At 61.8% G+C, this 82,593-nt stretch carries 72 protein-coding genes and 1 pseudogene; 47 read left to right on the top strand and 26 right to left on the bottom strand.

All coding sequences use genetic code 11. The features are described 5' to 3' along the window. From ABR989_RS14435 to ABR989_RS14400, 8 genes are all read right to left on the bottom strand, one after another. Positions 1-1,400: DUF4062 domain-containing protein (locus ABR989_RS14435; RefSeq protein ID WP_428129879.1), on the bottom strand; the 1,400-nt coding region annotated here is incomplete at its 3' end. 336 nt (positions 1,401-1,736) lie between these two features. Beyond that, positions 1,737-2,243 carry a DUF992 domain-containing protein gene (locus tag ABR989_RS14430; RefSeq protein ID WP_428129877.1) on the bottom strand — a complete coding sequence of 169 codons (507 nt, stop codon included), beginning with the start codon at positions 2,241-2,243 and terminating at the stop codon, positions 1,737-1,739. A gap of 202 nt (positions 2,244-2,445) precedes the next feature. Further along, entirely contained in the window at positions 2,446-3,291 is an 846-nt protein-coding gene (locus tag ABR989_RS14425) for a DNA-methyltransferase (protein ID WP_428129875.1), read from the bottom strand. Between the two features lie 112 nt (positions 3,292-3,403). Further along, entirely contained in the window at positions 3,404-3,952 is a 549-nt protein-coding gene (locus ABR989_RS14420; protein WP_428129872.1) for a hypothetical protein, read from the bottom strand. Continuing rightward, the gene (locus tag ABR989_RS14415) at positions 3,949-4,170 is read right to left on the bottom strand and encodes a helix-turn-helix domain-containing protein (protein WP_428129870.1); all 222 of its coding nucleotides are present in this window, start codon (positions 4,168-4,170) and stop codon (positions 3,949-3,951) included. Before ABR989_RS14415 ends, ABR989_RS14420 begins: the two co-directional genes overlap by 4 nt. A gap of 156 nt (positions 4,171-4,326) precedes the next feature. Then, positions 4,327-5,760 (bottom strand): bifunctional UDP-N-acetylglucosamine diphosphorylase/glucosamine-1-phosphate N-acetyltransferase GlmU, encoded by a 1,434-nt coding sequence (gene glmU, locus ABR989_RS14410; protein WP_428129867.1) that lies wholly within the window; start codon positions 5,758-5,760, stop codon positions 4,327-4,329. 12 nt (positions 5,761-5,772) lie between these two features. After that, positions 5,773-6,201, bottom strand: coding sequence for a hypothetical protein (locus ABR989_RS14405; RefSeq protein ID WP_428129865.1), 429 nt, complete (start codon positions 6,199-6,201; stop codon positions 5,773-5,775). Continuing rightward, entirely contained in the window at positions 6,198-6,494 is a 297-nt protein-coding gene (locus tag ABR989_RS14400; protein WP_428129863.1) for a hypothetical protein, read from the bottom strand. The genes ABR989_RS14405 and ABR989_RS14400 overlap by 4 nt, the downstream gene beginning before the upstream one ends. Positions 6,495-6,648: 154 nt before the next feature. On the opposite strand from ABR989_RS14400, the gene ABR989_RS14395 reads away from it, so the two are divergent. The 14 genes from ABR989_RS14395 to ABR989_RS14330 all read left to right on the top strand — a co-directional run bounded on the left by ABR989_RS14395 (position 6,649) and on the right by ABR989_RS14330 (position 20,175). Next, positions 6,649-7,551 (top strand): tyrosine-type recombinase/integrase, encoded by a 903-nt coding sequence (locus ABR989_RS14395; protein WP_428129862.1) that lies wholly within the window; start codon positions 6,649-6,651, stop codon positions 7,549-7,551. Then, positions 7,532-8,104 (top strand): ATP-dependent protease subunit HslV, encoded by a 573-nt coding sequence (gene hslV / locus ABR989_RS14390; protein ID WP_428129860.1) that lies wholly within the window; start codon positions 7,532-7,534, stop codon positions 8,102-8,104. The genes ABR989_RS14395 and hslV overlap by 20 nt, the downstream gene beginning before the upstream one ends. A 28-nt stretch (positions 8,105-8,132) precedes the next feature. Beyond that, a complete protein-coding gene (hslU, locus tag ABR989_RS14385) occupies positions 8,133-9,503 on the top strand; it encodes an ATP-dependent protease ATPase subunit HslU (RefSeq protein WP_428129857.1) in 1,371 nt (456 codons plus the stop codon). A 106-nt stretch (positions 9,504-9,609) separates the two neighbouring features. Continuing rightward, on the top strand, positions 9,610-10,554 hold the full coding sequence (argB, locus tag ABR989_RS14380) for an acetylglutamate kinase (RefSeq protein WP_428129855.1): 945 nt from the start codon (positions 9,610-9,612) through the stop codon (positions 10,552-10,554). Further along, entirely contained in the window at positions 10,551-11,750 is a 1,200-nt protein-coding gene (locus ABR989_RS14375; protein WP_428129852.1) for an aspartate aminotransferase family protein, read from the top strand. The genes argB and ABR989_RS14375 overlap by 4 nt, the downstream gene beginning before the upstream one ends. A 19-nt stretch (positions 11,751-11,769) precedes the next feature. Next, positions 11,770-12,702: an ornithine carbamoyltransferase gene (gene argF, locus ABR989_RS14370; RefSeq protein ID WP_428129850.1), complete on the top strand. Its 933-nt coding sequence runs from the start codon at positions 11,770-11,772 to the stop codon at positions 12,700-12,702. A 23-nt stretch (positions 12,703-12,725) separates the two neighbouring features. Further along, positions 12,726-13,943, top strand: a complete 1,218-nt coding sequence (locus ABR989_RS14365; protein WP_428129847.1) for an argininosuccinate synthase — start codon at positions 12,726-12,728, stop codon at positions 13,941-13,943. Positions 13,944-13,975: 32 nt separating this feature from the next. Then, positions 13,976-14,152 (top strand): hypothetical protein, encoded by a 177-nt coding sequence (locus tag ABR989_RS14360; protein ID WP_428129845.1) that lies wholly within the window; start codon positions 13,976-13,978, stop codon positions 14,150-14,152. A 41-nt stretch (positions 14,153-14,193) separates the two neighbouring features. After that, on the top strand, positions 14,194-15,615 hold the full coding sequence (gene argH, locus ABR989_RS14355) for an argininosuccinate lyase (RefSeq protein ID WP_428129842.1): 1,422 nt from the start codon (positions 14,194-14,196) through the stop codon (positions 15,613-15,615). Next, positions 15,612-16,118 (top strand): hypothetical protein, encoded by a 507-nt coding sequence (locus ABR989_RS14350; protein WP_428129841.1) that lies wholly within the window; start codon positions 15,612-15,614, stop codon positions 16,116-16,118. Before argH ends, ABR989_RS14350 begins: the two co-directional genes overlap by 4 nt. 123 nt (positions 16,119-16,241) lie before the next feature. Next, on the top strand, positions 16,242-17,501 hold the full coding sequence (lysA, locus tag ABR989_RS14345) for a diaminopimelate decarboxylase (protein WP_428129838.1): 1,260 nt from the start codon (positions 16,242-16,244) through the stop codon (positions 17,499-17,501). A gap of 15 nt (positions 17,502-17,516) precedes the next feature. Further along, on the top strand, positions 17,517-18,407 hold the full coding sequence (dapF, locus tag ABR989_RS14340; protein ID WP_428129836.1) for a diaminopimelate epimerase: 891 nt from the start codon (positions 17,517-17,519) through the stop codon (positions 18,405-18,407). Between the two features lie 22 nt (positions 18,408-18,429). Beyond that, positions 18,430-19,302 (top strand): 4-hydroxy-tetrahydrodipicolinate synthase, encoded by an 873-nt coding sequence (gene dapA / locus ABR989_RS14335; protein WP_428129833.1) that lies wholly within the window; start codon positions 18,430-18,432, stop codon positions 19,300-19,302. 114 nt (positions 19,303-19,416) lie between these two features. Next, the gene (locus ABR989_RS14330) at positions 19,417-20,175 is read left to right on the top strand and encodes a DUF1499 domain-containing protein (RefSeq protein WP_428129832.1); all 759 of its coding nucleotides are present in this window, start codon (positions 19,417-19,419) and stop codon (positions 20,173-20,175) included. 19 nt (positions 20,176-20,194) lie between these two features. Here the strand turns inward: ABR989_RS14330 and ABR989_RS14325 are convergent, their stop codons facing one another. Then, complete coding sequence (locus tag ABR989_RS14325; protein WP_428129830.1) at positions 20,195-21,133, bottom strand: LLM class flavin-dependent oxidoreductase; 939 nt, start codon at positions 21,131-21,133, stop codon at positions 20,195-20,197. A gap of 212 nt (positions 21,134-21,345) precedes the next feature. Between ABR989_RS14325 and ABR989_RS14320 the strand changes: the two genes are divergently transcribed. The 7 genes from ABR989_RS14320 to ABR989_RS14290 all read left to right on the top strand — a co-directional run bounded on the left by ABR989_RS14320 (position 21,346) and on the right by ABR989_RS14290 (position 25,457). Then, positions 21,346-21,762 (top strand): hypothetical protein, encoded by a 417-nt coding sequence (locus ABR989_RS14320; protein WP_428129829.1) that lies wholly within the window; start codon positions 21,346-21,348, stop codon positions 21,760-21,762. Positions 21,763-21,954: 192 nt separating this feature from the next. After that, positions 21,955-22,575 (top strand): imidazole glycerol phosphate synthase subunit HisH, encoded by a 621-nt coding sequence (hisH, locus tag ABR989_RS14315; protein WP_428129827.1) that lies wholly within the window; start codon positions 21,955-21,957, stop codon positions 22,573-22,575. A gap of 2 nt (positions 22,576-22,577) precedes the next feature. Next, positions 22,578-23,378, top strand: a complete 801-nt coding sequence (gene hisF, locus ABR989_RS14310; protein ID WP_428129824.1) for an imidazole glycerol phosphate synthase subunit HisF — start codon at positions 22,578-22,580, stop codon at positions 23,376-23,378. Further along, complete coding sequence (ribH, locus tag ABR989_RS14305; protein WP_428129822.1) at positions 23,375-23,788, top strand: 6,7-dimethyl-8-ribityllumazine synthase; 414 nt, start codon at positions 23,375-23,377, stop codon at positions 23,786-23,788. The genes hisF and ribH overlap by 4 nt, the downstream gene beginning before the upstream one ends. A gap of 93 nt (positions 23,789-23,881) precedes the next feature. Next, positions 23,882-24,703, top strand: a complete 822-nt coding sequence (locus tag ABR989_RS14300; RefSeq protein WP_428129819.1) for a tetratricopeptide repeat protein — start codon at positions 23,882-23,884, stop codon at positions 24,701-24,703. A 68-nt stretch (positions 24,704-24,771) separates the two neighbouring features. Then, complete coding sequence (locus ABR989_RS14295) at positions 24,772-25,110, top strand: hypothetical protein (protein ID WP_428129816.1); 339 nt, start codon at positions 24,772-24,774, stop codon at positions 25,108-25,110. Continuing rightward, positions 25,107-25,457, top strand: coding sequence for a hypothetical protein (locus tag ABR989_RS14290; protein ID WP_428129814.1), 351 nt, complete (start codon positions 25,107-25,109; stop codon positions 25,455-25,457). The genes ABR989_RS14295 and ABR989_RS14290 overlap by 4 nt, the downstream gene beginning before the upstream one ends. An 895-nt stretch (positions 25,458-26,352) precedes the next feature. On the opposite strand, the pseudogene ABR989_RS14285 reads toward ABR989_RS14290, so the two are convergent. Beyond that, positions 26,353-26,643, bottom strand: a pseudogene (locus ABR989_RS14285) (YfhL family 4Fe-4S dicluster ferredoxin); the annotation flags it as partial. Between the two features lie 209 nt (positions 26,644-26,852). On the opposite strand from ABR989_RS14285, the gene ABR989_RS14280 reads away from it, so the two are divergent. Together ABR989_RS14280 and ABR989_RS14275 are read left to right on the top strand one after the other, a co-directional pair. Further along, the gene (locus ABR989_RS14280; protein WP_428129812.1) at positions 26,853-28,040 is read left to right on the top strand and encodes an acyl-CoA dehydrogenase family protein; all 1,188 of its coding nucleotides are present in this window, start codon (positions 26,853-26,855) and stop codon (positions 28,038-28,040) included. A 97-nt stretch (positions 28,041-28,137) separates the two neighbouring features. After that, positions 28,138-29,244: an acyl-CoA dehydrogenase family protein gene (locus ABR989_RS14275; RefSeq protein ID WP_428129809.1), complete on the top strand. Its 1,107-nt coding sequence runs from the start codon at positions 28,138-28,140 to the stop codon at positions 29,242-29,244. A gap of 54 nt (positions 29,245-29,298) precedes the next feature. On the opposite strand, the gene ABR989_RS14270 is transcribed toward ABR989_RS14275, so the two are convergent. Continuing rightward, a complete protein-coding gene (locus ABR989_RS14270; protein ID WP_428129806.1) occupies positions 29,299-30,987 on the bottom strand; it encodes a chloride channel protein in 1,689 nt (562 codons plus the stop codon). Between the two features lie 426 nt (positions 30,988-31,413). Here ABR989_RS14270 and ABR989_RS14265 point away from each other — a divergent pair, with 426 nt between their 5' ends. Then, positions 31,414-31,896, top strand: a complete 483-nt coding sequence (locus ABR989_RS14265) for a response regulator (RefSeq protein WP_428129803.1) — start codon at positions 31,414-31,416, stop codon at positions 31,894-31,896. Positions 31,897-32,060: 164 nt separating this feature from the next. Beyond that, the gene (locus ABR989_RS14260) at positions 32,061-33,302 is read left to right on the top strand and encodes an aspartate aminotransferase family protein (protein ID WP_428129801.1); all 1,242 of its coding nucleotides are present in this window, start codon (positions 32,061-32,063) and stop codon (positions 33,300-33,302) included. Between the two features lie 25 nt (positions 33,303-33,327). On the opposite strand, the gene ABR989_RS14255 is transcribed toward ABR989_RS14260, so the two are convergent. Together ABR989_RS14255 and ABR989_RS14250 are read right to left on the bottom strand one after the other, a co-directional pair. Next, complete coding sequence (locus ABR989_RS14255; RefSeq protein ID WP_428129798.1) at positions 33,328-33,759, bottom strand: nitroreductase family deazaflavin-dependent oxidoreductase; 432 nt, start codon at positions 33,757-33,759, stop codon at positions 33,328-33,330. 57 nt (positions 33,760-33,816) lie between these two features. After that, positions 33,817-35,226, bottom strand: a complete 1,410-nt coding sequence (locus ABR989_RS14250) for an amidase (protein ID WP_428129795.1) — start codon at positions 35,224-35,226, stop codon at positions 33,817-33,819. A 189-nt stretch (positions 35,227-35,415) separates the two neighbouring features. On the opposite strand from ABR989_RS14250, the gene ABR989_RS14245 reads away from it, so the two are divergent. Next, complete coding sequence (locus ABR989_RS14245) at positions 35,416-36,033, top strand: TetR/AcrR family transcriptional regulator (protein WP_428129793.1); 618 nt, start codon at positions 35,416-35,418, stop codon at positions 36,031-36,033. Positions 36,034-36,130: 97 nt separating this feature from the next. Next, positions 36,131-37,324, top strand: a complete 1,194-nt coding sequence (locus ABR989_RS14240) for an LLM class flavin-dependent oxidoreductase (protein ID WP_428129791.1) — start codon at positions 36,131-36,133, stop codon at positions 37,322-37,324. A gap of 14 nt (positions 37,325-37,338) precedes the next feature. Here the strand turns inward: ABR989_RS14240 and ABR989_RS14235 are convergent, their stop codons facing one another. Continuing rightward, entirely contained in the window at positions 37,339-37,758 is a 420-nt protein-coding gene (locus tag ABR989_RS14235) for a hypothetical protein (RefSeq protein WP_428129788.1), read from the bottom strand. 34 nt (positions 37,759-37,792) lie between these two features. On the opposite strand from ABR989_RS14235, the gene ABR989_RS14230 reads away from it, so the two are divergent. From ABR989_RS14230 to ABR989_RS14180, 11 genes are all read left to right on the top strand, one after another. Continuing rightward, positions 37,793-37,966: a hypothetical protein gene (locus ABR989_RS14230; protein ID WP_428129787.1), complete on the top strand. Its 174-nt coding sequence runs from the start codon at positions 37,793-37,795 to the stop codon at positions 37,964-37,966. A gap of 93 nt (positions 37,967-38,059) precedes the next feature. Further along, positions 38,060-39,574 carry a SagB/ThcOx family dehydrogenase gene (locus ABR989_RS14225; RefSeq protein WP_428129785.1) on the top strand — a complete coding sequence of 505 codons (1,515 nt, stop codon included), beginning with the start codon at positions 38,060-38,062 and terminating at the stop codon, positions 39,572-39,574. A 245-nt stretch (positions 39,575-39,819) separates the two neighbouring features. Beyond that, positions 39,820-41,487: an APC family permease gene (locus ABR989_RS14220; protein WP_428129783.1), complete on the top strand. Its 1,668-nt coding sequence runs from the start codon at positions 39,820-39,822 to the stop codon at positions 41,485-41,487. 117 nt (positions 41,488-41,604) lie between these two features. After that, positions 41,605-42,432: a PP2C family protein-serine/threonine phosphatase gene (locus ABR989_RS14215; protein ID WP_428129781.1), complete on the top strand. Its 828-nt coding sequence runs from the start codon at positions 41,605-41,607 to the stop codon at positions 42,430-42,432. A gap of 223 nt (positions 42,433-42,655) precedes the next feature. Further along, complete coding sequence (locus ABR989_RS14210; RefSeq protein ID WP_428129778.1) at positions 42,656-44,200, top strand: APC family permease; 1,545 nt, start codon at positions 42,656-42,658, stop codon at positions 44,198-44,200. A gap of 81 nt (positions 44,201-44,281) precedes the next feature. Beyond that, positions 44,282-44,707, top strand: a complete 426-nt coding sequence (locus ABR989_RS14205; RefSeq protein WP_428129776.1) for a hypothetical protein — start codon at positions 44,282-44,284, stop codon at positions 44,705-44,707. A 771-nt stretch (positions 44,708-45,478) separates the two neighbouring features. Continuing rightward, positions 45,479-46,495: a serine/threonine protein kinase gene (locus ABR989_RS14200; RefSeq protein ID WP_428129773.1), complete on the top strand. Its 1,017-nt coding sequence runs from the start codon at positions 45,479-45,481 to the stop codon at positions 46,493-46,495. Next, positions 46,495-47,925 (top strand): ammonium transporter, encoded by a 1,431-nt coding sequence (locus ABR989_RS14195; protein WP_428129770.1) that lies wholly within the window; start codon positions 46,495-46,497, stop codon positions 47,923-47,925. The genes ABR989_RS14200 and ABR989_RS14195 overlap by 1 nt, the downstream gene beginning before the upstream one ends. A 225-nt stretch (positions 47,926-48,150) precedes the next feature. Beyond that, positions 48,151-48,714 (top strand): Lrp/AsnC family transcriptional regulator, encoded by a 564-nt coding sequence (locus ABR989_RS14190; RefSeq protein ID WP_428129768.1) that lies wholly within the window; start codon positions 48,151-48,153, stop codon positions 48,712-48,714. After that, the gene (gene gltB / locus ABR989_RS14185) at positions 48,711-53,276 is read left to right on the top strand and encodes a glutamate synthase large subunit (protein ID WP_428129766.1); all 4,566 of its coding nucleotides are present in this window, start codon (positions 48,711-48,713) and stop codon (positions 53,274-53,276) included. Before ABR989_RS14190 ends, gltB begins: the two co-directional genes overlap by 4 nt. A gap of 72 nt (positions 53,277-53,348) precedes the next feature. Beyond that, a complete protein-coding gene (locus tag ABR989_RS14180) occupies positions 53,349-54,794 on the top strand; it encodes a glutamate synthase subunit beta (RefSeq protein ID WP_428129764.1) in 1,446 nt (481 codons plus the stop codon). 40 nt (positions 54,795-54,834) lie between these two features. On the opposite strand, the gene ABR989_RS14175 is transcribed toward ABR989_RS14180, so the two are convergent. From ABR989_RS14175 to ABR989_RS14160, 4 genes are read right to left on the bottom strand one after another with little or no spacing between them, the layout of a single operon-like run. Further along, the gene (locus ABR989_RS14175; protein ID WP_428129762.1) at positions 54,835-55,440 is read right to left on the bottom strand and encodes a 2-hydroxychromene-2-carboxylate isomerase; all 606 of its coding nucleotides are present in this window, start codon (positions 55,438-55,440) and stop codon (positions 54,835-54,837) included. Positions 55,441-55,449: 9 nt separating this feature from the next. After that, on the bottom strand, positions 55,450-56,727 hold the full coding sequence (locus tag ABR989_RS14170; protein ID WP_428129759.1) for a (Fe-S)-binding protein: 1,278 nt from the start codon (positions 56,725-56,727) through the stop codon (positions 55,450-55,452). Further along, complete coding sequence (locus tag ABR989_RS14165) at positions 56,727-57,998, bottom strand: FAD-binding oxidoreductase (RefSeq protein ID WP_428129757.1); 1,272 nt, start codon at positions 57,996-57,998, stop codon at positions 56,727-56,729. Before ABR989_RS14165 ends, ABR989_RS14170 begins: the two co-directional genes overlap by 1 nt. Positions 57,999-58,019: 21 nt before the next feature. Further along, complete coding sequence (locus ABR989_RS14160; protein ID WP_428129755.1) at positions 58,020-59,453, bottom strand: FAD-linked oxidase C-terminal domain-containing protein; 1,434 nt, start codon at positions 59,451-59,453, stop codon at positions 58,020-58,022. A gap of 183 nt (positions 59,454-59,636) precedes the next feature. On the opposite strand from ABR989_RS14160, the gene ABR989_RS14155 reads away from it, so the two are divergent. Then, entirely contained in the window at positions 59,637-60,857 is a 1,221-nt protein-coding gene (locus ABR989_RS14155) for a pyridoxal-phosphate-dependent aminotransferase family protein (protein ID WP_428129752.1), read from the top strand. A gap of 76 nt (positions 60,858-60,933) precedes the next feature. Here the strand turns inward: ABR989_RS14155 and gyrA are convergent, their stop codons facing one another. The 4 genes from gyrA to ribB all read right to left on the bottom strand — a co-directional run bounded on the left by gyrA (position 60,934) and on the right by ribB (position 69,308). Then, complete coding sequence (gene gyrA, locus ABR989_RS14150; protein ID WP_428129749.1) at positions 60,934-63,477, bottom strand: DNA gyrase subunit A; 2,544 nt, start codon at positions 63,475-63,477, stop codon at positions 60,934-60,936. Positions 63,478-63,512: 35 nt separating this feature from the next. Beyond that, positions 63,513-65,927 (bottom strand): DNA topoisomerase (ATP-hydrolyzing) subunit B, encoded by a 2,415-nt coding sequence (gene gyrB, locus ABR989_RS14145; RefSeq protein WP_428129746.1) that lies wholly within the window; start codon positions 65,925-65,927, stop codon positions 63,513-63,515. 327 nt (positions 65,928-66,254) lie between these two features. Beyond that, positions 66,255-68,078 (bottom strand): protein-disulfide reductase DsbD family protein, encoded by a 1,824-nt coding sequence (locus ABR989_RS14140; protein ID WP_428129745.1) that lies wholly within the window; start codon positions 68,076-68,078, stop codon positions 66,255-66,257. Positions 68,079-68,135: 57 nt separating this feature from the next. After that, on the bottom strand, positions 68,136-69,308 hold the full coding sequence (ribB, locus tag ABR989_RS14135; protein WP_428129742.1) for a 3,4-dihydroxy-2-butanone-4-phosphate synthase: 1,173 nt from the start codon (positions 69,306-69,308) through the stop codon (positions 68,136-68,138). Between the two features lie 85 nt (positions 69,309-69,393). Between ribB and ABR989_RS14130 the strand changes: the two genes are divergently transcribed. Next, positions 69,394-70,152, top strand: coding sequence for a nucleotidyltransferase family protein (locus ABR989_RS14130; RefSeq protein WP_428129739.1), 759 nt, complete (start codon positions 69,394-69,396; stop codon positions 70,150-70,152). After that, on the top strand, positions 70,149-71,576 hold the full coding sequence (gene galK / locus ABR989_RS14125) for a galactokinase (RefSeq protein ID WP_428129736.1): 1,428 nt from the start codon (positions 70,149-70,151) through the stop codon (positions 71,574-71,576). The genes ABR989_RS14130 and galK overlap by 4 nt, the downstream gene beginning before the upstream one ends. Before the next feature lie 7 nt (positions 71,577-71,583). Here galK and ABR989_RS14120 read toward each other — a convergent pair whose 3' ends face one another. Next, positions 71,584-73,497 (bottom strand): glycoside hydrolase family 36 protein, encoded by a 1,914-nt coding sequence (locus ABR989_RS14120; RefSeq protein WP_428129734.1) that lies wholly within the window; start codon positions 73,495-73,497, stop codon positions 71,584-71,586. 200 nt (positions 73,498-73,697) lie between these two features. Between ABR989_RS14120 and selA the strand changes: the two genes are divergently transcribed. The 5 genes from selA (at position 73,698) to ABR989_RS14095 (ending at position 78,086) form a co-directional block, all read left to right on the top strand. Then, the gene (gene selA / locus ABR989_RS14115) at positions 73,698-75,086 is read left to right on the top strand and encodes an L-seryl-tRNA(Sec) selenium transferase (RefSeq protein WP_428129880.1); all 1,389 of its coding nucleotides are present in this window, start codon (positions 73,698-73,700) and stop codon (positions 75,084-75,086) included. A 161-nt stretch (positions 75,087-75,247) separates the two neighbouring features. Further along, positions 75,248-75,403, top strand: coding sequence for a hypothetical protein (locus tag ABR989_RS14110; RefSeq protein ID WP_428129731.1), 156 nt, complete (start codon positions 75,248-75,250; stop codon positions 75,401-75,403). A 103-nt stretch (positions 75,404-75,506) separates the two neighbouring features. Next, positions 75,507-77,030 carry a TonB family protein gene (locus ABR989_RS14105; protein ID WP_428129728.1) on the top strand — a complete coding sequence of 508 codons (1,524 nt, stop codon included), beginning with the start codon at positions 75,507-75,509 and terminating at the stop codon, positions 77,028-77,030. 135 nt (positions 77,031-77,165) lie between these two features. After that, a complete protein-coding gene (locus ABR989_RS14100) occupies positions 77,166-77,498 on the top strand; it encodes an SCP2 sterol-binding domain-containing protein (RefSeq protein WP_428129725.1) in 333 nt (110 codons plus the stop codon). Positions 77,499-77,798: 300 nt separating this feature from the next. Next, entirely contained in the window at positions 77,799-78,086 is a 288-nt protein-coding gene (locus ABR989_RS14095; protein WP_428129722.1) for a hypothetical protein, read from the top strand. Positions 78,087-78,133: 47 nt separating this feature from the next. On the opposite strand, the gene ABR989_RS14090 is transcribed toward ABR989_RS14095, so the two are convergent. Genes ABR989_RS14090 through ABR989_RS14080 form a run of 3 tightly spaced genes read right to left on the bottom strand, consistent with a single transcriptional unit; the run spans position 78,134 to position 81,897 of the window. After that, on the bottom strand, positions 78,134-79,384 hold the full coding sequence (locus ABR989_RS14090; protein ID WP_428129720.1) for an FtsX-like permease family protein: 1,251 nt from the start codon (positions 79,382-79,384) through the stop codon (positions 78,134-78,136). Between the two features lie 19 nt (positions 79,385-79,403). Beyond that, complete coding sequence (locus ABR989_RS14085; RefSeq protein ID WP_428129717.1) at positions 79,404-80,621, bottom strand: CaiB/BaiF CoA transferase family protein; 1,218 nt, start codon at positions 80,619-80,621, stop codon at positions 79,404-79,406. Positions 80,622-80,637: 16 nt separating this feature from the next. Next, complete coding sequence (locus tag ABR989_RS14080) at positions 80,638-81,897, bottom strand: CaiB/BaiF CoA transferase family protein (protein WP_428129715.1); 1,260 nt, start codon at positions 81,895-81,897, stop codon at positions 80,638-80,640. A gap of 177 nt (positions 81,898-82,074) precedes the next feature. Between ABR989_RS14080 and ABR989_RS14075 the strand changes: the two genes are divergently transcribed. Beyond that, the gene (locus ABR989_RS14075; protein WP_428129713.1) at positions 82,075-82,470 is read left to right on the top strand and encodes a hypothetical protein; all 396 of its coding nucleotides are present in this window, start codon (positions 82,075-82,077) and stop codon (positions 82,468-82,470) included. The last annotated feature ends 123 nt before the right edge of the window (positions 82,471-82,593 follow it).

Here is an 82,593-nt window from a genome sequence, read left to right as displayed (position 1 = left end):
GCAGCAGACCCTCGACCAACGTCGCCGGCTGCACTACTCAACTGCAGCCTCAACCTCAACCCAGATGGGCCAGATCCTCTCTTAAATCGATTGCTGACTTGTCCAAAAGGTTCTGACGACGTACACTTGTTGACCAACGCTTTGGCGATCTGTTCTCGCAGGGATAATTCGGATGCAGCGCCGAAGCGGTCCAGTATGTCATCGTATACCGCGACGGCCTTCTCGCTTCGGCCGAGTTGACCCAGCCTGTAGCCCTTGTTAACCAACGCTTTGGCGATCTGTTCTCGCAGGGATAATTCGGATGCAGCGCCGAAGCGGGCCAGCACGTCGTCGTAAACCGCAAGTTCTTCCTCATATCGGCCTAGTTCGCCGAGCCTGGCCCCCTTGTTGAACAGCGCTCTGGCAGCCTCTTCTCGCACAGGCACCTCGGACGCAAAGCCGAAGCGGGCGACTAGGTCGTCGTAGGCCGCAATTTCTTCCTCGCGTCGGCCGAGTTGACCGAGCGCGACCCCCCTATTAAACAGCGCTCGCGCGGTCCAGCCGTGCCCGTCCGAGTCGGTGGCCGAACCGAAACGTTCGACGATTTCCGCGAAGATGGCGATCGATTCATTTTGATTGTTCAAATAGAACTGGGCCCCGCCCAGCAATTCTTTGGCTCGCGCCCATTCGATGTCGGAGGACGCCATAGCCAAGGCCTTATCTGCGCAGAATAGGGCACCGGAGTAATCTGGAGTCTCAGCCCCCATCAGTCTGTCCGCTTCTGCGATCCAATAATCGAAGCTTGGGCTCACTGGCGTCGCGTCAGTAGGCGCTACGCCAGCCGGCATCGTAGGTGGACCGATTATGAGACTGTCAGAAGAAGGAGCATTTACGGTTCTCTCATGATCTAGAAGCCATTCCGCCAATTGCGCTTCCAGCAGTTCGCTGAAATCGTCCGGCACCGCGTAGGATTTGAACAGGTATTTCTTTCCATTCTCGATCCGCCGCTTGAAAGCGAGGACAGCTTTCAGTTGCTCCCCAGGATCTTTCAACTGCGATTTGGCGACTTCCTTGAAAAACAGGGCTATGTTGCGGATCTTTGTCTGTTCGTAAAGCTGCTCCGCCAGCTCCCATTCTTCTTCCGTCCCGGAAGAATGTCCGCCGCCGGTTGGCGTGCCCCAGCGATTGTGCAGGACGAATACTGCGTAGTCACATTCTTTGAGGTCTTCGTTAATGAGCGCTTGCGGGCGTCCGACGCCGGCGATCGTGTCCTCCCACCCGACGGGATGGAACGTGACCCCCCGACGTTCGGCATGGTGCCTAGTGAATTTTTCGAGCGTTTTGCTGAAGAGCTTTCGTTCCTTGTCGAGCCCTCCGGGCGAGCCGATGAAGACATAGTATTGGGTGAGAGACTTTGGCACGGCTAACACGTCAACTATCTGGAAGAGCGCCCATGGTCAACTGACGAGGAGCGCCCGATCAACATTCTGTCGCCTCCACTAAGCGAGTAGCAGCGAGCCGCACTATACGAACACCGAAGCGGACGGTTGAAGAATACGGACGCAGAATCTTGAATCGCGCGCCAGTTCCCATCTTATTCTTAACGATGGCCACCCGTGCCCACGGGCGCGCTGTATAAGGACCCTCACCTTTATCCTCGCCCTAACAGGGCGAGGATAATAAAGATCCGATCGGGTTACGCAAAGCTCTCCTTACAGGGAGAGCAAATTAACGCGTATTTCCCGCGCCGCCTAAGCTCAGTGGCGCGGAGGCTTGGTTCCTTCGTATTTCAGACTCATGTTTGCGATACCAGCGGCAACGTTCAAGCCATTCTGGCCCTCGACTGACACGGGTTGCAGCGCGATCGATCGATGAAAACCACCGAGCAAGACATTTGCTCCAGCGCCTACTCCCAGCGCCACGCTCGCCTGCACGCCAGCGTAGTCTCCGGCCAGAGCACCGGCGCCCAGCTCAGTCGTTGGAGCCGCAACTGCCCATAGAATCACTGCTGATTGCAGATAACCGATGTCGGCGCCGAACTTGGAAATACTGCCGCTGTAATATTCCGTGCGATGCTTATTCGACGCGTAGGTACAGTGGATTTTGTGCGAGGACCCTATAATAAAGCCCCATCCGGACGCTTCCTGGCAGGTCAAATAACCTGTTTTGACCGTCATCTTCTCCTCGGCATGCGCGGGCACGGCGGCCAAGCCTAACAGCGCCATCACCACTATTGCACTCGCCATCCCAGTCTTGTTTTTCATCGGCTACCTCCTTCGCAATGATGTCCATGGTCACTTCATTTAAGACCCGTTGGCGTCTCCGCCAAACCTCTGCCTGTTTTCAGGAACCGATGGCATCTCATGAATTGTATATCGGAGCATGCCGTCCTGCCAGTGTGCCCGGCGCGCGTTCACCGATTTACACACGGCAACGCGGCGATGTGACCCCGAAGCTTAACCTTTTTCAAAAGAGTGATGTCTGTAACGCGCGCGGAGCCGGTTCTGCCAGCCGATCCGGCAGGCGCGCCAATTCACCCTCGAATCGAAACCTGCTCGCCTCAAGGTAGGGCGAGTGGTTCTCGATAGATATCCATTTGCGGCCTTCGCGTTCACACGCCTCGCCGGTCGTGTTGCTTCCAGCAAAGGGGTCAAGAACCAAATCGCCAGAGTCGGTAAGGAATCGAATGAAGAAAGCCGGCACCTGAACAGGAAATCGAGCCGGATGAGGCTTGATATTGTTCAGCTTGCACAGTTCAAGATACCGTCCGTTGGCGTCATTGTTGCCATGCACCAGAAGATTCGATGGAATGGAACCGCCTCGATCGGTGAATTTCTTGGTGATGATATGTCCGGACGGACGGACCTTCGCTCTGTATCCGCGCTTTACCAGCCGTCGCATGTCCGGGCTGTATTCATTGAGCACGCGCTGATTGTCCGCCTTGGGGTCAGGCGTCTTCGATAACCACCAAAGACAGTTGACTGCGTCTTTCATCCGGATCTTTCGGACTGTTACCCATTCGGCCGGTGAGGGAAGCTTCGCGGGATTATACCAATAGAATTCTTGGGCTAAGTAGAAGCCGACCTCCCGAACCAAAGCAATCAACAAATCGAAATGATACAAGGAGCGGGTCGGCTTACCGGGTGTCCACGCACCGCCGATGTCGATCACAAAACTGCCGTCGTCTCGCAAGAGGCGGTGTACTTCGCGTGCGAACGGTAGAAACCACTCCACATAATCGCGCTGGTTGGCGTTGCCGTATTCCTTCTTGAAGTGAAGTGCATAGGGCGGTGAGGTGAAAGCGAGATTCACGCTCCCAGCCTCAAGCCCGGCCATAAAGGGTAGGGAATTCGCTACGTAGGCACGACCCAGCTTTGTTTCGTAAAGCGGTTTCGTCGGCAACTGCGGGTCGCCGGAGTGCCCGCTACTTAATCGCGTCCTTGAAGGCATTGAACAGATCATAGCTCCAAAAGCCTTCCGGTTGGAGCGGAACCGGCTGCATAATCGTAAGAAATCGTTCTAACGGCTTGGGCCGTCTAGTGAGACGGCGGGTTGCCACAAAAAGGTATTCCCATTTCCCCGTGAAATTAAAGAGACAGGCAGCGAGCACGTCGAATTCCTCCGGCTTGTAGCCGCGTGTAGGCTCGCCTTTCTTGTTGTTGCGGGTCTTCTGGAGTTCGACGCGCGCCGATCCCTGCGGACGTTTGGTTTGGCTAGGCGAACGGACGTTCTTGCACTCGATCTTAATCTCCCGACCTGCATAGGGCACGACGAAATCTGGTTGGCCGTCCTTGTCCTGCCAGATGACGCTTTGGAGAGCACCTTCCCGTTGCATTTGTTCGAGCTTCTGAAAGAGAAACCACTCGGCAAGCTTGCCTTTCACGTCCACCTGCGCACGAAACCCGCGCTCTATGGCGGACAGAATATCCCATGCTGTGGTATTCCATTTCTCTTCGAGCGGATGCTTCTTCATCTCGCACCGCGCTCGGGAAAAAGCTCGCGCACCGTGACGCCAAGGGCTTGCGCGAGGTCACAAATAACGCGGAGAGTGGGATTCCTCTCACCTCGTTCGATACCGCCGACATAGGTCCAGTGTCGGCCGCATCTAACGGCGAGATCTTCCTGGGTCCAACCTCGCTGTTCGCGAAGCTCGCGAACGCGTCGGCCGAATACGATAGAGGGCGATGCCACAATCGCATAAAAGCCGGAATGAAGACGATGTTTCTAGAGACTATGAGTATTGTGAAGTACGCCCCGCCTTGCGCTACTCCACCGTCACCGGCTTCGCCGGATTGCGCGGCTGATCGACGTCGGTGCCAGTCCCCTGCTCAAGCGATGCGTTTAATCTCAATGGTCCTTGGTGCGCTTCAAGCTGCCGTCGGGGCTGTCGCCGTGCTGCCTGCGCCAGGCCGCCATCCATCCCGCCTTTTCGCGTTGCGGATGATGCGACATCACAAGCGAGCCGTCGCGCACCTCGCGAACGATGGTCGTCCCTGACGCGACGTACACGTCGTTGCCGACCTTGACCGGCGCAACCAGTTGCGTGTCGCATCCGACCATGCATCGGTCGCCGATCACCGTCTGATGCTTGTCGTAGCCGTCGTAATTCACCGTGATAACGCCGCATCCGATGTTGGTGTCGGCGCCGATGGTAGCGTCGCCGAGGTAGCTGAGATGGCTGGCCTTGGCGCCGCGTCCGAGGCGGGCCTTTTTGGTCTCGACAAAATTGCCAATCCGGTTGTGCCCGGCGAGTTCGGTGCCGGCGCGCAGGTTGGCGAATGGGCCGATTTCGGAATCTTCGCCGATCACGCAATCTTCGGCGCGCACGCCCAGCTTCAGATGGCATCGCGGGCCGATCGTCACGTTGCTGAGCCATGCGGTGCCGTCTATTCGCACGCCCTCGCCGAGCTTGCACATCCCGATAATCTGGACGTTGGGACCGATTACGCAATCGGGCGCGATTTCGGCCTGCTCAGAAATGTAGGCGGTAGGGGGATCGACGAGGGTCACGCCGGATTGCATCAGCTTTCGGTTAACGGCCGCACGAATTTCCGCTTCCATATTTGCCAGCTCCTCTCGCGAGTTGATTCCGGCGAATTCCGCCGGGTCGGCAGCAACCCACGCTTCGACTTTTTCGCTTTCGCTTTCGTTGCGCGCACGCGCAATCGCAACGATATCGGTCAGGTAATACTCACCCTGCGCGTTGCCGGGTTTCAGTTCCGCCAGCGCCGACCGCAGCAACGCCGCATCGACCAGGTAAAAGCCGGTATTGATTTCCTTGACGGCGCGCTCGGCCGGCGTCGCGTCGCGGAACTCGACGATTTTCTCGACCATCCCGCCGCCGTCGCGAATCACCCGGCCGTACGCGGCGGGATCGTCGAGCATGATACTGATGAACGAGAGCTTTGCGCCGCGCTTTCGATGTGCGTCAAGAAAAGCGCGCAGGGTAGCCGGGGTGATTGCCGGCATGTCGCCGTAAGCGATGAACACGTCGCCGGTGAAGCCGGTTGGAATCCGGCTGAGGCCGCATCGCGCCGCGTCGCCGGTTCCGCGCTGAGGCTCCTGGAGCGCGAATCGCGCTTTGGAGAAGCCTGCTGCGGCTTCGACTTCGCGAGCTTGCCGGCCCACGACGATCACGATTGGCTCGGGCTCGAGCGCGGCGGCGGCGCGAATCGCGCGCGCGATCATCGGTTCTCCGCCAAGCTCGTGCAGGACCTTGGCCCGCTTCGAGCGCATCCTGGTCCCTTTGCCCGCGGCTAGGATGATTGCGGCAACGCTCATGATCGGTCCCGGCTATTGGTAATCATCGAAGTTCGAGACTTTCCACGTATCGGCGGTCTTGCGCGCCGTGATCAGCAAGTTGCGATTGAAGGCGCCGTCGTCGGGCACGTCGATGGTCGCGCGAAACAGGAACTCGACATGGTCGGCGCCGTCGCGCTCGGCGATGAGTTTGTAATGCACGACGGGCTTTTGAGTACTGGCGTCGATTTTCTGGCCGCCGATCATCTGTATCTCGCGATGAAGCTTGTCGAGTGCGAGGCCGATACAGAATGGCTCGGCCGCCTTCAGATCGATCGCTACATAGTATTGGTCCACGAAGCGATCGACGACGCCGCGCGCGCTGTTGGCCGGATGGCATCCGGTGGCAACGATCGAAGCGAACGCCGCGATGAAAAGAAGCCCGGCGCATCGGTCAAGAAGGAGGAATCTGCGGGAGGTCATGATTTTTTCTTGAAGAGAGCCTCCAGCTTGCCTTGCGCACCGGCTTTCGTTTTCGCCGGCGGCTTTGCGGCCGCATCGCCGGGCGCGAAGTATTCGCAGAAATTAAATCGCTCCTTGTCCACCACCCGCTCGGCCATGGTCTCACGGCAACTGTTGTTGTAGGCGGGATCGTAAAAGCCGCAATTGCGGCATGAGTGCATCGCGCGGCCGCATCCGGGACATTCGTCGCGAAAACCGACGCGATCCATCCCGGCGATGACTTCGATTTTGATCGCGCAATGCCAACAGTTCATGGCGAAGCCATGGGTTCTTCGCGCGACATAATGCGCCGCGAGATTTGCATAATTCGAAAGCGTTGGTTCCCTGAGGGACGCGCTGAGAGAGGCATGCTTTTTCGGCTGAATCGCCGCTGATAGCATAGCCGCTCAGGTGGGTGCGCGCGAGACAATGGAGGCGGAGGTAGAGGCTTTTGCGGCGGCGCTGAAGAAGGCGTCGCGTGCGGCGGAAAATACGGTGACGAATTATCGTCGCGATCTGCTCGCGCTGCGAAGTTTTCTGCTGGAGCGAGCGGAGCTGGTCGGCAGACGGGTCGATGAAATCGACGTCACGGGCATCACGGCGGATCATATCCGCAGCTACCTGGCCGAATTGATGAAAACTGCAAAACGCGCCACCGTGCAGCGCAGACTGAGCGCGATCAAGGCGTTTTTCCGCTACCGCGAGACGACGACTGGCGAGCCAAGCCCCGCGCGGTCGATTCGCTCGCCAAAAAACGAAAGACGGCTGCCGTCGATATTGCAGCCGGACGAAGTTCGCCGGCTGATCGAAGCATTTGCAGATGACTCGAAACCCGCGGCGATACGCGATCGCGCGATATTCGAGACGCTGTATTCGTCGGGGCTGCGCGTCGGCGAGCTGGTCGGGCTCAACTGGCGCGATATCGACGAAGAGCTCGGGATGGTCATGGTGCGAGCGGGCAAGGGCAACAAGGATCGGCTGGCGCCGGTGGGCGAGCCGGCGCTGGATGCATTGAGGGCGTGGCGGCGCGCGACGGCGGTTGCGTGGGAGCCCGACAGCGCGGTGATTACAAATCTTCGCGGCGGCAGACTGACCACGCGCAGCGTCGAGATGATCATGCAGCGGCGATTGGCGGCTGCGGGTCTGAGCGCGGGAATCACGCCGCATGGGCTGCGTCACAGTTTCGCAACGCATATGCTTGGCAACGGGGCGGACCTGAGGTCGATACAGGAAATGCTCGGCCATGCGAGCCTGGCGACCACGCAGCGGTATACTCATGTGAGCGTGAATCATTTGAAAGAGGTTTATCGACGTGCCTTTCCACGGGTTTGACAAGGGCCTCGAGCCGGGCGCCGAAATCCGCCACACGACGATTCTGAGCGTGCGCCACGAAGGGCACGTCGTCATCGCGGGTGACGGACAGGTGAGCGTTGGACAAACGATCATGAAGACCAAGGCGAAGAAAGTGCGCCGGCTGCATCAGGATCGCGTGCTGGCGGGATTCGCAGGCTCGACCGCAGACGCGCTTACGCTGTTCGACAAGTTCGAATCGAAGCTGCAGGAATACAACGGCGTGCTTCGCCGCGCCGCAGTCGAGCTGGCCAAGGACTGGCGCACGGATCGAATCCTGCGGCGGCTCGAGGCGATGCTGGTGGTGGCGGACAAAGAGAGCTCGCTGCTTATTTCAGGCGTCGGCGACGTGCTCGAGCCCGACGACGGGATATTGGCGATCGGATCGGGCGGCAACTACGCGCTATCAGCAGCGCGCGCGCTGGTTCGCCACGGCTCGGGGATGACGGCGCGCCAGATCGCGGAAGGCGCGATGAAAATCGCGTCGGAAGTCTGCGTTTACACCAACGACCAATTTGTCTTCGAAGAGTTGTAACCACAATACTCCAGGAAGTTTCCAGCCGATGGCAGTTCCACAAGTGATGACGCCGCGCGAGATCGTCTCGGAGCTCGACCGCTATATCGTCGGGCAGCATGAGGCGAAGCGCGCAGTTGCGATCGCGCTGCGCAACCGGTGGCGGCGGCAGAATGTCGCGCCGGAGTTGCGCGACGAAATTGCGCCCAAGAATATCCTGATGATCGGACCGACCGGCGTCGGCAAGACGGAAATCGCGCGGCGGCTGGCGCGGCTGGCGCAAGCGCCGTTCGTGAAGGTGGAAGCGTCGCGCTACACCGAGGTCGGCTACGTCGGGCGCGACGTCGAGTCGATGATTCGCGACCTGGCGGAAATTGCGGTCAAGATGGCGCGCGACGAAGCGCACGATCGGGTTGCGATCAAGGCGCGCGAGAACGCCGAGGAGCGATTGCTCGATCTGCTGTTCCCGGTGCCCACCAAGGTCCGCCGGCCCGCGGGTATCACGCCCGAGGGGAATATCGAAGCGATCGACAACGACTCGCACAAGGACACGCGCGAGAAATTGCGCAAGCTGCTCAATGGCGGCCATCTGGACGATCGTGAAGTCGAGCTCGAAGTCAGCGCGAACGCCGCGCCGAATATCGAGGTCTTCACGCCGCAAGGGATGGAAGAGATGGGCCTCAACATGAAGGAGCTGATGAATCAGCTCATGCCCAAGAAAACGCGCACGCGCAAAGTGAAGATTCCCGAGGCGCTGGAGTTGCTGACAACGGAGGAAGCGGCGCGGCTGGTGGATATGGAGGCGGTGGCGCACGAGGCGATCAGCCGGGCGGAGCAGTCAGGCATCGTGTTCATCGACGAGATAGACAAGATCGCGGGGCGGGAGACGCATGGGCCCGACGTCTCGCGCGAGGGGGTGCAGCGCGACCTGCTGCCAATCGTCGAAGGATCGACGGTCAACACGAAATACGGAGCGGTCAAGACCGACCACATTTTGTTTGTCGCGTCGGGGGCGTTTCACACGTCGAAACCGTCGGACCTGATTCCCGAGTTCCAGGGGCGCTTTCCGATTCGCGTCGAGCTGAAGGCGCTCACGCGCGAAGATTTCATCCGCATTCTGACCGAGCCCGAGAACGCGCTGACCCGGCAATACGTCGCGCTGATGGAGACCGAGGGCGTGCATATGCGCTTCACCGAGGACGGGGTGGCGGCGCTGGCGGAGATCGCGGCCAAGGTCAACTCGCGCTCGGAAAATATCGGCGCGCGCCGGCTGCATACGGTGCTCGAGCGGCTGTTGGAAGAGTTGTCGTTCAACGCGCCGGAACTGCAGGATCGCGAGCTGACGATCGACGCCGCATACGTTCACGGCCGGCTCGATGAAATCGTCAAGGACGAGGATCTCTCGCGGTATATTCTGTAGCTCCCATTCACCGTTACAATTGCCGTAATAGCCGCTGCCAAGCGATGGATTGCGCGGCGCGCTCAATACTGTTTTGATTTTCTTTTTTGGAGAGGTTCGTTAAGGCGTGAAAGAGGCCGTCCACAATCGAGCCGAAGTGCTCATCGAAGCGCTGCCCTACATTCAGCGCTTTCGCGGCAAAACGTTCGTGATCAAATACGGCGGCCACGCGATGCAGACCGAGGAGTTTCGCGAAAGCTTTGCGCAGGAAGTCGTGCTGCTCGACCTGGTCGGGATCAACCCGATCATCGTGCACGGCGGCGGGCCGCAGATTACGGAACTTATCGGCAAGCTCGGGCTGAAGTCGCGCTTCGTGCGCGGGATGCGCGTCACCGATCCGGCGACGATGGAAGCGGCCGAGATGGTCCTGCAAAGAATCAACAAGGACCTGGTGGCGACGATTTCCCGCCAGGGTGGCCGCGCGGTTGGGCTCTCGGGCAAGGATGGCGACCTGATCAGGTCACGCAAGATGCGGATGGTCGTGACCGATGACAACGGCAAACGCTCGCGGGTCGATATCGGGCTGGTCGGCGAAGTCGATCGGGTGAATCCGGAATTGCTGCGCACGCTCGAAGCCAACAACTTCATTCCGGTGATCGCGCCGACCGGGTTCGGCCGCGACGGCCAGACCTACAACATCAATGCCGACGTCGCGGCGGGCGAGATCGCGGCCGCGCTCAAAGCGGAAAAATTGATCCTGCTGAGCGACGTCGAGGGCGTGAAGGACAAGGACGGCAAATTGCTTCCGACGCTCGATGCCGCGGAAGCCAGGCGACTGATCGCGCGCGGGGTGATTGCGGAAGGGATGATTCCGAAGGTCGAATGTTGCATCGAGGCGCTGAACAAGGGCGTGGCGAAGACCCACATAATCGACGGCCGCGTCAAACACGCGGTGCTGCTGGAAATCTTCACCCGCTCGGGAATCGGCACCGAAGTGGTTCAACGCCGCGCCAAAGTGTCGGCGTTGACCGACACGGCGCGCAACGCAGAGGGCAGCGGCAAGGCGCGATGAACAATGCCGAGATAGTAGAACTCACGCATCGACACATGGTCGATGTTTACGGATGCCTCCCGATCGCGTTCGCACGCGGGCATGGCGCGTATCTGTATGACGCCGACGGCAACCGTTATCTCGATTTTTTCTGCGGGCTGGCGGTCACCAGTCTCGGTCATGGGAATCCCCGCGTCGTGCGCGCTATCAAGGAGCAGGCGGAAAAGCTCACGCACGTTTCCAACGTCTTTCACACCGAACCGACTGCGCGATTGGCCGAGCGGCTGGCGAATCGTTTCGGCGAGGGAAAGGTTTTCCTGGGCAACTCGGGGGCCGAAGCCAACGAGGCCGCGATCAAACTTGCGCGGCGATGGGGCAGCAACGCGGGCGGCGGGCGCTTCGAGATTTTGGCGACGCTCGGATCATTCCACGGACGCACGCTGGCCACGCTGAGCGCGACCGGCCAGGAGCGATACCATCAGGGCTTCCAACCGCTGATGCCCGGCTTCAGACTGGTGCCCTTCGACGATCTCGCGGCGCTCGATCGCGCCCGGCGTGACGAAACCGTCGGCGTGATGATCGAACCGATCCAGGGCGAGGGCGGCGTGGTCGTGCCTCGCGCGGATTACCTGAAGCGAATGCGCGACTGGTGCGATCGCAACAAGATGCTGCTGATTCTGGACGAAGTGCAAACCGGAGTCGGGCGCACCGGGCGATTTTTCGCGTACGAGCACGCCGGCATCAAACCCGACATCGTGACGCTGGCCAAGGCGCTCGGCGGTGGAATTCCGATCGGTGCGATGATTGCGCGGCCCGAGTTCGCATCGAGCTTCACGCCCGGCAGCCACGGCAGCACGTTCGGCGGAAATCCGGTGGCGTGTGCGGCGGCGCTGGCCGTGATCGACGCGCTCGAGCAGGATGGCGTGCTGGACAACGCGTCGAGCGTCGGCGGCTATATTATCGAGCGGCTCGGCAAATTTGCGCGCTCGTGCGATCGAATCGTCGAAGTTCGGGGACTCGGAATGATCATCGGTGTGGTGCTCAAGCAGGACGTGCGTCCTATCGTCGACGAGTGCGTCAAGCAGCGGCTGCTCGTCAACGGCACTGCGGGCAACGTGCTGCGGCTGCTGCCGCCGCTGAACCTCACCCGCGAGGAAGCCGACGCCGGTCTTGCGATTATCGAAAATGCATTCAAGAGCTTGCCAATTCCGAAATGACTCGCGTCGCATACGCCAGATGAAACGCGATTTCCTCGATCTCAGTTCGCTCTCGCCGGCTGAACTCAGCGGACTGCTCGCGCTTGGCGCGCGGCTCAAGGCCGAGCTCAAGATAGGACTCGAGCATCCGCACCTGCGCGGCAAGACACTCGCGATGGTATTTCAGAAGCCGTCGCTGCGGACGCGAATCACGTTCGAGACCGGCATGACGCAGCTTGGCGGGCATGCGATTTATCTCGCACCGAATGATATCGGTATCGGGGAGCGCGAATCGGTCAAGGACGTCGCGCGTAACATTTCGCGGTCCGTGGATTTGATCATGATTCGCACCTTCTCGCACGAGACCGCGGTCGAGCTTGCGCGCGAGGCCACAGTGCCGGTCATCAATGGGCTCACCGATTTGCTTCATCCGTGCCAGTTGCTCGCCGATCTGATGACGTTGCAGGAACACTTCGGGCGCGATCTCAGGAAAGTCCGCGTCGCATTTGTGGGCGATGGATTCAACCTTGCACAGAGCTGGATCGAGGCGGCCTCGATCGCGGGTTTCGAGCTTAGGCTGGCTTGCCCGAAGGGCTACGAGCCCGAGAAGGCGTTCATGAATCGGCTGCGCGGCGAGGAAATCGGCACGCTCACCGACGATCCTGCCGGGGCGGTAAAGGACGCGGACGTCGTTTACACCGATACGTGGACTTCGATGGGCCGTGAGAAAGAAGCCGCGCAGCGCCGGCGCGACTTCAAGGGGTTCCAGGTCAACGACGCGCTGCTGAAGAATGCGCGCAAGGGCGCGATCGTAATGCATTGCCTGCCGGCGCATCGCGGCGAGGAAATCACCGACGCCGTGATCGACGGGCCGCGCTCCGTCGTGCTTGACCAAGCCGAGAATCGGCTGCATGCGCAGAAGGCGGTAATGGTCTGGCTGATACGCCCTGAAATTTTGCAGACTTCGCCGTAGCCAGAGTGACGGCGGGACGAATCATGGCAACCGAGGAAATAAACAAACTGGTGCTCGCCTATTCGGGCGGACTCGACACGTCGGTGATCCTGCGCTGGATCAAGGATCGCTTCGGATGCGAGGTGATCGCATATTGCGCGGACATCGGTCAGGGCGACGAGACCCAGGGCCTGGAAGAGAAGGCGCTCAAGACCGGAGCGAGCAAACTTCGCATCGTCGATCTTCGCGAGGAATTCGCGCGCGACTTCGTGTTCCCGATGATGCGCGCGAATGCCGTGTACGAGGGCTATTATCTGCTGGGTACGTCGATCGCGCGGCCGATGATCGCCAAGAAGCAGGTCGAGATAGCGCGCGAGGAAAGCGCCGACGCTGTCGCCCACGGCGCCACCGGCAAGGGTAACGACCAGGTGCGATTCGAGCTGACGTTTGCGCGACTCGCGCCGGACCTCAAGATCGTCGCGCCGTGGCGCCGTCTCGATTGGCCGTTCAAAGGCCGCGCCGACATGCTTGCATACGCCAACGAAAAGAAGATTCCCGTGCCCGTGACCGCCGAGAAGCCGTACTCGATGGATCGCAACATGGTCCATGTCAGCTACGAGGGCGGTATCCTCGAGGACCCGTGGCGCGAGCCTTACAACGACATGTTCCGAATGACCGTCTCTGCCGAAGACGCGCCGAACAAGCCTGAGTACGTCGAAATCGAATACGCCGGCGGCAATCCGGTCGCAATCAATGGAGAACGGCTCGCGCCCGCGCGGATTATCGAGCGCGCCAACGAAATCGCGGGTCGCCACGGGATCGGCCGCGTCGATTTGGTGGAGAACCGCTACGTCGGAATCAAATCGCGCGGAGTTTATGAGGCTCCCGGGGCGACCATCCTCTTCCATGGGCACCGTGCGGTTGAGCAACTCACGCTCGACCGCGAGGTGATGCATCTGCGCGACTCGCTTATCCCACGCTACGCGGAAATGGTGTATTACGGATATTGGTTTGCGCCCGAGCGTGAGGCGCTGCAGGCGCTGGTGGATGACACGCAGAAAAACGTCAGCGGAGTCGCGCGGCTGAAGCTCTTCAAGGGCGGCGTATGGATCGCCGGCCGCAAATCGCCGAACTCCCTGTATGATCCGAAGATCGCGAGTTTCGAGGAAGCGGGCGGGTTCAATCAGGCCGACGCCGACGGATTCATCAGGCTCGCGGGCGTGAGGCTTAGAGCGCTGGCTCGTGTGGACACGAAGAGCTGATCGTCAAATCGATCATCGGAGGACGCATCGAGTTGGGCAAGGTCATCCAGTTCAAGCCGCCGCGAACACAGCCCAAGCTGGTGCCCCGTCCGCGCACCGGAGATTGCGATCACTGCCATCACAAGATGGACGTCCATATCACCCATCCCGACGGTTCGATGAGTTGTGCGGCGCGCGGATGTGCATGCCAATTGCGGCCCGCCAACTGATGCGGCCTGCTCCGATCGTTTCACAGTGAAAGAGTGAAAGAGTGAAAGTGCGTCGCAGCCGGGAGAAGAACGCCAAAGCTGTGCCGGTCGGCGCCGCGGCGCGCAATCTCATCCGGGGAAGATTTGCGCGCGGCCGCATCCCCGAGGTCGAAGCCTTCACCGCGTCGTTGCCCTTCGACCGGCGGCTTTTTCGGCACGATATTCGCGGGTCGATCGCGCATGCGCGGATGCTCGAGAAGGCCGGACTGCTCAAGGCGAGCGAGTTGCGCGCAATCGTTGGCGGACTCGGGCGTATCGAAAGTGAAATCGCGGATGGACGCTTCAAGTTCGATATCGCCGATGAAGACATCCACCTGGCAGTCGAGCGCCGGCTGATTGCGCTGATTGGCGAGCCCGGCCGCAAGCTGCACACCGGGCGTTCGCGCAACGATCAGGTCGCGCTCGACATGCGGCTCTATCTCCGCGACGAGATTGCCGGGGTGATCGCGCTGGTCGCCGGGCTTCGCGCCGTGCTGATTCGGCTTGCCAGGCGCCACGTCGCCACGATCATGCCCGGCTATACGCATTTGCAACGGGCGCAGCCGGTCACGCTCGCGCATCATTTGCTCGCCTACGTCGAGATGCTTGGCCGGGATCGCGAGCGCTTCGAGCAGTCGGCGGCGCGCACGGCGATCATGCCGCTGGGCGCGGGAGCTTTGGCGGGGACGACGCTGCCGCTGGACCGCCGGATGGTCGCGCGAGCGTTGGGCTTCAGGGCGATCACCGCCAACAGCATGGACGCGGTGTCGGATCGCGACTTCGTGGTGGATTTTCTTTCGGCCGCCGCGCTCACGCAGGTGCATCTGTCTCGGATGAGCGAAGAAATGATTCTCTGGACGAGCACGGAGTTCGGGTTTGCGGCGCTGCCCGATGAATTTTCGACCGGTAGTTCGATGATGCCACAGAAAAAGAATCCTGATCTGCTCGAATTGATCCGCGGCAAGACCGGCCGGGTAATCGGCGATTTGGTCGCTATGCTGACGGTTTTGAAGGGCCTCCCGCTGGCCTATAACTCGGACTTGCAGGAAGACAAGGAACGCGTGTTTGACGCGCTCGACGCGCTCAAGCCGGCGCTCGAACTGCTTGCGAAGTTCTGGCCGAAACTGCGGTTTGATACCAAACGCATGCGAGCGGCAGCGGGAGGATTCGCGCTGGCCACAGATCTCGCGGAATACCTGGTCAGCCGTGGCACTGCGTTTCGCCGGGCGCATGAAATCGTCGGCGCGATAGTCCGCGAGACGGCCGAAGCGGGCCGGACGCTCGAGGACCTGAGCACCGCGGAGTTGAGACGGCATTCCAGCGCGTTTGGCGCCGGCGCAATCGCGATTCTTCGAGCCGAGAACTCGGTCGCCCGGCGTACGATCGAAGGCGGCCCGGCGCCGTCCGCAGTCAAGCGCCGCCTAAAGGAGCTCGGAGGTCGATGAATCGGGAAACCAGCCGTGCGAAGTGGTTGACGTTTGCGCTCATGATGGCTGCGCTTGCAAGCGCGGTGTTGCTCGGATGCGGCGTGAAGTCATCGCCAATACCACCGGAGGCGGCGCGTCCCGAGAAAATCCTCGGCCTTGAGGCCGCCAATGCGAAAGATGGAATTCGGCTGACCTGGCCCCGACCCGAAACCTACGCCAACGGCCAAAAGATGCGCGACCTGGGCGGCTTTACAATCTCGCGCGCCGAAGAGGGCAAGCCTGTCGAGAAGATTGGCGACATCCAGGTGCATGATGAAGGGCGATACCAGGTACAACACACCTTCACGTTCATCGACGGCGCGACCATTTTGCGCAAGACCTATCATTACCAGGTGACTTCCAACACCACCGACGGTTACGTCAGCGAACCGTCGAACGATGTGACGATCATGCGCAAGGCCGCATCGGCTCCGCCGAACCCGGAAAATTTCGTAGTGCCCACGCCAGTGCCGCTTCGATAACACCGGGCGCGAGCGGAGCTACGGCGAGCGTCCGTTTATTCGCCGGGCTGCGCTATGATAAAAACGAAGCCTTGCACCGCCGCCAAGTGAGCGAAGCAGCCGCGTGACCGACGCCACATCGCAATGAACTACTTCGAATACCGCAACGATCAGCTTTATGCCGAGGACGTGCCGATCGCCGATTTGGCGCGGCGAATCAACACGCCTTTTTTCGTATATAGCGCGCGCACGCTCAGGCGGCATTTCCGGGTCTTCGACGAGGCCTTCGCCGGCACCGACCATTTGGTCTGCTACGCGATGAAGGCGCTCTCGAATCTGAGCATCCTGAAATTGTTCGCCTCGATGGGCGCGGGATTCGATATCGTCTCCGTCGGCGAGCTGATGCGATGCCTGCGAATCGGTGCGGACCCCCGCAAGATTGTCTTCTCCGGCGTCGGCAAGACCGACGAGGAGATTGCGGCTGCGCTCGAAGCCGGCATCCTGATGATCAACGTCGAGTCGCGCCCGGAACTGCATCGCGTGGCTGAGGTCGCGGGCCGGATGAAGCATCGCGCACCGGTCAGCCTGCGCGTGAATCCCGATCTCGATCCGGGCACGCATCCGCACATTTCCACCGGCCATCGCGACAGCAAGTTTGGCGTACCGCTCTCGCAGGTGGACGAATACTACGCGGAAGCGAGCGCGCTGGCGCAGCTTGAAATCGTCGGTCTGAGCACGCATATCGGCTCGCAGATAACCGAGATGGCGCCGTTTGCCGAAGCGGGACGGAAGGTTGCCGCGATTGTCGGCCGGCTCCGCAGCGCGGGAATCGCGCTCAAGTATCTGGATCTCGGCGGCGGTCTCGGAATCCCCTATCAGGAGCAGCCGCCGCTGCCCTCGGAATACGCGCGCGCTCTGCTGAAGCCGGTCGCGGGTCTTGGGCTCAAGATAATCACCGAGCCGGGACGTGTTATGGTCGGCAACGCGGGCGTGTTTGTGACGCGAGTCCTCTACAACAAGGAGACCGACGTGAAACGCTTTGTCGTTATCGACGGCGCGATGAACGATTTGATCCGCCCCGTGCTTTACCAGGCATATCACGCAATCGTTCCCGTCGATCGCCGGATGCCCGGCAAGACCGTGACGGCAGACATCGTCGGTCCGGTTTGCGAGAGCGGCGATTTCTTCGCGCGCGAGCGCGAGATGGCTGAGCCCGCGGAGGGTGACTTGCTCGCCGTGATGAGCGCCGGCGCTTATGGCTTCGTCATGTCGTCGAACTACAATAGTCGCCCGCGCGCGCCCGAGGTCATCGTCGACGGCGCCGAAGTGCACGTGATTCGCGAGCGCGAGAGCTTCGAGGACCTGATCCGCGGCGAACATATCGTCAGCCTCAAGCCGGCGTGAGAGCGCACAAACGCGATGGCAACGCTCGAATTCACCAAGATGCACGGATGCGGCAACGACTATATCTACATCGTTGCTTTGCGCGCGCGTCCCGCCGATCCTTCCGCACTTTCAGTTAAGCTTTCCGACCGCCACTTTGGCGTAGGCGGCGACGGTTTGATCATGCTCGCGCCGTCAAGCAACGCCGATATACGAATGGAGATGTACAACGCGGACGGAAGCCGCGGCCGCATGTGCGGCAACGGAATCCGATGCCTTGCGCGGCTCGCCTTTGAGCGCGGCCTTGTGCGCGCGAATCCGATGGTTGTGGAGACCGACGCCGGGCTCAAGACGGTCGAGCTGCGGCTGGAAGCCCGCCGCGTGGTCGGCGCGACGGTCGATATGGGCGAGCCGATTCTCGAAGGCCGCGACATCCCGGTCAATGCCGTCGGCCGAATTATAGACTATCCGCTGGATGTCGCAGGCATGCGCGAGTCGATCACGGCGGTATCGATGGGCAATCCGCATTGCGTCGTGTTCGTTGCCGATGACGGCGTATTCAAGCTGCCGGATCGTGACTTCGCGGAACTGGGCCGCAAGTTCGAGCATCATCCGTTCTTTCCCCGCCGCGTAAATACCGAGTTCGTCAGGGCCGCGTCGCGCCGCAATCTCAGGATGCGCGTGTGGGAGTGCGGCTCGGGCGAGACTTGGGCCTGCGGCACTGGAGCATGCGCGGCACTGGTCGCGGCGGTTCTGACAAATCACTCCGAGCGGACCGCGACGGTAGAGTTGCGCGGCGGCAATCTTGAAATCGAATGGCGCGCCGACGGAGCCGATGCGAATCACGTCTTCATGACCGGCAACGCCGTCGAGGTTTTTCGTGGCGAGGTCGAGCTGGGCGCGGACGAGATGGTCCCGGTGAGTTGAATAAAGCGGGAGGCTTCGAACGATGTTCAATGGCGCGCTGACTGCTCTCGTAACGCCGTTTCGCGATGGCGAGGTGGACGCGCCGGCGTTGCGCGACCTTATCGAATGGCAGATTCAGAGCGGAATCGACGGGCTGGTCCCGTGCGGCTCGACCGGGGAATCCGCCACGCTCACGCACGCCGAGCATAACAACGTAATCAAGCTCACGATCGAGCAGGCGCGAAAGCGCGTCCCGGTAATTGCGGGCACCGGCTCGAACTCGACTGCGGAAGCTATTCGGCTGACCGCGGCTGCGCGCGAAATGGGTGCGGACGGCGCGCTGTTGCTATCGCCCTATTACAACAAGCCCACCCAGGACGGCATCTTCAGGCACTACAAGATGATCGCGGCGAGCGTGGATATCCCGCTGTTCGTGTACAACATTCCCGGTCGCACGGCCTCGAACATCGCGCCCGAGACCTTTGCCCGACTCAGCGAAATCAAGAACATCGTTGGCGTCAAGGAGGCGTCGGGCTCGATGGATCAGTCGTCGGATATCCTCAAGATGTGCGGCGACCGGCTCGCGATCTTTTCCGGCGACGACGGCTTGACGCTGCCGCTGATCGCGCTTGGCGCCAAGGGCGTGATCTCGACGTGCGGCAACGTGGTTCCGCGCGAGATGCGCGATCTTGCGGCAGCCGCGCTCGGGGGTGATTTCGTGAAGGCGCGCGAGATCCATTACCGATTGATCCCGCTGATACGTGCGCTGTTCGTCGAAACGAATCCGATTCCCGTCAAGCAGGCGCTCGCGTTCATGGGCAAGTGCGCCAACGAGTTGCGGATGCCGTTGGTAACGATGACAGCAGGCCCCGCGGAGAAGTTGCGCATCGCGATGAAGGAACTCCGCCTCGTCTGATCGCTCATTGGTCGCGGGAGGTTCGTTTCTGTTCGTATTGCCGCAGTTCGTGGCACGGAGAGTCAGGAACCAGACGCCGGGTGCGAACGCGAATTTCTGGCTGGGGAGAACCCGATGACTTTTGTATGGCTGGCATTTTTTGACGCTTTGTTGGCTATCGCGCTGATCGCGGCAGGAATTGTCGGCGCGCACTTCTACCTGATAGAGCCGGTCGTAGGTTTCGGGCTGTTCGGTCTCGGGGTTTTTCTTAGCGTCCTGGGTTTGCTAGTCGGTCTCCTCGCAATTTTCCTGACGCGGAAGCCTCAACTGGCAGCCGGGCGCAATCGGGCCTTGTTGGCCACAGTGGTATGCGCGCTGATCGCGCTGCCGATGATCGTTACAATCCTACTCAGTCTGAAGTACCCGCCCATCAACGACATCACGACAGATTTCGACAATCCGCCCGAGTTCGTCTTCGCCCAAAGGCTGCAGCATGAAGCGAGGCGCGACATGAAATACGACAAGGCGAAGTACGCGGATAGGCAGCAGGCGGGTTACGGGCCGATCGGTCCGATCAAGGAGCGCCTCGAACCGTCGGCGGAATTCGAGCGCGTAACAGAGGTCGCCCACGCCGCGCCTGCGTGGAAGATTACCTATTCCGATCCGGCCAGGAATACGCTCGAGGTCGTCGCGACTTCGCGGCTGTTCCATTTCCAGGATGATGTCGTGATCCAGATTCGGCCGACTCCCGACGGCGTAAGCCTGATCGAGATGCGCTCGAAATCGCGCGACGGGATCGGCGATTTCGGCGTCAACGCCCGGCGTATCCGGCGTTTCTTTGATCGCGTCGCACTCGCCCGCGGCAAGGTCAACCCTCAAGAGGAACTGCCGTAAGGGCGCGAACGAATCTGCGCTATTGCTTGAGCGCGCGAATCGTCCGCATCACGGCGGCGTTGCGATCTTCATTGACCGGATTCGTGAACACGATCGCAGTGCCGATTCCCTGCGCGCATAGCTCCTGCAGTCGCTCGCGAACGCGCGCTTCCGAGCCGACCAGCAGGGTCGCATCGATCAGTTCGTTGCTGACCGCCTTGACGGCCGCGTCGCCGTCCCGCCCCGCAGCGCGAATAGCTGCGATTTCCCGCTCGAATCCAGAATGCGCCATCATGTTGCCGTAGAACCTGAGCGCGCCGTAGCGTGACAGGAGCTTGCGCGCGGGACGACGCGCGGCTTCGAGATCGTCCGAAATGAACGCGGTGGCGAATAGCGCAGCCTCGATCTGTTTGGGATCGCGGCCGCCGATCCGTGCGCCCTCGGCCAACTCGCCGAGCGCTTCCTTGACCCGCGCCGGCGGAAAGAAGTTGAAAATGACGCCGTCTCCGATTTCGCCGGCCAGCTTCACCATCGGGCGCGATACCCCCGCCAGATAAAGTGGCAGCTTCGCGCTGACGCGCGGCCCGGTCTTGCCCCCGTCGAGCGCGGCGCGAACAGTCTTCACCGTTTCGCGCATCCTGATCAGCGGTATTCCCATTTCGATTCCCAGCGCGGAATTGCTCTCGCGATGGCCCGTGCCGAGACCGAGGATAAATCGTCCGCCGGTGAATTCCTGGACCGCGGCGGCTTCATTGGCGAGCAGATTCGGATGGCGCAGATAGATGTTCGTGATCGCAGTGCCGAGTTTGATTCGCTTGGTGTGAAGTCCGAGCGCGAGCGAGCACGCAATCGAGTCGTTGTTCGCCTCGGTCATGAAGACGCCCGAAAAGCCCGCGTCCTCCGCCGCCCGCGACCATTCGATCAGGCGAGCCGGCGGGCTGTCGGGAAGTATTGTGCAAGCAAGTGCAGTTTTGGCCATGATGAATTTTCCTTGACTTGAAGCGACACTTTCATCAAGCAGCAGTTTCCGTCAAGCCGTGTGCCCGCCGGAACCGGAGCGTTGTGCCGCCGAGCCCAAGAGTTAGTTGCGTTCGCTGGACTTATTGGGCTGCGGCATCGTACAGGTAATGCGGATTGCCAACGATGGGGCCGCTTTTCCCGGGTCACATCTCAACCTGGAGGACGAATGCGATGAAACGAATTGCTGTGGCATTGATCGCGACAAGTATGCTGATGACCGCGGTGAGTGTGGGACTCGCAAAAGATCTTTCTTCGGCCGGGATCGAAGAGGCGTTCATTGATGGGGTCGGGACCTGCGGTCCGTCGAGCAACGTCGCGGGCTCGCTCGGCAAGAGTGACGATGCGCAGGTGAAGATTGCGCTTCGCAACGCGTTGATTACTGAAGCCGCTGACGACGCCGCCGCGGTCGCGGGCTCCAACAAGGCGCACAGCGACTGCATCAGGAAGGAACTCACGTCGCGCGGATTGTCTGACAACGATATGGCCGCGCTGCCCTATTGCGTTAAGCACGACTGGCCGGATCCGTTCACCAGCCTCGGCGTGTGCGTGAAGAGTCACAGCCGCCTCGAGGGCGCGCTGAAGAAGTAGTCGCGCACATACGCTTGCTGAATGACGATTCGAACATCGGCGCGTTCCATCGCGGAGCGCGCCGATGCCGTCTTCCGTTCCTTCCCCGGCTTTCTTTCACCAATTGCTCGAGATGCTGAAACCCCAGCAGCCTGGACCGAGCCTTGGGTGGCGATGCGCCTCCAGCTATGATCGGCTTCTCCGGATGGAGCCATGATCGCAATCGTCGATTACAAAGCCGGCAACCTCACCAGCGTTCAGCGCGCGCTCGAATTCCTCGGCCATCAATCCGAGATAACCGATCGCGCCGAGCGCATCGTCGCCGCCGATCGCGTAATCCTGCCGGGCGTCGGAGCCGCCGGCGCCACGATGGAAAATCTGCGCACGCTCGGACTCGTCGAAGTTCTCCGCAACGGCGTAGCCCGCGCCGGCAAACCATTCCTGGGCATCTGCATCGGCATCCAGGTGCTGCTCGATCGCAGCGAAGAGGACGATGCCGATTGCCTCGGCATTATCGCCGGTCGCGTGGTGCGCTATCCGCGCTCGATTGACGGCCGTACCCTCAAGGTCCCGCAAATCGGATGGAACCGCGTGCGCCAGACGCGGCCTCATCGAGTCTTTGCCGGCGTGCCCGACAACACCCACTTCTATTTCGTCAATTCGTATTATCCGATTCCCGACGACCCCTCGATGGCGATTGCCGCTTCCGACTACGGCATTCCGTTCACCGCGGCCGTCGCGTGCGGCAACGTGCTCGCGACTCAATTCCATCTCGAAAAGAGCGGTGCGGCCGGCCTCAAACTGCTCGACAACTTCTGCCGGCTGAGTTGCTGACGATGCTCGCGAAACGAATCATCCCATGCCTCGATGTCCGTGAAGGGAAGGTCACCAAGGGCGTGCGCTTCCTTAAGAACGTCGATGTGGGCGATCCGGTCGCGATGGCGCGCTACTATTACAATGAGGGCGCCGACGAGATCGTCTTCTACGACATCACCGCATCCAACGAGCGCCGCGGCATCATGCTCGACGTGGTGCGCGCGGTCGCGCGCGAAATTTTCATTCCCTTCAGCGTTGGCGGCGGGCTTCGCACCCTCGAAGACATGCGCGCCGTCCTGCTCGCGGGCGCCGAGAAAGTCTCGATCGACTCCGGCGCGGTTCGCAATCCCGCGCTTATCTCCCAGGGCGCGCGCGCGTTCGGCAGCCAATGCGTAGTGCTCTCGATGCAAGTGAAAAAAACCGGCGCACGTCCTGACGTGCCGACCGGTTACGAAGTCGTGATCGACGGCGGACGTCAGCCCACCGGCCGCGACGCGCTGGCATGGTCGCGCGAGGGCGAGCGGCTTGGCGCCGGTGAGCTGTGCATCAACTCGATCGATCGCGACGGCACCAAGCTCGGTTACGATCTCGAGATCACGCGCCGCATCAGCGAAGCCGTTTCGATCCCCGTGATCGCGTCCGGCGGCGCCGGCGAACCGGCCCATCTGCGCGACGCGTTCACCATCGGCCTCGCCGACGCCGCTATCGTCGCATCCATCGTTCATTATGGAGAGCATCCGATACCCGCGCTGAAGTCATATCTCAAACGCAACGGCGTCGAGATTCGCGACGCCGTCACGGTCGACCTGGCCCCACGATGAAAATCGCGTTCGTAGTTTCGGAGTTCAACTCCGAGGTGACCATGCCGATGGAGGAGCGGGCGCGCCGCCACGCCGAGTCGCTCGGGGTCGAGGTCGCGCGCGTGGTCCGCGTTCCCGGCGTGTACGACATGGGGCCGGTCGTAAAAGCTCTCCTCAAACGCCGAGAAATCGCCGGCGTGGTGATGATCGGCGCGGTGATCAAGGGTGAGACCAATCACGACGAGCTGATCTCGCATGCGATCGCCGACGCCGGCATCCGGCTCTCGATCGAGTTTGACAAGCCGGTCGGTCTCGCCATCACCGGCCCCGGCATGACTGACGATCAGGCCGTCGCGCGAATCGACAACGCCAAAAACGGCGTCGAGGCTGTGGTCCGCGTCGCTCGCGCGCTCAAGGAAATTCGCGGTTAGCTCCCGATCGCTCCACAGGTGTTGAGAAACCGATCCGCTCCTCGTTGAGAGCGTGCCCCCGACTCCCTATACTCTTCGACGTTGGGATTGAAGATGGTAGAGGCGGGCGGCGGGGACAAAACTTTTTCCACGCGCACGGCTGCGAGAATTCTCGCGGTCACTCCCGAGCGTATTCGCTACTGGGTCAAGCACAATCTTGTGCGCCCGCTGAATTCAGGCGGCCGCAAGTATCGTTTCGCGTTCAACGATCTGCTCGAGATGCGCATGGCCAAGGAACTGCTCGGCAGCCGCCAGCATATCGATCCGATCCAGCGATGTATCGAGCGGGTGCGCGCGCTCGTCGATCCGGAGCGCTCAGTCACGTCGCTGAAACTCGTCAATGACGAAGGCCGCATTGTAGTGCGCGACGGTCCCTCGCTGATCGAGGCTGAGACGGGACAGTTGTTGCTCGACTTCGACCGCAGCTATCAGCCCGGCAAGGTCGAGGACGGTTTCGGCCCCGCCCGCGTGCGCGAGCGCTTCGAGGAGGCGCGCCGGGTCGCCGACGAGGATCCGCTCCGCGCGCTCACCATCTACAGCGAGCTCGTCGGCCGCGAGCCCGGCAACTTCGAGGCGCATCTGCGCCTGGCCACGATGCTCGAACGCGAGGGCGACCTCGGCGGCGCGCTCCGCCATCTGCTCGGCGCGGCCGCGATCGTTCCCGCCAGCGCCGACGTCCACCTGAAGCTCGGCCTGCTCTACCGCAAGAAGGACGAGCATCAGAATGCGCTGCGAAGTTTTTTGCGCACGCTGGAATGCGATCCCGCCAACGTCGAGGCCCATCGCAACGCCGCCGAGGTGTACGAAACGATGGGCCGCAAACGCGACTCGCAGCGCCATCTGAGCGCCATCCATCGTTTGATCAAAGGCGACTGATCGCCCCAACCGCCGGCGCTCGCGCCGCGTGTTGAATCAGCGCAACTCGCGGCGATAAGCTCGCTCCTATGCCGCGCGATTCGCTCAAACCGATCGACATCCTGCGCCACGAACTGAAAGCGTTGCGCTTCATTCTCGACAACTATCACTCAGGCAAACTCGGCGCCGGCGGCCTTCCGCCGCGCGAGGATTTCCAATCCGCGCAAGGCCGCATGCTCTACGATTCGATCGTCGAATCTCCCGACCGCCAGGCCGCCGAGCGCGCGATTGCAAAGCTCGAACTCGACGACGTTGACATCGATTCGTTCCTGCACCTGAGCGGCGAGCACTACTACACCTATCCGGCGCTGGTCCGTCAGCGCGCGGCGGCTATTCGCACGGGCAAGCTCACGGTCGAAGGCGCGTGAGTTCTTCGATCCCCAAAGAGCTCCATCTGCTCCTCGATTCTGCGGGCGCGCTGATCGTATTTCAGGAAAAAGGCGCGCCGTGGGCCGGCGTGCTCGCGTTCTCCAGCGAGGATCAAGCTCGCGAATTCTGCCGCATCAGCAATCTCGACGCTGCCGAAGTCGCTGCGATTTCGGCCGGCGATCCCCAGGCCGTCGCCGGTCTGATCACCTCGATCAAGCGGTGCGCCATCCGCAACCTCCTGCTCGATCTCGACTACAAGACCGGCGCCTGCACGCAAATCGACTTCGTGGGCGACTCTTTCGGCGACCCGATTGCCCGCCGACTGACGCCACGAGGCAAGCACTGACTACGCAGCGCAATTTATCTGCGGTCCGCTCACTGAAAAACGGCGCCGCGACGCCGCGCCAATTCACTCCGCCCCTTCATCGCTAAATCTTTCGATGCCACCCACTCGCGATCACGATCGCGCCCGTCGCGACGTCGCGATCGGCGGCGCCCGCGTGATGCTGAATTGGAAGAATTGGAAACCCGCGGCCCCGCGCATATCGACTCGATCCGCGAGCAACTGAAACGCCACGGCTGCGACTTTACGGTCCCCGCGCTCGGCTGAAGAACTACGTGAACATCGCGGCGATGCCTTTCGGCCGCACCGTCTTGCCCGCTGGTTTCATCGAATGCGCCAGCGCCTCGAGCTTCTGCTTGAATTCTTCCATCTCGGCCGCCTGCTTCGCTTCGAACGCCGCCGCGTCGCGCGCCGGCTTGCGCTCGAATGCCTCCCGCTCCGCCCGTCGCCGATTGTAGAAGCCCTCGAAAGTCTCCCTCACCGCCCGGTACATCGCGGTCTTCGGCACAAACGATCCCAGGCATGACGGGCAATGGAACACCACGCCCTGCGCGAACAGCCGATACGGAATCGTCCACGGCTTGTTGCAATCCTTGCAGATGACGGGCACTTCCCACGTGAGCGGATCGAATTCCGCGCGCTGTGCTGAAGTTGCCGCCGCCGCTGCTGGCGTCACCGCAGGTTTCGCAGGCTCCACCACGGGCTTGGGCGCAGCCTCCGTTGGCGCTGGCTTGGGTGCGGACGCCGCTGGCGCGACCGCAGGTTTTCCAGCCTCCTCCGCGGGCTTGGGTGCCGCTGCCGGCGCTGGCGATGGCTTGGGCGCGGCCGCTGCTTCCGCGCCGGTAGTGGCGACCGCCTGTTTGCGAAAACGCGACGGTGCGTCGTCGGGGAACGTCTCGTCGGGATGCAACTGCCTCGCGCGCGCGAGCAGCACGGCTTCGCTCTCCACGTTGGCCGGGTCGGGGATGCAGCAATCTACCGGACACACCGTCGCGCACGCTTCATGGTCGTAAAAGCCGACGCATTCGGTGCACTTCGACGGCACGATGTAATAGATGTCCTGTGCGATCGCGGGACTCGTCGCGCCGTTGAGCTCCCACGGCACTCCGCCCGCGTAAATCGCCGTGTTCGGACACTCCGGCTCGCACGCTCCGCAATTGATGCATTCGTTCGTGATCGTCGTCGCCATCTTGTGAACCCCGGTCTATCGACAAAGCTGGATTGTGATCAACTTCAAAAAACTCTAACAACGCTGATTTGAGCGGGCAATCGGCCTCCAGCCGCGACTGCTGCGTGCGATGCGCGCTTTTCGCGGCGACGTGGTTTTGACTATGCTGAGCGCGCAGCCGGGGTACACCCGGCCCGAAGCGCAATCACGACCGCAGGAGTGTCTTGCACATGGATCTTCAATTCACGTCCGAAGAAGAAGCATTTCGACTAAAGGTCCGCGGCTGGTTCGCCGAGAACATGCCGACCAGCGGACTGTCCGCCGACAGCGAGGGCCGGGACGACAAGACCTGGCTCGCCAGGGCCAAGGTCTGGCAGCGCAGACTGTACGATGCCGGCTACGTCGCGCTCGCATGGCCCAAGGAATACGGCGGCCAGGCGTTGGATCCCGTGCGGCAATCGATCGTCAACGACGAGATGGTCCGGGCCAAGGCGCCGTATCTCGTCGGCGGATTGGGACTAATGATGCTCGGGCCGACGCTTATCTCGTGGGGCAGCGAGGAACAGAAGCAGCGCTACCTGCCGAAAATTCTCACCGCCGAAGAAATCTGGTGCCAGGGTTACTCCGAACCCGGCGCGGGTTCCGACCTCGCTTCGCTGAAGACGCGGGCGGAAATCGTCGGCGATGAGTTCGTCGTGAACGGGCAGAAAGTCTGGACCTCCGGCGCGCAATACGCCGACATGATGTTCTGCCTGGTGCGCACCGACCCCGAAGCGCCCAAGCATCGCGGCATTTCATACATGCTGATCGACATGCATGCGCCGGGAATCACCGTGCGTCCTCTGGTTCAGATGACCGGCGATCGCGGCTTCAATGAAGTGTTCTTCGACAACGTCCACGTGCCGCGCAAAAATCTGGTCGCCAAGCTCAACGAAGGATGGATCGTCGCCAACGCCACGCTCTTTCATGAGCGCAACATGCTCGGCTCCGCCAGCGGCAGCGAGCAGCGCTTCAATCGCCTGCTCGCACTTGCCAAATCGATCAAGCGCGGCGGCCGTCCGCTCACCGAGGACCCCGTCTTCCGCCAACGGCTCGTGGAGCTGGAGATCCGCGTCGAGGCGATGCGCTATCACGCGATCCGCCAACTTACCGATCAGATTCGCGGCAAGAATCCGGGCGTCGAGGCAATGATCAACAAGCTGGTCGGCACCGAGCTGAATCACGACCTCGCTTCCGCCGCGATGGAGGCGATGGGCGACTACTCGATGCTCTCGCGCGACGACGAAGCCGTGCTCGATCACGGCTACTGGCCGTATGAGTGGATGTTCTCGCTCGGGCTGGTGATCGGCGGCGGCACGTCGCACATCCAGAAAAACATCATCGCGGAGCGCGGCCTCAAGATGCCCAAGTCGCGCTGAACCGCGCCCGTTATTCACGGGAGGTGTCACAGACACACGGCCGCGCCACGGGCGCGGGTAAGGGTGCATCGACGCCAAATTTGGAGAGAGGGCAATCATGGATTTCGGACTCAGCGAAGAACAACAGCAGCTCAAGGAAAGCGCGCGCGCGTTTCTCAGCGGCGAATGCCCTACCACGTTCGTGCGCAAAATAATGGCCACCGATGACGGCTATCCGCGCGAACTCTACGCTCAGATTGCGAAGCTCGGATGGAGCGGGCTCGTCGTTCCCGAGAAATTCGGCGGCGCGGGACTCGGGATGCTCGACATGGCGATGATTCTCGAAGAGGGCGGCTACGCTGCGATGCCGGGGCCGTTCCTGTTCTCGTCAGTGCTTGCGGCCAGCGTGCTCAAACTGGGCGGCTCCGAACAGCTCAACTCGAAATGGCTCACCGCGCTCGCCGAGGGCAAAGCAATCGGCACGGTCGCGGTCGTCGAGCGCGCGGGCAGCATCGATCCGGTTGACATCGCGGCGGTCGCGACGAAAGACGGCGCAGGATGGCGTCTCAACGGGACCAAGATGTTCGTGCCGTATGCCAACGTCGCCGACTTTATCGTCGTCGCCGCCAAAAGTGATGCTGGTGAAATTTTTCTGTTCGTCGTCGATGCAAAAGCGCCGGGCGTGACGATTCGTTTACTCAAGAATCTCGATCTGACGCGCCGCGTCTCGAGCGTCGAGCTCAAGGGCGCTCCCGCCGAGCGGCTTGGCGGCGGAACCGATCTTTTCGCGAAATTAATCGACGTTGCCGCTGTTGCCGTCGCTGCCGACTCGCTCGGCGGCACCGAACGCGCGCTCGAGATGGCGGTGGAATACTCCAAAGTCCGCGAGCAGTTCGGCAAACCGATCGGATCGTTCCAGGCGCTCAAGCACGCGGCCGCCGAAATCGTCGCCGACCTGGAACCCGCGCGCGCGATGCTCTGGTACGCCGCCTACGCTCAGGACACCGGCGCCGCAGACGCATCGCGCACGGCTGCGATGGCGAAGGCGCGCCTGTGCGATATCTACAGCCGCGGCACCGACCGCGCCGTTCTGATGCACGGTGGAATCGGTTTCACCTGGGAGCACGATATGCATCTGTGGTTCAAGCGCGCGCGCTTCAACGAGTCGTGCTTCGGCTCTCCCGCGTACCATCGCGAGCGCGTGGCGATTCTCGGTGCGTATTGAGGCAGAGCAGGACGCGCTCGCCCCGATGCGCCTGTTCGCCGACCGCGAACATCTTCACTGTTTCACTGCGCGCAGGATGTCGGTCTTGGTCACGATTCCATTCAGGGCGCCGGCGCCGTCCGTCACCAGCAGCATCTGCGCGCCGCGCTCGCGCACCAACAGCCGCAGTGCCTCGCTGAGATCGCAGTCGTCCGTCACGCGAATCGCGTCGCAGTCCGCGAATTCGCCGACAGTGATTTTGTCCCATTCCTCGGGAGCGACCCGGCTGAGATCGGATACACTAATCGTCCCCACGACCTGGTCGCCGTCGTACACCGGGAAGAACGTGTGCCGATGACGGGCCGCGACGCTCGAGACGAATTCGCGAATCGTTGACCCGGCTTGCGCGGAAATGACGCGATGCTGCATCACGTCCCGCACCGTCATCCCGGATAGGTCCGCGAGTTTGGCGGTTTCGTGAAGATGCTGATCGCCAGAAACCGACGCCTCGCCCGAGATTGCATAGGCGACCGCTGCGCCGATGAGGCTCGGGATGATATAGGAATGGCCGCCGGTGGTTTCCGCGACGAAGACCACGGCGGTGAGTGGAGCTTTGTATCCGGCCGCGATGAACGCCGCCATCCCGACCGCGGCATAGAGATCGTGCGTCGGCGAGTGAACGACCGATTGCGCGTAGGCGTTGCCGATCGCTCCGCCGACCAGCAGCAGCGGCACAAACATCGCGCTGACACCGCCCGAGCCGAGCGAGAAAATCGTCGCGAGCAGCTTCAACGCGGCGAATGCCAGCAGCACTTCGGTCGGAATCGGATGCCTGAGCACGTAGCGGACGGCCTCGTAGTTGGGGCCGATCGGAATGAGCGGGCCGTTGTAAATCGTCACGAACGCGAGGCCGCACAGCGCGGTGCCGAGTCCGCCGATCGTGAGCTTCAGCGTATGCGGTATCCTGCTGGCTATGGAAAACGTACGCACGCGGCGAAACGTGATGTCGAAGACGATTGCGATTAGCCCGATTCCTGCGCCGAGCAGAGCCGACCAGGCAACGTCGATCGCCCGGAAGCTGGTGCTGCCCGCGAAACCGAACAACGGCTCGGCACCGACGATCGACACCAGCGTTGCGTAAGCTACCACTGACGCGATCAGCGACGGCAGCAGCGCTTCGTGCGCGAGATCGTCCTTGTACGGCATCTCGAGCGCGAACACGATGCCGGTAAGGGGAGCGCGGAAGACCGCCGACATGCCCGCCGCTGCGCCGCTGATCAACATGATTCGGCGGTCGCGCGCTTCCAGACCGAAACGGCGCAGCTTGGTCCATAGCCACGATCCGATCGCGCCGCCGCTGTAAATGCCCGGTCCTTCGAGTGCGGCGCTGCCGCCCGAGCCGACGGTGGTCACCGCGGCGAGCAACTTCCACCAGAACGGATGCATGTCGATGTCGCCCTGATGCTCGTGGTAGGAGCGAACGATCTCCTCGGTCGAGTGTTCGTCGGGGTCGGGCGTTCGAAACTGCATTATCAGCCCCGTCACGAAGAAGCCGGCGACGAGTCCGGCCACGATTGCCCAATGATGAGCAAGGTAGTAGGGAAGTAGTGCTGCCCAGATGATCCCGAGAATGAGCACAGCGATTCCGGTGATGATGAGGCCGGTCAAGATGCCGATGATGGGCGCGACGAGAAGCCATTTCTGGATGTCGCGCGAGTACGTTGCCGTCAGGTCTTCATTGACCAGAGCGATGTACTTTCGCAATAGGGGATGCTTAAAGAAACTCGAATCCAGGAAGTTCGCCAAGATTCCCAATGCTGCGATCCTTTCCCTACTTGGAATTGGCTCAGCGAGTCATATTGCAACCTCAATGACTAGCACGATGTATCGGGCGGGCACAGTCACAGTAACAAGTGTCGCAGAATTGCAACAAACAATCTCTTGCGGGAGGTTGACGCATCGACGACTCAGCGGCGGTGTACAGGAAAGGAAGTGATGTTCAACGTCCAAATCGGGGATTTGCGGGTCGTCGATGGTTTCAATAGGCTTCGCAGCATCATACGTCGATTAGGCGTGTCGTTCCTCGTCATGTCATGACTCGAATATAGCGCTGAGGGAAATGGCACGGCAATTGGATGATTAGTTGACGAGAGATTTCACTGCCACGGATTCGTCAGGTGATGGGGGATTATGAGCGACGAAGAGAAGGAAAAAGAACAAGACAAAGGACTGAGTCTGTTGAATCCTGGGGTCAGGATTTTTCTGGTCGAAGACAACCCGGACCACGTTTTTATCGCGCTCACTGTAGTAAGGCAGGTGCTAGGCGACGATATCGAATTGGTGCATGCGTCGAATGCCGATGAAGCGTTGCTCATGATCGCGCAGTTCACGGAGCACGATCGCCCGGATTTGCTTTTGGTGGATTTGCGTTTGCCTGACAACGGCGGCTTCTCCGTGTTGCAGGCGGCGCGGGCGAACGAGGCGCTGACGGCGGTGCCGATGTTCGTTATCACGAGCTCGCTCTACGATCGCGATATTGCGGAGAGCTACCAACTCGGCGCGTCTGCCGTCCTGTGCAAGCCGCTCTCGCGCGCCAAGCTGCGCGACGAGCTGGTGCGCGTGGGCGCACTGCCGCTATCGCAGCGGTCGATCGATCCGGCATATCGCCACTAGTCAAGCTTGATCGCATTCGCACACGGGCTGTGAGTCGCGCAACTCACGGCCCGTTCGATTTTGCAGGCTTGACGCTCGCGCCGGCAAATAGGATTCTCGCTGACGGTCTGCCCGGCAGCAGACGGGACTTGCATAGCGGCGAAAATCATCGCACAGGAGTTGCCGTGAAACCCTACACATTTGAGCATAGTGACGCGCTGATGGAGCGCGCCAAAAGAGTTGTTCCCGGCGGCATCTACGGCCATCAGACGCCGCTGCTGCTTACCAGGGGCGCCTACCCGTCATTTTTCGCGCGCGGGGAGGGTTCCCACGTTTGGGACGTCGATGGCAACGAGTACATCGACTACATATGCTCTTACGGCCCAATCGTGCTCGGCCATCGGCATCCCAAAGTCGAGGAAGCCGCGCGCCGGCAGATGGAACTCGGCAACTGCTTCAACGCACCGGGGCCGGTGTGGGTCGATCTCGCGGAGCACCTTGTCTCGATCACGCCGTTCGCCGACTGGACAGTATTCGCCAAAAACGGGTCCGACGTATGCACCTGGGCGACTGAAGTCGCGCGTCAAGCGACGGGGCGGCCAAAGATCGCGATGTGCTCCGGCGCATACCACGGCACCGATGCATGGTGTACGCCCCTTCCCGGCGGTGTGACGCCGGAAGACCGCGCGAACATGGTTTATTTTCGATTCAACGATCTCGAGAGCCTCCACCACGCGGTCGAGGAAAACAGCGGCAAGATCGCGGGCGTAATCCTGTCGCCGTTCAAGCACGACGCCGGACACGACTCGGAGTTGCCGATCGAAGGATTTCTGTCCGGCGTGCGGAAAATCTGCGACGACAACGGCATGGTCTTCATCCTGGACGACGTTCGCGCCGGGTTCCGCCTGCACATGGGCGGCTCAGGCGAGTTGTTCGGAGTGCGCCCCGACCTCACGACTTACTGCAAGGCGATCGCCAACGGCTATCCGCTCGCCGCATGCCTTGGGCGCGACAGCCTGAAACAGGCAGCGCAGGAAGTGTTCTTTACGGGATCGTACTTCACCAGCGCCGTGCCGATGGCGGCGAGCCTGGCGAATCTCAAGGAGCTGCAGGCGGGTGGCGGAATCGAGAGGATGCGCACGATCGGCGAGAAGCTGCGCACCGGTCTGCTCGCGCAGGCGCGCAGCGCCGGGCTCGAGGTGACGTACTCCGGACCGCCGGCGATGCCGTACATGACGTTCAAGGCCGACGCGGGCCATCACGATCGCGCCAAGGTTTTCTGTGGCGCATGCGCGCGCAGCGGAGTGTACGTAGCGCCGCGTCACAACTGGTTCATCTCGGCTGCGCATACCGAGCGCGACATCGAGCAGACCCTGGATGTCACCGAGCGAGCGTTCGAGGCCGTGCGCAAGCAATTCGGCGCATAGCCCGTCGAGGGAACACCGGTTACGACTATATGCGTTCCAGAACGATGACCGGTATTTGACGGGTGGTGTTCTTCTGGTAGCCGGCAAACGCGGGCATCGCTTTGGCCTGCGCGTTGAACAGCCGCTCGCGCTCGGGGCCAGTGGTAATGACAGCCTTGGCCTGGAAGCGTTCGATCCCCAGCTCTATCGTCGGGGTAGGGTGAGCCTTGAGGTTGTGATACCAGGCGGGATGTTTCGGCGCTCCGGCCTTCGACGCGATTATGACGATTCGATCGCCATCCTTGGTGTACACCAGCGGAGTGGTAAAGGGACGGCCGCTCTTCGCGCCGGTCGTGGTCAGAAGAAGGAGCGGCGCGCCCACGAACGGGCCGCTTAGAACCTTGCCGCCGTTGGCGCGAAACTCTTCGATCAGTTTCTGGTTGAATTCGCGCATTGCTTTCTCGTTGAACTCCGGCATGGCGTGTCTCCTCTCTTTCGCAGTTAAACTTATGCTCGATCGTGACCCAGTCCTAGTTTAAATCTCGGGCCATTTGTCGTTCCACGGCCGGGCCTGTTCGTACGCGTACGACGCCTGCAGGACAAGGTCTTCGCGGTAACGCTCCGCGACTATTTGCAATCCGCAGGGAAGGCCGGAGTCGGTGAGTCCCGCACGCACCGACGCACCGGGATGGCCGCTCATGTTGAACGGATAGGTGAACACGACGGCGTTCAGCGGATCCTTGAGCGGCTGACCGTTGATCTCGGTCGGCATCGGACCCTTTGCGGGAAAGGCCTCGGTTGGAAGCACGGGACACAGCAGCAAGTCGAAGCGCTCGAACACGCGCTGGCACCAATCGTTGAACTCGCGGCGGCGTCGATACGCAGCGCCGTAATGCTTCCACGTGACGCGAGTTGCGCCTTCGGCGCCGGTGGCGAACGCGCGGCCGAAATTTTCGCGATCCCTGTCGAGCCATTCATGCAGCATCGCGTAGCCCTGCGTTGCGCCGACTTGCATCCAGGCGTGGCCGGTATCGGGGACAGGGTCATCGATGGTCGTCACGTCGTGGCCGAGGTTCTTGAACACGGCGGCAGCCTTTTGGATTTCGCGCGCCACGTCGTGCTGCACGAGCTGTCCGAAGTCAGGGTGAAATGCGATGCGAAGTTTGTTGGGCAAGCGCTCGAGGATCGCATGGTAGGAAATTCCCGGATGCGGGACGGAGTCGGGATCGGCCGGGTGATAGCCGACGACCGCGTCCATGAAGAGCGCGGCGTCGCGCACGGTGCGCGTGATCGCGCCATGCACGGAGGTGTCGTTCCATTGTTGCATCCCGAGAGTCGGGTCGTTGGGAATCCTGCCGTATGTCGGTTTCAGCCCGTAGCATCCCGTGTAACAGGCCGGGATTCGCACCGAGCCGCCGCCATCCGAGCCGGTCGAGATCGGCACCACGCCGCCCGCGATGGCAGCTGAAGTGCCGCCCGACGATCCGCCGGGCGTCCGCTCGAGATTCCATGGATTGCGGGTGACGCCGAACAGCAGATTTTTGGTGAAAGCCGTGTAGCCGAACTCGGGCGCGTTGGTCTTGCCGATAACGATCGCGCCGGCAGCTTTCAGCCGCGCGACCTGAATCGAATCGGACTTGGGCATGTTGTCCTTGAACGGTTTCGAGCCGTACGTGGTCCGCAGACCGGCGGCATCCTCGAGGTCCTTGACGCCGAGCGGCAACCCGGCGAGCGCTCCGACTTCCTGGTGTCGCGCGATCTTCTCGTCGAGGGCGCGCGCGTCGGCCATCGCGCCGTCGGCCCGCAGCGCGCAAAATGCGTTGAGCCTGGGGTTGGTCTGTTCGATTCGCTTGATCGTCAGCTCCATCAATTCGCTAGGCTTGATTTCGCGCCTGCGAATCATCGCGGCGAGTTCGTGCGCCGGCTTCCAGTACAGTTCGTTCATGGCGGTTACCTCCAAGGCCAGGGCGCTTGTGTGGCGAAACTTACTACGATGACGCTGGAGTTTCAAAACGAAACCGAATGAAGGCGCTCGGCGGGGGGCGGTTTGACAGCCTAACGGACGTTAGATAGATTTTTTGGCGAGTCAGTGCGAAGCGTTTCGAAAAATTCAGCCGCGCGCGCCAGCGCCAGGGTGATTAACCTGCGACGGCCCATTGACACGCGCGACCGCGCGCTGCAGGTAGCGCGGGAGCTGTTCGCCGAGCGCGGCTATCGCGGCACCAGCCTGCGCGACATCGCCAAGCGAATCGGGGTCAAGGCGCCGTCGCTGTTGCATCATTTTCCGTCCAAGCAGCAGCTCTACCTCGCGGTGCTGGACCAGTTGTTCGAGAGTGTCGAGGATGCGACCAAGGCGATCGTCTGGACACACGATAGCCGGCAGGAGCGGATGCGCCAGGCGGTTGCGGACATGGTCGACTTTATCGCCAGCCACCCCGATTTGGTTCGAATCATGTGGAAAGAGATGGCCGACGAAAGCGGAGTCGGCCGGCAAGTGCTCAAACGGCGCTTGCCGCCGCTTTTTTCCACCGCGGTCAAATTTATTTTCCGCGGCCAACGCGACGGCGAATTCCGCAGCGAAGTCGATCCGCTTCATTTCATGTGGGGCCTCAACGCGATCACGATTGGCTACTTCGCGATCTCGGCGATGATCCAGCGGCTGTGGAGTATCAACCTGCTCGAGCATGCGATGATTGACCGGCGCAAGCGCGAGCTGACCGACATGGTCGAGCGCACGCTTTTCACTTTTTGATCGTCCACCGCAGCCGGCGGTCCATCGACCGGGTAGATTCGCGCGGCGCGCATTGCGAGATTGAATCGACGAAAACCGCAAGGAGAAAATCGCGCTTATGAAGCTGGGAACCTTTTATGAGCATCAGCTGCCGCGTCCATGGAAGGAGGGCTCGGAACTGAAGCTCTTCCAGGATGCGCTGGACCAGGTCGAACTCGCGGACCGGCTCGGCATCGACCATATGTGGGAAGTGGAGCATCACTTCCTCGAGGAGTACGCGCATTCGTCGGCGCCCGAAATTTTCCTGGCCGCGGCGAGTCAGCGCACCAGGCAGATTCGGCTCGGTCACGGAATCGTGTTGCTGCCGCCGGGCTACAACCATCCGGCGCGCGTCGCGGAGCGGATCGCGACCCTCGATTTGGTGAGCGGCGGGCGGGTCGAGTTCGGCACCGGTGAATCGTCGGCGGAGCTGGAACTGGGCGGCTTTTGCATCCCGCGCGCGGACAAGCGCGCGATGTGGCAGGAGTCGCTGGGTGCGATCGCGCGAATGTTTGTCGAGGCTCCGTTTCTTGGCCATGAGGGCAAGTACTTCAAGATGCCGGTGCGTAACGTGGTGCCCAAGCCCGTACAGAAACCGCATCCGCCGCTGTGGGTCGCATGCTCGCGGCGCGAGACGATTCATCTGGCGGCCAAGCTTGGAATCGGCGCGCTGACGTTCGCGTTCGTATCGCCGGAAGAGGCGCGGCAGTGGGTCACCGACTATTACACGACGCTGGAGAATGAGTGCGAGCCGATCGGATATGCGGTCAACGCGAACATCGCGATCGTCACCGGCTTCATGTGCGACAACGACGCCGAGCGGGCGCACAAGATGGGCGACGAGGGGCTGAAGTTTTTTTCGTACGCGCTTGGCCATCATTATGCGTTTGGGCAGCACGAGCCGGGCAAGACGAACATCTGGAACAATTTCAAATCCAGCCCGATGAATTTGCCGGGCATGGACGGGGCGAACTCATGCGTCGGATCGCCCGACCAGATTCGCACGCGGCTTGGCGAATTCGAGGAAGCCGGCGTTGACCAGGTCGTGTTCATCTCGCAGGCGGGCAACAACAAGCACGAGGACATCTGCTCGTCGCTCAGCCTGTTCGCCGAAAAGGTCATGCCCGAGTTCAAGGAACGCGAACAAAAACGCGCCGGGCAGAAGGCCGAACGGATGGCGCCGATCCTGGAGAAGGCGATGAAACGCAAACCCGAGCCGAAAATTCCCAAGAGCGACGGACCCGTCGTGGTGCAAGCCGGGATGCTCGTGTAAGCGCGACGACGCCGTCAATCTTTGACGGGCGCCGTCGGCGCGGGTCCGACGCGAGTGAACTTTACCGGGAATCCGCCGCAGTCATTTGGATTGATGAGTACTTCGCGGAAATTACTCGCGTCACTGACGAGAATTCGCACCTTGACCCATCGCGCCTGCAGGAATCCATGCTCGGCGCATATTTGATCGGCAACCACGATGCCCGGCACGTGATGATCGAGAGTACCGCGCCACACGACATTGCCCGGCGGAATACTTTTGTTGCCGTCAACCAGGGTCGCGACGTAATTGCGGCCGCGCAACATCGGGTCCAGATCGATAACCACTCGAAGCGGGCCGCCCGGATAGGTGGCCGTCCAGTTTCCGTTCAGCAACCTCGCCAGGTTCATCGGCGGCGGGGGCGGTTGCACGGGAGCGGGCGGAGGCGTCGGCATCGATGGCCCCGCAGATTGTTGGAACGACTGCGAGTTGCAGGAGAAGGTCACGCATGCGAGCAGAATCGTCAGCGCTGCAAGGGCAGCGCGGCGCGCGCTGGTCGGCGACGGACTCGCGGTGATCAACGTTCGTGAGCAGTGGCGGTGGGTACTCGGGCGCGGCATAGATTCCTCCAGCGGATGGATGGTCAAGCATGGTCAAGTATAGACTGACCTGCGGCGCAGCACAGCAGAGTCATTTTTTCCGCGGCGCGTCAATATGGGTGCGTTGACGCTGTGAGCCGGCATCAGGAGTGACGAGTTGGCCAACGATTACATCGAAGCGTCGCGCGTCTTTCACGAAATCACCAAGCATTCGTATACCAGCGTACGTTCGTCGCCGCACATTCTGGACTGGGACATCAAGCCGGTCCCCTACAAGATTTATCCGGGAGCCGCGTCCGTCGCTTTGCCGCGCGATCTGAATCTTTCCGCGACGCCCACGCTGTCGGCGCTTTCGTCGTACGTACCGGCGGGATTTTCCGCATCGATCGAAACCGCCGCGCTGACCCGCATCCTGTTCTGTGCCGGCGGCCTGACGCGGCACAAGCGGGTGGGAGCCGACGATTATCATTTCCGCGCCGCGGCGTCGGCGGGCGCGCTATATCCAATCGAGATTTATGTGGCGACGGGAGCCGTGGAGGGTCTCGAGGCGGGCCTTTACCATTTTTCACCCGCTGATTTGCGGATGAGCGGGCTGCGACGTGGCGATTGGCGCAGTTACATGGCAGACGCGGCCGCGAAGGGCAACTCGATTCTGCGCGCGCGTGCAGTGATCGTATTATCGGCTATCTACTGGCGCAGCGAATGGAAATATCGCGCGCGGGCGTATCGCTATTGCTATTGGGACGCGGGAACCATGCTGGCGAATCTGCTTGCAGCCGCGGCGGCCGAGGAAATTTCCGCGGAGGTGATCACCGCATTCGAGGATCCCGCGCTCGAGGCGCTGCTCGGAATCGACGGCGAGCGCGAGGGCATGGTCGCGCTTGTTGCGCTCGGGCGATCGGACCAACCAGCCGCGCCATCGCCTGAAATCGAGCCGTTGGTGCTCGAGTCGATTCCGCTCTCGTCCAGGGAGGTCGCGTACCCTGACCTGGTCAAGATGCATCGCGAATCGCGCCTGGTCACGGCCGATGAGGTCGCAACGGTTGCGGCTGCGAAATTGGACTCGGCGCCAACGTCGTCAAGCACGCGCCAGCTTCGTTTCGAAACAATAGCGTCCGAAGATTCCACGGGACTCGGCGAGACCATCATCCGCCGCGGATCGTCGCGAGCATTCGCCCAGGATGCGATTGGCGCGGAAGAACTCGCGACGATCATGGCCGCCTCAAGCGAGCATCCGCAGGCCGACTTTCCGCCGTTGACCGACACTTATCTAATCGTCAACGCAGCCGACGCAATGGAACCCGGAGCGTACTACTACAACCGGCAAGCGCGCGCGTTCGAGATGCTGAAGGCGGGCAACTTCCGCGGCGAGGCCGGATATCTGTGCCTCGAACAGCAGCTCGGCCTGGATTGTTCCGCACTGGTTGTTTACATGGCAGATCTCGAGCGCACGCTGCACGCGTTGGGAAATCGCGGCTACGGCGACGCGCATCTCGAGGCTGGAATTCTTGGCGGCCGCGCCTACCTTGCGGCATATTCGCTCGGCCGCGGCGCGACGGGACTCACCTTCTACGACGACGACACGACGAAATTTTTCGAGCCGCACGCCGCCGGAAAGAGTCCTTTGCTGATGATTGCGCTCGGAATTCCCCGCTCGCTGATGAAATCATAGTCAGGGCCACGGGCAGGTTGAAAGAGTCGGCGAAAAGGAACCGCGACAAGGTGCTGATGACTGCCTGATAGGCGGATGCCTGTCGTTTGAGCAGGCACATTGCATTTTTCATCAATACTCACTCGATTTTGAAATGGCACTTTTCCTGCTTTGAGCTTCCTTCATGCTCCCGCCCGTAACGGGAGTGACGCGTGCGCATATGGCGGACAACAAACCAATCCGCGATGTGAATCGAAGGAGGCAAGATGGCTGAAGAACAGAAAAAGATGCTGCCGACGCTGGGCTTGACCGGAGTCACGGTCAACGCGATGGCGCTCATCGCCCCGGGAGCCTTCCTGTGGATTACATTCGTGCAGCAGGCGGGTTACGCGTTTCCGTCGGGGATGGCGATGTGGGCCGGTATTTTCGTCGCGCTGCTGCTGGCGTACGCGACCGCAATTTCGTACGCAGAGCTCGCGAAACTTTATCCGGGTGCGGGCAGTTCGTACCTGTTTGCAGAGCAGGCCTTCCTGAGCAAAACCCACGCGTACAGGTTCGCGCGCGTGGCGAAGTTCGTAATCGGATGGTCGTCGCATCTGTATTACTGGATGTATCCCGGCGTCATGGTCGCCACGATGGGCATCATGATCGGGTACATCGTCGGCACGGTCGCGCCGAGTACGATGAACGCGGGAATTCCCGGCCCGGTATTCATGGCGATAGTTGCGATAATTTTCGCTTACGCCGTGGCCTGGATCGCGTTCCAGGGAGTCAACGGTTCCACCTTCGTCAATATCGGGATCAACGGAATCCAGATCGTGGCGCTGCTGTTTTTCTCCGCGCTCGCGATAGCTTACCGCGCCGCGCATCCCGCGGGCTCGGCGGGTCTGGCGCTCGATGCCAATGGCAACACGATCGCTGCGACACTGAGCTACGGCATAGCCGGCGATCACCCGTCGCACGCCAGCGCACTCTCGGTCATCCTGCCGCACCGGTTTGACTGGGTGATGCTGCAGGCGACGGTCGCGATACTGCTGCTGGTCGGCTTCGAGTCGGTGACAGCGCTGGGCGAGGAAGCGAAGAACCCCAAAAAGGACATCCCACGCGGCGTTCTGCTGTCGCTCACGATCCAGGGGTTGTTCTGCTACCTGATCGAATACTTCGCGGCCAACTATTTCCTGAGCAGCGCGTACAGTCTTGCGGAGGCCAAAGGATCGGCGGCGCCACTCGGCGACATGATGGTGATCATCGGCAACGCGTTGCTCGGCGGACACGGCCAGGCGTTCATGCTGATGGAAGCGCTGACGGTTTTTCTGGCGCTGATCGGCACCACGCTGTCGTGCATCAACACCGGCGCGCGCGTGACCTACGCGATGGGGCGTGACGAAGAAGTGCCCGAGCACTTCGGTCTGCTGCATGGCAAGAACCTGACGCCGCATCGCGCGATTTGGGTGCTCGCAACGATATCGGCAATCCTCGGCGCATACGCCGCGCTGTTCTACTTCGCCGGCGGATCGGCGCCTGATGACAAGACGATTGCGACTCTCCCGCACAACCTGTGGTACTCGCTCGGAATGAGCTCCAACGCGTCACTCTCGTCGCTGCCCAACGGGTTGTTGCTGGTCACTCTCACTTCAAACTTCGGAACCTTTCTGCTCTACGGTCTGACGAACATTGTGTGCATCGTCGCCTACTCGGAGCGTGACGAGTTCCATGGACTCAAGCACATGGTGGTGCCGGTGTTCGGCGCGGTCGCGAACTTCGCCTGCCTCGCGTTCTACATCATCGGACCGCTGGAGGGGCTCGGCAGCGTGAAGGAACCACTGATTGCGGTCGCGATCGCGGCGATTTGGGGAATCTACGGCGCGATTTACTTCGTACGTAATTCCAAGAAGCGGGGCAAAGAGACGATCCTCGTAACCAAGCCGGCCTGATCCCAGGCGCTGGTTTGGCGAATAATCCTTGGGGGGCGGGCCGCGAGTGGTCGCGGCCCGCCCCTTGGCCATTCAATCAACTTTACACTTCACCGTTAGCCGGGTAGCTCACTGCAAATGGATTCGTCGCTCTCCGCTTCTCCTTCGGTAGAGCAGGCTTTCGAGTTGGCGCTGTTGTCCGATGTAGGTACGCAGCGCGCCGACAATGAAGACTCGTGCGGGCATTTCATCGAGAGTCCCGACAGCGTGATGTTCGCGATTGCCGACGGCGTCGGCGGCTACGAAGGCGGTGAAATCGCGAGCCGGATGGCGATCGACATAACGCTTGAAGCTTACCGCGAGAGCCCGCCAGCGTGGGGCGCCGCCAAGCGGCTCCATCGCGCGATTACGCGGGCCAACATCGAGATTCACGACAAGGCGCTGACCGTGCCGGAACTGAGCCGGATGGCGACCACGATCACCGCGGTTGCGGTGGAGAAGGGGATGCTGTCGGCGGTGCACGTCGGAGATTGCCGGCTGCATCTGATCCGTCAGAGGCAAATCTCGCAAATCACCAAGGATCACACGATGGTCGCCGACCGGGTCAGGATGGGAGTGATGTCGGTGGCGCGCGCGAAGGATCATCCGGAGCGCGGGATGCTCCTGCGCAGCCTTGGACACGAGTTGATCGTGTCGATCGATCGGATCGCGATGCCGCTGCTGGAGCGCGATCGCCTGATACTGTGCAGCGACGGACTTTACAACGTCCTGGATGACAAGGAACTGGAATCACTGACGCGCGGCGTTGACGCCGAGACGGGATGCCGTAACTTGATCGATACGGCCAATAAGCGCGGTACCGCCGACAATCTGACCTGCGCTGTCTTCAGAATGACGTCGCCGACCGGGCATACGGCGACCACCGGCGGATGGCGCGATCGATTGCGAGGATTATTCGGGCGATGAAGCGTTTGGCGCCGGTAGTGATCTAATAGAATTGGGTTTCAAAACGGAAATTCCGGATAATACTGCAAATTGCAACGAGAGTCTGCGGATTTTGCGAATATCATGGCATCAGCGAATTTGCGCCTAGCAGACATCCTGTTATGATTTGCAAATTCGCAGGCTGCATTTTGCATCATAGCCGCGTGGCGTCGGCATTTCCGGCGGCGCCTCAAGAAGGTTCTACTTGGCCGCCATTATAAAGCCGATAAGGCCAACGGGCTCTAATCAGCCCGAGCCGCAGGCACTGTTCGGAAAACAGACCAAGGCAATCGTCGTCACGACCGGAATGCTCGCCTTCATTTCCTTCTGGCGAGCGTCCGCGATCGTCCTTTGCGACCTTGCTTCGACCGCCTACTACATCGGCGGCATCGTCGAGCAGGCCTGCGGTCGCTCTGCCCCATACTTCATTCTCGCCGTTATGCTGTTCTCGTACGCGGTGCGCGCGGTGTACGTCGAGTCGTGCTCGATGTTCACGCGCGGCGGTGTATATCGCGTCGTCAAAGAAGCGATGGGCTCGACGCTGGCAAAAATCTCGGTGTCGGCCCTGATGTTCGATTACATTCTGACCGGGCCAATCAGCGGCGTCTCGGCTGGCCAATACCTGGTCGGTTTGATCAACGAGCTGCTCAAGCTTGCGCACTCGGGAATTATTCTGCCGGCTGATTTCTCGGCCGCCTTCTTCGCCATTGCCGTGACCGCATATTTCTGGCGTCAGAATATTCTTGGCATCGAAGAATCCAGTGGCAAGGCGATGCGGATCATGCAGGTCACGACCGTGATGGCCGTGATCATGATCGCATGGTGCGGCCTGACGATTTTCATGCGTGGTGCGCATTTGCCGCCCTTCGAATTGAAGTTCACCGACGACTCGCTGGGATGGCTCAAGCACTTTCCCGGCGCGCGTACTATCGGCACGCTTGGAATCCTGATCGCGTTCGGCCATTCGATCCTCGCGATGTCGGGTGAGGAATCTCTGGCACAAATCAATCGCGAGATCGAGGCGCCCAAGCTCAAGAATCTCCTGCGCACCGGCCTGGTCATCTTCATTTACAGCCTGCTGCTGACCTCGTTGGTGTCTTTTTTCGCGGTCATGATCATCCCGGACAGTGTCCGGATGGCCAATTACGGTGGCGATCTGATCGGCGGGCTCGCGATGTTCATGGTCGGCCCGCTGTGGGCGCGGCTCGCGCTGCGCGCATTCGTCGTATTTGTCGGATTCCTGATTCTCGCCGGCGCCGTTAACACCGCGATCGTCGGTTCGACGGGCGTGCTTACTCGCGTCGCGGAAGACGGCGTACTGCTCGATTGGTTCCGCCATCCGCACAAGAAGTACGGCACCAACTATCGCATCGTAAATATGGTCGCGATGCTCCAAATCGCCACCATCGTGCTCTCGCGCGGCGACATGTTCTTGCTCGGCGAGGCCTACGCATTCGGCGTCATCTGGAGCTTCGTCTTCAAAACGCTCTCCGTGCTGATTCTGCGCTACAAGGACCAGTACCATCGCTTGTGGAGGATGCCGCTGAATCTGACCTGGTTCCGCCCCGGTGGTAAGGACTTCCCGCTCGGTCTCACGCTGACGTTTGCGGTTTTGTTAGCGACCGCGGTCATCAACCTGTTTACCAAGCAGGTCGCAACGATCTCAGGCATCAGCTTCACGCTCGCGCTGTTCCTGATTTTCGAGATTTCGGAAAAAGTCAACGGCCAGGCCCAGCACGCCTACGGCTAGGAACCCGAGAAGTTTAATCTGCAACTGGTCGAGGAAGATCAGGTCGATCCGATTCGGCTGGGGCTATCCGCGCCGCACAAAGTGCTGGTTGCGATCCGCGACCCCAACAATCTCGCGCATTTGCATCGCTACTTGTCCGAGCCTGACAACGCGGAACTGATTGCAATGACCGTCCGCACCGAGCGGGGTCTCGCCTCGAGCGAGGGCGCGCAGGTCTTCACCGACCACGAGGAAAAGCTCTTCAGCAAGGTGGTCAAGGTGTGCGAGGACCACGGCCGCGCCGTGACGCCTCTGGTCACGGTCTCCAACGACCAGATTTACGCGATCGCGCGGATGGCCTACCTGTTGCACGTTGATGAAGTCGTTATGGGTGTGTCGGAGCGCTTCCATCCTGACGTGCAGTTGGAGAACTTCGCGATGCATTGGGGATCGCTCGGCGACTCGGACGAGCATCACGTAAAAGTGCGCGTGCTCTCCGATACCCGCGACATCCGGGCGGAAATCTGATTTTAAACCTCGCGCAACAGAAGAAACGCTTGCAAGACCTCATCGAATCGCTGTGAAGTTCCGCCACGCCGCCGCCCTCGCGCTCGTGGGCTGGTATTTGATGCTGCCCCCGCTAACCCCGAACGGGCGATGGATCGATACGACTGCGCCGCTCAGCGCATGGTACAAGGTGAAACCTCCGTATGCGTCAAGGGATGACTGCGAGACCGCGAAAAACGGAATGATTGCACTGCACAGCCCGAATCCTTCAAGTCCCTCGGAGCAACTGAGGCTCAAGAGCGAGGAAGCCGCTCTTTGCGTCCCGTCGAATGATCCCCGTCTCTTCGCATATTAGATCACTGCCTGGGCGCCGGCACTGGTTCAGTTTTGGGGATGAACTATTCAGCCTGACCCCGCCCGATTGGTGTGCTATGCGTACGGTATGGACAACCGTCAGGGTGCCCCATACTCGCTGGCGTCGCCCGAAATCGGGCGACGCCAGCTTCCGGCAGAAATAATTTCTGACGGAACGAAACTAGCCATAGATGGGAGCCCGTCCCAAAACCACTACGGGTGGTATAAATTGCTCTTTTCCGCCCTTTTCGATCACTCAAAATCGCGCCCGTCGCAGTCTGAGCTTCGAGCGAGCGCAACCAGTTGCGCAATGACGGGCACTGGTTGGGTTTGTCTGGCTGGCAAACTGAACCAGTGCGCCGCCGCCATCCCTTCCATTGGCTGCGTGCCGGATGTTAACGTCCGCTGACCGGTTTTTTTCTCAAGACGGTCTGAAAAATGCACGAGGTCGGCGTTGGTGAAAACCTCGATCAGTACAAATTGATCGAGGTGATCGCGCGCAGCGGGATGGCGTCGATCTTCAAAGCTATCGATCAAGTCGACGGCGCGACCGTCGCGATCAAAGTCCCTTACATGCAGTTTGAGAGCGACGTGGTCTTCTACGGACGCTTTCAGCGCGAAGAAGAAGTCGGGCGCCGCCTCAACCATCCCGGCATCATCAAGGTTCTCACACCCACGCGCAAAAGCCGCATGTATATCGCGATGGAGTACGTCGAGGGTTCCTCGCTGCGCGCGATGATGCGCGAACCCGGCGGGCTATCGGTGGAAAAGGCGCTCGACCTCGCACGACAGTTGGCGGAGACGCTTGTGTACATGCACGGTGAAGGCGTGGTGCATCGCGATTTGAAGCCGGAAAACGTTTTGGTGACGGCCGAAGGCCGGACCAGGATCATGGATTTCGGAATCGCACTCGACGAATCCGCGCGGCGGCTGACGTGGTCCGGCCTGTCGTCGACCATCGGCACGCCTGACTACATGGCGCCCGAACAGGTCAGCGGCCGGCGCGGCGACGTTCGCACCGACATCTATTCGCTGGGCGTGATTCTCTACGAGATGCTGACCGGCCACCTGCCGCACTCAGGGCCCAACGTTTACAACGTGATGCGCGCGAAGACCGCGGAAGATCCGCAGCCGCCAACCGCATTCAAGCCCGATCTCGATCCGCATCTGGAGGAGATCATCCTTCACGCGATCGAGCGCTCTCCGCGTGACCGCTATGCGAGCGCGGCCGAGATGCTTGCGGACCTGCGCGATCCGTCGCGCGTCGTTCCCAAGGGCCGCGCGCAGAACCTCCATCCACGCAGCCTCGCGCTGCAGCGCGCCCGTCGTACGGCCGGGTACGTGCTGTTTTTCACGTCGCTCATCGGGATCTTTGTATTTCTGATTTGGCTTGCAAACCGTTACCCGGCGTCGCCGACTCCCGCGCGCCGGTCATATCGAGGGCAGGTGAGATGATGCCGAGACGATCGCAACTCGGATTGGCCGCCGCCGCTTTCGCCGCGCTGACGCTATTTTCGCCGCTGGCGCGCGCGCAGACTGCCGCGTCGTCGCCGCCGCTGGACAATTCTCTGAACCTCGCGTGGCTGCTGGTCGCGGGGTTCCTGGTGATGTTCATGCAGCTCGGATTCGCAATGGTGGAGACGGGGTTCACGCGCTCCAAGAACGCGGTCAATACCATGGCGATGAACCTGATCATCTACCCGATCGGCATCATCGGCTTCTGGCTCACCGGCTACGGTTTCATGATGGGCGGCGTCGCGCACTGGCCCTCACTTGGCATGGCCGCGATCGGCCATCACGAGCTGTCGATCACGATCGGCGCGCATTCGTATGGAATCATCGGGTTCAGCAAGTTCGCGCTGCTCAACGTCGGTCGCGATCCCGCCAGCCTGGGCATGTTTCTATTCTCGCTCGTTTTCATGGACACCGCCGCGACCATTCCGACGGGCGCGATGGCGGAGCGATGGAAGTTCAAAGCGTTCTTCATCTACGGACTGTTCATGTCGATGTTCCTGTATCCGTTGTACGGCAACTGGGTTTGGGGCGGAGGATGGCTCTCGCAGCTCGGCATGAACCTGGGCCTGGGCCACGGCCATCTGGATTTCGCCGGATCGTCGGTCGTGCACATGACGGGCGGAGTGGCCGGCCTCGCCGGCGCTTACATGGTGGGTCCGCGCATCGGAAAGTTCCGCCGCGACGGCGCCATCGGCGCGTTGCCCGGACATAACCTGCCCATGGCCATCAGCGGAACGTTGATTCTCGCGTTCGGATGGTTCGGCTTCAACGCCGGCTCGACGCTAGCCGCATCGGATCCCCGAATCGCGATCATCGCGGTGAACACCATGCTCTCCTCGGCGGCCGGCGCGCTCGCGGCGCTGCTCTATCTATGGCATCGCTACAACAAACCCGACGTTGCGATCGCCTGCAACGGTCTGCTGGGCGGACTCGTCGCAATCACCGCCCCGTGCGCATTCGTAACGCCCGCGGCGGCTGTGCTGATTGGCGTGATCGCGGGCCTGCTGGTCGTGTGGGCGGTGCTTGAACTCGAACTCCGCTTTCGAATCGACGATCCCGTCGGCGCGGTCGCCGTGCACGGCGCGTGCGGAATATGGGGCGCGCTGGCGCTTGGTCTGTTTGCCGACGGCACCTACGGCGACGGATGGAACGGTGTCGCGGGTCCCGTGCGCGGCCTGCTCTACGGCGACGCGGGTCAATTTTTCGCCCAGTTGATCGGTGTCACGGTGAACGTGGTCGTGGTTTTCGGCCTTGCGATCCTGTTCTTCAAGATCGTCGAGCGCACGGTGGGCAACCGCGTGCTGGTGGAAGTGGAATGGTCGGGACTGGATGCGCTTGAGATGGGAAGCGACGCCTATCCACATTCGTAGTTGGTCGGGGGTTCGGCGGATGCGGCGTGTTACCTGAGCGATCGCGCTTGCATCCCAACAATCGCACTATGGGTGAGCGGCAATCGCTCATTTAGACCTATATTTCGTCGGTGCACAGCATACGGACCTGCACAAACTCATGTTTTACTAACTCAAATCCTTATAAACACTTGACAGGCTTTCGCTTTCCACCTATCTTCATCGTCACTCGACGAGGATAACCTTATGAAATTCGACGGAGATTCCCCCGAACTCGATGCCATTGATCTGCAGATTATCGGCCTCCTGCAGGAACACGGCCGCATTCCGCTCGTCAAGCTCGGAGAGCAAGTCGGGCTTTCGGCGCCGTCGGTGAACGAACGCGTCAAAAAACTCGAAGACGGCGGAGTTATCACCGGCTATCACGCTGCCGTCGATGCGACCCGCCTCGGCAAGGACGTCACCGCGTTTATCGGCGTGTCGATTTCTCATCCCAAAACAATCTCGCTGTTCAAGGAATCCGTCGCACTGCTCGACGACGTGCTCGAATGCCATCACGTCACCGGTCAGCACACGCTCCTGCTGAAAATCAAAACCGACAACACTTCGTCGCTCGAGCGGCTGATCAGTGCGATCCGCTCGATCGAGGGAGTGGCGCGGACGGAGACGATGGTGGTGCTGTCGACGCATACCGAGCGCGGCTTGATTTCGGTGCATCCCAACGGCGACTCGCACGAGCCTGCCAACGGCAGGCGCCATCGCCACGGCGCCGCGAAATCTGCGCCCCCGGAACCGAGACGGGTGTCATGATGCACAACTACCGAAGCATTCCGAAGGCGCAGGGCCTCTACGATCCCGCCCATGAGCACGACGCGTGCGGCGTCGGCTTCGTCGTCAACATCAAGGGCGAGCGCTCGCATGACATCGTGGCTAAAGCGCTGCAGGTGCTCGACAACCTGACCCATCGCGGCGCGTGCGGATGCGATCCGCGCACGGGAGACGGCGCTGGAATCCTGCTGCAGATTCCGCACGACTTTTTCTCGAGCGAAGCGGCCCGGCTCGGCTTCGAGCTGCCCGCGCCCGGCGAATACGGCGTGGGCCAGGTTTTCCTGCCGCTCGACACAGTCAAGCGCAAAGACTGCGAGGAGGCGTTCGAGAGAATCGTCAACGAGGAAGGTCAGCGTCTGCTCGGATGGCGCGACGTGCCGGTGGTTGAATCCGCATGCGGCGATATCGCGCGGCGCGGGATGCCCGCAATCCGCCAGGTCTTCATCGCGCGCAGCCCGGACTTGGCCGACGCCGAGGCGCTCGAGCGCAAGCTGTACGTAATTCGCAAGCGCGCCACTTCAGAGGCGGAAAAACTCGGCCTCTTCGATCCGGAACTGTTTTATTTCTGCAGCCTCTCGGCGCTGACCGTCGTTTATAAGGGTCAGCTCATCTCGACGCAAATCCCGCAGTTCTTCCCCGATTTGCTAAATGGCGCCATCAAGACCGCGCTCGCCATGGTCCATCAGCGCTTCTCGACCAACACGTTCCCGAGCTGGGACCGGGCCCATCCCTACCGCTTCATGTCGCACAACGGCGAGATCAACACGCTGCGCGGCAATATCAACTGGATGCACGCGCGCGAGAAGCTTTTCTCTTCACCGCTGTTCGGCGACGACATCAAGAAGCTGTTGCCGATCGTCGAGCCCAACGGCAGCGACTCCGCAACCTTCGACAATTGTCTCGAACTGCTGGTTCGCACCGGACGTTCGCTGCCGCACGCCGTGATGATGATGATTCCGGAAGCGTGGCAGAACGACGCGCAGATGAGCGACGGCAAGCGCGCTTTCTACCGCTTCCATTCATGCATGATGGAACCGTGGGACGGCCCCGCGTCGATCGCGTTCACTGACGGTATCAGAATCGGCGCGGTGCTCGATCGCAACGGCCTTCGTCCATCGCGCTACACGGTGACGAAGGACGGACTGGTCGTGATGGCGTCCGAGACCGGCGTCCTCGACATCGCGCCGGAGAACGTCGCCCTCAAGGGGCGGCTGCAGCCCGGCCGAATGTTTCTCGTCGATACCGCGCTGGGCAGAATCGTGCAGGACGAAGAGATCAAGAATTCGATGGCCGCGCGCCGGCCGTATCGCGCCTGGCTCGACGCCAATCTCGTCGCACTCGAGTCGCTCCCCGAGGCGAACGACAACGACACGCCTCCCGTTGACTTCTTCGAGGACAACGAGCTGCTGAAGCAGCAGCAATCGTTCGGCTATACGATCGAGGATCTTAAAATGATCCTCGCGCCGATGGCTACCAACGGCCAGGAGCCGGTCGGCTCGATGGGCACCGACACTCCGCTCGCCGTCCTGTCGAACAGACCCCAGCCGCTTTACAACTACTTCAAGCAATTGTTCGCGCAGGTGACGAATCCGCCGATCGATCCGATTCGCGAGGAACTGGTGACCTCGACCGAAACGACAATCGGCGCCGAGGACAATCTGTTCGAAGAATCGCCGCTTCATTGCCGCCAGCTTCAACTCAAGCAGCCCATTCTCACCAACCAGGAACTACAAAGGATCAAACGGCTGGCCGTCGAGGGCCTGCGCACCGTCACGCTTCCCACGCTCTACCGCGTTGATGACGGCGAAGACGGGCTTCGCGCCGCGCTCGACGCGCTTTGCCGCGCCGCTTCGGACGCGATCGAATCCGGCTACACGATAATCGTGCTGTCGGATCGTGGCGTAAACGCGGACTACGCCGCCATTCCGGCGCTGCTCGCGACCGGAGCCGTGCATCATCATCTGATTCGCGAAGGGACGCGCACCCGGGTCGGCCTGGTCGTCGAGTCGGGAGAACCGCGCGAGGCGATGCATTTCTGCCTGCTGGTCGGCTACGGCGCGGGCGCCGTTAATCCGTACCTCGCGTACGCGACGATGGCGGGAATGATTCGCAACGGCCAGCTCCGGGACATCGACGAAGACACCGCCGTCCACAACTTCACCAAGGCCGTCTCCAAGAGCATGACGAAGGTCGCGTCCAAGATGGGGATCTCGACGACGCAGAGTTACCGCGGTGCGCAGATCTTCGAGGCGATCGGATTGGCGAAGGACGTGATCGACAAGTACTTCACCTGGACGCCGTCGCGCGTGGCAGGCGTCGGCCTCGGCGCGATCGCGCGCGAGACCGCTGCGCGTCACACCTACGCGTTCAAGGTGGCGGCGAATCTCGACGGCGATCTCGATGTCGGCGGCCAGTACCAGTGGCGCCGCGCCGGCGAGTTCCACATGTACAACCCGAACACGATCGCCAGGCTGCAGCATTCCGTGCGCTCGGGGAATTACCGGCTGTTTAAGGACTACACCAGGGCGGTTGACGAGCAGAGTCGCTCGCTCACCACGCTTCGCTCGCTGTTCAAGTTCAATTCCGATCGGCCGCCCGTGCCGCTCGAGGAAGTCGAGCCGGCCGCCGAGATCGTCAAACGCTTCAAAACCGGCGCGATGTCGTTCGGATCGATCAGCAAAGAGGCGCACGAAACCCTCGCCATCGCCATGAACCGGATAGGCGGCAAGAGCAACACCGGCGAGGGCGGCGAGGACCCGGCGCGCTTCGTGCCCGATGCCAACGGCGATTGGCGCCGCAGCGCGATCAAACAGGTGGCCTCGGGGCGCTTCGGCGTCACCAGTCATTACCTGGTCAACGCCGACGAACTCCAGATCAAGATGGCGCAGGGCGCCAAGCCCGGCGAGGGCGGCCAGCTTCCCGGTCACAAGGTTGACGATTTCATCGCGAAGATTCGCTACTCGACGCCCGGCGTGGGATTGATCTCTCCGCCGCCGCATCACGACATCTATTCGATCGAAGATCTCGCGCAGCTTATCCACGATCTCAAAAATTCCAACAACCGCGCGCGCATCGGTGTCAAACTGGTCGCCGAGGTCGGCGTCGGCACCATCGCCGCCGGAGTCGCGAAGGCCAAGGCCGACGTCGTGCTGATCAGCGGTTACGACGGCGGCACCGGCGCGTCTCCCCTGCAATCGATCAAGCACGCGGGAGTTCCGTGGGAGCTGGGACTCGCCGAGACGCAGCAAACCCTGGTGATGAACGGTCTGCGTGGACGCATTCGCATCGAGACCGACGGCCAGCTCAAGACCGGCCGCGACGTCGCCATCGCCGCTCTCCTCGGCGCCGAGGAATTCGGTTTCGCCAGCGCCGCGCTGGTCGCCTCGGGATGCATCATGATGCGTGTCTGCCATCTCAACACCTGCCCGGTCGGCATCGCTACGCAGGATCCGGTGCTCCGCGCGAAGTTCGCAGGCAAGCCCGAGCACGTCGTGAACTTCATGATGTTCATCGCGGACGAACTGCGCGAATACATGGCGCAGTTGGGCTTCCGCACCGTTGCCGAAATGGTTGGCCACGTCGAATGCCTGGACGCCAACGAAGCGATCGCGCATTGGAAGGCGCGCAACGTCGATCTGGCCAATATTCTTCGCCGTCCCGACGTCGGGCCGGACGAACCGCTGCATTGTGTCGAGCTACAGGATCATGGCCTCGGCGCCGCGCTCGACAACCAGATCATCGAGCTTGCAAAAGACGCGCTCGAGCATCGCAAGCCGGTCGAAATCCACCTTCCCATCCGCAACGTGAACCGCACCGTCGGCACGATGCTGTCGGCGGAAGTGTCGCGGCGCTTCGGCGCTGAAGGACTGCCGCCCTACACGGTTCAGATTCAGCTCAAAGGTTCGGCCGGTCAGAGTTTGGGCGCGTGGCTCGCGCCGGGAATCGCGCTTCATCTCGAGGGCGACGCGAACGACTACTGCGGCAAGGGACTGTCGGGCGGATTTATCTCGGTGCGTCCGCCAAAAGAAGCGACCTTCAAGGCCGAGGACAACATCGTTGTCGGCAACGTCGCGCTCTACGGCGCCACCGGCGGCGAAGCGTTTTTCCGCGGCGTAGCCGGCGAGCGATTCGCGGTGCGTAACAGCGGCGCGCACACGGTCGTCGAGGGAGTCGGCGACCATGGATGCGAGTACATGACGCGCGGCTTGGTCGTGGTTCTAGGCAAGACCGGCCGCAACTTCGCGGCCGGCATGAGCGGCGGCGTGGCGTACGTGCTTGACGAAGACGGCTCGTTCCCGTCGCGCTGCAACACCGGGATGGTCGAGTTGGGTCCGATCGGCAACCCGGACGAACTCAAGCAGTTGCATGCGCTGATCGTGCGGCACTTGCAGTACACGCAGAGCGCGGTCGCGCGGCGAGTCCTCGACAAGTGGGACGACTACGCTACGAAGTTTGTAAAAGTATTGCCGACTGAATATCGCATGGTGCTCGAACGGCAGCATCTCAACATGAATTCCGATCTCGCGCGGCTGGCCGCAGTTTAACCGGCGCTGGCACGAGTGAGTAATCGACTGACTAGTCAGAATTGACCTGACTCAGGGAGATCAACGGCTTCGATGGGCAAGATCACGGGCTTCATGGAGATCAAGCGCGAGACTCCCTCGCGGCGTCCGGTCAGGGAACGCCTGAAGGATTGGCGCGAATTCGATCTCAAGATGCCCGAAGACAAACTGCGCGCGCAGGGCGCCCGCTGCATGGATTGCGGGATTCCCTTCTGCCACAAGGGTTGCCCGCTCGGGAACATCATCCCTGACTGGAACGACCTCATTTACCGGGGCCGATGGCGCGAGGCGATCGACCGGCTGCACGCGACCAACAACTTTCCGGAGTTCACCGGCAGAGTTTGCCCTGCACCCTGCGAAGAAGCCTGCGTGCTCAACATCAACAACGATCCGGTCACGATCAAGCTGATCGAGAAGAACATCATCGACCACGCTTGGGGAGAAAAATGGATCGCGCCGCAGCCGCCCGCGCGCAAGTCGGGAAAGCGCGTTGCGGTGGTGGGCTCGGGACCGTCGGGGCTGGCGTGCGCGCAGCAACTCATGCGCGCGGGACATTCGGTCACGCTCTACGAGCGATCGGATCGCGTGGGCGGATTGCTCACTTACGGCATTCCAGACTTCAAGCTGGAAAAGTGGATCGTCAACCGGCGCGTTGAGCAAATGAAGGCCGAGGGCCTGGAGATTGTCACCAACTGCCGCGTCGGCTTCGACATCCACGCGGACGAGATGCGCTCAAAGTACGACGCAATCGTACTCGCGATGGGCGCGACCAAGCCGCGTGACCTGCCGATCCCGGGACGGGAGCTCAAGGGAATCCATTTTGCCATGGAATTCCTGCCGCAACAGAACAAGCGTAACTTCGGCGACGCGCTCGATCCGGCGGCCGAGATCACTGCAAACGGAAAACGCGTTGTCATTCTCGGCGGCGGCGATACGGGTTCCGATTGCCTGGGCACCTCAAATCGCCAGGGCGCGATCGTCGTGCATCAGTTCGAGCTGCTGCCGATGCCGCCTGAAAAGCGCACCGCCGAAATGCCGTGGCCCGACTGGCCGATGATCATGCGCACCTCGAGCTCGCACGAAGAAGGTGTGCAGCGCGACTGGAGCGTGAACACGAGCAAGTTCTCCGGCGAAAACGGCGTGGTGAAAAAACTCCACGGCGCGCGGCTCAACTGGAAGCAGGACAACGGACGGATGGTGATGGAGCAAATTCCGGGCACCGATTTCGAGATCGAGTGCGACCTCGTGCTGCTCGCGCTCGGATTTCTCGGCCCCGAGCCCGACGGCATAATCTCGGAGCTTGGTGTCAAGCTCGACCCGCGCAGCAACGTGCAGTGCGAGAGTTACATGTCGAGCGTGCCGGGAGTTTTCGCCGCCGGAGACGCACGTCGCGGGCAATCTCTGGTGGTGTGGGCGATATGGGAGGGGCGCGAAGCGGCGCGCGCGGTCGATGCCTACCTGATGGGCGAGACCTTCCTGCCCTCGAGTCCTGACCTCTGATCGCTGCATACCCGTGAGAGGGCGAATGAGGCCGGGAATTTCAGCGGCGAAAACCCATCGCGTCGAGCTTGCGAATCACCCACTCAATTCGGTCCTCGCCCCAGAACGGCTCGCCGTCCACGATGAAGGTCGGCACGCCGAAGACCTTGTCGCGATCGGCCTCGGCGAAGCATGCATCCAGGTCGGCACGCGCACCGGTGTCGGCATAGCGAAGAAATTCGGCGGGATCGAGACCGACCTCGGCAACGACCGCTGAAATCGCATCGCGGCTTTCGACATCGAGTACCTGTTTCCAGAATCGGTCGAACACGCGATTCGAGTATGGCCAGAACTGTCCATTGCTCGCGGCGTAGAGACCGCCATAGAACGCCAGGCGCGCGCTGAAAATCTTTTTCGGCGGGTAGATGACGAGTCCGCGTTCCTTCGCGATTCGGCGCGCGTCGAGATACAGATACCGAACCTTGCGACGGTCGGCGTCCTCGCGATCAAGCGGACCGTAAACCTTTCGGATATTCACCCCGTATGGGATGAAGCGTACGCGCACGCTATGAGACAGCTCGAGGTCGCAGGCGGGCTGCATCGCGAGGTACGAGTACGGACTCGTGTATGCGAAGTAGAGCTTGATTTCGTACAGGCTGCCGTTCATCGGACAGGATCACTGAGACGCCATAGCGAGGAAGTCCGCGAGGTGGACGACCTTGATTCTCGAACCGCGACGGCGAAGTTCGGCGGCGATCTGGAACTCGCATCCGGGATTCGCCAGCACAACGTAATCCGCATCTGTCGCAACAATATTGTCGGCTTTGCGTCGCGCCAAGTCGCGCGCCATTGCGGGCTCGGTCAAATTGTAGGATCCGGCCGAACCGCAGCAGAGATCGGACTGCGTCATCTCGATGATCGTCACGCCCGGAATCGAGGCGAGCAATTTGCGCGGCGCTTCGCGCACTCCGAGTCCATGCGCGAGGTGACAAGCGTCGTGACAGGTGACCCTGCATCGAAATTCGCGCTTCGGACCCGCCGGTGCGTCGAGCAGCAAAGAACTCAGGTCCCGCACTTTCGAGGAAACCGCGCGCGCAGCGTCGACGAATTTCGGTTCGTCTCTGAGCAGTTCACCGTATTCGGCGATCGCCACCGAGCATCCCGACGCGGCCGACACGATTGAATCGGCGCCGGAGTTCTTCAGCGCGCGAACGTTCGCGCGGGCAAAATCGCGGGCTCGCGATCCGTTACCCGAATGCAGATCAAGTGCTCCACAGCATGAGGTCGGTTCGAGTTGGACGACGCGATAACCGGCGGCGGCGAGCAGACGCTCACTGTTCAGGTTTTCCGAATTCGCAAGTACTTGCGCGACGCATCCATGATGCACGACGACCGTCGGTGCGCCGGTGCGCGGCGCGCTGTTTGCTCCCCTGGCGAGCGGGCGCAAGTCGGGCTCAAGCGGCGGGAGAAGATCGAGCCAATCGTGAATCATGCGCGGCAGGACGGCTGTCAGAGCGGGTCTCAGGCCAAGGCGCTCGACGAGCTTCAGCGGCGCGAGCAGCATCCGGAGACGACGGGGGTACGGAAAAATCGCGCCGACGGCGCGCCGCTTGAATCGATCGACGAAGCCGCGGCGATGATTTTGCTCGACGAATAAACGCGCACCTTCAATCAAGCGGCCGTAATGAACGCCGGACGGGCAGGCGGTCTCGCAACCGCGGCATCCGAGGCACAAATCGAGATGGCGCGCCGCGTCGTCGTCAAGGTCGATGCAGCCTTCGGCGAGCGACTTCATCAGATAGATTCGGCCGCGCGGCGAGTCCATCTCGCATCGCGTTACAATGTAGGTCGGACAAGCCTCGGCGCAGAGTCCGCAATGAACGCAGTCGAACAGCAGGTCGTAGTCGCAGACGCCGCGAACCGAATTCGATGATGTGACGGAGGCCGCGGCCATCAGATTCCTCCGACGAAGCATCCGGGGTTGAAGATCCCGGCCGGATCGAAGGCCGCCTTGAGCCGACGCATAAGCGCGAGGGCGCCGTCGTTGGGAGTGTCGAAAAATTCCAGCGAGTCACGGAACGCCGGCGCGGCGGCGATCAGTCGAAGGCTACCGCGCGCCGAGCGCGCAACTTCACGCCATCGCGCAACGGTCTTGGCCGCGACTTCGGCCAAGGGTTCATCGGCCAGGATTATCTGCGCGACGCCGGAGCCGGCGTGAGCGCGAAATTCAATGTCGTTGCCGCAGGCCTCCAGCACTTGCGCGAGAGACGCGGGTGGAACCGCGATTTGAGCGGCCAGCGGGGCCGAATGAAAATCGACATCGCGCAGCAGCTCGTAACTCCTGAGAGCGCCGTCGGCGCTCAGAATTTCACCGCGCGCGCCGACCAAATCGCGAATTCGCCCGGCCTGGCAGCCGATCTCCAGTGGACTTCCAGAAACACCGGCCAGAAGAAGAAATTGACTGGTAGAATTGAAGCGCGGTGCGAGGGCTGGACTGAGTATATCGAGATTACTGAGTGGCAGTGCGTCATTGAGTATGCAGGCGGCGGCGAATGCGTCTGCTGCGCGCGCATAAGGGACGACTGCGATAGAGTAGTCAGATGGAATGGGACGCACTTTGAACGTCGCCTCAGTTACTATTCCAAGTGTACCGAATGCTCCACCCATCAGTTTCATCAAATCATAGCCGGCGACGTTTTTGACCACGCGGCCGCCGCCGTGAACGAGGTTGCCGCCGTGGCCGACGAAGCGAACTCCGATGAGCAGGTCGCGCGAGGCGCCCTCGGAAAGACGAAGCGGTCCGGAATGCGCGGCGCCGATTAACGAGCCGAGAGTCGTCATCCCGGGGCCGCATGGATCGACGGGGAGCCGCTGGCGGGCGCCTGCCATGGCAGCATTCAGTTTGCCGACGGTGATTCCCGACTCCGCAACAATTGTCATGTCGTCGGGTTCGTAGGCGACAATTCGCGCCAGCCGCGCCATCGAGATACCGAGCGCGACCGGCGAGCGGCGAATCCCCGCGAGCGAGCGAGCCGCGCCAATGGGGGCGAGCGCAATCCGATCCGCTTCGCACATGCGGACGATCTCGCAAATTTCCTCGATCGAAGCAGGCTCGACGATCGCATCCGCGGCGCGCGCCTCAGTGTCGGTTGGCGCGCGAACGCGGTCGGCGCCGACGATCGAGTTGAGCCGGTTCGCCAGATTTGAAGATGTAGTGGCAGCCACGATATCCGTTGGAAGCGGCGACTAGATCGGCGCCTGCCGGCGCGGGGCGGCGACCTCGACGCATGCGCCGGGCTGCGGAATCACTTTGCCGGGATTCGACCGTTCCATCGGATCGAACACGTGGCGCAGCTCCGTCATGACGCGAAGATCGTCAGGCGAGAACATCAGCGGCATCTCGCCGATTTTTTCGACGCCGATTCCATGCTCGCCGGTGAGGCTGCCGCCCATCTCGATGCAGGCCTTGAGGATTTCGCGTCCCGCGTCGATTGCCCGGCGGACCTGATCAGGTTCGCGCTCGTCGTAAAGAATGATCGGATGCAAATTGCCGTCGCCGGCGTGAAATACGTTGCCGATGCGCAAGTCATAGCGACGGCTGACGTCGGCGATGACGCGCAGAATCCGCGGCAGGCAGGTTCGCGGAACGACACCGTCCTGAGTCGCGTAGTTCGGCGCGAGGCGGCCGACCGCACCGAACGCGCGTTTGCGCGCCTTCCACAACAGCGCGCGCTCCGCTTCGTCACGCGCGAGCCTGACGCTCGACGCGCCGGCCAGGTTCGCAGTTTTCGCGACCTCATCGGCATAGGCGGTCAGTCCAGCCTCGAGACCTTCGAGCTCGATGATCAGCACCGCGCCCGCGTCGAGAGGCAGTCCGACATTGAACGCGTCCTCGACGGCGCGAATGATGAGCTGGTCCATCATCTCGAGCGCGGCCGGCACAATTCCCGACGCGATTATCATCGAGACGGCACGCGTCGCGGTGTCGGCGTCGGGAAAGGCGGCCAGCAGCGTGCGATGATTTTCGGGCTCGCGCATCAGCTTGAGCGTTGCGCGCGTGACGATTCCAGCAGTGCCCTCCGCGCCGACGACGACGCCGACCAGATCGTAGCCGCATCGCTCTTCGGCCGGTCCGCCGAGTTCGACAACCTCGCCATCGGGCAGAACGACTTCGAGCGCGAGCACGTGATTGGTGGTCACTCCGTATTTCAAGGTATGCGGACCGCCCGAATTCTCGGCAATGTTGCCGCCGATGGTGCATGCCACCTGCGACGATGGATCGGGCGCGTAGAAATATCCTTTCGACTTGACGGCGTTGGTGACGTGCAGGTTGACCACGCCGCTCTCGGCCTCGACGCGCCGATTGTCGAAATCGATTTCCAGAATCCGGTTCATTCTCGAAGTGCAGATCATCGCGGGCGCGTTCAACGAAAGGCATCCACCCGAAAGGCCCGTGCCCGCACCGCGCGGAACGAAAGCGACGCCGCGGCGATGGAGCGCCGCCAGTATAGCGCTCAGTTGCGCGGTCGAGCGCGGGAGCAGCAAGACGTCGGGGGCGCGCTTCTCGACGGTCCATCCGTCGCACTCGTAAACCTTCAGCTCGGTTGCGCGCGAGACGATCCCGTCGGCGTCAAGAATTTCGCGGAACTCATCGAGAAGTTTGCGGTCGATGGCACTCATTGCGACGGCGCATCCAATCCCCGCAGCACTCTACCACGACCGCGAACCAGGCGCGCGAGTGACGCTTTTGCGGTTGATCCTTCGCGGTCATAATAGCAAGGTTCGATTTCAGCCCGGAATCTCGTGGGCGCGCGACCGGTGCGCGCGGAAACCCCCGGCGATTCGTTGCAAGGAGAAACACACGTGGCGGATTCATTTCCAGAACTCAAGCCTGCGGCGCGGATTCTGCTAGGTCCGGGGCCATCCAACGTCAATCCGCGCGTGATGAAAGCGATGTTATCGCCGGTCGTTGGGCACCTCGATCCGGATTTCGTGAAGGTGATGGAGGATATCAAGCGGCTGCTGCGCATCGTGTTCCGCACCAGGAACGAGATCACGTTTCCCGTCTCCGGCACCGGTTCGGCGGGGATGGAAGCCGTGATGGCGAATCTGATCGAAGAGGGCGACGAGGTCGTGGTCGGCGTTAACGGCGTCTTCGGAACGCGGCTGGCGGAAGTCGCGTCGCGACTCGGCGCAAAGGTTCACAAGGTCGAGGCGGATTGGGGAACGATCGTGGAACCGGCGCAAGTCGCGGCGGCGCTGAAGGCGGCGAAGGATCCGAAGCTGGTCGCGATCGTTCACGCCGAGACTTCGACCGGGATACATCAGCCGATCGAGGAAATCGCCGAGCTGGCGCATCGACACGGCGCGATGATGGCGATCGACGCGGTAACATCACTCGCGTGCGTGCCGGTCGAGATTGACAAGTGGAGCATCGATGCCTGTTACAGCTGCACGCAAAAAGGACTCGGCGCGCCTCCCGGACTGTCGCCGGTGACGTTCAGCGCGCGCGCGATGGAGTCGGTGCACAAGCGCAAAACGAAGTGCCACTCATGGTACTTCGACGTTGCGTTGATCGAGCAATACTGGGGACCCGACCGGCTCTACCATCATACGGCGCCGATCACGATGAACTATGCGCTTTACGAGGCGCTGCGGATCGTGGTCGAGGAAGGGTTGGAAGCGCGATGGCGGCGGCATCGCATCAACGCAGCCGCGTTCCAGGCCGGAGTGCGGGCGATGGGTCTGCAGCTCGCCGCGCAGGAAGGATACCGGTTGCCGCAGCTAACGACGATCGCGGTGCCGGCGGGAATCGATGAAGCGAAGGTGCGAGCGGAATTGTTGCGGCTGTTCAATATCGAAATCGCCGCCGGACTCGGACCGCTCAAAGGGAAGATCTGGCGCGTCGGTCTGATGGGTGAAGGTTCGCGGCGCGAAAATGTGATGCTGGCGCTAAACGCGCTCGAAGAAATCATCGGCTCGATGGGATTCGAGATTGCGCGCGGCCGGGCGCTGACCGCAGCCGAGGATGCCTACAGTGCGGAGGGCACAGGCGCGGGCGAGCCGCCCGCGGAAGCATCATGAGGATGGTAGTAATGCGTCTTCGCGGCCGAGCGCGAAAGCATAGTCAGTGACTACTGCGGAATAGTCACTTCACTAGCTACTCTTCCGAATCCCCTGCGCCGTCGTTGCCATCGGATCCGTTGCCGTTGCCTTCGTCCTCGTCGCGCTCCGCCATCCCGGCCACGGCGCGGACGCGTTCGTCGCCCTCGAGCCGCACCATGTGAACGCCCTGCGCGTTGCGGCCGGTGATTCGCACTCCCTTGACGGCCAATCGAATCACCTTGCCGCCGTCGGTTATCAGCATCACCTGGTCATCGATCCCGACCTGCCGGACGCTGATCACTTTGCCGGTCTTCTCGGTCACGTTCATCGTGATGACGCCCTTGCCGCCGCGATGGGTCAGCCGGTAGTCGGAGGCGGGCGTGCGCTTGCCGTAACCGAGTTCCGAAACCGTGAGGAGGGTCTCGTCGTCGCGCACGGTTGACATCGAAACGACTTCGTCCTCGACGAGGATGACGGTTTTGCCTTCCTTGACGGGCTGCGACTCGAGTTCCATGCCGACCACGCCGCCGGTGGCGCGGCCGATCGGGCGCGCTTCTTCTTCCTTGAAGCGAATCGCCTGTCCCTCGCGCGTCGAGAGCACGATTTGCTGATTGCCGTCGGTGATTCGCACGTCCACCAGCGTGTCGCCGTCTTCGAGATTGATCGCGATGATTCCGGTCCTGCGAATATTTTCGTATTCGTCGAGCGCGGTCTTCTTCACGCCGCCGCGGCGGGTCGAGAAAAAGAGGAACTTGCCCGCAGTCTCGCGCGGCACGGGAATAAATGCGGACAGCGTTTCATCATTGGCGAGGCTCAGCAGGTTGGCGATCGAGCGTCCCTTGGCGGCGCGTCCGCCCTCGGGCAGTTCGTAGGCCTTGAGCTCGTAAACCTTGCCGGCGCTGGTGAAGAACATCAGGCGGTCATGCGTCGATACGCGCTCGAGATGTTCGACGAAATCTTCTTCGGTGGTGGTCGCACCAATCTTGCCGCGGCCCCCGCGCTTCTGCGTGCGATACAGCGAGAGCGGGGTGCGCTTGATGTAGCCGCCGTGCGTGACGGTGACGAGGACGTCCTCCTCGACGATCAGGTCCTCGACCGAGAACTCTCCCTCCGCTTCGATGATCTGGGTGCGGCGCGGATCTGCGAATTCTTTTTTTATTTCGTCGAGCTCGCCTGCGATCAGCTTCAGCAATTCCTTCTCGTCGGCAAGAATTTTCTTGTAGCGCGCGATTAGAGCGACGGTCTCCTTGTGCTCGGTTTCGATCTTCTCGCGCTCGAGCGAAGTGAGACGGCGCAGCGTGAGATCGAGGATCGCCTGCGCCTGCAGCTGCGAGAGGCCGAACTGCTTCATCAAGCCGGTGCGGGCGGTCTCGGCATCCTTCGACTTGCGGATGAGATTGATGACCGCGTCGAGATTCTTGAGCGCGGTCAGCAAGCCGTCGAGGATATGAAGCCGCGCCTCGGCTTCTTTCAGCTCGAAGCGCGTGCGCCGCGTGAGGACGATCTTTCGATGCTCGAGGAACGCAACGAGCATCTGCAGAAGATTCATCTCCTTGGGGCGGCCCTCGTGGATGCCGAGCAGAATGATGCCGTAGCCCTGCTGCATCTGGGTCAGCTTGTAGAGCTGGTTGAGCACGATGCGCGGCTCGGCGTCGCGCTTGAGCTCGATGACGACGCGCATCCCGTCGCGATCCGATTCGTCGCGGATGTCGCTGATGCCTTCGATGCGCTTGTCGTTGACCAGCTCGGCCATCCGCTCGATCATGCGCGCCTTGTTCACCTGGTAGGGGATTTCGCGAATGATGATCGACGATCGCGAGCTGCGCTTGTCGGTCTCGATCACCGCCAGCGCGCGCATCGTAAGCGTGCCGCGGCCGGTCAGATAGGCCTGGCGAATCGCCTGGCGGCCGAGCAACTGACCGCCGGTCGGAAAATCCGGGCCGGGCACGATGTCGAGAATTTCCTCGTGCGTGATGCCCGGCTTGTCGATCAGCGCCTGCAGCGCGTCGCAAACCTCGCCGAGATTATGCGGCGGGATGTTGGTCGCCATCCCGACTGCGATGCCGTCCGAGCCGTTCACGAGCAGGTTCGGGAATTGCGCGGGCAGAATCTCGGGCTCCATGTGCGAGCCGTCGAAGTTCGGGACGAAATCGACCGTGTCCTTGTCGATATCGGCGAGCATTCGCTCGGCCAGCCGCGTCAGCCGGCACTCGGTGTATCGGTACGCAGCGGGCGGATCGCCGTCGACAGAGCCGAAGTTGCCCTGGCCGTCGATGAGCAGGTAGCGCAGGCTGAACGGCTGCGCCATGCGGACCAGCGAATCGTAAACCGCCATGTCGCCGTGCGGATGGTAACGAGCGAGCACTTCGCCCACCACCGCTGCGCACTTGGTGTAGCGGCGGTTCGACAGCAGGCCGGTGCGGAACATCGCGTACAGGATGCGGCGATGGACAGGTTTGAGTCCGTCGCGAATTTGCGGCAGCGCGCGTCCGATATTCACCGACATCGCGTAGTCCAGGTAGGACTGCCGCATGTCGTCTTCGATATTCAGCAGCGCGGGTTCGTTGCGATGCGGTTCGTTGCCGTTGGTTTCAGCCATTTAATCCGGGGCTCCCGCGAGTTCCGCGCGGCTCGTCAGATGTCGAGGTTGCGGACGTTGAGCGCGTTCTCCTCGATAAACAGCCGCCGCGGCTCGACCTGGTCGCCCATCAACGTGGCGAAAACTTTCTCGGCTTCACCGACATCCGAAATCTGCACCCGCAGCATCGCCCGCGTCTCCGGATTCATCGTGGTCTCCCAGAGCTGCCCCGGATTCATCTCGCCGAGCCCCTTGTAGCGCTGGATGTCGACGCCCTTTTGTCCCGCGCCGAGCACGGCGTCGGCCACCGCCTTGAGCGTATCGACCGTGGATTCGCTTTCGCCAATTTTCAGCTTGAACGGCGCCTTGATTGCCTCGATTTCCGGATCGAGCCGGCGAATTTCGCGCAGCTCTCCGCTATGCAACAGCGTCAGATCGACCACCGTCGGCGGCGTCGCGCCGTTTTGCGAATGGCTGAACACCGCGCGCCAATGCGCTTCGCCGTCGGGCTGAATATCGAAGTTCAGGTTCGTGTCACGGGCATCTTTGACAATCGCTTCGGCCATCTCGTGGGCCGCCTTGTCGGACTCGAAGCTCTCGTCGCCAATCGTTTTGTCGGCTGACAGCCTGGCAAGCGACGCGATGATCGAGCGCTCCTTGGAGCGTCGCTCCAGCGCCTCGAACATCTTTTCGAAGAACAGCGCCTTGCGCACAATTGTCTTCAACGCAGCGCCCTTGAACTCGCGCGCGTCCTTGCCCTTGCCGGCTTCGAACGTCACCGCCTCGGCGCCGAGATCGGTCAGATAATCTTCCAGCGCGGTTTCGTCCTTGAGATAGCGTTCGGTCTTGCCCTTCTTCGCGCGGAACAGCGGCGGCTGCGCGACGTAGAGATAGCCATGCTCGATAATCTCGATGAACTGGCGGAAAAAAAACGTCAGCAGCAGCGTGCGGATATGCGAGCCGTCCACATCCGCGTCGGTCATGATCACAATCGTGTGATAGCGCAGCTTGCTCAGGTCCTTGTCGTCGCCGATTCCCATCCCGAGCGCCGTAATCAGGATGCGCAACTCCTGCGACGACAGCATCTTGTCGATGCGCGCGCGCTCGACGTTCAATATTTTGCCGCGCAGCGGCAGGATAGCCTGCGTTTTGCGATCGCGGCCCTCTTTGGCGGTCCCGCCTGCCGATGCGCCCTCGACCAGGTACAGCTCGCTGCGCGCCGGATCGCGCTCCTGGCAGTCTGCGAGCTTGCCGGGCAGCGAGCCCGAATCGAGCGCACCCTTGCGCCGCACGAGCTCCTTGGCTTTGCGCGCGGCCTCGCGCGCGGTGGCAGCTTCGACCGCGCGAGCGACGATCTTCTTCGCCACCGGCGGCGTCTTCTCCAGGAACTCGCCGAGCTTCTCGTTCACCAGCCCCGAAACGATTCCTTCGACCTCGGAGTTGCCGAGCTTGGTCTTGGTCTGGCCCTCGAACTGCGGCTCGGCGATTTTTATGCTGACGATCGCGGCGAGACCCTCGCGCGTGTCATCGCCCTCCAGCCGCATATCCTTGTTTTTGAAAAGGTTGTTCTTGATCGCGTAATTGTTGATCGTTCGCGTCAGCGCCGACTTGAGTCCCGACAGATGCGTCCCGCCCTCGGCGGTATGAATGTTATTGGCGTAGCTGAAGATCACCTCGTGGATCGAGTCGGTCCATTGCAGCGCGACTTCGACATCGACGCCCTCGCGCACGCCCTTGAAGAAAATCACGTCGTGAAGCGCTTCGTTGCTCTTGCTCAGCGTCGCGACGTACTCGGCAATTCCGCCCTCGTAGTGAAACTCTTCCGCTTTGTTGATTCGCTCGTCGCGAAGCCTGATCCGCAGTCCCGCGTTGAGGTACGCCATCTCGCGCAGATAACGCGCGATGATTTCATACTTGAACTTTATCTCGGGAAATATCTTCGAGTCGGGCGAGAAGGTGGTCTTGGTGCCCTTGCTGTTGGTCGAGCCGCGCTCTTCGACCTTCGTTTTCGGAAGCCCGCGCTCGTAGCGTTGAAAATAAATTTTGCCGTTCTTGTGAACTTCGACTTCGAACTCGTCGCTGAGCGCGTTGACCACCGACGCGCCCACCCCATGCAGTCCGCCCGAAACCTTGTAGGCGCTCTTTTCGAACTTGCCGCCGGCGTGAAGCATCGTGTGCACGACTTCGAGCGCCGAGCGCTTTTCCGTCGGATGCATATCGACCGGGATTCCGCGGCCGTTGTCCTCCACCGAAATCCGATCGTCGCTGAGAATTACGACGTTGATCTCGTTACAGAAACCGGCCAGCGCCTCGTCAACCGAGTTGTCCACGATCTCGGTGACGAGATGATGCAATCCCCGCTCGGCCGTGTCGCCGATGTACATCCCGGGGCGTTTGCGAACTGCTTCGAGCCCTTCGAGTACCTTGATGGACTCGGCGCCATAGCCGTCGGACGATTGTTTATTTGCCATAGAAAAGGACGAGCGATGAACTACCTTTCCGCATCCCCACCGCCTGTCAAAATAGTATTCGTCTAAGCGACAAAAGTAAAGGAACAACCGACCGTCTGATCAATTAATCAAACGATATTTGAGTTATGCGCCCATAGCTAGGAAACCAGCCAATCAGTGGGCGGTTTTCAACCCATCGACGCGACGCAATAAGGCCGTTTTTGGAAAAGAGGGCCGTGCCTGGAACAGAACATCATTTTGCGAAAATGATACGCGCGCAAACCAACTCCGTGCGGCAGTGAAAAAGTGAAAAAGTGAAGCAGTGAAAAGGGAGGAAATGGGCCGCGTTCAATCGACCTGGCGCAGCTTGATCAGCATCTCCCGCGGGCCGATGTAGCCGACTTTGCGCTGCGCCACCTTGCCTGCCGAATCGATCAGCATCGTCGTCGGCACGCCCTGGATTTCGAACTTGCTGGTCATCGCTTCGGTGGCCTTGTCCTGCGCCGTCAGATTCGCCTTCATCCGCACGAAGCGCTTTGCCTCGCTGACCACGGATGGATCGACAAAGGTCGAATGATCCATCTCGCGGCATGGGATGCACCAATCGGCGCTGAAATCGATCAGCACGGGCTTGCGCGCTTGGGCCGCCGATGCGAGCCGCTCGGGGTTGAATGGCTCGAAGCGAAGCTTCTCCGGCACCTGTCGCGGATAGAGCATGATCGCGAGCGCTCCCACCGCAGCTATTCCCAGCGCTGACCTAAGCACCAGGAACGGACGCCAGCTTCTCCCCTCGCGCGAAATGAAACCGAGATAAATCCCCACACCGGCCGCGTAATACGGCAGAATTCGAGTCATCAGGTTGTTCGGTACGACCGGATCGAGAAAGTAGATCGCGAGTCCGACCAGTACGAACCCGAAAAGCTCCTCGACCCACTTAAGCCATTCGCCCGAACGCGGTAGACGGCGGATATGCCCGGCCGCCATCGCCAGCCCGATATATGGAACGCCGAGTCCCAGCGCCAGTGTGAAGAACAGCGCGAAACCGAAAAGCGCGCTCCCGCTTCTCTCCACCATCAGCAGCAAGCCCAGCACGATCGGGCCGATGCATGGCGCCGCCACCACGCCCATCCCCAGGCCCATCAGCAACGCACCCGCGTATCCGGGGCGGGCAGTGCCCGCGCGCTGCAGCATCCAATTCGGCGGCTGCAAGACGAACAAACCGAAGCACGACGCCGCCAGCGCCAGCAGCATCATGGACAGCGCGACGAGCACGAACGGATTGCGCATCGCAGCGCCGAACAGTCCGCCCGACATGGCGACGGCGACGCCCACCGCCGAGAACATCAGCGCGATTCCGAGCACGAAAAATATCGCCAGATACATCACGCGGCGATGGCCTCCGCCCTGGCTGCCGAAATACGCGATCGTCACGCCGATTAGCGGATAGACGCACGGTGTCAGATTCAACGCGAGGCCGCCAAGAAATACCACGAGGAAGCCGAGGAACCATCCATGCTTGGCGAAGATGTCCGCGACCGCCGCGCCGGAATCATCGCCGCCGCCGCCGATACCGCCGCTCTTCGCGCCTCCCGTGCCTATCCCCTCCAGCGCTCCCGCCGCCGCGCCCGGAGCCGCCAGCGCGACCGTCGTACTGACGGACGCCGGCCGCAGGCATTCGTTGTTGTTGCAGCCCTGGTAGTCGATGGTAACCGTGAGCGCGTCGCCCGGCTTCGGCGCGAAGTTGGCAGCCGCCTTGAGCGGCGCCTCAAACTTGATATCGCCTCCGAACACCGAGATCTTGTCGCCGCCCGCGGCTTCGAGCGTCATCGTTTCAGCAGGCGGATACTTGATTGCGCCGGCCGTCACGCCGGCCGGGCCGCTGACCTCGAGCTTGGTCGGGATGTAATCCTCGCTGAGCGGCTTGTCCGAATTGATATGCCATCCCGCGATCACCTGAGCGGCGACTTTGAGCGTGCCGGCGCCGCCGGCCCGCAGCGGAGGATCGATCGTGGCCGAGGTGATCTTTACGAGTTCATTCGCCTTCGGATTAGCATGCGCCGCCGGCGCGAAAATCAACCATGTGAGCGCAAAGACCACCGCTACGATCGAGGCCTGCCAGAACGGACGAGCCTTTGTGCCGTGGGGGAACAATCGGGATTCGCGCGAAATCATTTGTCAGTAGTTAGAACGTCATCGGCGCAGTTCTGGTTCCATCCGCGCAGTCTGCCGCTACTTGGCGGCGGCGCTCTGCTTGCCGTTGGTTGAAAGCGGAACCGACCCCACGACCTCCAATCCGTAGCCCGGCAGATTGGCAAGCCGCGGCGTCGCGTCGGACATGATAATCATCTTGCGCACGCCCACGTCGCGGAGAATCTGCGCGCCGATTCCGTAGTCGCGGAAATCAGCCTCGGGCGCGTTGACCCGCGTAGTTGCACGGCGCGCCGGGCGCCCGCCCTCAAAATCCGACGCAAGCGCGTTGGACTCGCGCTTGAGATACAACAGCACGCCCTCGCCCGCCGCCGAGATTCGTTCCATCGCGGAGCGCAGCAGGTTGCGGGTGTTGCGAACGGAGTAGCCGAACACGTCGCCCGGCAGATATTCGCGATGCGCCCGAACCAGAATCGGCTTGGCCGGATCCACCTTGCCCATCACCAGCACCAGGTGCTCCGTGTGATCGATCAGGTTGCGATAGACGATCGCGCTGAACTCGCCGAACGCGGTCGGCAGCTTCGCTTGCGCGATCCGCTGGACCATCGTCTCGTTGCGCAGCCGGTACCCGATGATGTCCGCGACCGTGACAATCTTGAGCCCGTGCACTTTAGCGAACTCGATCAGGTCGTCGCGCCGCGCCATTGTGCCGTCTTCCTTCAGGATCTCGCAGATGACGCCCGCCGGCTTGAGTCCCGCCAGCCGCGCGAGATCGACCGCGCCTTCGGTCTGCCCCGTGCGCACCAGCACGCCGCCGTCGCGTGCGCGCAGCGGATAGACGTAGCCGGGGGTGATGAACTCGGCGCCGCTGGCGTCCTCCCGCACCGCCTGCAAAATCGTGGTCGAGCGATCCTGCGCCGAGATACCCGACCCCGACGCTCGCCGCGCGGTGATCGCCGTCGTGAATGCCGTCCCCAGCGGCGCCTGGTTGTCGCCAACCATCATGCTGAGCCCGAGTCTGTCTATTCGCTCCGCCGACATGGGCAGGCAGATGAGTCCGCGCCCGAACCTGGCCATGAAGTTGATCGCTTCGGGGGTGACTTTTTCGGCCGCCATGCACAAATCGCCCTCGTTCTCCCGCTGTTCGTCATCCATCAGGATGATCATGTGGCCGCGGCGGGTTTCGTCGAGTGCTTCCTCGATCGAAATGAACGGCGCGGGGGCTTTCTTGCGGGGACTTATCTCACCAAACATTCGTGCGGCTCTCGATAAACTCTTACTCAACTATATACCTCCAGCCAAGCATCCTCGAAGCCTGCGCGGTGCTATCTTGGGCGCCATGGCGGCAGAAATTACTACGGCGGTCCTGCTGGCGGCGGGGCGCGGCAAACGCCTGGGCACGCTGACCGCCGAGACTCCGAAACCAATGCTCGATATCGCCGGTTCACCCCTGATTTCGCATATCGCCGACGCGCTCGCGGCGGCCGGACTGACGCACTTCATTGTCGTGACGGGCTACCTGTCGGAGCAAATCGAAGGATGGGCGAAAACCTGGCAGCGCGAAAATCCCGAAATCAAAATCACAACCGTCAGGCAGCCGCAATTGAACGGGACTGGCGGCGCGATGCTTGCGGCGCGGGCGCATCTTGCAGGCCTGCCGCGCTTCGTCTTCGGATGGGGCGATATTCTGATGGACCGCGCGAACTACCCGCGCTTCATCCATCACGCGCGGATCGACGAGTACGATTTGATGCTTGCGGTGAATCGCGTCAAGGATCCCTTCCGCGGCGCGGCCGTCTATGTGACCCGGCACATGACGGTCGAACGCCTCGACGAAAAACCGGCGCCCGGAACCGCCAGAACCGAATGGAACAACGCGGGACTTTTCGCCACCGGCCGGATAATTTTCGACTACCTCGCGCGGCTCGAACCGTCGGTGCGCGGCGAGCTCGAAATCCCCGGTGCAATCGCGCAAATGATCGCCGACGGCCGCGTCGTGCGCGCGGTTGATATGCGCGGATTCTGGAGCGACGTCGGCACGCCCGAAGACCTCGAGAAGGCGCGCGCCTGGTTCAAGCCAAAAGGGAAGCGGCGATGAATCTGCCCGACGGATGGGACGCCGGGGAGTTGGCGCGCGCTGCACGCCTCGGCGCTTTAGTCCGCGCCGGTGGCGATCGCGCCGACGCGCGAATCTTCGCGGCCCGCGCGCCCGGTCGCGTCAATCTAATCGGCGAGCACACGGACTACAGCGGCCTGCCCGTGATGCCGGTTGCGATCGATCGATCTACAATCGTCGTCGCCGCCGCCATCACGACAGCCGAAATCGAACTGGCCAACGCCGACCCCGGCTGGTCCTCGCGCCGTTTTGCAATCGAACGGCGGATCCCACCATACGAAACCGGCGATTGGGCGAACTACGTGAAGGCCGCGATCCAGGGAGTGATTGATCACTTTGCGCGGCGCGGACGTTTTTCTACGCCTGCAACTTTAATTGACAACTTGCAGGGCGCATCGATGGTCGTCGATGGCCGCGTGCCGCCGGCTGCGGGGCTGTCGTCATCGGCCGCGCTCACGGTTTCGACCGCGATGGCATTCATGGCGGTCAACGAACTCGAACTCGACCCGATCGAAACCGCGACGATGGTTGCGCGCAGCGAATGGTACGTCGGGACGCGGGCGGGCGGAATGGACCAGGCGGCGTCGATTCTCGGCCGTCGCGACCATGCGCTGTTTATCGAGTTCGACCCGATCCGCGTGCGCGCAGTGAAGATGCCGGCGAACGCGGCGCTGGTCGTGGCAGATAGCCGGGAACTGGCGGACAAGTCGGGGATGGTGCGCGCGGAATACAATCGGCGGGTCGTCGAATGCGCGCTGGCGGCGCGAATTCTCGGATGCGCGCTCAAGCTCGACGGCGTGACGATCCTTGGTGACGTGGTTCGCGCATCGCCCGGATGGAACGCCGCGGGACTCGTCGAGAAACTCGCGGCGGCCGCGCCCGCGCGGCTCGGCGCAGACCTGAAAGAGGCGGCGAGCATCCTGGGCGTCTCACAGGTGGCGCTCGAAGCAGAGTTGCTCGGCCAGGGATCGACTCGGATCGCGCTGGATTCGAACCGCCCGCTGGAAATTCTGAAACGAGCGCGGCATGTCTTGAGCGAGACCGAGCGGGTGATTCGTGCGGCGGACGTGCTCGAGGCGGGGCGCCTCGATGAAATGGGAAAGCTGATGGATGCGTCGCATCAGAGTCTCGCAGATGACTTCGAATGCAGCACGGGGCGGCTCGACGCCATCGTGGAATGTGCACGGCGCGGCGGTGCGTTCGGCGCGCGCCTGACGGGTGCGGGTTTCGGCGGTTCGATTGTTGCGCTGTGCGACGTGGCGAGCGCGGATGCGGTGATTGAATCGATCGATCGGGGCTATTACGCGAAGCTGGATACCGGCGCGCCCAGTGAAAAAAGTGAAAATTCGCGAGCCGTGTTGCATGCGGGCGCGGGCGCGAGCGTGATCGATTTGCGCATGGCGTGAGAGCGCCTTAACGCTTGAGGCGGAGAATGCGCGCCGAGTGCGGTGGTAGATCGATCGTATCGAATATTTCAGTCTTCTCGTCGCAGGTGAGATCGAGCGCAACAGTTTCGAGGGCGCCCAGCTTAAGATCGGATGTATCCACTCGTGCGGGCGAGTCGCCGCGATTCAGGAGCATCGCGATTGCGCCGCCGCCTGCGGTTTCAGCGATCAGGCCGCGCACGTCGCCCGCGGCCATCAGATCGAGCGCGAGTACCGGTTCGCGCGCCGCGCTGGAATCGATCTCGGTGCTGATTTGCGCGACTGCACGAAACAATTTTCCCGCTTCGGCGTCGAGGATGGCCATGTCATCGGAGATCAGAAGCATCCCGCCGCTGGCGACGATGGTCGCGGCCAGCGCGGCGCGCTCGTCGGCGCTGAGGCGGGTTTCGCGCGCCCGCAGCATCAAACAGTCGGGGTCGTTCAGCCATAGACGCCGATGCATGAAGCTGCGCGCGATGATCGCGTCGAGCGCATAGACCGTGGACGGGTCGCCCGCTCCGGAAGCGGTCGAGCCCCAAAACGGGGAAACGTCGGGGCCGATGCGCATACCGTCCACGACGCCGACCGCCTGGCCAATCGGGCAGCCGCATCCGAGGATGAACGCGTCGTCGCCGGCGCCGGCCCGAATCGCCTCGAGGCCGTGGCGCAAGGTTTCGCCGCGCGTGAGATTTGGATCGTGACGCCGGCCGGGTGCAGCGGCGGCGTAAAGAAAATCGAGTTTCAAATACGAATAGCCCAACTCGCGGGTGAGCTTCGCGAACAGATGGCGCAGGTGCGCGAGAAACGCCGGGTTGCTTGCGTCGAGCGCGTATGCGAACGCGTCGTTGCTCGCGGTCCAGTTCGCGTTGTAGCCGGCGCGAACGGGTTCGCCGGTCGCCGTGTGCATGATGAACCAGTCGGGATGATCGATCATCAGGCGCGAGTCGCGGGCGGCAAGAAACGGCGCGGTCCACAGCCCGGCCTTGAAGCCGGCGGCGCGAATTTCGCCGGCGATCTTTTTCAGCCCACCCGGAAATTTGGCGTTGGTGGTATCCCAGTCGCCGAGCGCGGACTGAAAGCCGTCGTCGAGTTGAATCACGTCGAGCGGAAAGCGGGAGCGCATCGCTTCGAGCGACTTGATGTTGGCGCGGAGCGCGTCCTCGGTGATCGCGTCAAAGTAGTGGTACCAGGAGCACCATCCGCGCTGAAACGGCGCGCTGACCCGCGCGTTCATCCACCGCCCGGCCGCGTCGGCCCATCGCGCGGCCAGCCGCGCGGCGGAGTCATCGGCGGCGACGATGAACAGCGGATCGAGTTCGCGATGTGCGCCCGGCGCGAGAGTTACATCGTCGAGGATCGCGCGTGCGATTATTTTCTCAGGGCTCGAGACGGTGAGGGTCGAAAGCGAAGTGGCGGCGCCGATGAATCCGGCCAGGACGCGCTCCCCGGCACTGCGACTTTCGACGATCGTGAAAAGTTCAGAGGTATCCGCTTCGGGGAATTCAGGCGGGCGCGTCGGTTCACTCTGGTGATTGAGGCGAATGATGAAATGGGCGGTGTCGCGCGGATCGTTTTTCTGCGACGCGCCTACATCGTGGCCGCCCGAGGCGCTCCATGACTGGTATCCATGCTTGAAGAACCGCGCCGGGGCAGACGGCGCGAAACCGGTCAAAACTTCGAAGATTGCGTACGTGAGTCGAACAGCGTCGGCGCCGCGATTGGCGATGGTTGCGCGAACGATGGCGCCGCCGAGCGCGTGTTCGAGACGGGCCGAAATGGCGAGGCCGTCGCGGATGGCGCTCGATTCACGCGCACCGAAGGGCGCGGCGAGATCGAGCGCGCGCGGGTGACCAGCGGCGTCGATGAAGTGGAGTTCGATTCGCGACGGGAGTGCGTTAGTCACGTGGGTGAGAGTTGCAAAGAGGCGCGATCACGGCAAGTCAGGGGGCAAGGAGAAGAGGCGGAGTTCAGATACCGAAACCCGTAAGGGGTTTCGATGTCTGGAGTCCGTGTCTCTGCGTGGGTTGCGCGGGGGCGGGGCGGTCTTTGATAATCAAACAAGCCGCCGTGCCGAGACATTCGCGAAAACATAAAGACGCAGATATCGACGCGCGCGCGGAGGCCGTCCGCGCACTTCCGCCGATCGACGAATGCCTCCGCGCCGCCCAGGCGAATCCCGCTCTCGCCGGATTCAGCCGCATCTACCTCAAACTGATGGTGCAGCGGGCGCAGGCAGAATTGCGCGCCGCGATTCTTTCGGGACGCGACGCGATCCGGCGCGATCGGGCCGCGATGATCGCCGCGGTGGCGCGCGCGGTCGCGCGCGCCGTCGCGGCGGACGAGCCGCGGCTTAGGCCGGTGGTCAACGCGACGGGAGTCGTGCTGCATACGAACCTCGGCCGCGCGATCCTGGCGGAATCGGCGATCGAGGCGGTCGAGATGGCGGCGCGATCGGCGGTCAACCTGGAATACGATCTCGAGACCGGCGCGCGCGGCGACCGGGATACGATCGTCGAGGACGAGATTTGCGCGCTCACAGGGGCCGAGGCTGCTACCGTGGTGAACAACAACGCCGCGGCGGTCGTTCTCGCGCTCAACTCGCTCGCCGAGGGGCGCGAAGTAATAGTATCGCGCGGCGAGATGATCGAGATTGGCGGATCGTTTCGGTTGCCCGACGTGATGGCCAAAAGCGGCGCGATAATCCGCGAAGTCGGGACGACCAATCGGACGCATCCGGGGGATTACGCGGATGCGATCGGTCCGGAAACGGCCCTTCTGCTCAAGGTGCATCCGTCGAACTACCGCGTGGTCGGCTTCACCAGCGAAGTGGCGCTGGAAGAGCTGGTCGAAATCGGGCGCGCGCGGGGAATCGACGTGATGGAGGATCTCGGCTCGGGGGCGATTGTCGATCTGACGGAGTTCGGAATCCCGCGCGAACCTTTAGTGCGCGAGCGAATCGCGGCGGGCGCTGCGATTGTCACGTTCTCGGGCGACAAGCTGCTGGGCGGTCCGCAGGCGGGCGTGATTGCCGGGCAACGGGGGCCGATCGAACGAATCAAGCGCAATCCGCTGAAGCGGGCGCTCAGATGCGACAAGCTGACGCTGGCGGCGCTCGCGGCGACTCTTCGGCTGTATCTTCGCTCGGGCGACCTGGGTGAGGAGCTGCCGACGATCCGACTGCTGGGGCGGCGTGCAAGTGAGATTGGCGCAATCGCGCCGCGCGCGCGGGAGATAGTGGCGGAGCGGCTGGCCGGCGAATACGTGGTCGAAATAGTCGATGCGGCTTCGCAGGTCGGCTCGGGCGCGATGCCGGTCGAGGAATTGAAGTCGGTCGCGCTTCGGGTGAGCCATCCGGAGAAATCCGCCAACGCGATCGCGGCGATGTTCCGTCGCGCGCGAATAATCGGGCGAGTGGTCGATGATTCGTTCCATCTCGATTTGCGCACGGTTGAGGATCCGGCGGTCTTCGCGGTGAAGCTGGAAGCTGACTAGGATTGTAAAACTTCGCGGGCAGGAGCGCTGAACAGAATGGAAGTTACGCAACTACAGTTTTGTAATTAGAAATATGAGGCTCGGTCAAATAGGATTGCTCGCATTTCTGAGTTGGTGTTTGCCAGTGCCTCCACCGAAATCTGAAATCAGGCCATTCTTCCGTGACCGACCCGATTGGCAGTACGCTGAAGCCCGGAGACATCGAGCGATTCGCCGCGATGGGCGTGTCGCGAATAACCATCGGGCCGGGCGCGACGACGCGGGAGCATATCGCGTCGATGGAAAAGTTCGGCGCCGAGGTAATCGCCGGGCAGTGATCGCGAACGGACAGTATCAGGGTGCGAGCTTTGCGCAGCCGGTTGGCGCGTCGCAATTCGCGCGGATATCATCGGAACTTGCGCCGGAGGAGCGCTTACCAAGATGAAAAGGTGCCCGCGCTGCGAAAAAACCTTCCCCGACTCGGAAACGTTTTGCGAAGCTGACGGAACCGCGCTGGTGCAGGCGGGACCCGCCTTTGCCGAGGGGGCGGTCGCCACCGGCGCGGGCGACGCCGGCGAGCAAATCGAGTGTCCGGTATGCGGCGGCAAGGCGCAGCCGGGAGAACTTATCTGCAACTTCTGCGGCGCGCGGCTCGGGGTGGAATCGGCGGAATCGTACACACGGCAGCCGTCGTCGGCACCGCCACGGATGACGCCGCCGCGATCGGCACCGCCGCGGGGCGGGCCGACGGTGCGGCGCGATGCGTCGCCGTCGATGCGCATCACGGGCAGGATGCCGGACGGCGACGGCGAAGAAGAAGGCCGCGGGCGGTTCGGCTTCGTTTGGTACTTGATCGCGGCGATAGTCGCGCTGGGAGGCGGCGCGTGGCTCGCGCTTCATCTCAGCACCAAGCCCGCGGAGCAGCCGGTGGCGAACGCGTCGCCGGCGGCGATCGCGTCGGTGGCAGCGGCGGCGCCGAGCGGGCCGTTGGTGGCGTTGTCGAAGGCGATGGGGGTGCAGGTGACGGGGGAATCGGCGGCGGCGCCCGAGCGCAATCAGGAAGCGGCTCGAAAAGTTTTCGAAGACCACAAGGACGGATTGCTGGAGAGCTATTCGCATGCGATCGCCGGCGACAGCACGCTGCGGGATGCGATGGTGGTGCGGATCAGGGTGCTGCCCAACGGCAACGTGGACGCGGCGTCGGTGCGGACCTCGACCAATCCGAATCCGGCGTTCGACGCGGAAGTAGTGACGGACGTTTCGGCGTGGAATTTCGCGCCGTTCACAGGCGGCCAGGTCGAGATCGATTATCCGATAATTTTCACGAACGATCCCGCCTCGAGGAACACGCTCGAGTCGCAACTCAGCTCGAAGCTGGCCGCACTGAGCCCGACCGAGGCGCCGGAATTCGCCAGCGCGCGGCCGTCGCCGGCCGCATCGGAAGCGGCGAGCGCTCCCTCGCCGACGCCGGTCGAGACGCCGGCGATGGTGGTCGCGCCGCGCAAGCCTCATCCCAAGGCGAGGCGCACGCCCGCGCCGCCGCCGCTGACCTTGCAGCAGCGCGTCAAGCAGGTGCTGGGGTCGAATCCGAGGACGCGGCGCGTGGACTGTTACACCAGCGGCAGCACGGTGACGATTTTCGGCAAGGTGTTCGACGCCGACGCCAAGCTGTACACGGAAAAAATCGTGCGCCAGGTACCTGGGGTCGGCAACGTGATCGATTCGCTGACGACGGACGAGAGCGATTGGGCAGCGCGCCAGGCTGCGATCGCGTCGCAGATTTATGCCGCGGGGTTGAACAGCGTGACGGTGAAGGTGATCGGCCACGACGCCTATCTTGGCGGCACGGTCAAGAGCGATGCGCAAAGGAAGCAAGCAGTGACGATCGCCGAGAGCGCGTCGCCAGGGGTGCACGTGCGGACGAATCTGATCACGGTTGTGCCCGGAAACATGTTCGGATTCTGACCTGCGGTCCCCGACGATGCCGCCGGGTGTGATTAATCCTGTGCGGCGTGATACTATTGACAGGCTCCGAGGCGAGCGCTTATATGGCTGAAAGAGCGCAGTACAGGACGCGCCCACCAGGAGGATTCTATTTCCATGGCTGATGCAGCACCGACGACACCTAAGGAAATCTTTGCGGCGATGCCCGGTCGCTTCAACAAAGACGCAGCGAAGGGTTTGACTGCGACGTACCAGTTCGACCTCTCGGGCGATAACGGAGGCAAGTGGCACGTAATAATCGCCGACGGAACGTGCACGGTCAAAGACGGACCGGCCGCTACGCCGAGCATCACGATTACGATGACGGCGCAGGACTACGTTGACATGACGAGCGGCAAGCTTAACGGGCAGGTCGCATTCATGAGCGGCAAACTGCGAATCGCGGGCGACATGGGGCTCGCGCTGCGCATGCAGAGTTTGTTTGCCTAAACCACGAATCTCAGATACGAATGAATTGAACGCCGGCCGGAGCCAAAACCAGGCCCGGCCGGCGGGAAATCCGCCTGCAAAGCATCCCGCATAAAATCATCCCAAGCCCAAACGCGCCGATAAAATCCAGATTCGGTACGCAGTCGAAACACAACCTTATCCACTGATTAACGACCCCAGGCTGCCGCGAGCGCGAGCGTCGATTACTGTCAGTACATCAATTTCGGAAACTAAAATTCTGTTTCTTAAACGCTCCCAAGCAAGGAGGACAAATCCACGTCACAGGAAGAAAGAACGCAAATGAGTTCCGCGGAGTTTGAGGGCGACCTCAACAAGGAAAGCGGAGAACCGACCGAGAACGGCCAGGACAACGATTCGCTGGCCTCAAAACTGTCGGAGGAGCTCAGCAACTGGCGGCGCAAGCGCACGTCGTCGCGGCCACAGCATTCTGACGGACCGAGTCAGAACTTTCAGTCAGAGCCGGCCCGCACGATCAAGGTTCGCGGTCACGAGACTTTGGTCGTTCGCAAACCGAAGCTCGCCGCCAAACCCCCCACGAATACGAATCACACATCAAATAATCAGTAGTCAGTTTTTCACTTGTCCGCGGATGTGTGGTGGGGCGTGCGGAGGAGCTAGGAGCGGAAGATTTCGACAGGCATCTCTCGCGACGCTTGCCGGGCCGGATAGACGGTCGCGAGCAGGCAGAGAAGCATCGAGGCGAGCGCGACGGCGGCGAAGTTCCACGGCTCGACGGCGATCGGCAGCGTCGAGATGCCGTAAATTTCGCGCGGGATGTGAATGAACTGGTAACGCGCCAGCGCGAAGCATCCGGCGGCGCCGAGGATCAATCCGGCCGCGGTTCCCGCCGCGCCGACGATCAGTCCCTTCATCACGAAGATCAGGCGCACGTCGCGCCGCGTCGCACCCATCGCGATCAGCACGGCGATGTCCTTGCGCTTCTCCATCACGACCATGATCAGCGTCGCGACCAGGTTGAACGCGGCGACGCCGATGAGCATCACGAGCACGAGTGCATAGACGCGCTTGAGGAGTTCGAAGCCGGCGGCGGCGGATTCGTTAAACTCGATCCAGTTGCGCACCCGGTATGGACTCGCGAACAGTTTGCGCACCGCATCGGTGACCGCGTCGGTCTGGTCGAGATTGGTCAGATGGATATCGATGCCGTCCACTCGTCCGGTGCGGCCGAAGAAATCCTGGGCGTGCGCGAGATCCATGAAGACCATGTTGGTATCGATGAAGTTCATTCCGGAGTCGAAGATCGCGCCGATCGCGAATTGGCCGCTCTTGGTTGAGAGCGAACCGTCGGGCGAAATAATCGGCGCGACCATCCGCACCGCGTCGCCGGGTTTGGCCTTGAGTTTTTTCGCAAGGCTGACTCCGATGGCGAGGCCGCCTGCGGCAACCGCGGGGTCCGCGGCGGCGCCGGGGATCGCGTAGCTGCGCGAGAGATCGTCGAGACCGCCGGCGATCATGTAGCGGCCCCATTGCGCGCGCACGACGGGATTGTTCGGCTCGACACCGCGCACGACGACGCCGCCGATTCCGCGTCCCGAACTCAGCATCGCCTGGCCCACGATGTACGCGTCGGAGCCGTTGACGCCGGGCACGCCGGCGACCTTCTTCTCGATGTCGACGTAGTTGTCGATCGATCCTTGCGAGTTGAGTATCTGGACCTGCGGGCTGAGGCTGAGCACGCGTTCTTTGAGGCTTTGCTCGAAGCCGCCCATCACGGAGAGCGTCACGGTGAGCGCGGCGACGCCGATCATCACGCCGACGGCGGTAAAGATGGTCGTGATCGAGATGAAGGCGTCTTTGCGGCGGGCGCGCAGATAGCGGAGCGCAATTTTGAGTTCGTATCGCACGACGGACCGCGGAAGGAACTCAGAATATCACGTTTTCTTTCTTTAGCTGCTCGATCTCATCGGCGCTGAGCGAGAGCATCTCGCGGAAGACTTCATCGTTGTCCTGGCCGAGAATCGGCGCGGCCGAGCGAAGCGTGCCGGGGGTGCGGCTCATGCGATGCTCGAGTCCTTCGTAGGGCGACGGGCCCATCTCCTTGTGCTCGAGCCAATGCCAGAAGCCGAACGCCTCGAGGTTGTCGTCCTGGTGGATATCGACGCAGTTCTCGACCGGATAGGCGGCAACTCCGGCGGCCTGCAACTTCGCGGTGAGTTCCTGCGCGTTGTGGATGCGCGTGAGCGAGCCGACGAACTCGTCGATTGCCGCGGCGTTCTCGATGCGAGCGGGCTGATTCGCAAAGCGCCGGTCGGTGGAATCGGCGGCGAGCGCGGTGAGCATCGCACGCCATTGATCGTCGCCCGCGACGGCGATCGCGATCCATCGCTCGTTACCGTCCTCGTCGGCGCATCGGTAGGCGCCGTGCGGCGCGTAACGCGCGGACGCGTTGCCACGCGGGCCAAGCACCCGTCCGGTTGCGAAGTAATCGATCAACGCGGGCGCGAGATTCTGCATCGCGGCCTCGTACTGCGACATGTCGATATACTGGCCCTGGCCGGTGCGGCGGCGATAGTCGAGCGCGGCCAGAAGCGCGCAGGTGGAAAAGCGCGGCGCGATGAAATCCGTGTAGGCGCCGTACGGCGGCGTGCATGAGCCGGGGCCGTAGCCGGAGATGTAGTAGAAGCCCGACAGCGCGGCCATCAGCGTGCCGAAGCCGGGGTAGAGAGCGTTGGGTCCGGTCTGCCCCTGCATGCAGGTCGAGAGCATGATCAGGTCGGCGCGGATCGCGCGCAGATTTTCGTAATCGAGTCCCCAGTTGCGCATCGCCTTGGGCGTGAAACTCTCGACGACGATGTCGGCCCACGGCACCATGCGCTTGGCGAGTTCGCGCGCTTTGGGCTTGCTCAGGTCGAGCGTGATTCCCTTCTTCGAGGTGTTGAAGCTGGCGAAGAACTGACTGCGGTTGATGCCGGGCATCGCGTCTTTCCACGGCGGGCCGATTCGCAGCACGTCGGGGCGGGTGGCGGACTCGACGCGAATTACGTCGGCGCCATTGTCGGCAAAATACTTGGTCGTGATCGGACCGACGCCGACCCAGGCGAAGTCGAGGACGTGAACTCCTTCCAATGCGAAACGGCTCATCTCGAATTTCTCCTGGCTAAATCGAGCCGGCGGCTCGGAGCTTGTTCAATCGCTCGGGCGCAAGGCCGAGAAGCCCGCGGTAAATCTCGTCGCTATGCTCGCCGATTCGCGGCGCGCGCGCGGTCGATCCGATCGGGGTCGCGGTCAGTTTCGCGAATGGTCCGGGAAATGTGAGCGTGCGGCCGATGGTGTCGTGCGGCACCGCCGTCCAGAAGTCGCGCGCTTTGAGCTGCTCGTCGGCTGCGATGTCGGCTACCGTCGCGCACGGCGCGAGAAAGATGCGGCGCTGGAGTCCCTGCGCGTAGATTTCGTGCTTGGTCATCGCGAGCATGAAGCGCTGGATGGTGGCTTCGAGTTCTTCGATCTCCTTGTGGTCCTGCTCGGTCAAATCCATGAAGACGCCGGGCACCCACGAAATCCAATCCTTGGTCCGCATCCAGTCGGAGCCGAATCCGTTCTCCCGCATCCACTCGATCAGCGCCCTGGTCGAATTGCCGAACGTCATGCCGCCGGCGATCATGATCGAGATGTGCCCGTCCTTGCACTGGTACACTATCTTGCGCCGCGCGTCAGCCGAGCCGAAAAAAACTCCGGTGCGCGACAGATAGCTGCCGTGCAGGAATGGCATCGCCTGTTCGTTCATCAGCGTCCACACGATGCAGGCCTGCATGTTGACGACGATGCGCTGGCCGAGCCCGTCGATTTGGCGCGGGTAGTGCGCGAGCATCATGGCGACCGCCGCCTCGCCGCCTGCGTGCAATCCGGCTTGCGGCAGACTCATCTGGAGCGGAGGCTTTCCCTCCTCGCCCATCAGGTACATCATGCCGCCGGCCGCCCACGTGATGATGTCGGCCCAATTGTAGTCTTTGCCGGGACCGCTGTCGCCGAACGGCGTGATCGACGCGTAGATGAGGCGCGGATTTTTCTTGGCGAGCGCGTCGTAGCCGAGACCGATTGAATCGAGATAGCCGAGCGGGTGCGACTCGACGAGGAAGTCGGATTGCGCCGCGAGATCGGCGACGATTGCGCGCCCGTCGTCAGTGGCGAGGTTGGCGGTCACGGATTTTTTCCCCGCGTGATAGGCGATCGAATAGAGGCAGTGGTCTGGATCGGCGATATCTTCGAGATAGGGCGGGATGCGCCGCGTCGAGCATCCATCGGGCGGTTCGACCTTGATAACTTCGGCGCCGAGATCGGCAAACATCTTGCCGCACAACGCGCCCTTCTCGTCGGTCAAATCGAGCAGCCGCAATCCTTTGAGCAACTCTGATGGCATCGGTGAATTAAACCTCGCGAAAGCGCCGGCGCGGCCGCAAAATCCCGTTTCGCCGTTCCGCCCGCGCGTCAGTCTCGGAAATTTATATCCTACCGCGCCAAAGATGTAACCCCGCCCGCTAAAACAAGCGGGCGTAAGCTGTATAAACCTAGTGGGGGCAAATGGGAATTACCCATATTGACACAACATCCCGATTGGAACATCGTTGTTTTTGAGGTATCTCCCATTATGACGAGGACGACCGGCACGGCAACCGTATTGAACAAAAGCTTTAGGCGGATCGGCGACGTTGCACTGGATGAACGAAAGCGAATTTCTTTGACGAGAGCCTTGGAATCCTTGAAGGAAATTTTGGGCGACGAATTGGATGTGGCGGTTCGATTCGGGGTCTACGTAAACGACGCTGGCCAGGTATTGCTGACGCCCGAGGTTCCAGTGCCCATGCATGAAGTGTGGCTCTACCGAAACCCGCAAGCGCTGAAAAAAGTCGTCAAGGGCTTGGAAGAGGCTCGCGAAGGCAAATTTATAGACTTGGGATCGTTCGAGAAATACGCGGACAACGATATTGACTAGGGAACCTCTGCATAAGTTGATCGATTGGTGTACAAAGGAACTGGTTGAGTGGCGGATGAGGAGGTGCGGTGATGGGTAATCAGCGGACGTTCGCTTCGGTGGCTTGGACGCAGAAAGGAAAGG

Source organism: Binatus soli (SeqCode) (genome assembly GCF_050015535.1).
In the GTDB taxonomy this organism is placed as follows: domain Bacteria; phylum Desulfobacterota; class Binatia; order Binatales; family Binataceae; genus Binatus; species Binatus soli.
This window is presented reverse-complemented; position numbering and strand designations above follow the sequence as displayed.

Coding starts and splice junctions, on each gene's coding strand:
- ABR989_RS14430 (WP_428129877.1), bottom strand. CDS start 2,243: ATGAAAAACAAGACTGGGATGGCGAGTGCAATAGTGGTGATGGCGCTG.
- ABR989_RS14420 (WP_428129872.1), bottom strand. CDS start 3,952: ATGAAGAAGCATCCGCTCGAAGAGAAATGGAATACCACAGCATGGGAT.
- glmU (WP_428129867.1), bottom strand. CDS start 5,760: ATGAGCGTTGCCGCAATCATCCTAGCCGCGGGCAAAGGGACCAGGATG.
- ABR989_RS14405 (WP_428129865.1), bottom strand. CDS start 6,201: ATGACCTCCCGCAGATTCCTCCTTCTTGACCGATGCGCCGGGCTTCTT.
- ABR989_RS14400 (WP_428129863.1), bottom strand. CDS start 6,494: ATGAACTGTTGGCATTGCGCGATCAAAATCGAAGTCATCGCCGGGATG.
- ABR989_RS14395 (WP_428129862.1), top strand. CDS start 6,649: ATGGAGGCGGAGGTAGAGGCTTTTGCGGCGGCGCTGAAGAAGGCGTCG.
- hslU (WP_428129857.1), top strand. CDS start 8,133: ATGGCAGTTCCACAAGTGATGACGCCGCGCGAGATCGTCTCGGAGCTC.
- ABR989_RS14375 (WP_428129852.1), top strand. CDS start 10,551: ATGAACAATGCCGAGATAGTAGAACTCACGCATCGACACATGGTCGAT.
- argF (WP_428129850.1), top strand. CDS start 11,770: ATGAAACGCGATTTCCTCGATCTCAGTTCGCTCTCGCCGGCTGAACTC.
- ABR989_RS14365 (WP_428129847.1), top strand. CDS start 12,726: ATGGCAACCGAGGAAATAAACAAACTGGTGCTCGCCTATTCGGGCGGA.
- ABR989_RS14350 (WP_428129841.1), top strand. CDS start 15,612: ATGAATCGGGAAACCAGCCGTGCGAAGTGGTTGACGTTTGCGCTCATG.
- lysA (WP_428129838.1), top strand. CDS start 16,242: ATGAACTACTTCGAATACCGCAACGATCAGCTTTATGCCGAGGACGTG.
- dapF (WP_428129836.1), top strand. CDS start 17,517: ATGGCAACGCTCGAATTCACCAAGATGCACGGATGCGGCAACGACTAT.
- dapA (WP_428129833.1), top strand. CDS start 18,430: ATGTTCAATGGCGCGCTGACTGCTCTCGTAACGCCGTTTCGCGATGGC.
- ABR989_RS14330 (WP_428129832.1), top strand. CDS start 19,417: ATGACTTTTGTATGGCTGGCATTTTTTGACGCTTTGTTGGCTATCGCG.
- ABR989_RS14325 (WP_428129830.1), bottom strand. CDS start 21,133: ATGGCCAAAACTGCACTTGCTTGCACAATACTTCCCGACAGCCCGCCG.
- ABR989_RS14320 (WP_428129829.1), top strand. CDS start 21,346: ATGAAACGAATTGCTGTGGCATTGATCGCGACAAGTATGCTGATGACC.
- hisH (WP_428129827.1), top strand. CDS start 21,955: ATGATCGCAATCGTCGATTACAAAGCCGGCAACCTCACCAGCGTTCAG.
- hisF (WP_428129824.1), top strand. CDS start 22,578: ATGCTCGCGAAACGAATCATCCCATGCCTCGATGTCCGTGAAGGGAAG.
- ribH (WP_428129822.1), top strand. CDS start 23,375: ATGAAAATCGCGTTCGTAGTTTCGGAGTTCAACTCCGAGGTGACCATG.
- ABR989_RS14300 (WP_428129819.1), top strand. CDS start 23,882: ATGGTAGAGGCGGGCGGCGGGGACAAAACTTTTTCCACGCGCACGGCT.
- ABR989_RS14295 (WP_428129816.1), top strand. CDS start 24,772: ATGCCGCGCGATTCGCTCAAACCGATCGACATCCTGCGCCACGAACTG.
- ABR989_RS14280 (WP_428129812.1), top strand. CDS start 26,853: ATGGATCTTCAATTCACGTCCGAAGAAGAAGCATTTCGACTAAAGGTC.
- ABR989_RS14275 (WP_428129809.1), top strand. CDS start 28,138: ATGGATTTCGGACTCAGCGAAGAACAACAGCAGCTCAAGGAAAGCGCG.
- ABR989_RS14265 (WP_428129803.1), top strand. CDS start 31,414: ATGAGCGACGAAGAGAAGGAAAAAGAACAAGACAAAGGACTGAGTCTG.
- ABR989_RS14255 (WP_428129798.1), bottom strand. CDS start 33,759: ATGCCGGAGTTCAACGAGAAAGCAATGCGCGAATTCAACCAGAAACTG.
- ABR989_RS14250 (WP_428129795.1), bottom strand. CDS start 35,226: ATGAACGAACTGTACTGGAAGCCGGCGCACGAACTCGCCGCGATGATT.
- ABR989_RS14240 (WP_428129791.1), top strand. CDS start 36,131: ATGAAGCTGGGAACCTTTTATGAGCATCAGCTGCCGCGTCCATGGAAG.
- ABR989_RS14235 (WP_428129788.1), bottom strand. CDS start 37,758: ATGCCGACGCCTCCGCCCGCTCCCGTGCAACCGCCCCCGCCGCCGATG.
- ABR989_RS14220 (WP_428129783.1), top strand. CDS start 39,820: ATGGCTGAAGAACAGAAAAAGATGCTGCCGACGCTGGGCTTGACCGGA.
- ABR989_RS14215 (WP_428129781.1), top strand. CDS start 41,605: ATGGATTCGTCGCTCTCCGCTTCTCCTTCGGTAGAGCAGGCTTTCGAG.
- ABR989_RS14200 (WP_428129773.1), top strand. CDS start 45,479: ATGCACGAGGTCGGCGTTGGTGAAAACCTCGATCAGTACAAATTGATC.
- ABR989_RS14195 (WP_428129770.1), top strand. CDS start 46,495: ATGCCGAGACGATCGCAACTCGGATTGGCCGCCGCCGCTTTCGCCGCG.
- ABR989_RS14190 (WP_428129768.1), top strand. CDS start 48,151: ATGAAATTCGACGGAGATTCCCCCGAACTCGATGCCATTGATCTGCAG.
- gltB (WP_428129766.1), top strand. CDS start 48,711: ATGATGCACAACTACCGAAGCATTCCGAAGGCGCAGGGCCTCTACGAT.
- ABR989_RS14180 (WP_428129764.1), top strand. CDS start 53,349: ATGGGCAAGATCACGGGCTTCATGGAGATCAAGCGCGAGACTCCCTCG.
- ABR989_RS14175 (WP_428129762.1), bottom strand. CDS start 55,440: ATGAACGGCAGCCTGTACGAAATCAAGCTCTACTTCGCATACACGAGT.
- ABR989_RS14170 (WP_428129759.1), bottom strand. CDS start 56,727: ATGGCCGCGGCCTCCGTCACATCATCGAATTCGGTTCGCGGCGTCTGC.
- ABR989_RS14160 (WP_428129755.1), bottom strand. CDS start 59,453: ATGAGTGCCATCGACCGCAAACTTCTCGATGAGTTCCGCGAAATTCTT.
- gyrA (WP_428129749.1), bottom strand. CDS start 63,477: ATGGCTGAAACCAACGGCAACGAACCGCATCGCAACGAACCCGCGCTG.
- gyrB (WP_428129746.1), bottom strand. CDS start 65,927: ATGGCAAATAAACAATCGTCCGACGGCTATGGCGCCGAGTCCATCAAG.
- ABR989_RS14140 (WP_428129745.1), bottom strand. CDS start 68,078: ATGATTTCGCGCGAATCCCGATTGTTCCCCCACGGCACAAAGGCTCGT.
- ribB (WP_428129742.1), bottom strand. CDS start 69,308: ATGTTTGGTGAGATAAGTCCCCGCAAGAAAGCCCCCGCGCCGTTCATT.
- ABR989_RS14130 (WP_428129739.1), top strand. CDS start 69,394: ATGGCGGCAGAAATTACTACGGCGGTCCTGCTGGCGGCGGGGCGCGGC.
- galK (WP_428129736.1), top strand. CDS start 70,149: ATGAATCTGCCCGACGGATGGGACGCCGGGGAGTTGGCGCGCGCTGCA.
- ABR989_RS14105 (WP_428129728.1), top strand. CDS start 75,507: ATGAAAAGGTGCCCGCGCTGCGAAAAAACCTTCCCCGACTCGGAAACG.
- ABR989_RS14100 (WP_428129725.1), top strand. CDS start 77,166: ATGGCTGATGCAGCACCGACGACACCTAAGGAAATCTTTGCGGCGATG.
- ABR989_RS14095 (WP_428129722.1), top strand. CDS start 77,799: ATGAGTTCCGCGGAGTTTGAGGGCGACCTCAACAAGGAAAGCGGAGAA.
- ABR989_RS14085 (WP_428129717.1), bottom strand. CDS start 80,621: ATGAGCCGTTTCGCATTGGAAGGAGTTCACGTCCTCGACTTCGCCTGG.
- ABR989_RS14080 (WP_428129715.1), bottom strand. CDS start 81,897: ATGCCATCAGAGTTGCTCAAAGGATTGCGGCTGCTCGATTTGACCGAC.